The organism is Marichromatium purpuratum 984 (genome assembly GCF_000224005.2).
GTDB classification, from domain to species: Bacteria; Pseudomonadota; Gammaproteobacteria; order Chromatiales; family Chromatiaceae; genus Marichromatium; species Marichromatium purpuratum.
This window is the reverse complement of sequence record NZ_CP007031.1, coordinates 2143663-2256207: the sequence shown is the minus strand read 5'-3', so window position 1 is coordinate 2256207 and position 112545 is coordinate 2143663. Positions and strand designations below refer to the sequence as shown.

100 protein-coding genes, 6 tRNA genes and 6 pseudogenes (1 of these 112 only partly in view) are annotated in these 112545 nt (G+C 68.2%); 56 read left to right on the top strand and 56 right to left on the bottom strand.

The annotated features are described in order from the left end of the window. The first annotated feature begins 122 nt into the window (after window positions 1-122). Both MARPU_RS09915 and MARPU_RS09910 read left to right on the top strand, forming a co-directional pair. Window positions 123-1385, top strand: a complete 1263-nt coding sequence (locus MARPU_RS09915; protein WP_005224242.1) for a hypothetical protein — start codon at window positions 123-125, stop codon at window positions 1383-1385. Window positions 1386-1469: 84 nt separating this feature from the next. Beyond that, entirely contained in the window at window positions 1470-2309 is an 840-nt protein-coding gene (locus tag MARPU_RS09910; protein ID WP_005224241.1) for a class I SAM-dependent methyltransferase, read from the top strand. Window positions 2310-2322: 13 nt separating this feature from the next. Here the strand turns inward: MARPU_RS09910 and MARPU_RS09905 are convergent, their stop codons facing one another. From MARPU_RS09905 to MARPU_RS09875, 7 genes are all read right to left on the bottom strand, one after another. Further along, entirely contained in the window at window positions 2323-3213 is an 891-nt protein-coding gene (locus MARPU_RS09905) for a hydroxymethylglutaryl-CoA lyase (RefSeq protein ID WP_005224240.1), read from the bottom strand. Continuing rightward, the gene (locus MARPU_RS09900) at window positions 3210-3683 is read right to left on the bottom strand and encodes a MaoC family dehydratase (RefSeq protein ID WP_005224239.1); all 474 of its coding nucleotides are present in this window, start codon (window positions 3681-3683) and stop codon (window positions 3210-3212) included. Before MARPU_RS09900 ends, MARPU_RS09905 begins: the two co-directional genes overlap by 4 nt. A gap of 64 nt (window positions 3684-3747) precedes the next feature. After that, window positions 3748-5760, bottom strand: coding sequence for an acetyl-CoA carboxylase biotin carboxylase subunit (locus MARPU_RS09895; RefSeq protein WP_005224238.1), 2013 nt, complete (start codon window positions 5758-5760; stop codon window positions 3748-3750). A 29-nt stretch (window positions 5761-5789) separates the two neighbouring features. Next, a complete protein-coding gene (locus tag MARPU_RS09890) occupies window positions 5790-6590 on the bottom strand; it encodes an enoyl-CoA hydratase-related protein (RefSeq protein ID WP_005224237.1) in 801 nt (266 codons plus the stop codon). Between the two features lie 25 nt (window positions 6591-6615). Next, a complete protein-coding gene (locus MARPU_RS09885) occupies window positions 6616-8223 on the bottom strand; it encodes a carboxyl transferase domain-containing protein (protein WP_005224236.1) in 1608 nt (535 codons plus the stop codon). An 84-nt stretch (window positions 8224-8307) separates the two neighbouring features. Further along, a complete protein-coding gene (locus tag MARPU_RS09880; RefSeq protein ID WP_025275263.1) occupies window positions 8308-9471 on the bottom strand; it encodes an isovaleryl-CoA dehydrogenase in 1164 nt (387 codons plus the stop codon). A gap of 1279 nt (window positions 9472-10750) precedes the next feature. Continuing rightward, entirely contained in the window at window positions 10751-11200 is a 450-nt protein-coding gene (locus MARPU_RS09875; RefSeq protein ID WP_005224234.1) for a MerR family transcriptional regulator, read from the bottom strand. 287 nt (window positions 11201-11487) lie between these two features. Between MARPU_RS09875 and MARPU_RS09870 the strand changes: the two genes are divergently transcribed. From MARPU_RS09870 to MARPU_RS09830, 9 genes are all read left to right on the top strand, one after another. Then, window positions 11488-13176, top strand: a complete 1689-nt coding sequence (locus MARPU_RS09870; protein ID WP_005224233.1) for an AMP-binding protein — start codon at window positions 11488-11490, stop codon at window positions 13174-13176. Window positions 13177-13406: 230 nt separating this feature from the next. After that, the gene (locus MARPU_RS09865) at window positions 13407-14213 is read left to right on the top strand and encodes an ABC transporter ATP-binding protein (RefSeq protein WP_025275262.1); all 807 of its coding nucleotides are present in this window, start codon (window positions 13407-13409) and stop codon (window positions 14211-14213) included. Then, on the top strand, window positions 14203-16182 hold the full coding sequence (locus MARPU_RS09860) for an AMP-dependent synthetase/ligase (RefSeq protein ID WP_005224231.1): 1980 nt from the start codon (window positions 14203-14205) through the stop codon (window positions 16180-16182). Before MARPU_RS09865 ends, MARPU_RS09860 begins: the two co-directional genes overlap by 11 nt. Before the next feature lie 2 nt (window positions 16183-16184). Continuing rightward, entirely contained in the window at window positions 16185-17072 is an 888-nt protein-coding gene (locus tag MARPU_RS09855; RefSeq protein ID WP_005224230.1) for a branched-chain amino acid ABC transporter permease, read from the top strand. 4 nt (window positions 17073-17076) lie between these two features. After that, a complete protein-coding gene (locus tag MARPU_RS09850) occupies window positions 17077-18150 on the top strand; it encodes a branched-chain amino acid ABC transporter permease (protein WP_005224229.1) in 1074 nt (357 codons plus the stop codon). A 41-nt stretch (window positions 18151-18191) separates the two neighbouring features. Beyond that, a complete protein-coding gene (locus MARPU_RS09845) occupies window positions 18192-19439 on the top strand; it encodes an ABC transporter substrate-binding protein (protein ID WP_005224228.1) in 1248 nt (415 codons plus the stop codon). 123 nt (window positions 19440-19562) lie between these two features. Next, window positions 19563-20396: an ABC transporter ATP-binding protein gene (locus MARPU_RS09840; RefSeq protein ID WP_005224227.1), complete on the top strand. Its 834-nt coding sequence runs from the start codon at window positions 19563-19565 to the stop codon at window positions 20394-20396. Between the two features lie 23 nt (window positions 20397-20419). Continuing rightward, a complete protein-coding gene (locus MARPU_RS09835; RefSeq protein ID WP_005224226.1) occupies window positions 20420-21229 on the top strand; it encodes a universal stress protein in 810 nt (269 codons plus the stop codon). A gap of 61 nt (window positions 21230-21290) precedes the next feature. Then, window positions 21291-22055: an enoyl-CoA hydratase-related protein gene (locus MARPU_RS09830; protein ID WP_005224225.1), complete on the top strand. Its 765-nt coding sequence runs from the start codon at window positions 21291-21293 to the stop codon at window positions 22053-22055. 90 nt (window positions 22056-22145) lie between these two features. On the opposite strand, the gene MARPU_RS09825 is transcribed toward MARPU_RS09830, so the two are convergent. Continuing rightward, a protein-coding gene (locus MARPU_RS09825; protein ID WP_232229458.1) for an IS5 family transposase occupies window positions 22146-22962 on the bottom strand; the annotation gives its coding sequence in 2 pieces (ribosomal slippage) (window positions 22146-22199 and window positions 22201-22962; 816 coding nt in all). Window positions 22963-23140: 178 nt separating this feature from the next. Continuing rightward, window positions 23141-23851, bottom strand: a pseudogene (locus MARPU_RS17215) (IS1 family transposase). A gap of 230 nt (window positions 23852-24081) precedes the next feature. Between MARPU_RS17215 and MARPU_RS17645 the strand changes: the two are divergent. From MARPU_RS17645 to MARPU_RS16715, 6 genes and pseudogenes are all read left to right on the top strand, one after another. Beyond that, the gene (locus MARPU_RS17645; protein WP_005224221.1) at window positions 24082-24933 is read left to right on the top strand and encodes a Rossmann-like domain-containing protein; all 852 of its coding nucleotides are present in this window, start codon (window positions 24082-24084) and stop codon (window positions 24931-24933) included. A 16-nt stretch (window positions 24934-24949) separates the two neighbouring features. Continuing rightward, a complete protein-coding gene (locus tag MARPU_RS17210; RefSeq protein ID WP_005224220.1) occupies window positions 24950-25846 on the top strand; it encodes an alpha/beta fold hydrolase in 897 nt (298 codons plus the stop codon). Further along, window positions 25822-26982 carry a type III PLP-dependent enzyme domain-containing protein gene (locus MARPU_RS17205; RefSeq protein ID WP_005224219.1) on the top strand — a complete coding sequence of 387 codons (1161 nt, stop codon included), beginning with the start codon at window positions 25822-25824 and terminating at the stop codon, window positions 26980-26982. Before MARPU_RS17210 ends, MARPU_RS17205 begins: the two co-directional genes overlap by 25 nt. After that, complete coding sequence (locus MARPU_RS17640) at window positions 26942-29431, top strand: hypothetical protein (protein ID WP_005224218.1); 2490 nt, start codon at window positions 26942-26944, stop codon at window positions 29429-29431. Before MARPU_RS17205 ends, MARPU_RS17640 begins: the two co-directional genes overlap by 41 nt. Window positions 29432-29625: 194 nt before the next feature. Next, window positions 29626-29916 (top strand): annotated as a pseudogene (locus MARPU_RS09815) (transposase); the annotation flags it as partial. A gap of 93 nt (window positions 29917-30009) precedes the next feature. Continuing rightward, window positions 30010-31149, top strand: a pseudogene (locus MARPU_RS16715) (transposase). A 101-nt stretch (window positions 31150-31250) separates the two neighbouring features. On the opposite strand, the gene MARPU_RS09805 reads toward MARPU_RS16715, so the two are convergent. From MARPU_RS09805 to MARPU_RS09785, 5 genes are all read right to left on the bottom strand, one after another. Then, a complete protein-coding gene (locus MARPU_RS09805; protein ID WP_005224215.1) occupies window positions 31251-34310 on the bottom strand; it encodes an efflux RND transporter permease subunit in 3060 nt (1019 codons plus the stop codon). Between the two features lie 18 nt (window positions 34311-34328). After that, window positions 34329-35417 carry an efflux RND transporter periplasmic adaptor subunit gene (locus tag MARPU_RS09800; RefSeq protein WP_005224214.1) on the bottom strand — a complete coding sequence of 363 codons (1089 nt, stop codon included), beginning with the start codon at window positions 35415-35417 and terminating at the stop codon, window positions 34329-34331. Beyond that, complete coding sequence (locus tag MARPU_RS09795) at window positions 35417-35983, bottom strand: TetR/AcrR family transcriptional regulator (RefSeq protein WP_005224213.1); 567 nt, start codon at window positions 35981-35983, stop codon at window positions 35417-35419. The genes MARPU_RS09800 and MARPU_RS09795 overlap by 1 nt, the downstream gene beginning before the upstream one ends. Window positions 35984-36187: 204 nt before the next feature. Further along, a complete protein-coding gene (locus tag MARPU_RS09790) occupies window positions 36188-36490 on the bottom strand; it encodes a hypothetical protein (RefSeq protein WP_005224212.1) in 303 nt (100 codons plus the stop codon). Window positions 36491-36580: 90 nt separating this feature from the next. After that, window positions 36581-37351 (bottom strand): DUF2189 domain-containing protein, encoded by a 771-nt coding sequence (locus tag MARPU_RS09785; protein WP_005224211.1) that lies wholly within the window; start codon window positions 37349-37351, stop codon window positions 36581-36583. Window positions 37352-37677: 326 nt separating this feature from the next. On the opposite strand from MARPU_RS09785, the gene MARPU_RS09780 reads away from it, so the two are divergent. The 12 genes and pseudogenes from MARPU_RS09780 (at window position 37678) to MARPU_RS18210 (ending at window position 48366) form a co-directional block, all read left to right on the top strand. Beyond that, complete coding sequence (locus tag MARPU_RS09780; protein ID WP_005224210.1) at window positions 37678-38334, top strand: CDGSH iron-sulfur domain-containing protein; 657 nt, start codon at window positions 37678-37680, stop codon at window positions 38332-38334. Window positions 38335-38366: 32 nt separating this feature from the next. Beyond that, a complete protein-coding gene (locus MARPU_RS09775; protein ID WP_005224209.1) occupies window positions 38367-38615 on the top strand; it encodes a hypothetical protein in 249 nt (82 codons plus the stop codon). Window positions 38616-38721: 106 nt separating this feature from the next. Further along, window positions 38722-39705, top strand: coding sequence for an SPFH domain-containing protein (locus MARPU_RS09770; protein ID WP_005224208.1), 984 nt, complete (start codon window positions 38722-38724; stop codon window positions 39703-39705). A gap of 13 nt (window positions 39706-39718) precedes the next feature. Continuing rightward, entirely contained in the window at window positions 39719-40603 is an 885-nt protein-coding gene (locus MARPU_RS09765; RefSeq protein WP_005224207.1) for an SPFH domain-containing protein, read from the top strand. Window positions 40604-40733: 130 nt separating this feature from the next. Continuing rightward, window positions 40734-41399: an HAD family hydrolase gene (locus MARPU_RS09760; RefSeq protein WP_005224206.1), complete on the top strand. Its 666-nt coding sequence runs from the start codon at window positions 40734-40736 to the stop codon at window positions 41397-41399. Further along, window positions 41386-42372, top strand: a complete 987-nt coding sequence (locus tag MARPU_RS09755) for an AAA family ATPase (RefSeq protein WP_005224205.1) — start codon at window positions 41386-41388, stop codon at window positions 42370-42372. The genes MARPU_RS09760 and MARPU_RS09755 overlap by 14 nt, the downstream gene beginning before the upstream one ends. Then, window positions 42365-43282, top strand: a complete 918-nt coding sequence (locus tag MARPU_RS09750) for a DUF58 domain-containing protein (protein ID WP_005224204.1) — start codon at window positions 42365-42367, stop codon at window positions 43280-43282. Before MARPU_RS09755 ends, MARPU_RS09750 begins: the two co-directional genes overlap by 8 nt. Beyond that, on the top strand, window positions 43279-43767 hold the full coding sequence (locus MARPU_RS09745; protein ID WP_025275259.1) for a DUF4381 domain-containing protein: 489 nt from the start codon (window positions 43279-43281) through the stop codon (window positions 43765-43767). The genes MARPU_RS09750 and MARPU_RS09745 overlap by 4 nt, the downstream gene beginning before the upstream one ends. Continuing rightward, complete coding sequence (locus MARPU_RS09740; protein ID WP_005224979.1) at window positions 43764-44753, top strand: VWA domain-containing protein; 990 nt, start codon at window positions 43764-43766, stop codon at window positions 44751-44753. The genes MARPU_RS09745 and MARPU_RS09740 overlap by 4 nt, the downstream gene beginning before the upstream one ends. Beyond that, entirely contained in the window at window positions 44746-46629 is a 1884-nt protein-coding gene (locus MARPU_RS09735; RefSeq protein WP_005224978.1) for a VWA domain-containing protein, read from the top strand. Before MARPU_RS09740 ends, MARPU_RS09735 begins: the two co-directional genes overlap by 8 nt. Continuing rightward, window positions 46626-46973: pseudogene (locus tag MARPU_RS18215) on the top strand (BatD family protein); the annotation flags it as partial. The gene MARPU_RS09735 and the pseudogene MARPU_RS18215, both read left to right, overlap by 4 nt. A 1048-nt stretch (window positions 46974-48021) precedes the next feature. Next, window positions 48022-48366 (top strand): BatD family protein, encoded by a 345-nt coding sequence (locus tag MARPU_RS18210; RefSeq protein WP_456085370.1) that lies wholly within the window; start codon window positions 48022-48024, stop codon window positions 48364-48366. A 4-nt stretch (window positions 48367-48370) separates the two neighbouring features. Here MARPU_RS18210 and folK read toward each other — a convergent pair whose 3' ends face one another. Then, window positions 48371-48892: a 2-amino-4-hydroxy-6-hydroxymethyldihydropteridine diphosphokinase gene (folK, locus tag MARPU_RS09725; protein ID WP_005224976.1), complete on the bottom strand. Its 522-nt coding sequence runs from the start codon at window positions 48890-48892 to the stop codon at window positions 48371-48373. 187 nt (window positions 48893-49079) lie between these two features. Between folK and MARPU_RS09720 the strand changes: the two genes are divergently transcribed. After that, complete coding sequence (locus MARPU_RS09720) at window positions 49080-51089, top strand: methyl-accepting chemotaxis protein (protein WP_232229457.1); 2010 nt, start codon at window positions 49080-49082, stop codon at window positions 51087-51089. Window positions 51090-51238: 149 nt separating this feature from the next. Beyond that, window positions 51239-52888 (top strand): sensor domain-containing diguanylate cyclase, encoded by a 1650-nt coding sequence (locus MARPU_RS09715; protein ID WP_005224974.1) that lies wholly within the window; start codon window positions 51239-51241, stop codon window positions 52886-52888. Between the two features lie 10 nt (window positions 52889-52898). Here the strand turns inward: MARPU_RS09715 and MARPU_RS09710 are convergent, their stop codons facing one another. Genes MARPU_RS09710 through MARPU_RS09700 form a run of 3 tightly spaced genes read right to left on the bottom strand, consistent with a single transcriptional unit; the run spans window position 52899 to window position 58012 of the window. Continuing rightward, window positions 52899-55340 carry a response regulator gene (locus MARPU_RS09710; protein WP_005224973.1) on the bottom strand — a complete coding sequence of 814 codons (2442 nt, stop codon included), beginning with the start codon at window positions 55338-55340 and terminating at the stop codon, window positions 52899-52901. A 58-nt stretch (window positions 55341-55398) separates the two neighbouring features. After that, window positions 55399-57084 (bottom strand): DNA repair protein RecN, encoded by a 1686-nt coding sequence (recN, locus tag MARPU_RS09705; protein ID WP_005224972.1) that lies wholly within the window; start codon window positions 57082-57084, stop codon window positions 55399-55401. A gap of 34 nt (window positions 57085-57118) precedes the next feature. Then, window positions 57119-58012 carry an NAD(+) kinase gene (locus MARPU_RS09700; protein WP_025275257.1) on the bottom strand — a complete coding sequence of 298 codons (894 nt, stop codon included), beginning with the start codon at window positions 58010-58012 and terminating at the stop codon, window positions 57119-57121. A 247-nt stretch (window positions 58013-58259) separates the two neighbouring features. On the opposite strand from MARPU_RS09700, the gene hrcA reads away from it, so the two are divergent. The 5 genes from hrcA to dapB all read left to right on the top strand — a co-directional run bounded on the left by hrcA (window position 58260) and on the right by dapB (window position 64237). After that, a complete protein-coding gene (gene hrcA, locus MARPU_RS09695; protein ID WP_005224970.1) occupies window positions 58260-59315 on the top strand; it encodes a heat-inducible transcriptional repressor HrcA in 1056 nt (351 codons plus the stop codon). 82 nt (window positions 59316-59397) lie between these two features. Further along, window positions 59398-60060, top strand: coding sequence for a nucleotide exchange factor GrpE (gene grpE, locus MARPU_RS09690; protein ID WP_005224969.1), 663 nt, complete (start codon window positions 59398-59400; stop codon window positions 60058-60060). Between the two features lie 89 nt (window positions 60061-60149). Next, window positions 60150-62093: a molecular chaperone DnaK gene (gene dnaK, locus MARPU_RS09685; protein ID WP_005224968.1), complete on the top strand. Its 1944-nt coding sequence runs from the start codon at window positions 60150-60152 to the stop codon at window positions 62091-62093. A gap of 122 nt (window positions 62094-62215) precedes the next feature. After that, window positions 62216-63358, top strand: a complete 1143-nt coding sequence (dnaJ, locus tag MARPU_RS09680; protein WP_005224967.1) for a molecular chaperone DnaJ — start codon at window positions 62216-62218, stop codon at window positions 63356-63358. Between the two features lie 63 nt (window positions 63359-63421). Then, window positions 63422-64237, top strand: coding sequence for a 4-hydroxy-tetrahydrodipicolinate reductase (dapB, locus tag MARPU_RS09675; protein WP_005224966.1), 816 nt, complete (start codon window positions 63422-63424; stop codon window positions 64235-64237). Window positions 64238-64277: 40 nt separating this feature from the next. On the opposite strand, the gene MARPU_RS09670 is transcribed toward dapB, so the two are convergent. Further along, window positions 64278-64670, bottom strand: a complete 393-nt coding sequence (locus MARPU_RS09670) for a DUF3775 domain-containing protein (RefSeq protein ID WP_005224965.1) — start codon at window positions 64668-64670, stop codon at window positions 64278-64280. A 143-nt stretch (window positions 64671-64813) separates the two neighbouring features. Between MARPU_RS09670 and MARPU_RS09665 the strand changes: the two genes are divergently transcribed. The 9 genes from MARPU_RS09665 to MARPU_RS09625 all read left to right on the top strand — a co-directional run bounded on the left by MARPU_RS09665 (window position 64814) and on the right by MARPU_RS09625 (window position 73689). Next, complete coding sequence (locus tag MARPU_RS09665) at window positions 64814-65602, top strand: M48 family metallopeptidase (RefSeq protein WP_005224964.1); 789 nt, start codon at window positions 64814-64816, stop codon at window positions 65600-65602. Between the two features lie 10 nt (window positions 65603-65612). Beyond that, complete coding sequence (locus MARPU_RS09660) at window positions 65613-66710, top strand: lipocalin-like domain-containing protein (protein WP_025275256.1); 1098 nt, start codon at window positions 65613-65615, stop codon at window positions 66708-66710. Between the two features lie 32 nt (window positions 66711-66742). Next, complete coding sequence (locus tag MARPU_RS09655) at window positions 66743-68119, top strand: c-type cytochrome (RefSeq protein ID WP_005224962.1); 1377 nt, start codon at window positions 66743-66745, stop codon at window positions 68117-68119. 108 nt (window positions 68120-68227) lie between these two features. Continuing rightward, window positions 68228-68304: transfer RNA gene (locus MARPU_RS09650), tRNA-Met, on the top strand. A gap of 73 nt (window positions 68305-68377) precedes the next feature. Further along, a tRNA-Met gene (locus MARPU_RS09645) sits at window positions 68378-68454 on the top strand. A gap of 263 nt (window positions 68455-68717) precedes the next feature. Further along, window positions 68718-70337, top strand: a complete 1620-nt coding sequence (locus MARPU_RS09640) for a tetratricopeptide repeat-containing response regulator (protein WP_005224961.1) — start codon at window positions 68718-68720, stop codon at window positions 70335-70337. Between the two features lie 40 nt (window positions 70338-70377). After that, on the top strand, window positions 70378-71064 hold the full coding sequence (locus MARPU_RS09635; RefSeq protein ID WP_005224960.1) for a sensor histidine kinase: 687 nt from the start codon (window positions 70378-70380) through the stop codon (window positions 71062-71064). Then, window positions 71061-72809 (top strand): vWA domain-containing protein, encoded by a 1749-nt coding sequence (locus tag MARPU_RS09630; RefSeq protein ID WP_005224959.1) that lies wholly within the window; start codon window positions 71061-71063, stop codon window positions 72807-72809. The genes MARPU_RS09635 and MARPU_RS09630 overlap by 4 nt, the downstream gene beginning before the upstream one ends. Before the next feature lie 19 nt (window positions 72810-72828). Further along, a complete protein-coding gene (locus MARPU_RS09625) occupies window positions 72829-73689 on the top strand; it encodes a hypothetical protein (protein WP_005224958.1) in 861 nt (286 codons plus the stop codon). 13 nt (window positions 73690-73702) lie between these two features. Here the strand turns inward: MARPU_RS09625 and MARPU_RS09620 are convergent, their stop codons facing one another. The 5 genes and pseudogenes from MARPU_RS09620 to MARPU_RS09600 form a co-directional block, all read right to left on the bottom strand. Then, on the bottom strand, window positions 73703-75382 hold the full coding sequence (locus MARPU_RS09620) for a GGDEF domain-containing protein (protein ID WP_005224957.1): 1680 nt from the start codon (window positions 75380-75382) through the stop codon (window positions 73703-73705). 48 nt (window positions 75383-75430) lie between these two features. Continuing rightward, window positions 75431-75610, bottom strand: a complete 180-nt coding sequence (locus MARPU_RS09615; RefSeq protein WP_005224956.1) for a PLDc N-terminal domain-containing protein — start codon at window positions 75608-75610, stop codon at window positions 75431-75433. A gap of 165 nt (window positions 75611-75775) precedes the next feature. Beyond that, window positions 75776-76723 carry a zinc metalloprotease HtpX gene (locus MARPU_RS09610; protein WP_005224955.1) on the bottom strand — a complete coding sequence of 316 codons (948 nt, stop codon included), beginning with the start codon at window positions 76721-76723 and terminating at the stop codon, window positions 75776-75778. Window positions 76724-76789: 66 nt separating this feature from the next. Further along, window positions 76790-76993 (bottom strand): tautomerase family protein, encoded by a 204-nt coding sequence (locus MARPU_RS09605; RefSeq protein ID WP_005224954.1) that lies wholly within the window; start codon window positions 76991-76993, stop codon window positions 76790-76792. 113 nt (window positions 76994-77106) lie between these two features. Continuing rightward, window positions 77107-79902: pseudogene (locus MARPU_RS09600) on the bottom strand (ribonucleoside-diphosphate reductase subunit alpha); the annotation flags it as partial. Window positions 79903-80234: 332 nt separating this feature from the next. On the opposite strand from MARPU_RS09600, the gene MARPU_RS09595 reads away from it, so the two are divergent. Continuing rightward, window positions 80235-81017, top strand: a complete 783-nt coding sequence (locus tag MARPU_RS09595) for a c-type cytochrome (RefSeq protein WP_005224952.1) — start codon at window positions 80235-80237, stop codon at window positions 81015-81017. 7 nt (window positions 81018-81024) lie between these two features. Here the strand turns inward: MARPU_RS09595 and MARPU_RS16710 are convergent, their stop codons facing one another. From MARPU_RS16710 to MARPU_RS09570, 5 genes are all read right to left on the bottom strand, one after another. Further along, on the bottom strand, window positions 81025-82836 hold the full coding sequence (locus MARPU_RS16710; RefSeq protein WP_005224951.1) for an oxygen-binding di-iron domain-containing protein: 1812 nt from the start codon (window positions 82834-82836) through the stop codon (window positions 81025-81027). 148 nt (window positions 82837-82984) lie between these two features. After that, entirely contained in the window at window positions 82985-86065 is a 3081-nt protein-coding gene (locus MARPU_RS09585) for an efflux RND transporter permease subunit (RefSeq protein WP_005224950.1), read from the bottom strand. Window positions 86066-86074: 9 nt separating this feature from the next. Continuing rightward, window positions 86075-86704, bottom strand: coding sequence for a hypothetical protein (locus MARPU_RS09580; protein WP_232229456.1), 630 nt, complete (start codon window positions 86702-86704; stop codon window positions 86075-86077). A gap of 27 nt (window positions 86705-86731) precedes the next feature. Continuing rightward, entirely contained in the window at window positions 86732-87778 is a 1047-nt protein-coding gene (locus MARPU_RS09575) for an efflux RND transporter periplasmic adaptor subunit (protein WP_005224948.1), read from the bottom strand. Next, entirely contained in the window at window positions 87778-88128 is a 351-nt protein-coding gene (locus MARPU_RS09570; protein WP_005224947.1) for a S24 family peptidase, read from the bottom strand. The genes MARPU_RS09575 and MARPU_RS09570 overlap by 1 nt, the downstream gene beginning before the upstream one ends. Window positions 88129-88334: 206 nt before the next feature. Here MARPU_RS09570 and MARPU_RS17630 point away from each other — a divergent pair. Beyond that, window positions 88335-88519: pseudogene (locus MARPU_RS17630) on the top strand (transposase); the annotation flags it as partial. Between the two features lie 41 nt (window positions 88520-88560). On the opposite strand, the gene modC reads toward MARPU_RS17630, so the two are convergent. From modC to folD, 15 genes are all read right to left on the bottom strand, one after another. Further along, window positions 88561-89646 carry a molybdenum ABC transporter ATP-binding protein gene (gene modC / locus MARPU_RS09565; protein ID WP_005224946.1) on the bottom strand — a complete coding sequence of 362 codons (1086 nt, stop codon included), beginning with the start codon at window positions 89644-89646 and terminating at the stop codon, window positions 88561-88563. After that, window positions 89639-90316, bottom strand: coding sequence for a molybdate ABC transporter permease subunit (gene modB, locus MARPU_RS09560; protein ID WP_005224945.1), 678 nt, complete (start codon window positions 90314-90316; stop codon window positions 89639-89641). Before modB ends, modC begins: the two co-directional genes overlap by 8 nt. A 61-nt stretch (window positions 90317-90377) precedes the next feature. Further along, complete coding sequence (gene modA / locus MARPU_RS09555; protein ID WP_005224944.1) at window positions 90378-91121, bottom strand: molybdate ABC transporter substrate-binding protein; 744 nt, start codon at window positions 91119-91121, stop codon at window positions 90378-90380. Window positions 91122-91168: 47 nt separating this feature from the next. Next, window positions 91169-91987, bottom strand: a complete 819-nt coding sequence (locus MARPU_RS09550) for a TOBE domain-containing protein (RefSeq protein ID WP_005224943.1) — start codon at window positions 91985-91987, stop codon at window positions 91169-91171. 131 nt (window positions 91988-92118) lie between these two features. Next, entirely contained in the window at window positions 92119-93039 is a 921-nt protein-coding gene (locus MARPU_RS09545; RefSeq protein WP_005224942.1) for an alpha/beta hydrolase, read from the bottom strand. A gap of 91 nt (window positions 93040-93130) precedes the next feature. After that, entirely contained in the window at window positions 93131-93679 is a 549-nt protein-coding gene (locus tag MARPU_RS09540) for a cytochrome b (RefSeq protein ID WP_005224941.1), read from the bottom strand. Between the two features lie 272 nt (window positions 93680-93951). Continuing rightward, window positions 93952-94335, bottom strand: coding sequence for a hypothetical protein (locus tag MARPU_RS09535; RefSeq protein ID WP_005224940.1), 384 nt, complete (start codon window positions 94333-94335; stop codon window positions 93952-93954). A 45-nt stretch (window positions 94336-94380) separates the two neighbouring features. Further along, a complete protein-coding gene (gene modD / locus MARPU_RS09530) occupies window positions 94381-95232 on the bottom strand; it encodes a ModD protein (RefSeq protein WP_005224939.1) in 852 nt (283 codons plus the stop codon). 2 nt (window positions 95233-95234) lie between these two features. Next, window positions 95235-96293 (bottom strand): ABC transporter ATP-binding protein, encoded by a 1059-nt coding sequence (locus MARPU_RS09525; protein WP_025275255.1) that lies wholly within the window; start codon window positions 96291-96293, stop codon window positions 95235-95237. Beyond that, window positions 96293-96958, bottom strand: a complete 666-nt coding sequence (locus MARPU_RS09520) for a molybdate ABC transporter permease subunit (protein ID WP_005225056.1) — start codon at window positions 96956-96958, stop codon at window positions 96293-96295. The genes MARPU_RS09525 and MARPU_RS09520 overlap by 1 nt, the downstream gene beginning before the upstream one ends. Window positions 96959-96977: 19 nt before the next feature. Beyond that, window positions 96978-98285 (bottom strand): porin, encoded by a 1308-nt coding sequence (locus MARPU_RS09515; protein ID WP_005225055.1) that lies wholly within the window; start codon window positions 98283-98285, stop codon window positions 96978-96980. A gap of 47 nt (window positions 98286-98332) precedes the next feature. After that, window positions 98333-99046 carry a molybdate ABC transporter substrate-binding protein gene (gene modA / locus MARPU_RS09510; protein WP_005225054.1) on the bottom strand — a complete coding sequence of 238 codons (714 nt, stop codon included), beginning with the start codon at window positions 99044-99046 and terminating at the stop codon, window positions 98333-98335. Between the two features lie 24 nt (window positions 99047-99070). Then, window positions 99071-99271: a hypothetical protein gene (locus tag MARPU_RS17625; RefSeq protein WP_005225053.1), complete on the bottom strand. Its 201-nt coding sequence runs from the start codon at window positions 99269-99271 to the stop codon at window positions 99071-99073. 350 nt (window positions 99272-99621) lie between these two features. After that, window positions 99622-100071, bottom strand: a complete 450-nt coding sequence (locus MARPU_RS09505; RefSeq protein WP_005225052.1) for a PGPGW domain-containing protein — start codon at window positions 100069-100071, stop codon at window positions 99622-99624. Window positions 100072-100122: 51 nt separating this feature from the next. Next, window positions 100123-100980 carry a bifunctional methylenetetrahydrofolate dehydrogenase/methenyltetrahydrofolate cyclohydrolase FolD gene (folD, locus tag MARPU_RS09500; protein ID WP_005225051.1) on the bottom strand — a complete coding sequence of 286 codons (858 nt, stop codon included), beginning with the start codon at window positions 100978-100980 and terminating at the stop codon, window positions 100123-100125. 164 nt (window positions 100981-101144) lie between these two features. Here folD and MARPU_RS09495 point away from each other — a divergent pair. The 4 genes from MARPU_RS09495 to MARPU_RS09480 all read left to right on the top strand — a co-directional run bounded on the left by MARPU_RS09495 (window position 101145) and on the right by MARPU_RS09480 (window position 101689). Continuing rightward, window positions 101145-101221 (top strand) — tRNA-Pro (locus tag MARPU_RS09495). 61 nt (window positions 101222-101282) lie between these two features. Further along, a tRNA-Arg gene (locus MARPU_RS09490) sits at window positions 101283-101359 on the top strand. 112 nt (window positions 101360-101471) lie between these two features. Continuing rightward, window positions 101472-101547, top strand: a tRNA-His gene (locus tag MARPU_RS09485). 66 nt (window positions 101548-101613) lie between these two features. Continuing rightward, window positions 101614-101689: transfer RNA gene (locus tag MARPU_RS09480), tRNA-Lys, on the top strand. Window positions 101690-101778: 89 nt separating this feature from the next. On the opposite strand, the gene MARPU_RS09475 is transcribed toward MARPU_RS09480, so the two are convergent. The 9 genes from MARPU_RS09475 to MARPU_RS17610 all read right to left on the bottom strand — a co-directional run bounded on the left by MARPU_RS09475 (window position 101779) and on the right by MARPU_RS17610 (window position 105506). Continuing rightward, window positions 101779-102678: a site-specific integrase gene (locus MARPU_RS09475; protein WP_025275254.1), complete on the bottom strand. Its 900-nt coding sequence runs from the start codon at window positions 102676-102678 to the stop codon at window positions 101779-101781. Between the two features lie 80 nt (window positions 102679-102758). Then, on the bottom strand, window positions 102759-102959 hold the full coding sequence (locus MARPU_RS18155) for a DUF4224 domain-containing protein (protein WP_198015469.1): 201 nt from the start codon (window positions 102957-102959) through the stop codon (window positions 102759-102761). Window positions 102960-103046: 87 nt separating this feature from the next. Then, entirely contained in the window at window positions 103047-103853 is an 807-nt protein-coding gene (locus tag MARPU_RS09470; RefSeq protein WP_025275253.1) for a DNA adenine methylase, read from the bottom strand. A gap of 20 nt (window positions 103854-103873) precedes the next feature. Next, the gene (rdgC, locus tag MARPU_RS17195; RefSeq protein ID WP_407636525.1) at window positions 103874-104029 is read right to left on the bottom strand and encodes a recombination-associated protein RdgC; all 156 of its coding nucleotides are present in this window, start codon (window positions 104027-104029) and stop codon (window positions 103874-103876) included. A 33-nt stretch (window positions 104030-104062) separates the two neighbouring features. Continuing rightward, on the bottom strand, window positions 104063-104617 hold the full coding sequence (locus tag MARPU_RS09465; protein WP_005225048.1) for a hypothetical protein: 555 nt from the start codon (window positions 104615-104617) through the stop codon (window positions 104063-104065). Beyond that, window positions 104614-104937, bottom strand: coding sequence for a hypothetical protein (locus MARPU_RS09460; protein WP_005225047.1), 324 nt, complete (start codon window positions 104935-104937; stop codon window positions 104614-104616). Before MARPU_RS09460 ends, MARPU_RS09465 begins: the two co-directional genes overlap by 4 nt. Continuing rightward, window positions 104934-105140: a hypothetical protein gene (locus MARPU_RS17620; RefSeq protein WP_005225046.1), complete on the bottom strand. Its 207-nt coding sequence runs from the start codon at window positions 105138-105140 to the stop codon at window positions 104934-104936. Before MARPU_RS17620 ends, MARPU_RS09460 begins: the two co-directional genes overlap by 4 nt. After that, window positions 105133-105297: a hypothetical protein gene (locus MARPU_RS17615; RefSeq protein ID WP_005225045.1), complete on the bottom strand. Its 165-nt coding sequence runs from the start codon at window positions 105295-105297 to the stop codon at window positions 105133-105135. Before MARPU_RS17615 ends, MARPU_RS17620 begins: the two co-directional genes overlap by 8 nt. After that, window positions 105294-105506 (bottom strand): hypothetical protein, encoded by a 213-nt coding sequence (locus MARPU_RS17610; protein WP_005225044.1) that lies wholly within the window; start codon window positions 105504-105506, stop codon window positions 105294-105296. The genes MARPU_RS17615 and MARPU_RS17610 overlap by 4 nt, the downstream gene beginning before the upstream one ends. Window positions 105507-105679: 173 nt before the next feature. On the opposite strand from MARPU_RS17610, the gene MARPU_RS09455 reads away from it, so the two are divergent. Then, entirely contained in the window at window positions 105680-105868 is a 189-nt protein-coding gene (locus MARPU_RS09455) for a type II toxin-antitoxin system HicA family toxin (RefSeq protein ID WP_005225043.1), read from the top strand. Window positions 105869-105870: 2 nt separating this feature from the next. Continuing rightward, the gene (locus MARPU_RS09450; protein WP_005225042.1) at window positions 105871-106263 is read left to right on the top strand and encodes a type II toxin-antitoxin system HicB family antitoxin; all 393 of its coding nucleotides are present in this window, start codon (window positions 105871-105873) and stop codon (window positions 106261-106263) included. A gap of 18 nt (window positions 106264-106281) precedes the next feature. Here the strand turns inward: MARPU_RS09450 and MARPU_RS09445 are convergent, their stop codons facing one another. The 3 genes from MARPU_RS09445 to MARPU_RS16705 are packed head-to-tail and all read right to left on the bottom strand — an operon-like array spanning window position 106282 to window position 108195. After that, window positions 106282-106740: a DUF4124 domain-containing protein gene (locus tag MARPU_RS09445; RefSeq protein ID WP_005225041.1), complete on the bottom strand. Its 459-nt coding sequence runs from the start codon at window positions 106738-106740 to the stop codon at window positions 106282-106284. Window positions 106741-106776: 36 nt separating this feature from the next. Further along, entirely contained in the window at window positions 106777-107391 is a 615-nt protein-coding gene (locus tag MARPU_RS17190) for a BRCT domain-containing protein (RefSeq protein WP_005225040.1), read from the bottom strand. 42 nt (window positions 107392-107433) lie between these two features. Further along, entirely contained in the window at window positions 107434-108195 is a 762-nt protein-coding gene (locus MARPU_RS16705; protein ID WP_025275252.1) for a LexA family transcriptional regulator, read from the bottom strand. Window positions 108196-108619: 424 nt separating this feature from the next. Between MARPU_RS16705 and MARPU_RS09435 the strand changes: the two genes are divergently transcribed. From MARPU_RS09435 to MARPU_RS09425, 3 genes are all read left to right on the top strand, one after another. Next, window positions 108620-108799, top strand: a complete 180-nt coding sequence (locus MARPU_RS09435) for a hypothetical protein (protein ID WP_198015468.1) — start codon at window positions 108620-108622, stop codon at window positions 108797-108799. A gap of 545 nt (window positions 108800-109344) precedes the next feature. Continuing rightward, on the top strand, window positions 109345-110070 hold the full coding sequence (locus MARPU_RS16700) for a phage antirepressor N-terminal domain-containing protein (RefSeq protein ID WP_005225037.1): 726 nt from the start codon (window positions 109345-109347) through the stop codon (window positions 110068-110070). A 374-nt stretch (window positions 110071-110444) separates the two neighbouring features. After that, window positions 110445-112545, top strand: the 5' portion of a protein-coding gene (locus MARPU_RS09425; protein WP_051415149.1) for a DUF5906 domain-containing protein. It continues 296 nt past the right edge of the window; the window shows 2101 of its 2397 coding nt (coding positions 1-2101); its start codon is at window positions 110445-110447; the stop codon falls past the right edge of the window.

The window sequence follows — 112545 nt, the reverse complement described above, 5'->3', positions numbered from 1 at the left end:
CGTTTACGTTAACAAGATCAATAGTTGACGTTAGCGTAAACGTAATTTAGCGTGTGCGCCGTCCGTGGACACAGCCACGGACCACGATAAGCACAACGAGAGAGATTGCAGGAGGCATCCGAATGGGCATCAGACCCGCCAGACTCGCCGCGTTGCTCGGCCTATTGGCCGCGCCCGCCGCACAGGCCATCGAGCGTGCCGTCGAATACGACTTCAGCGGTGACTTCGACGTCCGCACCTTCAACCGCGATCCCGGCGTCGGCGACACCCAGAGCGGCTTCGAGCAGCGGCTGCGGCTGCGCGGCAGCCTCACCCTCGACGACCGGGTGAGCCTCCATGCCGGGGTCAACCTCACCAACGACACCTGGCGCGGTGACGAGTCCGCCAAGGCGGTCGAGGACGAGGAGCCCTTCACCATCGGGCGTACCCACCGCACCGTCACCTTCGACTACGGCTATGTCGAGTTGCCCTTCGACGACTGGACGCTGCGCGTCGGCCGCCAGATCGCCAACTGGAACTTCGACATGACCGTCTCCGACGACCGCCGTGACCGCATCATGCTGCTTGGGCCGGTGGGCGAGGACATCACCTTCATCCTCGGCGGCGACCAGCGCCAGAACACCACCTACGACGACCGGCTCGACGACGGCTATCTGGTCTTCTCCGGGTTCGTCGGCAAGACCGCCGGCTGGTCCTGGGGCGCGCTGCTCGGCCACTACATCGGCGACGACGAGCGCGCCTTCGACGGCAGCTACCAGCCCGGTTATTTCTACACTCCGCGCAGCGGCACCCTGGTCTCGCCCTGGGCCCAGGGCATGCTCGGCCCGGTCGAGATCACCACCGGCGCGCACTATCTCGGCGGCGGCGATGCGATCTTTACCAACAACACCTTCGCTGGTTTCCTGCGCGGCGGCTATCAGGTCACGCCCGAGCTGTTGTTCGAGGCCCAGGGCTTCTTCAACCTCGGCGGCTCGCTGATCGAGCCCGGCTTCGACAGCTTCTCCAGCCTGATCCACAACAGCCCGCGTCACGACGCCTCGGCCACCCGCATCCCGGCGCTCGATCTGACCGGCGTGGGCAAGGGCGATCGCGAACTCGGCGGCATCGACCAGGACTTCGACCGCTATCTGCTGGCGCTGCGCGGCAGCTACAGCCCGACCGACAAGTGGCGGCTGCAGCTGGCCGGGGGCTGGGTGCGCTACGATGGCCTGACCCGTGATCTCGACGAGGCCGAGGACGTGGTCTTCGGCGACGTCCAGCTGAGCTACCAGGTCACCCGCTCGACCCGGATCTGGGGCAGCTACGGCTATGCCGCGACCTCGGACCTGATCCCTGGGGTGGACAGCGTCGATGCGTTGAGCCTCAATCTACGGACCGAGTTCTGAGTGTGTCCCCGGCCCCGCCCGCGCGGGGTCGGGGGAGGCGTCCGCCCCGCCCCTGGCCGGGGTGTTCATGGAGGAGCAGGATTCATGTCCCAATCGACCTATGCCCGTTCGCTCGCGGCGCGCTATGCGCCGGAGGATCTGCAACAACGGCTGCGTGCGGCGCTGTGCGAGGAGGCGCTCGACCCCGACCGGCTCGACTGCGACGACATCGCCGCCATTGACCAGCTCCACGTCGGCGGGCGCGAGGCCAGTCGCCGGCTGCTCGAGCGCGCCGGGGTCGAGCCCGGCGCGCGGGTGCTCGACCTCGGTTGCGGCACCGGCGGCAGTGCCCGGCTGCTGATGGCCGAGTACGGCCTGCAGGTGACCGGGATCGACCTCACCGCCGGCTTCGTCGGGGTCGCCGGCTGGCTCACCCGCGCCACCGGCATGGTCGCGGCGGGCGACTTCGTCTGCGGCGACGCCCAGCGCCTGCCGTTTACCGAGGGCGCCTTCGATCTGATCTGGGCGCAGCACGTGCTGCTCAACGTCCCCGACATGATGCGGGTGCTGCTCGAGGCGCAGCGGGTACTGCGCCCCGGTGGGCGCATCCTGGTCCACGAGGTGGTCGCCGGCGGTGCCGAGGACGCGCTGCGCTTCCCGGTGCCCTGGGCCGACAGCCCGCGCCACAGCCATCTGCTCGAACGCGAGGCGCTGATCGAGCGCTTCACCGGCCACGGCTTCCGCGCCGCGTTCGTCGACGACATCACCGCCGACGGGCTGCGCTGGCGCCAGAAGCACAGCGCGCGCGAGCGCCGTGACGGCGGCGCCGTGCTGGGACCGGCGCTGATCTTCGGCGAGGGCTTCGGCACCATGGCGAGCAACCTGATGGAGAACCTCGCCGCCGACCGCATCCGCATCCTCCAGGCCGGGTTCGTGCGGCGCTGAGCCGCCCGCGGCCTCAGTCGGCGGGGGCGAGGGCGCGCGCCAGGCGCGAGGGCGGGCGCCCGAGCCGCTCGCCGATCCAGCGTGCGGTCTCGACCAGCGCGGGGAGATCGACCCCGGTGTCGAAGCCGAGCCCGTGGAGCATGTAGACCACCTCCTCGGTGGCGACGTTGCCCGAGGCGCCGCGCGCGTAGGGACAACCGCCGAGCCCGGCGACCGAGGCGTCGACGGTGCGTACCCCGGCCTCGATCACCGCGTGGAGGTTGGCCAGCGCCTGACCGTAGGTGTCGTGGAAGTGCGCCGCGAGCCGTGCCATCGGCACCCGCTCGGCCACCGTCTCGACCATCGCCCGCGCCTGTCCCGGGGTGCCGGTGCCGATGGTGTCGCCGAGCGAGATCTCGGCACAGCCGAGCGCGGCCAGCCGCTCGGCCACCCGCGCCACCGCCGTCGGCGCGATCGCGCCCTCGTAGGGGCAGCCGAGGGCGCAGGAGACATAGCCGCGCACCGGGATGTCGCGCGCGCCGGCGCGTTCGATCACCGGGGCGAAGCGCGCCAGGCTCTCGTCGATGCCGCAGTTGATGTTGCGCCGGGTGAAGGACTCGGAGGCGGCGGTGAACACCGCGATCTCGCGCGCCCCGGCCTCGAGCGCGCGCTCCAGCCCCTGGAGGTTGGGCACCAGCACCGGGTAGTGCATGCCCGGCGTCTGTTCGAGCGCGGCCAGCAGCTCGGCATGATCGGCCATCTGCGGCACCCAGCGCGGCGAGACGAAGGCGGTCGGTTCGATCCAGCGCAGCCCGGCGGCGGCGAGCCGCGCGATCAGCTCCAGCTTGACTGCGGTCGCGACCGCCGTGGGCTCGTTCTGCAGCCCGTCGCGCGGGCCGACCTCGACCACGCGTACCCGGCTCATGCCGCCGCCTCCGTGCCGCGGGCACGCACCAGGATGCTCGGGCAGACCTCGAGCACCGCCTCGTCGTGCTGGTTGAAGGCGCGCCAGCGCACCCGGATCACCCCCCAGCCGGGACGCGAGCGCGACGGGGTGTTCTCCAGCACCTCGATCTCCAGACGGATGGCGTCGCCCGGTCGCACCGCCTTGATGAAGCGGATGCCCTCGGCGCCGAGACCGATCTGGCCCTCGGCCAGGCGCATCGGCGAGCGGATCGCCAGCCCGGTCATCACCGCGATGGTGTGCCAGCCGCTGGCCACCAGCCCGTCGAAGAAGGTGTGACGCGCCGCCTCCGGGTCGGTGTGATAGGGCTGGGGGTCGAACTCGCGACCGAAGCGGATGATCTCCGTTTCGGTCAGGGTCACCGCCGCATCGTTGCGAAAGCGGGTGCCCGGGGGCAGGTCCTCCAGGTAATAGGTCGCGTCTTGTTCCATCGATACTGACTCCCTCGGATTGATAGCGCGCGCGGTGACGCACGCCGCTGTCGCCGGGGCCGGCTCAGGCGGTCGCCGGCTCGCCGATCACCACCAGCTCGCTGCCCTCGGCGACCTGATCGCCCTCGCCATAGTGCACCGTCTCGACCACGCCGGCGGCACTGGCGCGGATCACCGTCTCCATCTTCATCGCCTCGAGCACCAGCAGCGCGTCGCCCTCGTCGACGCGCTCGCCGGGGCGGACGTGGACGGCGACGACGATGCCCGGCATCGGCGCGACCAGACGATTCTCCTCGTGGGCGTCGTCCATGCCGGCGGCGAGCGGATTGTGGATTACCAGGGTGCGGGTCTCACCGGCCATCGCCACGGTCAGCTCGGCGCCGTCCTGCAGTACCCGCGCCTCGCGCTGGACCCCGTCGACGCGCAGCCGGATGTGACCCTCGGCGTCGAGCTGGCCGTCGACCGCGAGGGTCTCGCGCGGGGTCTCGAGCCGGAAGCCGTCGTCGCGATAGTGGGCGACCACGGTCAGGGTCTCGGCGCGCAGCGGGTCGATGAAGTGCAGGGTGCGGTGACAGTCGGTGTTGAGCCGCCAGCCGGAGGTGGCGTGCCAGGGCGAGTGGGGGTCGCTGGAGTCGGCCGCGCGGGCGCGCGCCTCGCGTTCGACGCCGAGCAGCTGGTGCAGGGTGGCGGCGGCGAGCATGCGACAGTCGGGGGCCGTCGGCGCGGCGAGCAGGGTGTCGCGGTGTTGCTCGATGAAGCCGGTGTCGAGTTGCGCTGCGGCGAAGGCCGGGTGCGCGGCGAGGCGCCCGAGCAGCCCGAGGTTGGTGCTGACCCCGACCACCACGAAGCCCTCGAGCGCCTGGCGCAGCCGCGCCAGCGCGCGCGCGCGGTCGCGGTCGTGGACGATCAGCTTGGCGATCATGGGGTCGTAGTGCACCGAGATGGTGTCGCCGGCGCGCACCCCGCTGTCGATGCGCACATGCGCGTCGGGCGGCGGCGTGAGCAGGTGGTGCAGGGTGCCGGTGGCGGGCATGAAGTCGCGCGCCGGGTCCTCGGCATAGACCCGCACCTCGAAGGCGTGACCCGCGATCGTCAGCTCCGACTGGCGTCGCGGCAGCGGCTCGCCGGCGGCGACGGCCAGTTGCCAGGCGACCAGGTCGGTGCCGGTGATCGCCTCGGTGACCGGGTGCTCGACCTGCAGCCGGGTGTTCATCTCCATGAAGTAGCAGCGGCCCTCGGCGTCCATGATGAACTCCACGGTGCCGGCCCCGACATAGTCGATGGCGCGCGCCGCGGCGATCGCCGTCTCGCCGAGGTGCTGGCGCGCGCGTGCGTCGAGCCCGGGGGCCGGGGCCTCCTCGATCACCTTCTGGTGACGGCGCTGGATCGAGCAGTCGCGCTCGAACAGGTGCACCACCTCGCCGTGGCTGTCGGCGAACACCTGGACCTCGACGTGACGCGGCGTGAGCAGGTACTTCTCGATCAGCACCCGGTCGTCGCCGAAGGCCGAGCGCGCCTCGCGCCGGGCGGCGTCCAGCGCCTCGGCGAGGTCGGCCGGGGCGTCGACCCGGCGCATGCCCTTGCCGCCGCCACCGGCCGTGGCCTTGATCAGCACCGGATAGCCGATCTCCGCGGCCGCCGCGGCGAGGCGCTCGGGCGATTGGTCGTCGCCGTGGTAGCCGGGCACCACCGGCACCCCGGCCTCGATCATGATCGCCTTGGCCGCCTGCTTCGAGCCCATCGCCTCGATTGCCGCCGGCGGTGGACCGATGAACACCAGCCCGGCCTCGGCGCAGGCGCGGGCGAAGGCGGCGTTCTCGGCGAGGAAGCCGTAGCCGGGGTGGATCGCCTCGGCGCCGGCGCGGCGCGCCACCTCGATGATGCGCGCGCCGTCGAGATAGCTCTCGCGCGCCGGTGCCGCGCCGATCGGCCAGGCCTCGTCGCACAGCGCGACGTGGCGTGCGGCGGCGTCGGCGGTGGAATGGACGGCGACGGTGCGCACCCCGAGCGCGCGGCAGGTGCGGGCGATGCGGCAGGCGATCTCGCCGCGATTGGCGATCAGGATCTTGTCGAACATGTGCGATTCCCTGCGTGGTTGGACGGGGCTCAGCCGGTGGGCGTCGCGCGCCAGTGCGGCGCGCGCTTGTCGAGGAAGGCGCCGAGGCCCTCCTGCGCCTCGGCGCCGACACGGATGCGGGCGATGCGGCGTGCCGTCTCCTCGACCAGCTCGGGACCGATCGGCTGGCCGTGCACGCGCCGGATCAGCGTCTTGGCCGCGGCCATCGCCTCGGGGCCGTTGGCGGCGAGCGCGGCGGTGATCGCGGCGATGCGCGCATCGAGCGCGGCGAGGTCCGGGCTGATGCCGTGGAGCAGGCCGATGCGCTCGGCCTCGGCGGCGTCGAAGCGCTCGGCGGTGAGCATGTAGCGGCTGGCCTGACGTGGCCCGATGGCGGCGATCACATAGGGCGCGATCACCGCCGGGATCAGCCCCAGGCGCACCTCGGTGAGGGCGAAGGCGGCGTCGGCGGTGGCGAAGGCCAGGTCGCAGGCGGCCACCAGCCCCAGCCCGCCGCCGATCGCCGCGCCCTGCACCCGGGCGAGGGTCGGCTTGGCGAGTCGGTGGAGGGTCGAGAGCAGCGCGCCGAGGGCGCGGGCGTCGGCCTGGTTGGCGGGCTCGTCGTAGTCGGCCATGCGCCGCATCCAGTCGATGTCGGCACCGGCCGAGAAGCTCGCGCCCTCGCCGCCGAGCACCACGCAACGCACCCGCTGGTCGCGCTCGAGGCCCTGCAGGGTCTCGGTCAGCTCGGCGATCAGGGCGTCGTCGAAGGCGTTGTGACGCTCGGGGCGGGCGAGGCGCAGCTGGGCCACGCCGGCCTCGATGCGCAGGCTGAGTCGGGTCTGTGGCATCGGGGTGGCTCCTGTGGGTGAATGCTCACATGCGGAACAGGCCGAAGCGGGTCTCCTCGATCGGCGCGTTGAGGCTCGCCGAGAGCCCGAGCGCGAGCACCGTGCGGGTGTCGGCGGGGTCGATCACGCCGTCGTCCCACAGTCGCGCGGTGGCGTAGTAGGGGTGGCCCTGGCGCTCGTACTGCTCGAGGATCGGCTGCTTGAACGCCGCCTCCTCGTGCGTCGACCAAGACTCGCCGCGCGTCTCCAGGGTGTCGCGACGTACCTGCGCCATGACGTTGGCCGCCTGCTCGCCGCCCATCACCGAGATGCGCGCGTTGGGCCACATCCACAGCAGTCGCGGCGAGTAGGCGCGCCCGCACATGCCGTAGTTGCCGGCGCCGAAGCTGCCGCCGATGATCACGGTGAACTTGGGCACCCGGGCGCAGGCCACGGCGGTGACCATCTTCGCCCCGGCCTTGGCGATGCCGCCGGACTCGTACTTGCGCCCGACCATGAAGCCGGTGATGTTCTGCAGGAAGATCAGCGGGATGCCGCGCTGGCTGCAGAGTTCGATGAAGTGGGTGCCCTTGAGCGCCGACTCCGAGAACAACACCCCGTTGTTGGCGACGATGCCGACCGGATAGCCGTTGAGGTGGGCGAAGCCGCACACCAGGGTGGTGCCGTAGAGCGCCTTGAACTCGTCGAACTCGGAGCCGTCGACGATGCGCGCGATGACCTCGCGGACGTCGTAGGCGGTGCGGTTGTCGGGCGGGACGATGCCGCCGAGTTCGGCCGGGTCGTGACGCGGCGGGCGGCTGGGGCGGATCTCCAGCGGCATCGGCTTGGTGTGGTTGAGCCGCGCCACGGCGCGGCGCGCCAGCCCCAGAGCGTGGGCGTCGTGGAGGGCGAAGTGGTCGGTCACCCCGGAGGTGCGCGAGTGCACCTCTGCGCCGCCGAGCGCCTCGGCGCTGACCGTCTCGCCGGTGGCCGCCTTCACCAGCGGCGGCCCGGCGAGGAAGATGGTGCCCTGTTCCTTGACGATGATGCTCTCCTCGGCCATCGCCGGCACATAGGCGCCGCCGGCGGTGCACGAGCCCATCACCACCGCGATCTGGGCGATGCCCTGCGCGGACATCACCGCCTGGTTGTAGAAGATCCGCCCGAAGTGGTCGCGATCGGGGAAGACCTCGTCCTGGTTGGGCAGGTTGGCACCGCCGGAGTCGACCAGATAGATGCAGGGCAGGCGGTTGTGTTGGGCGATCTCCTGGGCGCGCAGGTGTTTCTTCAGGGTCAGCGGGTAGTAGGTGCCGCCCTTCACCGTGGCGTCGTTGGCCACGATCATGCACTCGCGCCCGCACACCCGACCGATCCCGGTGATGATCCCGGCCGAGGGCACGGCGTCGTCGTAGAGCCCGAGCGCGGCGAGCTGCGAGAGTTCGAGGAAGGGTGAGCCCGGGTCGACCAGGACCTCGATGCGCTCGCGCGGCAGCAGCTTGCCGCGTTCGAGATGGCGCGCCCGCGCCCGCTCGCTGCCGCCGGCGGCGACCGCGGCGACGCGCGCGCGCAGGTCGGCGACCAGCGCGTCCATCGCCTCGCGGTTGGCGCTGAAGGTCTCCGAACGCGGATCGATCTTGCTCTTGATGACATTCATCGGTTGTCCCTGACCCTGATGCTTCGCGCGTGTCCGACGGCGAGGTCGGGCTGTCCTCCTCGTCCCCGCCGTCCTTCCTCGGCCTCAGGCCGTTTCCCTGAACAGCTCGCGGCCGATCAGCATGCGCCGGATCTCCGAGGTGCCGGCGCCGATCTCGTAGAGCTTGGCGTCGCGCAGCAACCGCCCGGTGGGGTACTCGTTGATGTAGCCGTTGCCGCCGAGACACTGGATTGCGTCGAGCGCCATCGCGGTGGCGCGCTCGGCGCTGTAGAGGATGGCGCCGGCGGCGTCCTTGCGCGTGGTGCGGCCAAGGTCGCAGGCGCGGCCCACGGCATAGACGTAGGCGCGACAGGCGTTGAGGTTGGTGTACATGTCGGCGAGCTTGGCCTGGATCAGTTGGAATTCGCCGATCGGCTGGCCGAACTGCTCGCGCTCGTGGACATAGGGCAGCACCACGTCGAGACAGGCGGCCATGATCCCCAGCGGCCCGCCGGCGAGCACCGCGCGCTCGTAGTCGAGCCCGGACATCAGCACCCGCGACCCGCCGCCCTCGCTGCCGAGTACGTTCTCGACCGGTACCTCGCAGCCCTCGAACACCAGCTCGCAGGTGTTGGAGCCACGCATGCCGAGCTTGTCGAGTTTCTGCGCGGTGGAGAAACCGGGCATGTCGCGCTCGACGATGAAGGCGGTGATGCCGCGCGAGCCGGCCTCGGGGTCGGTTTTGGCGTAGACCACCAGGGTGTCGGCGTCGGGGCCGTTGGTGATCCACATCTTGTTGCCGTCGAGGATGTAGCGATCACCCTCGCGGTGCGCGCGCAGCCGCATGCTGACCACGTCGGAGCCGGCGCCGGGCTCGGACATCGCCAGGGCGCCGACGTGCTCGCCGCTGATCAGCTTGGGCAGGTAGCGGGCCTTCTGCTCGGGGGTGCCGTTGCGCCGGATCTGGTTGACGCAGAGGTTGGAGTGGGCGCCGTAGGAGAGGGCGACCGCGGCCGAGGCGCGCGAGAGTTCCTCCATGGTGACGATATGGGCGAGATAGCTCATGCCGGTGCCGCCATCGTCCTCGTCGACGGTGAGACCGAGCAGCCCGAGGTCGCCGAACTTGCGCCAGAGGTCGGCGGGGAAGGCGTTGTCGTGGTCGATGGCGGCGGCGCGCGGAGCGATCTCGGCGGCGGCGAACTCGGCCACCGCGCTGCGCAACATCTCGACCTCCTCGCCGAGGTCGAAGTCCAGGGTCGGGAACTGCATCATGCGCGTGTCCTCCGTTGACGGATCGGTGCGCCGGGGCCGGTCCTCGACCGGCCTGCGGCGTGGCGGCGCGGGGCGCGCGTCCTCGCTCGCGTCCAGACGCGGTCCGGGCGCATCCCTGCGGTTGAATTGGATGCTAAATTACGTTGACGTAAACGTCAATAGGGGGGAGCGGCCAGCCATCAGCTACCAGTCGCCAGTCGCCAGTCGCCAGTCGGCAGTCGCGACTGGGTGTGGTCTGCGGGGAAGAGTGGGGCTCGGCGGGATCAGGCCGTCATGATTTCACCGGAGCCGCCAGTCGCCAGTCGCCAGTCGCCAGCTGCCAGCGCCGCTGCTACGTGCTCGCGGTTCGAGAGATGTTTGATGGTCTGCGAGGCAGCTGGGTCTCGCTGTTCTGACGGCTGGTGGCTGAGGGCTGGAAGCCATGCCTTGCCCACCAGCGCCGCCGCTACGTGCTCATGGTTCGAGCGGCGCCGATGATCTGCGAGGTGTCCGAGTCCCGCTGACTGGTGGCTGGAAGCTGGTCGCTGGTGGCAGGTAGTCGTGCCTCGACCGCCAGCGCCGTTACTACGTCCTCGCGGTTCGAGCGACGCCCGATGGCCTGCGAAGTGTCCGAATCCCGCTGACTGGCGGCTGGAAGCTGGTCGCTGGTGGCAGGTAGTCGTACCTCGACCGCCAGCGCCGCTACTACGTCCTCGTGGCTCGAGCGGCGCCGATAACCTGCGAGGTGTCCGAATCCCGCTGACTGGCGGCTGGTAGCTGGTAGCTGGTAGCTGGTAGCTGGTCGCTGGAAACCGTGCCTCGACCACCATCGCCGCTACTACGTCCTCGCGGTTCGAGCGGCGCCGATGACCTGCGAGGGTGTCCGAATCACGCTGACTGGAGGCTGGCAGCTGGCAGCTGGCAGCTGGCCGCTAGTCGCTGGAAACCGTGCCTCGACCACCATCGCCGCTACTACGTCCTCGCGGTTCGAGCGGCGCCGATGACCTGCGAGGGTGTCCGAATCCCGCTGACTGGAGGCTGGCAGCTGGCCGCTGGCCGCTGGTCGCTGGTCGCTGGTCGCTGGTCGCTGGTCGCTGGTCGCTGGTCGCTGGTCGCTGGTCGCTGGTCGCTGGTCGCTGGAAACCGTGCCTCGACCACCATCGCCGCTACTACGTCTTCACGGCTCGATCGACGCCCGATGACCTGCGAGGTGTCCGGATCCCGCTGACTGGAGGCTGGCGGCTGACAGCTGGCCGCTGAGCCCTGGCGGCTGGCCGCTGAGCCCTGGCCGCTACCCCTACGACGCCATCCGCTGCGTGTCGCCGCGTTCGCGTTCCTGCTGTTCGAGCAGTTGTTGGCAGTGGGCGTAGGACTGTTCGAGTTCGCGCATGGTCTCCTCCAGGTCCTCGCGTTGCTGGAGCAGGTGCTGGCGCTTCTCCTCGAGCACCGAGAGGTAGTAGCGCAGCTGTTGCGCCTCGCCGTGGGCCTCGTCGTAGAGGTCGAAGGCCTCGCGCATCTCGGCGAGGGTGAAGCCGAGACGCTTGCCGCGCAGGATCAGCTTGAGGCGGGCGCGGTCGCGGCGGCGATAGAGCCGGCGCGTGCCCGAGCGGGTCGGCGAGAGCAGGCCCTGGTCCTCGTAGAAGCGGATGGTGCGGGTGGTGATGTCGAACTCGCGCGCCAGCTCGCCGATGGTGAAGGTGGTGCCGCCGGGTTCCTGTTCCGGGTGCGGATTGGTGGGTGTGCTCATGCGCCGATGACTCCTGCGGTGGATGTGGGGCTTGATTGACGTCGACGTCTTGAGCCCGCTCCGGGCGCTGACTGGGGCGGGCGCGCTGGCCGGTAAGCGATCTATTTTACGCAATCTCCGGGGGACCTCGAATAAGGGACCGGAGGGCCCGGCTCAACCCCGACGGTTGTGCGAGAAAATAGTTGACGTGGACGTAAACGGCAAATAGATTCTATCCCAGCGGCAGGATCCGCATCGAGGCCGAGACGCCCGCCACGCCGTCAGACAACCTTCTCAGGAGGAGCCAGATGGACCAGCTTCGGCGCAGCTATGTGCACGGGACCGCAACGCAGACGCTCCAGGGGGTGACGGTCGGCGACTGTCTGAGACGACTCGCCGAGACCCGGCCCGAGGGGCTGGCGCTGGTCGATCGGGGGCGGGATGCGCGGCTCGACTGGCGCGGGCTCGATGCCCGGGTCGACCGGCTCGCCGCCGGGTTGCTCGAACTCGGCTTCGTCGCCGGCGACCGCATCGCGGTGTGTACCGGCAACCGCATCGAGTGGACCCTGGTGCAGCTGGCCACCGCGCGGCTGGGGATGATCCTGGTGAGCCTCAACCCGGCGCTGCGCCCGGCCGAGCTGGAGCGCGCCCTGGCGCTGGTCGGGGCGCGCGCGCTGGTGGTCGAGCAGCGCATCCGCGAGACCGACTATCCGGCGCTGCTCGCCGAGCTGCTGCCGGAGCTGGCGACGGCCGGTGAGGCGCCACTGGCGGCCCAGGCGCTGCCCGCGCTCGAACGGGTGATCCGTCTCGACGACGAGGCCTGGCCGGGCACCGTCGCCTTCTCCACGCTGCTCGTCGAGCCCGCCCCCGAGACCCTGGAGCGGGTGCGCGCGCTCGCCGCCGCGGTCGACCCCGACGACCCGGTCAACATCCAGTTCAGCAACGCCACCGGCGGCCCGCCGGCCGGCGCCACCCTGACCCATCACAACATCGTCAACAACGGCCTGATGGTGGGGCGTCAGCTCGGACTCGGCGCCGCCGACCGGGTGTGCATCCCGGTGCCGCTCTATCACTGCTTCGGCATGGTGATGGGCAACATGGCCTGTCTGCTGCACGGTAGCGCCATGGTCTATCCGGGGCCGGGGTTCGACCCGCTCGCCACCCTGGAGGCGGTCGCTGCCGAGTCCTGCACCGCGCTCTACGGGGTGCCGGCGATGTTCAAGGCGATGCTCGAGCACCCCCGCGCCGAGACCTTCGACCCCGGCCGACTGCGCACCGGCATCATGGCCGGCGCGCCCTGTCCGCCCGAGACCATGGATCAGGTGAGACGCCGCCTGGGGATGGCCGAGGTGACCATCGCCTACGGCATGACCGAGTCCTCGCCGGTCTCCTTCATGAGCGCCCCGGACGACCCGGTCGAGCGGCGGCTGCAGACGGTCGGGCGCATCGGCCCGCACCTCGAGGCCAAGGTGATCGACGACGCCGGGCGCATCCGCCCGGTCGGCGAGCCCGGCGAGCTGTGCGTGCGCGGCTACAGCCTGATGCGTGGCTACTGGGACGACCCCGAGCTGACCGCGCGGGTGATCGACGAGGCCGGTTGGCTGCACACCGGCGATCTCGCGGTGCTCGACGCCGAGGGCTATTGCCGCATCGTCGGCGGGGTCAAGGACACCATCATCCGCGGCGGCGAGAACATCCACCCCGAGGAGGTCGAGCGCTTCCTCGAGACCCACCCGGCGGTGCGCGCGGCGGTGGTCGTCGGGGTGCCCGACGCGCGCCTCGGCGAGGTGGTGTGCGCCTGCGTCGAGCTGCAGCCGGGCGCGAGCCTCGCGCCCGAGGCGCTGCGCGAGTACTGCAAGGACCAGATCGCCTACTTCAAGGTGCCGCGCTATGTGCGTCTCTATCCGCAGCTGCCGCGCAGCACCGGACGGGCGCTCAAGACCATGCTGCGCGAGCAGAGCATCGCCGCGCTCGGGCGCGCCGAGGAGACCGGCTGATCGCGTGAGCGACGGGCGGCGCCGGGAGGGCGCCGCGGGGCCGGGCACGCGCCCCGGCCCAGTGCACCGGCCACGCCACGGAGGGCGGCGGGCCGGTCTCTCCCCGACCGGGCCGCGCCCGGTCCGATCCGCGAGCCATGACGACGACGCCCGCCGTGCGAGCGGGCGCGCTCCCCTGCACCCATGACAGGGGCGCCGAGACAAACGAGGAGAGCAGGGAGGACACAGGCGTGACGACGACGCGACAGGACCACGATCCCGACGAGGTGATACTCGAATGCGCCGCGGTCAGCCGCTGGTTCGGCGGACTGCAGGCGCTCAAGGGGATCGATTTGCACATCCACCGGGGTGAGATCTTCGGCCTGGTCGGTCCCAACGGCTCGGGCAAGACCACCCTGGTCAACGCCATCACCGGCTTCTATCCGCCGCAGCAGGGCGAGATCCGCTATCGCGGCGAGCGCATCAGCGGGCTCAAGCCCCACCGCATCGCCCGCAAGGGGGTGGCGCGCACCTTCCAGAACGTGGCGCTGTTTCGCGGGCTGAGCGTGCTCGACAACATCCTCCTCGGGCGCCACCTGTTCATGCGCCCGAGCATCCTCGGCGCGGCCTTCTACTGGTGGTGGGCCGAGCGCGAGGAGGTTGCCCACCGGGTGCGGGTCGAGGAGGTGATCGACCTGCTCCAGCTCGAGAGCGTGCGCGACGAGCCGGTCGACGTCATCCCGCTGGGGATGCAAAAGCGCGTCGAGCTGGCGCGCGCGCTCTGTGCCGAGCCCGGTTTCCTGGTGCTCGACGAGCCGATGGCGGGGATGAACCAGGAGGAGAAGGAGTACATGGTGCGCTTCATCCTCGATGCGCGCGACGCCATGGGCACCACCATGCTGCTCATCGAGCACCACATGGACGTGGTCACCGCCATCTGCAACCGCGCGGTGGTGCTCAACAACGGCGAGAAGATCGCCGAGGGACCGACCCGCGAGGCGATCAACGATCCCACCGTGGTCGCGGCCTATATCGGGAGGGTGAAGGATGCAGCCTGAACAGCGCCAGCCGCACGCGATCGGGGACATCGCGCTGCACCCGCACTGGCAGTCCCACGACCATCTCATCCACTGGCTGGTGTACAACGCCGAGCACCACGGTCACGAGGTGGCGCTGCGCGAGCGTCGGCGCGGCATCTGGCAGAGCTACACCTGGCGCCAGTACCTCGACGAGGTGCTGGCGCTGGCCGCCGGGCTTGAGGCCCTGGGGGTCGAGCCCGGCGACCGGGTGCTGGTGATCGGCGACAACCGCCCGGCGCTCTACTTCGGCATGCTCGCGGCCATCGCGCTGCGCGCGCTGCCCTCGCCGGCCTATCCCGACACCCCGCCCGAGGAGCTGCGCGGCCAGCTCGAGACCGAGTCGATCCGTTGCGCCCTGGTCGAGGACCAGGAGCAGGTCGACAAGCTCTTGACGATCCGCGCGGCCGGCTACGGGGCGCTCGATCATATCCTCTACGACGACCCGCGCGGGCTGGAGCAGGCCCCACCGCCGGGCGCCCGGGCGATCGCGGCGCTGAGCGCGCAGGGCCGCGCGCGCTTCAGCGCCGAGCCGGGGTTGCGCGCGGCGCTGCAGGAGCGCACCAGCGTCCACGCCCCGGCGGTGCTGCTGCACTCCTCCGGCACCACCGGGCGGCCCAAGGGCATCCCGCTCAAGCACGGCCACATCATCGCGGCGGTGCGCAATGCCTCGCGCGCCGGTTACTTCCGCGAGGGCGAGGTGCACATGGCCTATCTGCCGATGGCCTGGGTGGGGGACTTCATCTTCTCGGTCGGCGCGGCGATCCTGCTGCGCTTCTGTGTCCACATCCCCGAGCAGCAGGAGACCGCGCTCCACGACCTGCGCGAGATCGCCCCGACGCTCTACTTCGGCTCGCCGCGCGCCTGGTCGAGCATGCTCACCCGCATCCAGGTCGGCATCAAGGAGTCGAGTCCGCTCAAGCGCGCGCTCTATGCCCACTTCATGCCCTTCGCCGAGCGGCTCGAGCGCGATCGCCTGGAGGGCCGACGTCCGGCGCCGTGGCGGCGGCTGTGGCGCGGGGTGGGGGAGGTGCTGATGTTCGGCCCGCTCAAGGACCAGCTCGGGCTGCGGCGGGTGGCGCGCCCCTATACCGCCGGCGACGCCATGGGCGAGGACGTGTTCCTGTTCTTCCGTGCGCTCGGGCTCGACCTGCGCCAGTTCTATGGCCAGACCGAGAACTGCGCGCTGTGCGTGGCCCAGGACCCGGGCTCGGTGAGCCTGCACACCGCCGGGCGGCCCTTCCCCGGGGTGGAGCTGCGCATCAGCGACGAGGGCGAGATCCTGATGCGCGCCGACAACGTCTTCGATGGCTATTTCGACAACCCCGAGGCCACCGCCGAGACCCTGCGCGCGGGCTGGATGCACACCGGCGACGCCGGCCAGCTCGAGGCCGACGGTCAGCTGGTGGTGCTCGGACGGCTCTCCGAGGTGGTCTACACCAACACCGGCGAGCGCTTCATCCCGACCTATATCGAGAACCGGCTGAAGTTCAGCGACTACATCCGCGAGGCCTGCGTGCTCGGGCGCGAGCGCGATTTCCTCGCCGCGCTGGTGGTGATCGACAGCGAGGCGGTGGGGCACTGGGCGCAGATCAACGGCGTGCCCTATACCTCCTTCGCCGATCTGTCGCAGAAGCCCGAGGTCTATGCGCTGGTGCGCGCCGAGGTGGCGCGGGTCAACGCGCTGCTGCCACCGGCGCTGGCGATCCGCAGCTTCGTCAACCTGCACAAGGCGTTCGACCCCGACGACGGCGAGGTCACCCGCACCCGCAAGCTGCGCCGCGACGTCATCGACGCCCACTATGCGCCGATCATCGAGTCGCTCTACGCCGGACGCGACTCGATCGAGTACGAGGCCCGGATCGGTTACGAGACCGGCGCCTCCGGCACCCTCAAGCGTCACCTGGCCATCGCCCGGGTGAACGCCGACCGCATCGCCGAGGAGGCCTGAGCATGGATATCGCATTCCTCATCGAACTGACCATCAACGGCGCCCTGACCGGGCTGATGTACGGCCTGGTCGCACTCGGCATCGTGCTGATCTACAAGTCCTCCGGGGTGCCCAACCTCGCCCAGGGGGCGATGGTGATGATCGCCGCCTATCTGGTGTGGATGGTCGCCGGCTGGCTCGGCGCGCCGGTGGTGGTGGCGCTGCTGGTGGCCGTGCTCGGCATGTTCCTGTTCGGCATGCTCACCGAACGGGTGCTGCTGCGGCGCATGGTCGGGCAGCCGATCATCATGGTGGTGATGCTCACCCTCGGGCTCGAGAGCCTGCTGCGCGGCCTCGGTCCGGGGCTGCTCGGCGCCGCGCCAAAGAGCCTGGATCTCGGCATCGACATGATGCCGATTATCGTCGGCGACGTGTTCATCAACCGCGAGTACCTGATCGGCGGAGCGATCGGCGCGCTGATGATCGGGCTGGCGCTGTTCTTCTTCCGCACCCGCCTCGGCACCAAGCTGCTGGCCGTCTCCGACGATCACGTCTCGAGCTGGTCGGTGGGGATCTCGGTGGAGCGCGCGGTGGCCGTCTCCTGGGGGCTCGCCGGGGTCGCAGCGGTGGCCGCCGGGGTGATGTGGGGCTCGGTGCAGGGCGTCGACTGGAGCCTGACCACGCTGCTCTTCCCGGCGGTGGCGGTGGTCATCCTCGGCGGGCTCGACAGCATCCACGGGGTGCTGGTCGCGGGGCTGGTCGTCGGCATCCTCGGCAGCGTCGTCCCCGGCTATGTCGATCCCCTGGTCGGCGGCGGCACCCGTGACGTGGTGACCTCGCTGATCATCCTGCTCACCATCCTGTTCCGCCCCCACGGCATCTTCGGGCGGGAAGAGATCGAGAGGGTCTGAGATCATGTTCTATCGTCAATCCGGCATCCATCACACCCGCTACGCCGCCACCCGCAAGCTGTGGCCGCTGGCCGCCGACCGCCGCCTGCTCGGTGGGCTGCTCGCCCTGGCGCTGCTCGCGCCGCTGCTGCTGCCCGAGCTGTATCTCAACAGCTATCTCGCGCCCTGGCTGATCTGGACCGCCGCGGCGCTGTCGCTGACCCTGCTGATGGGGATCGCCGGGCAGCTCCACTTCGGCTTCGCCGCGGTGATGGCCATCGGCGCCTACACCAGCATCCATCTCGCCCGCGCTGGCGTGCCCTTCGAGCTGGCGCTGGTCGGTGCGGGGCTGGCCGCGGCGCTGATCGGCTGCGTCTTCGGCGCCGCCGCGCTGCGCGTCAAGGGGCTCTATCTGGTGATGGCGACCCTGGCGATGCAGTACCTGGTCTCCTGGGTGATCATCAACGTCCCGGCGATCTCGGGCGGGGCGCAGGCCACCCTCGCCACCCCCGAGGTGCGACTGCTGTTCATCCCCCTCGACGGCGACACCGCGCTCTACTACACCGCGCTCGGCTGGACGCTGATCTGCACCCTGCTGCTGCTCAACATCAAGCGCAGCAGCGTCGGGCGAGCGCTGGTGGCGGTGCGCGACAAGGACTTCGCCGCCGCCGTGATCGGCGTCGACCCGCTGCGCTACAAGCTGCTGGCCTTCTTCACCAGCTCCTTCCTCGGTGGTGTCAGCGGCGCCATCCTCGCCTTCTGCTACTACCAGGCGGTGACCCCGGAGCAGTTCGGTTTCAACGTCTCCATCCAGCTGGTGGCGATGGTGCTGGTCGGCGGTCTGGGCAGCGTGATCGGGGCCTATCTCGGCGCCGGTTTCATCCTGCTGCTGCCGATCGTGCTCACCAACCTGCTGGCCTGGGTGGCGGGGCTGGAGCTGTTCCCGGTCTCCTTCAACCTCATCGCCCACATCCCGCTGATGGTCTACGGCGCGCTGATCATCGCGGTGATCCTGTTCGAGCCGCTGGGGTTGGCGAAGATCTACGACAACATCCGCAAGTACTTCCTGGTCTGGCCCTTCCGCCACGCCCAGCGCTGATCGAGATCCACGACAACGACAAGACAAGGAGGACCCCATCGATGAAGAAGACATGGTTGAGCGGCCTGCTCGGCGCCTGTAGCGCCCTGGCCCTGGGCGCGAGTCTCGCCAACGTGCCCGACAAGGAGCCGGTGCGCTTTGCGCTGCTGCAGGACTTCACCGCCGTCTACACCTTCCTCACCAACGAGTACAACCAGGGCCAGCAGGACTATCTGCGTCTGGTCAACGCCCGCGGCGGGCTCGATGGCCACCCCGTCGAGGCGCTGGTGCGCGACACCGCCAACGAGCCCCAGCGCGGCATCGAGGCCTACAACCGCGCCCGCGGTGACGGCGCGGTGCTGGTCGATTTCCTCAGCACCCCGGTGTCGCGCGCGGCGGTCAACCGCGTGCTCGAGGACGAGGTGGTGATGATCACCCCGCTGCACGGTCGCGGTGACGCCAGCCACGGCGAGACCTTCCCCTTCGTCTTCCCGATGATGGCGACTTACTGGTCGCAGGCGGCGATCCTCGCCGACTACATCGACACCGAACTCGGCGGGCTCGCCGGCAAGCGCATTGCCCTGGTGCACATCGACTCGCCCTTCGGGCGCGAGCCGGTGCCGGTGCTCGAGACCCTGGCCGCGCGTCACGGCTTCGAGCTGCGCGCCTTCGCCTATCCCAGCCCCGGCACCGAGCAGTCGGCGACCTGGTCCGACGTGCGTCGCTACCGGCCCGACCAGGTGCTGATCTGGGGCGCCGGCAGCGGCCAGCAGGTCTCGGTGCGCGAGGCCATCCGCAACGGCATCCGCCCCGAGCACATCCTCTCGGTGGTGTGGCTGGCCGAGGCCGATGCCGAGCACCTCGGCAAGCACATGACCGGGGTCAAGCGCTACGAGGCGGTCGCCCCCGGACGCGAGTTGCCGGTGATCCAGGCGATCCTCGACGAGGTGGTGGCCAAGGGCGAGGGCAGTGGGCCCGAGGAGAACGTCGGTTCGAGCTACTACAACATCGGCGTGGCGACCATGGCGGTGGCGGTCGAGGCCGCGCGCCTGGCGCTTGCCGAGTACGGCGCGCCGCTCACCGGCGATACGCTGCGCCGCGGCTTCGAGCAGATCAGCAACTTCGACGCCGAGGGGCTGATGCCGCCGCTGAGCTTCAGCGCCACCGACCACCAGGGCGGCGGTTTCGGCCGGGTGTCGCGCTGGGACGGCGGCGCCTGGGTGCCGGTCACCGAGTGGCGCAGCGCCTATCAGGACATCGTCTGGGACGAGATCGAGAAGGACGCCGCGGGCTTCCGCGACGGGCGCTGAGTCGGCGCGGGCGGGGCCGGGCGCCCCGTCCGTGACCGTGCGCGAGGGGGCCGGCGCGCGTCGTCGGCGCCGATCGAACCCGACCGGCCTGCCCGGTCGACCAAGGAGAGAGCGAGGGCCTTCATGGAGACAGCAGCCAATCGCGTCGCGTCGCTGCCGGTGACGCCGCCGCTGCTCGAGCTGAGCAACGTCGAGGTGGTCTACGACCGGGTGTTCCTGGCGATCAAGGGGGTGTCGCTGCGGATCGGCAAGGGCCAGATGATCGCCCTGCTCGGTGGCAACGGCGCCGGCAAGAGCACCACGCTCAAGGCCGTCAGCGGCCTGCTCGCGCCCGAGCGCGGGCTGGTCACGCGCGGTGAGATTCGTTTCCAGGGCGCCGATATGCTGGCGCTGGCGCCGCCGGCGCGGGTCGCCAGCGGGCTGGTGCACGTGCTCGAGGGGCGGCGCATCTTCGAGCACCTCACCCCCGAGGCCAACCTGCTCGCCGCCTACCCGCTGCGCGGCAGCCGCAAGCGCTACCAGGAGCTGCGCGAGCGGGTGCTGACCTACTTCCCCCGGCTCGGCGAGCGCGCCCGCACCAAGGCGGGCTATCTCTCCGGCGGCGAGCAGCAGATGCTCGCCATCGGGCGTGCGCTGATGACCGAGCCCGAGCTGATCATGCTCGATGAGCCGAGCCTCGGGCTCTCGCCGCTGCTGGTGCAGGAGATCTTCGCCATCATCGGCGAGATCAACCGTGAGCAGGGGGTCGGCGTGCTGCTCGTCGAGCAGAACGCCGCCGCCGCGCTGGAGGTGGTCGATCACGCCTATCTGCTCGAGAACGGGCAGGTGGTGATGAGCGGCGAGGCGGCGGTGCTGCGCGAGAACCCCGACGTGCAGGAGTTCTATCTCGGCGGTGCCGAGCGGGTCGACTATCTCAACGTCAAACACTATCGCCGCCGCAAGCGCTGGCTCGCTTGAGCCGACGCGGCAAGGAGTCCGTCATGTCCGCTGCTGTCGTCACCATCCCGGTGGATGCCTCCACCGTCTCCCAGGGCGCGCTGCGTCCGGGGCTGTCGCTGGCCGGCCAGCTCGGTGCCCGGGCGCGGTTGCTCTCGGTGGTCACCCGCGAGAGCGAGACCGCCGAGCGCCGCGCCCTGCTCGAGAGCCTGCTCGTCGCGCGCGGGCTCAACGACGCCGAGGTCGAGGTCGGCGTCCATGAGGTCGCCACCGACGGGCTGATCGAGCGCATCGGCGCGACCAGCCCGGATCACCCGGTGGTGATGTCGACCCACGCCCGCGGCGTGGTCGGCGAGGCGGTGCTCGGCAGCGTCGCCAGCGAGCTGCTGCGCCAGACCCACCGCCCGATCCTGCTCACCGGTCCGCACCTCGACGACGCCTGGAGCGGGCCGATCCGCAGCCTGCTGGTGTGTCTCGACGGCTCGGCGCTGTCCGAGGCGATGCTCCCCGAGGCGGTCGCCTTCGCCCGCGCCATCGGCGCCGAGCTGCGGCTGATCCAGGTGCTCAAGCCGAGCTTCGGCCAGGGCGCCGACGCCGGCGAGTGGGTCTATCTGCGGCGCGTCGCCGACCACCTGCCCGAGCGCTACGGCGTCAGCGCCAACTGGGACGTGCTCCACGGCACCGACGTGAGCCGTGCGGTGGTCGAGTACGCGGCGCTGATCAAGGGCGCGGTGATCGCCATGACCACCCACGGTCGCACCGGGCTGCAACGCATGCGTCTCGGCAGCTTCGCCCGCGAGGTGCTGCTCGCCGCGCGCTCCCCGGTGCTGGTGATGCAACCGGCCGGCGACTGATCCGCAATCCCCGCAAGCGCCCCGGCGCCCGTCGGGGCGCCCCGTCATGGAAGGCCCCGCGATGAACCCGCCCGACCTCACCGATGCCCGGCTCGGTCTCGCCGACCGGGTCGCCACCCTCACCCTCGCGCGCGACGACGTGCGCAACGCCCTCACCGGTACCGCCCTGATCGACGACATCGTCGCCACCGTCGACTGGGTCAACGCCTGCGAGGCGGTCTCGGTGCTGGTGATCGCCGCCGAGGGCGCGGCCTTCAGCGCCGGCGGCAACATCAAGGACATGGCCGCACGCCGCGGCGACTTCGCCGGCGACGCCGCCGAACTCGAACGCCGCTACCGCCACGGCATCCAGCGCATCCCCCGCGCCCTCTACCGCTGCGAGGTGCCGGTCATCGCCGCCGTCGACGGCCCGGCGATCGGCGCCGGCTGCGACCTCGCCTGCATGGCCGACCTGCGCATCGCCTCCACCCGCGCCCGCTTCGGCGAGACCTTCATCGACCTCGGCCTCATCCCCGGTGACGGCGGCGCCTGGTTCCTGCAACGCCAGATCGGCTATCAGGCCGCCTTCGCCCTCACCGTCACCGGCCGCGTCATCGACGCCGCCGAGGCCCACCGCCTCGGCCTCGTCCTCGACGTCGTCGAACCCGACGCACTCACCGCACGCGTCCACGAAATGGCCTCAACAATCGCCGCCAAGTCCCCGCAGGCACTGCGTTATGCCAAGCGGCTGATGCGGCTGGGGCAGGTCGGGAGCCTGGAACAGGTGCTGGAGATGAGTGCGGTGTTGCAGGGGTTGTGTCATTGGGGGGAGGGGGTGGGGCGATGAGTTTGTCGGATCGTTCACATTTTGTGTTGATTTTTGGGGTGGGATGAGTGTGGAATTAGGAGGGGGCTAAGAGGCTCTATCAGTAAAGCCCTACGCCCACTCCACAGCAAATGAGTCACAGCAAATGAGTGCGAGTCCCAGGAAAGAGAAACGCCTCGTGAATATCGGCCCGGCGCTCGAAGTGCACCTGCAGTCGACGGAACTGATGCAGCCACGCCAGCGAACGTTCGACGACCCAGCGGGTCGTTCCCAGGCCGCTGCCATGTGGGGTGTTGCGTCGCGCGAGCTGCGGTTGGATGTTGCGCGTGCGCAGTGCCGCACGGTGGGCCCTGGAGTCATAGGCGCGGTCGCCCTGCACGCGTTCTGGTCGATGGCGGGGGCGACCACGCCGTCCGCTGCGCACGGGTGTGATGCCATCGACCAGGGCGATGAGTTGCGTGACATCGTGGGCGTTGGCGCCGGAGAGCACGGCATGCAGCGGAATGCCCCGGGCGTCGGTGATCAGATGGTGCTTGCTTCCCGGGCGAGCGCGATCGGTCGGGTTGGGGCCGGTGCATTCACCGCCGCCGACGGCGCGAATCGAGGCGCTGTCGACCAACGCTTGCGACCAGTCGATGCGATCACTGGCCTCAAGCCGTTCGAGCAGCTTGTGGTGGATCGCCTCCCACACCCCGGCCTGCTGCCACTCGCGCAGCCGACGCCAGCAGGTCATCCCAGAGTCACCCCCCATCTCCTGCGGCAACATCTCCCATGGGATCCTGCTCTTGAGCACGAACAGAATCCCGGTCAGCGCCCGACGATTGTCGATCGGCTTACGACCGGGGTAGCGATATCGGCGCGGCTTGGGCGACGGCAGCAAGGGTTCGATTTCGGCCCACAGGTCATCGGGCAGCAACGGCTTGGCCATGGCTATCCTCCGTCAATGTGTGCGTGATCTCGACGCCTCTGACAACGCGAACGGCTTTTTGATAGAGCCTCTTATATTGGTTTCCGGATGCATTGCCGAACCTGGCGACCAATTTTAGGTAGTGCCCTGACCGATAGGATTTTGAATCGCTCGATGTTTTTGGCTCGCCCGCAATGAATCACGCGCACATCGTAGCGTTGTAATGATGAATGAAGTTCCAGAGTGCACCCAGATGGTTTTCCTGGTTCTTCGAGAACGCGAGCGACTTTCTCACCAAGCGGGAGATACGCTGCCGGAGTGTACCGTTAAACCGTTCGATGTGGTTGGTTTCCCCTTGTGACTTCGCACTGGGGTAATGGCGGTGTGCCAAGATGACTCGTGCATAGGCGCTCCAGAAATCTGTGTAGACGGGAGCGGAAGTCTGATATTGCGCTGGGATGGAATCCCACAGCGCCTGTGCGGAGCGCTCCGTACGATCGCCAACGTGGACCCCGACGATGCGCCGGGTCAGGCGATCCATGGCGAGCCAGATCCATTGTTTGTTCAGGCGTTTTCCGACAAAGGACCACAGCTCGTCGCACTCCAGGATCACTCCGTAGGGTGTGGTGTTTTTTTTAGCGCGACCTGACGAGGAACCTTCTTGTACTTCTCGTTCACGTAGTTCTGCAGCCAGGCCTCGGAGACCTTCACCGCACGGGCAATTCCGGCCAGGGAGATTTTTTCCAGCAGCAACCGATCGATCAGTTCGCGGGTTTCCTGAGAAACCGGTCCCTTGGCAGGATGGAGAACGAACTGCAGACCGCAATCTTGACACTTGTACAACTGCTTTTTCAGCCGGTTGAATCCATTTTTGGTCACATGGTTGGAGTGACACATGCGGACATGTCAGATACATCGTCTTCACCCTTAAAGCAAGAAATTCTGATCTTATCGAAACCTATCCAGTCAGGGCGCTACCGGCACCTATTATCGGTCAGGGCACTACCGTATTTTTTTGGTATGGCTTCGGCAGGAAGTATGATTGCGCGGTACGTAAAATAATCAGTTGTGCACGACGCATTATATGCGCCCCGTATTAGCTGTTGATGAAACTCAGAAAATTCTTCAGGGCCTCAAAGTATGTATGAGAATTCTGCTGCGATACTAAACTCGCTGCTAGCGTCGCTTTCTCGAGTGTCGAGCAGCGATACGCCGGGAATCCATATTAAACAGCTGGCGAACATTATTCTAAGTGTTCAACCCACCGCCGAAGAACGTCACTTCCGCTATACTATCAGAATGGCGTATGTTTATGGTCAAGGGTGTTGCTATATGGGTAGTTGCGCTAACTTTGATGATAATTTTATCGGTCGGTCAGCCTTGGATCAGCAAGGTATGGACCTTGCTACACGTATAGCTGTTACAGATGCAATCTACGCAGGATTTCCTGGTAGTCCGCAATCAACGTTCTCGCTGGACGGTTCTCTAGCCAAACGTAGTCGAAGGCGTGCGCGTCTCATCACGGAATTTGTGGGCTCATACGCTTCACGTAAACGAGGCTTTACAATTGGAATTGTAGGTGTCGTCTCGGAGTTTGTTAAGTCTTTTAAAGAGCAAGGTTTTAATGTAATCGCGTTCGATCTTGACCCGATTGTTGTAGGTAAGATTTATGGCGGAGTTGAGGTGCGTCACGGTATCTCGTCTTTCGATGATCTAAGCCGCTGTGACGTTATTCTAGCCACAGGAATGTCACTCTGGACTAACACCCTCGCAACACTCGTCTGTTTTGCGAACGCTTACGACAAGCCTCTATTGCTTTACGCAGAAACCGCGGCGCACTTGGTGCCGTATCTTGTGGGTCGTGGTATTACGGCTGCTATAGCAGAACCTTTTCCATTCTATGTTTTTGGAGGTGATGCCGTAATAAGGATGTATTCTGCTATACAGAATCTGCCGCATGCCCGCGGTGTTATTTGCCTTCCAGAAATCTAAATAGGGTTGATTTGTCATGTCTACTTGTTTTGAATTTGTTCGTATTAAGACGCGAGATGGTGTCGAGCTTTGCGGGATGATGTCTAAGGGTACTGGATTTGAAAATAGAGCGATAATTCATGTTCATGGTCTGGCTGGTAATTTCTATGAACAAAGGTTCGTCGATAATTTAGCGAGTGCGGCGGAATCTTCCGATTGTAGAATACTGCTTTTTAATAACCGTGGTCATGACTATTTTTCTGACGCCATTAAGGAAATTGACGGAAGGCGTGAAACCGTTTCCAAAGGCGGTGCGCATGAGCGTTTAGCAGATGCTGCTTATGACATTGAGGCGGCGATCGCGTTTGTGAAGGCGCGCGGATTAGATGATGTCATTATCACTGCTCACAGTACTGGATGTGTGAAGCTAGTGCGCTATGTTCTGGATACTATCAATCATCCGAAAATCACTGGAGTTGTTTTTATCTCTCCATCGGATGATGTCGGACTGCAGGCAGAAAACGCAGGCGCAGAATTCCAGAAAACTATTGATGCTGCGAAACACATGGTGCAAGAAGGGCGTGCTGACGAAATCATGCCTGATGGTACTTTTTTCTATCCAATCGATGCGCAAGCTTACCTAGACCTTTTCGATCCGCATGGTTTTGGAAATGTTTTTGATTTGACTAATCGCGGGCGTGGTTTAGAGATGTTATCGAACTGGAGTATTCCAACTCTTATCGTATTAGGGTCTGAAGATATTGCCGTAACAGATACCGAAAAAAAACGTGCTGCGGAAGAGATACTGCAAGCACTGCCCGAGGACAGTGCGCACCGGTCTGTGGTGATCGAGGGAGCAGCTCACGACTATGCTGGCTATGAATCTAAACTTCAGGTGATTATCGAAGAATGGATAGCCAACCTTCTAGCTTAGCTAAGAACTGGCCGTCAGCCGGTATTCTAAGCAAACTTGCATCTCTTCCGACGCGAATTCGGACTCCGGTATTTGTATACTTTGAGTCGGTCTTGCGAAGTCGCCTTCAAGATTTACTCCAATGCTCTGCACCGCAGACTATTCGTTTTTCCTTGAAGGCGAATCCTCATCAAGACGTCTTGCGCATTGTCTCAGAAGCCGGTTGTGGTGCCGATGTGAGTTCCCTTGCTGAATTGCGAGCTGCTTTAGAAGCCGGGATCGAGCCTCGCTATATATCATGTGTTGGCCCATGGAAAGAGCCGTCATTGATAAAGCAGGCACGATTGTGTGGCGTACAGCGATATTGCATAGAGTCGTTAGATGAAGCAAAAGAGATGGCCTGGCTTGTTGGGCATGACAAAGAGCTTTATGCGCGATGTATTGCTCGATTGGAAAGCTCTTCTGTTGTGGAAAATATGATGCACCTGCAGACACCTTTTGGCCTAACTTTAGAGGAGCTGCATTACGCGATAAAGAGTCATATTCAATTTGACGGTTTGCATATATATTCCGGCAGCGATTACCGTAGTTTTGATGCAGCAACGGCAATACTAAGAGCAATCCCGGAATTTGATCTTATTTTTAAACGGAGGTGGCCAATACAATATGGTCCTGGGTTGGGTGTTTCGTATGATCCGTTTGAGCCAGAGGAGAAGTGGCAGGATCTCGCCAAAGGAGTAGAAAACATTCTCGGCAAGCGGCCGGTTACCTACGAGATTGGGCGATATATTGTCGCGCACTGTACGGCTCTTTTAGTAACAGTTAAGGTGAGAAAGAGACGAGGTGAAACAATAGTGTGCGTCACTGATGGGGGGATTACTTCATTTGCTCGTACATTGCTGACAAAAGCGGTGCATCCAGTATTTTCGCTGAACTTTCTAAATATTCCGCCAAAATACTACGGTCTTAAAATACATTTGTGCGGGCCAACGTGTACGCCGCTGGATAGTATTGCGTGCAAGGGGTATTTTCCGGATGTGGAAGTAGGAGATAAACTTGCGATTTTGGTTGCTGGAGCATATGGTCACAATTTAGCGTTTCGAGGGTTCATGGGTTATGAAGGGGCTCCCTTTGTCAGGTATGAAGATATCGTTTAAACGCAAATTAATATTGATTTTAATATTGTTTTCTCCACATGTTCTTGTCTTCTTTTGCTTTTTTGAGCCAGTTTTTTTTTGGGTGCTTTTTTGTATCTCGCTTTTAGTATTTTTGGTGGCTTTTTTTTCTCTTCCGAAAATCGCATCTATCTTCTTGTACTTTGCACAGCAACGTAATAGTTATCTTGAGTTTTCTTTGATGGTTGTGCGGTGCATTTATTGGAATTCACTGATTTATTTGCTCTCATTAGCACTGGTTGGTTTTGCGCTTTTCTTTTTGGGGTCAAGTGATTGGATGGGTGTGGTTGCTGCGTTTTTAGCTGCTATTCCAATGCTCCTATATGCTTGGAGGAGATTTCCTTTTAGTGCGATAAAGTTGATTGCGCCGGCATTGAATGATCAGGTGATATTGGATCGAAATCCTCTTTACACATTAATGTGGCATCTAACGCAGGAGCTAAGTTCTGAAGACCGTATTGTGGTTACGACTTTAGAGTGTGCTCCGACAGATTATGTAGAGGAAAGTTTGGACTCCAAGTTATTTATGGAGCGATGGCAAGAAAAGGTTCGTGAAGGAGTTTTTGTAAAACACGTAATTAGATTGTTTGATGAGCCTCAGGACCTAAAAAACTTGGATAAACGTCTATCTGATTACAAAAATTTGCCGAATTATCAGATTGGTGTAATGCTGGCTCCTCCGTCCCGGCCATTTGTCGATCTATACATAGTGTCTGGCAAGTATGCAGCGATTTTCTATGCAACTTCTGCGGCAGAACCATATTTAATGCGTAATGCGCTTTTTGTTACTGGGGAGGCAAGAGTTAACTCTATAGAGAAATGGTTTACAGAAACGCTTTGGTCTTATTGTGAACCTCTAAAAGATACGTTCAAGATAAATTATGAGCTATTTGGTCAGATAAAAAGGCGTGTAGAGGTTTTAGGGGAGTGCGACGGGGGGCGGTTTTGGACGAACCTTCCGGATTACTTTTTGGCAAGACCTATTTTTCTCCCTTCGCTGGTTGCGTTTATTAAGACGATTCAGAATTCCGCCTCGATGCGCGAAGAAGACGTGCCACCAGAAATATTGTGCCAAGTGGAGAGCCAGCTTAGAAACCTAGCTCAGATAATTGCTGATTCTTCAGCAATAGCTGGGCGACGTTTCTCTAGTTCTTATGAAGCTTTGAAAGAAGTTTGCCGGCCTCAGGTCTCTTTGCAGGCTGTAAGTGTTATAGATAACGAAACTTACTGGCTTTCAAGGTCGGGGCAGGCGCAAATGAATTTCGAGAAGGAATTGTCGAAAGAAGGAGTGGCAATCGAGCGTGTATGCGTGGTAGCTGGATTAGATAGGTTGTCACAATCGATGCAGAAAGTTCTTTTAGAGCTAGGGAAATATATGCGTGGAGCATCTCTGATGCTTGCTGATCGTAATTCGGTGAATCAGGCAAGCTTGCCAGCTAATTCAGCGGATTTTGCGATTATTGATAAAAAATGTGTGATCGTTGATCAAGGCGGCTCTGTTGGTGCTAGATACGATCGTGAGATCGTTAGCCGCTATCAAGCGCATTTCAATGCAATTTCTGAGGTTTCAATGCCATTTGTAGCGGAGGGTGTGATGAAGCAGGAGGAGTATGCTGAGAGAACTGTTGTGGAGTTGGATCTTGTAGCCTATAGTTCTTTGGCAAGAACGTTAGAGGAGAATCTGGATACAAGCGCTGTCGCAAAGTTAAATCTGCAGATAGTGGAGTTTGTGGATGACGCGTTGCGTAGAAACGGCGAAGACCCAAGGGAAGTCGTTCTGAAAAGAACAGGGGATGGTGCAATATTGGCGTTTACAGAGAGCGAAAAAGCGCATCAGTTTGCTGAGTCTTTTTTTGAAATTGTAGGAAAATTTAACGAGAAGAAGACAGCTGAAACATCAGCGCAGCGGCGATTCCGTATGGGAGCAGCAACCGGAAAACTGTCTTTTATGAGGCTAGGTGATGGTACTTTAGACTTTGCGGGCACTACAATCGCAAATGCAGTGCGGTTGGAAGCGGCGTCAAATCCTGGGTGTATGTGTATAGATCTAGAGACCTTTTCAAGGTTGCCTAATGCGATTCAAGAAGTTTATGAATGTGAATGTACTGTGCCAGGGAAAAGGGATGAATTATTTCATGCGCGGTGCCGGCGCTTTGCTGAGATGGGGGAGGCGCCATCAATAATTTTGGAGGCAGAGAAAAAAACCGATAAAAAAACAGTTTTGGATATTTTGGAAAAGTTGGAGCGAGAAGATCAGATAGATATATTGACTGTTCTTTTAGAGATGCCGGTGAAGGATCGGCCCGCACGGACTTTGAATATTTCTCAAAAGCGTGTTGAGATCTTCAAGTGGGCGGCTTCTCAGGAGGGTTGCGGGCTGTCGACTCTGCAGGCGGAATCGGATTACCTTTGGAAGAAAAGCCAAAATTAGGCGATTTGAAGCGATTTGAAGCGATTTGAAGCGATTTGAGGAGATTTGAGGAGATTTGAGGAGATTTGAGGAGATTTGAGGAGATTTGGATTAGATTTGAAGGACACCCATTTACCTGAAGGACACCCATTTACCGTTGACGCTCCCAAGGCGCTCTACTACGCTTCCTCCAACACCTCCAGCGGAGATGCCCCATGACCCGTCCCCGCGCCTCGCTCGTCTCCTTGTCCGATACGCCCTGGTATCACGTCGTCACGCGGTGCGTGCGCCGGGCGTATCTCTGCGGCTTCGATCGGTTGACCGGACGGAGCTTCGAGCATCGTCGCGGCTGGGTGGAGCTACGGTTGCGCCAGCTCGCGGGGGTGTTCACGATCGATGTCGCGGCCTATGCGGTGATGAGCAATCACGTGCATTTAGTGGTGCAGGTGGACGCGGCGTGCGCCGCTCAGTGGTCGGATACCGAGGTGTTGCGGCGCTGGCGCTGTCCGCCCGGCGCCATCTGAAGGACACCCATTTACCGTTGACGCTCCCAAGGCCCTCTCCTACGCTTCTCCCAACACCCCCAGCGGAGATGCCCCATGACTCGTCCCCGCGCTTCGCTCGTCTCCCTCTCCGATACGCCTTGGTATCACGTCGTCACGCGCTGCGTGCGACGTGCCTATCTCTGCGGCTTCGATCGGCTGACGGGGCGGAGCTTCGAGCATCGACGCGGGTGGGTGGAGTTGCGGCTGCGCCAGCTCGCGGGGGTGTTCGCGATCGATGTCGCGGCCTATGCGGTGATGAGCAATCACGTGCATCTGGTGGTGCGGCTCGATGCGGAGCGTGCTTCTCAGTGGTCGGATACCGAGGTGTTGCGGCGCTGGCGGTGTCTGTTCCGGGGGCCTGTGGTGGTGGAGCGGTTCCTGTCGCCTGCGACGCGGGCGGGGATGACGGAGGCGGAGCTGGAAGTGGTCGCGGGATTGGTCGCGATCTACCGGGCGCGATTGGCGGATCTCTCGTGGTTCATGCGGGTGTTGAACGAGTCGATCGCGCGGGCGGCGAATCGGGAGGATGGGGTGCGGGGGCGGTTCTGGGAGGGGCGCTTTCGCTCGCAGGCGATCCTCGATGAGACGGCGCTGCTGGCGGTGATGGCCTATGTCGATCTCAACCCGATTCGGGCGGGGATCGCAGAGACGCCGGAGGAGAGTGCGCATACCGGGATTGCGGCGCGGATTGCCGCCTTGCGGGCTGACGGTGCGTGTGCGTCTGGTGAAGCGCTTGTCGAGACGGACGAGGCTTCGCCGGCGGTCCGTGTGACCGCATCGTCCGAGACCAAGGCCACCGACTCTGCTTCAGAATCGCGTAGCGACAACCTCTGGGAGACCGCGCTGAATCGCCTGCCGTCCGCGCCGCTGTTGCCCTTCGGAAATCCCGCCTAGGTCCCTGCGGCGATTCCTTTCACCTTCGACGATTATCTGACCCTGGTCGATTCGCTTGGCCGCGCTCTGCATCCGCGCAAGCGCGGCTCGATCCCAGCGGATCTGCCGGACATCCTCACCCGGCTCGGCATCGCGCCGGAGCGTTTCGTCAAGCACGCGGGCTTCCTGCTCAAGGGCTTTGGTGTCGCGATCGGCACGCCTGAGCGGTTGGCGGCGCTTGCTGCGCGTCGCGAGTGTCGCTATCTGCGCGGGCTCGGACGCGCCAGGGCGCTGTTTGGGCAGGCGGGCAGGGCGGCGTGAGTCGCCTGGGCGTCTGACTGACCGATGCCGCCTGGTCAGGCCGCGCGTCTGCCCGACAAATCTCCCGCCCCGCCGACCCCGAACCACAGCACCCGCCCGGCTCACCCCGCCCGCGCCTCATCCTCCCGCACCTTGAAGAACCCGGCATAGAACACCGGCACCGCGATCAGGGTGAGGGCGGTGGCGAAGGCCAGTCCGCCCATGATGGTGACGGCCATGGAGGCGAAGAAGACGTCGAAGAGCAGCGGGATCATGCCGAGGATGGTGGTGCCGGCGGCGAGCATCACCGGGGTGAAACGGCTGACGCTGGCGGCGACGATGGCGTCGTGGCGGTGGTGGCCGTCGGCGATGCGCAGGTCGATCTCGTCGACCAGGACGATGGCGTTCTTGATCAGCATGCCCGAGAGGCTGAGGAAGCCGAGCAGCGCCATGAAGCCGAACGACTGTCCGGTGGCGAGCAGCGCGGCGGTGACGCCGGTGATCGCCATCGGCACGCACAGCCAGATGATCAGCGGCTGGCGCACCCGCCCGAACAGCGCCACGGTGATCAGCACCATCGCCAGGAAGCCGAGCGGGACGCTGCGCGCGAGCGCGGCCTGGGCGTCGCTGGAGTCCTCGTACTCGCCGCCCCACTCGAGCCGGTAGCCCGGCGGCAGCGCGATCGCCTCGACCGCGCCGCGCACCTGCGCGAGCGCCGCGTCGGTGTTGGCGCCGTAGGCCGGGTCGGCCTGCGCGGTGATGGTGCGCGCCTTGTCGAGCCGGCGGATCAGCCCGTCCTCGGTGCCGGTCTCGAAGCGGTCGATGACCTCGGTCATGGGGATGTAGGCGCCGGCGGTGGCCGACCAGACGCGACGGTCGCGCAGGTCGGTGTTGCCGTTGCGCTCGTCATCGGGGGCGCGCATCACGATCGGGATCAGCCGATCGCCTTCGCGATAGAGCCCGACGCTGCGCCCCTCGGTGACCATTGCCAGGGTATCGGCGATGTCGGCGCGGCTCACCCCGGCGGCGGTGGCGCGCGCCTCGGCCAGGCGCGGGACGATCAGCGGGCGGTACTGGCGCCAGTCGTGGCGCACGTTGATCAGGTCGTGGTCGCGGAAGATGCGCTCGGCCTCGGCGGCGAGCGCGCGCAGGGTGGCGCTGTCGGGGCCGGAGAAGCGCGCCTCGATCTTGGCGCCGCCACCGGGGCCGAGGCGGATGCGGGTGGTCCAGCCCTTGACCTGGGGCTGGTGCTCGCCGATCCACTGACGCACGCGTGCGGCGATCTCGGGGATGCGCGCGGCGTCGGTGACGCGCACGATGCACTGGCCATAGGCGCTGTTGGGCAGCTCCGGGGCATAGACCAGCATCAGCCGGTCGGCGCCCGAGCCGCTGAAGCTGGTGACGTCGGTGACCCCGTCGAGCTGGCCGAGCGCGTTGCCGAGTTCGGCCATGTCGGCGGCGGTGGCGCGGATGTCGGTGCCCTGTTCGTGCCACACGTCGACATAGAAGAGCGGCGTGGCGCTGTCGGGGAAGAAGGACTGGGGCACGGCGCCGAAGCCGATCACCGCCGCCAGGGTCGAGCCGACCAGTGCCGCCACCGTGCTCAGCCGGTGGCGCAGCGCCAGATGCACCAGACCGCGATAGCCGCCGAGCAGGACGCCGCCGGTCTCCTCCTCGTCGCGGCGCTCGGCGGCGCTGCGGAACAGATAGCTGCCGAACAACGGGGCTACCGTCACCGCCAGCACCCAGCTCAGCAGCAGCGAGATGGCGATCACCGCGAATAGCGAGAAGGTGTACTCGCCGGTCGAGTCGTTCGACAGCCCGATCCCGGAGAAGGCGAGGATGCCGATCACCGTCGCCGCCAGCAGCGGCCACTTGGTCTGGTTGGTGATCTGCTGGGCCGCCTCCAGCGCCCCCAGCCCGCGCCGCATCCGCACCATCATCCCCTCGGCGATGACGATGGCGTTGTCGACCAGCATGCCCATGGCGATGATCAGCGCGCCGAGCGAGACGCGCTGCATGGTGATGCCGCCGATCTTCATCAGCAGCAGGGTGCCGAGCACGGTGAGCAGCAGCACCCCGCCGACCACCAGCCCGCCGCGCCAGCCCATCGCCAGACAGAGCACCAGGATGACGATCGCCACCGAGCTGGCGAGGTTGACGAGAAAACCGTTGACCGCCTCGTCGACCACTCGGTGCTGCTGGTAGATCGGATCGATGGTGACACCGAGCGGCAGGGTCTCGAGCAGCGCGTGGATGCGCGCCTCGACCGTCGCGCCGACCTCGACGATGTTGGTGCCGCTCTGCGCCGAGACGCCGATGGCCACCGCCGGGCGACCGTTGTGACGCACCAGCAGGGTCGGGATCTCCTCCTCGCCGCGGCTCACCCGGGCGATGTCGCCGAGCCGCAGGCTGGCGTGCTCGCTGCTCGCCCCGGGGCCGCCGAGCGGCAGCGCCTCGATGCGCGCGACCGAGTCGAAGGTGCCCGAGGGGGCGAGGCGCACCGAGCGGTCGACGACCCGCAGCGCGCCGCTGTCGACCACCGCGTTCTGCACCGAGATGGCGTTGGCGATCAGCGTCGGGGCGATGCCGAGCTGGGTGAGCACCGACTGCGGCGGCTCGACGAAGATGCGCTCGGCGCGCAGCCCGCTGATCGCCACCTTGGCCACGCCCGGTATCCGCAACAGCTCCTGGCGCAGGGTGCGGGCGAAGTCGCGCAGCTCGGCTTGGCTGTAGTCCGGGGCGCTGAGCGCGTAGTAGAGCCCGTAGACGTCGCCGAAGTCGTCGTTGACGTGCGGGGTGCCGGCCCCCGGGGGCAGGGCGGCGCTGGCGTCGCGGATCTTGCGCCGTAGCTCGTCCCAGATCTGCGGCAGCTGGCTGGAGTCGTACTGCTCGAGGATCTCGACATCGATCAGCGAGCGCCCGGGCTCGGAGCGCGAGCGGATCTCCTTGATCTGGGGCAGGCGCTGGAGGGCGATCTCGAGCTGGTCGGTCACCTCCTGCTCGACCTCGAGCGCCGAGGCGCCGGGATAGCTGGTGGTGATGATCGCCTGCTTGATGGTGAACTCGGGGTCCTCCAGCCGTCCCAGGCTGAACAGGGCCCAGAGCCCCCCGAGCAGACAGATGAGGATCAGCAGCCAGGTGTTGACCGGCTTGTCGATGGCGGCGCGGGCGATGTCCATGGATAGGGGTTCCCGATGCTACTGGGCGGTGTCGTCGAGCGGGCGCACCCGCTGACCGGCGCTGAGGAAGCCGACCCCGGCGGCGACGATGCGCTCGCCCTCGGCCAGCCCCGAGAGGATGCGCGCGTGGCTGCCGTCGAGGGTGGCGACCGCGACGGCGCGCGGCTGCACCTGACCGCGCTCGGGGTCATAGACCCAGACGCGGAAGTCGCCGGCGGCATCGGCGTCGAGCGCGCCGATCGGCACCTCGATCGTGCCCTCGGCGGTGGCGAGGATCTCGGCGCTGACGGTGGCGGTCATCCCCGGCAGCACCTGGATGTCGTCGGGGTTGGTCATGAACAGGGTGATGGTGTAGGTGCGGGTGCGCGGGTCGGGCTCGGTGGCGAACTCGCGGATGCTCAGCGGGAAGCTGCGCCCCGGCCAGGCCGAGAGCTCGGCGGTGATGGCGCCGACCTGCTCGCGCCGCACCCGCGCCATCAGCCGCTCGGGCACGTCGACCTCGACGGTGAGCACCGAGATGTCCTGCAGCAGCGCGATCGGCTCGCCGGCGCGGACGTTGACGAAGCGATCGACCAGACGCTCGGCGAGCAGCGCGTCGAAGGGCGCCTCCAGCTCGGTGTAGGCGAGGTTCTGCGCCGCCTGTTCGAGCCGCACCTGGGCGAGATCGGCGGTGGCGCGGGCGTCGTCGAGGGCGTTCTCGGCGAGATGGCCGCGTTCGCTGAGCGCCTGCTTGCGCTCGAGTTCCTTGCGCGCGAGATCGGCCTGGACCCTGGCCTCGCGCAGCGCGAGCGCGTAGTCGGTGGCGTCGAGCGCGGCGATCGTCTCACCGGCGCGGATGGTCTCGCCCTCGCGGATGGGGAAGCGTTCGAGCTTGCCCGGCACCTGGAAGGAGACGGCCGAGGTCTGCGAGGCCTCGATGGTGGCCGGGAAGCGGCGCGTCTCGACCCGGGGGCTGGCATCGACGGTGAACAGCCGTACCGGCTGCGAGGTCGGCGCGCTGTCTGATTGGTCGGCCTGGGCGTCGGCCTGGTCACAGCCGCCGAGCAGCATGCTCGACAGACCGATCAGGAGCATGGTGACGAGCGGGGTGAGGCGGGTGGGGGTCATCAAAGGGCTCCGTGATCGTCGAGGATGCGCCGGGCCTGGGCGCGCAGCGCATCGGCCTCGTCGGGGTCGAGCGGCGAGATGCCGAAGACGTCGAACATGTAGAGCCCGGCCATCGCCAGATAGAGCAGCCGGGCGTTCGGGATCTCGTCCTCCAGTGCGCCGAGCGCGTCGAGCGTCTCGGCGACGTGTGTGCGGATCGGCGCGAGCAGCTCGCGATGGTGCGCCGAGGCGGCGATCACCGCGATGCCAAGCTCGGGCGAGACCGGGCAGGGGGCGAGCGAGGCGATGAGCCGGGCGCGGCCCTCGCGGTTGGGCTGATCGGGCGGCAGGGTGTCGCGCAGCGCGCCGATATCGGCCTCGTCGCGTGCCAGGGTGCGCTCGACCAGCCCCTCGAGCAGCGCCTCCTTGCTCCTGAAGTGATAGAGCATCCCGCCCTTGCTGACACCGGCCTCGGCGATCACCGCGTCGAGCGTCAGTCGCGCGGCACCATCACGCATCACCACGGTCTCGGCGGCATCGAGCACGCGCTCGCGCAGCGACGGCTTGAGAGCTTGGGTCTCGGGCATGGGGGGATCACCGGTCTGGACGATTGTAAAACAGTCTAGACGGTACGAAAGGGGTGAGGCAAATGGGCGCCAGTTGTCAGCCGCCAGTTGTCAGCTTCCAGCCGCCAGCCGCCAGCCGCCAGCCGTCAGCGCCGACCCTCTTCCTGCTGGCGACTGGCGACTGGCGACTGGTCGCTGGAAGCGAGACGCTGACAGCTGACTCACTCAGTCGATGGTCACGCGGTGGGCGCGGAAGTCGCGATCGTCGTCGTCATCATCGTCATCGTCGTCGTCGTCATCGTAGTCGCCGGCGATGGTCACCCGTGACCCCGGGGCGATGCCCAGGGCGCGCAGGCTGTCGAGTTCGACGTCGAGTCGCTCGCTGCCGGTGTCGAGCAGGAAGCCGTCGTCCCAGACCTGTTCGATCACGCCGCTGGCACTGGTCTCGGCGCGGGTACCGAGACTGGTGACCAGGGCGAGCAGGGCGCCGTAGAGCGCGACATGGATGAGGTTCGGGCGTTGACGCATGGTTGCATCCTCCTTGGTGCAGTGAGAGGCGCCGCCGGGCGGCGCGGGATCGGGGTCCTTGCGGGTTTGCTTCGCCGGTCGGCGGCGGGCTCAGGCGACCATCCGCCGGTAGCTCTCCCAGGTGGCATAGCCGAGCACCGGGAAGATCACCACCAGCCCGATGAACAGGGTGAGGATGCCGAAGCCGGTGAGGGCGACGATCATCGCGGCCCACAGCGTCATCGCCGGCCAGCTCTGGCGGCAGGCGCGCAGGCTGGTGTGGATGGCGGTGAGCGGGCCGACGTCGCGATCGAGGATCATCGGGATGGAGACGGCGCTGGTGATGAAGACCGCGACCGCCAGCAGCAGTCCGATGCCGAGGAAGAACAGCGTGACCACCGGGTCGAAGTGTCCGGCCAGCAGGCCGGTGATGCTGTCGGACGAGGGCGAGAGGGTGTTGAACTTGATCGCGAACAGCAGTGCCGAGAAGCGTACCCAGGCCGCGGCGATCAGCCCGAGGAAGAGCACGAACAGCCCCAGGTTGGTGCGTCGTGCCCAGATCAACGCCAGGCTGTCGTGGATGGCCACCGACTCGCCGGCCTCGAGCTGGCGCGCGGCGACATAGAGCCCGGCGGCGAGAAAGGGGCCGAGCAGCAGCAATCCGGTGAGGAAGGCGATGGTGAACCAGGGCAGGGTCCAGGTCAGTGCCAGCGCGCCCCAGCAGGCGAGCACGAAGAGCGCGCCGTAGAGCAGGCTCGCCGCAGGTGCTTCGGCAAAATGCCTGACGCCGGTGGCGAGCCAGTCGAGCGGTTCGCCGATGTCGACCCGGCTGACCGTGGGCGCGGGCGTGGTCTGATGCGATCGGACGGCTTGACTGGGCATGTTCTCGACTCCGTGTGGATGACGGCGCGGGGCCGTGCGTGACGACGGGGACGGATGGCGGGCGCGGGCGCTCCGCCATGGTCGGTGAGACGCTGGAGGTGTGACGAAGTTCACTCCTGTACGTTGCATGATCGATGCTGGGCCCCATTAGGAAAACACGCGCATGGTGTTGTTTTTGCGCCGCACGCACCCCCGGCGCCGTCGGGGCGATGCGGGGCCAGGCCTCGCGCCGACCGGTCGCGTCCCGAGCCGCCGGTGGATCTCTTCCAGGCAGCCACCGTCGGCCGTGGACGGGCAACCCACAGAGACCACAAGGAGTCCATTTGATGAGTGAGCGCAGCGTCCACCACTTCCCGGGTGAGGAGATCGATGTCTACTGGGACGAGCGTCTGTGTATCCATATCGGCGAGTGCGTTCGCGCCAAGGGCGAGCTGTTCGTCTCCGGGCGCACGCCCTGGTGCGATCCCGATGTCACCGAGCGCGAACGGGTGCGCGAGATCGTCGAGCGCTGTCCGAGCGGCGCGCTGAGCTATGTCGACAAGATCGGCGCTCCCGAGCCCGCCCCTGGCGAGAACGCGGCGGTGGTGGTTTACAATGGCCCCCTGTACTGTCACGGTGAGCTGGCGCTGGAGGGCGTCGGCGAGGTGCCCGCACAGGCAGGTACCAGCCGCCGGGTGGCGCTGTGTCGCTGCGGGGCCTCGGCCAACAAGCCCTTTTGCGACAACAGCCACCGTGCCGCCGGGTTCGAGGACTTTGGCGCGGTCGGTGAGCAGGGGCGCGGCACCTTCGCCGCCGACGGGCCGCTGGCGGTGCGAGCGCTGCCCGACGGACCGCTCGAACTCGCGGGTAATCTGGTGATCCGCGCCGCCAGCGCGCGCGCGGCCTGGCGCGGCGACAAGGCCTATCTGTGTCGCTGCGGGGCCTCGGCCAACAAGCCCTTCTGCGACGGCAGCCATCAGCGGGTGGGCTTCAAGGGCGATTGAGCGCCGGTCGGCACCGGCGCAGGGAGGGATCGATGCCGTTCTCCAGTGCCGAGCGCGCCCTGCTGCTCGGCGGCCATCAGATCGGGCCGCGGGTGATCGCACGGCTCGAACAGCTCGGCGTCGAGGATCTCGACACCCTCGCCGAGCAGCAGATCGAGCCCCTGGTCGGGCTGATCGCCGACATGCTCCACGCCCCCTGCTGGCGCGCCAGCCCGCATGCCCGCACCGCCATCGGCAACGCCATCGCCATCGCGCGCGCCGCGCGTGAGCGCGCGCGCTGATGCGCGGCCCTTCTTCCCGTCTCCGCCCGTGCCCCGCCTCCGTCGGCGGGGCGCGTCCCCTAGGTGGCGCGGACGCGCCGCCCTCCGCTAGAGAGGTCAAGCTGCCATGTATCTGACGGCATTCATGCTCGGCGTGCTGGCGTTCGTGGTGTTCAAGGTGTTCGTGCGCGCCTTCTACACCGTGAGCCCGGACGAGCGCGCGCTGATCACCAGCTTCGGTCGCGTCGAGCGACTCGGCGAACTGATGGTCGAGGATCCGGCGCTCGACGCCGAGGAACAACAACGCTACCGCTTCCCGCAGGTGCGGGTGATCGGCCCCGGTGGTCCCTATTTCAAGTGGCCGTGGCAGGAGGTGCACAAGGTCAGCGTGGTCACCCAGGCCGTCGACCTGACCTGGGACCCGACCAAGAAGCAGGTGATGGTCGAGGCGGTCACCAAGGACAACCTCACCACCGGGGTCGGCGGTCAGATCCGTTTCCGCATCGCCGAATCCAACCTCTATGCCTACTGCTTCGGCGTCGACAGCCCGCTCGAACACGTCATGGGCTATTTCATCTCGGTGCTGCGCGAGCGTATCGCCAACTTCGTCGATCCCAAGGGCGAGGGGCTGGTCGGTGAGGGCGAGCTGGCGCAGGGCGAGGCCGCCGCCGAACTCTCCGAGGGCGTCTCGATCAACGACCTGCGCAAGAACCTGCCGCTGCTCAACGACTACATGGAGCAGCAGTGCCGCTCGACCGGGGCGCGCTACGGCATCGAGCTGGATGCCGCACTGATCACCCAGATCGACCCGCCGAGCGAGGTCGACCGTGCACTCTCGGCGATCAACTCCACCCGCAACCAGGTCGCCGCCGACATCTCCACGGCACGCGCCGACGCCGAGCAGCAGATCACCATGAGCAAGCGCGCGGTGGAGATCGCGCGCAACAACGCCCAGGCCGAGGTCGCGCCGCTGCGCGAGCTGGCCGAGACGCTGTCGCGGATCAAGTCGAGCGGCGGCGCCGAGGCGCTGCGCGCCTATATCCGCAACCTGCGCGTGCCGCTGTTCGAGCGCGCCTCGCGCATCGTCCGTACCACCGCGCTCGAGCGCTGAGGGGAGAGACGTCATGGATAGTCTGATCGGTTCCACCATCGCCTTCGTCATCGGCCTCATCTACATCCCGGTGCTGCTCGCCATCGCCCGCAGCCTCGGGCTCTATGCCGTGGTGCGCGAGCGCGAGGCCCAGGTCTTCACCCTGTTCGGCAAGGTCATCGGTACCCTCGACGAGCCCGGGCTGCGCTTCCCGCTCGCCCACTTCGGGCTGCGCGCGCTGCTGCTGCCCTTCTTCGGCAAGCGCTACAAGGTCTCCACCGCGCTGCGCCAGCACTATCTGCGCGACCAGATGGTCAACTCCGAGGAGGGCACGCCGATGGGTGTGGGGCTGTGGTACGAGATGCAGGTGAGCGATCCCATCGCCTATCTGTTCAACAATGCCAACCCCGAGGGTTCGCTGCAGGCCAATGTCGCCAGCGCCGCCGTCTCCACCCTGAGCAATCTGGAGATGGACAAGATGCTCGAGGACCGTCACCAGCTCAGCCGTCGGGTGCGCGCCGAGGTCTCGCCGCTCTCCGAGCGTTGGGGCTACCGGCTCGGCTCGGTCTACATCCGCAAGGTCGCCTTCACCGACCGGCAGATGGTCGACAACATCACCGACAAGGTGGTCAAGCGGTTGATCCAGGTCACCAGCGCGATGAAGCAGGACGGCGAGAACCGCGTCGGCCTGATCCAGAGCCAGACCGCCTACAAGGTCTCGCAACAGATGGCCGAGGCCGCCGCCACCCGCCCGGCGATCGTCGGCGAGGCGCTCAACGCCATCGCCGAGCGCGACCCCGAGGTGCTCGACGCCGTGCTCGAGGTGATGGAGACCGAGCAGCTGCTCGCCTCCGGAGCCGTGGTCGAGGTGCTGCCGCGCGACTCTGAGGTCCTGGTGCAGCTCGGCGCCACCCTGTAGTAGCCTGTCGTGCGCGGCGTCGACGAGGCGCCGCGCGCTGCCGCGCCGTGTGGTTCCATCCCCATGGATATGGTCATGTCGGCTCGGTCAGTCTCGTTCGATCTCGACCCCTATGGATTATCTATCCCCTATGTTCGATTGTCTCTGTTTCGACTTCGACGGCACCCTGGTCGACAGCACCGAGGCGGCGCTCGACGCCTTCACCCGGGTCGGCCCGGCGTTCGGCTGCGCCGCGCTCGACCGCGCCGCCGCCGAGCGGTTGCGCGGGCTGCACGCGCGCGAGATCGTGCAGACGCTGGGTATTCCGTCGTACCGGGTGCCGAGCTTCGCGGCGCGGATGCGCCGCGAGATGCGCGCCGGTCTGCTCGCCACCCCGCCGGTCCCCGGCTGGACCGAGACCCTCGAGGCGCTGGCCGCGCGCGGGGTGCGACTCGGCGTGCTCTCCTCCAACGCCAGCGACAGCCTGGAGACCTATCTCGCGCGCTATCCGCTGCCCCATCTCGACTTCGTCATCGGTGGCGCGGCGCTGTTCGGCAAGGCGCGCGCGCTGCGTCGGCTTGCCGCGCGCGAGCGGCTGCGCCCGGCGCGCATGCTCTATGTCGGCGACGAGCTGCGCGACCTGGAGGCGGCGCGCGCCGCCGGCACCGGCTTCGTCGCCGTCGGCTGGGGCTATACCGACCCGGCGCGGCTGCATGCGGCCGGTGCCGGGACGCCGCTGAGCAGCCCGCACGCGCTGCTCGACTGGATCGAGTCAGACGCTTTTGACGACGAGGGGGTGCGCCGTGTCGGCAGCTGATCCGGTGAGCGATCTACAGGCGGTCTTCGCCGCGCTGCGGGTGCGGCTCTCGGCGCGCATCCTCGGTCAGCGCGCCCTGGTCGAGCGGCTGCTGGTGGCGCTGCTCGCCGACGGCCATCTGCTCGTCGAGGGCCCGCCCGGGGTGGCCAAGACCAGCGCGGTCAAGGCCCTGGCCGAGGGGATCGAGGGCGACTTCCACCGCGTCCAGTTCACCCCCGACCTGTTGCCCGCCGACCTCACCGGCACCGAGATCTATCGTCCCCATGACGGCAGCTTCCGCTTCGATCGCGGGCCGCTGTTCCACAACCTGCTGCTCGCCGACGAGGTCAACCGCGCCCCGGCCAAGGTGCAGTCGGCGCTGCTCGAGGCGATGGGCGAGCGCCAGATCACCGTCGGGCGCGAGACCTATCGGCTGCCCGAACTGTTTCTGGTGATGGCCACCCAGAACCCGATCGAGCAGGAGGGCACCTATCCGCTGCCCGAGGCCCAGCTCGATCGCTTCCTGATGCAGGTGCGGGTCGACTACCCCGACCTCGACACCGAGCGCGCCATCCTCGCCCTCGACCGCGACCGGGCGCGCGACGGTGCCGGCGCGAGCGAGGGCGGCGCCGAGATCACCCAGGCCCAGGTGTTCGCGGCGCGGCGCGCCATCCTCGATCTCTATCTCGCCCCCGAGGTCGAGGACTATCTGCTCCACCTGGTGCTCGCCACCCGCGCCCCGGCCGACTACGACCCGGCGCTCGATGGCTGGTTGCGCTTCGGTGCCAGTCCGCGCGCCACCCTGGCGCTGGAGCGCTGCGCGCGCGCCCTGGCCTGGCTGGAGGGACGCGACTTCGTCTCCCCCGAGGACGTGCGCCGCCTCGCCCCCGACGTGCTCCGTCACCGTCTGCTGCTCGGCTACGAGGCCGAGGCCGAAGGGCGCACCGCCGACGACTTCATCGCGCTGCTGCTGGCGCGGGTGAGCTGTGCCTGAGACCAGCGCGCTTGCCGTCGGGGTCGCCGAGCTGGTCGGGCTGCGCGCCCGCGCCAGCGGGCTCGATCTCGCCCCGCGCGCGCGGGTGCTCGCCGCGCGGGGCGGGGCGCATCCGTCGCGGCTGCGCGGGCGCGGTATGGAGTTTGCCGAATCGCGCCCCTACCAGCCCGGCGACGAGCCGCGTCACATGGACTGGCGGGTCACCGCGCGCGCCGGTGAGGCGCACGTCAAGTGCTTTCGCGAGGAGCGCGAGCGCCCGGTGTGGCTCTGTGTCGATCAGCGCGCGACGATGCGTTTCGCCACCCGGGTGGCCTTCAAGTCGGTGATCGCCGCGCGCGTCGCCGCGCTGCTCGGCTGGGCGGCGCTGGCGCGGGGCGATCGCGTCGGCGGGCTGGTGTTCGACGACCACGCCATCCGGCTGCATCCGCCGGCGGCGCGTGGTCGCGGGCTGCTCGCGCTGTTCGAGTCGCTGGCCGCGCCCGCCGCCGTCTCGGCTGAGACGGCGATGACGCTGCAGACGGCGCTCGCACGGCTCGATCGGGTGGTCCGTCCCGGCGCGCTGGTGGTGTTGGTGAGCGATCTCGCCGGGCTCGGCGCGGGACGCGACCCCAGCCTGACCCGGCTGGGGCGCGGTGCCGAGCTGGTGTGGGTACAGATCGAGGATGTGCTCGAGTGCGAACCGCCGCCGCCCGGACGCTACCCGGTGCTCGCCGCCGGGCGCCGCGGCTGGCTCGACCTGCGCGGGTCGCGACGGCGCGCCGCCTGGGCCGAGGCGCGCGCCGCTGCGCGCGAGCAGATCGTCGAGCAGGCGCGCGCCCATCGCGCCCACCTGCTGCGTCTGCGCACCGATCAGGACCCGGCCGCGGCGCTGGCGCGCGGGCTCGGGCTGCGTCCGGGGTGGGGGCGATGACCCCGACGGATCCGCTTGCCGGGCTGCGCGACTGGCATGCACCGGCGCCGGTCGGCTGGTGGCCGCCGGCGCCGGGCTGGTGGCTGCTCGCCGCGCTCGGGCTGGCGCTGCTCGGTTGGGGCGTCTGGGCCTGGCGGCGCCACCGGCGGCGTGTCGCGCCCCGACGCGCGGCGCTCGCCGAGCTGGCGCGGCTGCGCGCCGGGTTCGCCGCCGACGGCGATGCGCGGGCGCTTGCCGCCGGGTGCTCGCGCCTGCTGCGTCGCCTGGCGCTGGTGCGTCATGGCCGGGCGCGGGTGGCCGGGCTCGCCGGCGCCGACTGGCTCGCCTTCCTCGATGCCGAGGGCGGCGCGGGGGCCTTCTCCAATGGGATCGGCTGGGCGCTGGTCGAACAGGCCTATCGACGGCCGGGCGACTCGGCGGTCGACGCCGAGGCGCTGCTCGAGCTGGTCGAGCGCTGGATCCGCGCCCAGGGGCGCGGGCGATGATCTCCCTGGCCTGGCCCTGGGCGCTGCTCGCGCTGCCCCTGCCGCTGCTCGCGCGGCGGTTGCCACCGGCGCGCCGGGCGCCGGGCGCGGCGCTGCGCCTGCCGCCGACGCTGCTGCCCGAGGGGTTGGCCGGCACGGCCAGTGGCGGCGCACGACCCTGGCGTTGGCTGGCGCTGCTCGCCTGGGTGCTGCTGGTGCTCGCCAGCGCACGCCCGCAGTGGGTCGGGGACCCGCTCGGGGTGCCGCGCAGCGGGCGCGACCTGATGCTCGCGGTCGACATCTCCGGCAGCATGGAAGAGCCCGACTATCTGCTCGCCGGGCGTCGGGTGTCGCGTCTGGCGGTGGTACAGCAATTGGCCGGCGACTTCGTGCGGCGGCGCGAGGGCGACCGGCTGGGGCTGATCCTGTTCGGCTCGCGCGCCTATCTGCAGACCCCGCTGACCTTCGACCGCGCCACGGTGGCGACCCTGCTCGCCGAGAGCGTGGTCGGGCTGGCCGGGCGGGAGACGGCGATCGGGGACGCGATCGCGCTGGCGGTGAAGCGGCTGCGCGAGGCGCCCGCAGGCGAGCGGGTGCTGATCCTGCTCACCGACGGCGAGAACACCGCCGGTCATATCGCCCCGCTGGAGGCCGCCGCGCTCGCCGCCGAGGCCGGGGTGCGGGTGCACGTGATCGGGATCGGCGGCGGCGCCGACGGTCGGCTCGGCGGGCTCGGGCTGCGCCTGCTGCGCCAGGGGCGCGGCTTCGACCCCGAGACCCTGGAGGCGATCGCCGCGCGCACCGGCGGGCGCTTTTTCTCCGCCGGGGCGAGCGAGGCGCTCGAGGCGGTCTATGACGAGATCGACCGCATCGAGCCCGAGGCGCGCGAGGCGCGCGCGCTGCGCCCGCGGGTGGAGCTGTATCCCTGGCCGGCGGGTGGCGCGCTGTTGCTGGCGCTGCTGATCGCGGCGGCGCGGCTGGGGGCGTGGAGGACGGAGGATGGCTGATTTCCATCTGTTGCGCCCCTGGTGGCTGTTGGCGCTGATTCCGCTGCTGGCGGTGTTGGTCGCGGCGGCGCGGACCCGGGGCGGGGCGGGGCGCTGGCGCGCGCTGGTCGATCCCGAGTTGCTCGAGGCGCTGCTCGTGCCCGGGCACGGCGCGACGCGGCGCTGGCCGCTGGCGCTCGCCGTGCTGGGCGGGGTGTTGCTGGTGCTCGCGCTCAGCGGGCCGACCTGGCAGCGCGTGCCGCAGCCGCTGCTCGAGAGCGGGGTGTCGCGGGTGCTGCTGCTCGATCTCTCGCCGAGCATGGGCGCGGCCGATCTCGCGCCCTCGCGGCTGGCGCGCGCACGCTTCGAGCTGCTCGACCTGCTGCGCGGCCAGCGCGACGGCGCGGTGGCGCTGATCGCCTTCGGCGCCGCGCCCTTCCTGGTCTCGCCGCTGACCACGGACGCGCGCACCATCGCCGCCCAGGTGCCGCTGCTCGAACCCGCTCTGTTGCCGGTCGAGGGTGCGCGTCGCACCGACCTGGCGCTGGCCGAGGCCGGCGCCCTGCTCGATCGCGCCGGGGCACGGCACGGCGAGGTGGTGCTGCTGACCGATGCGCTCGACGGTCCGGCCGCAGCGCTGGCCGCGGCGGGCGCGCTGCGCGCGGCCGGGCACCGGCTCTCGGTGCTGGCGCTGGGTCGCCCCGGCGGCACGCCGCTGCCGTTGGCCGAGGGCGGGCTGGCCACCGACGCCGAGGGCGCGGTGCGCCTCGCCCCCTTCACCCCGGAGGCGCTGCGCAGCCTCGCCCGGGTCGGCGGCGGGCGCTATCTGGAGGCGCGCGCCGATGGGCGTGACACCGAGCGCCTGCTCGCCCTCGGTGACCCGAGTCCGGGCGAGCACGAGCAACTGGTGGCGCGCTGGCGCGACCAGGGTCCTTGGTTGCTGCTCGCGCTGCTGCCGCTGGCGGCGCTGGCCTTCCGTCGCGGCTGGCTGTTGCTGGTGGTGGTGCTGGTCTGGCCCGTGCCACCGGCGCGCGCCGATGGCTGGGACTGGCTGTGGTGGCGTCCCGACCAGCAGGGTGCGCGGGCGCTCGCGGCGGGGGACGCCGCCGGCGCGGCCGAGCGTTTTCGCGATCCGGCCTGGCGCGCCACCGCGTTGCAGCGCGCCGGTGATCCGGCCGCGGCGCTGGCGGCGCTCGCCGGGGTGACGGGGGGCGAGGCCGAGTACAACCGGGGCAATGCGCTCGCCCGGCTCGGTCGGCTCGACGAGGCCGCCGCCGCCTATCGCCGGGTGCTCGAGAGCGACCCGGACCATGCCGATGCCCGTCACAACCTCGAACTGGTCGAGGCGGCGCGCGCGCAGACGCCGCCCGAGAACGCCGGTGGGCCCGGTGACGACGATGACACGGGGGACGACGGTTCGGCCGATGGCGAGCGATCCGGGGAGCCGTCGGACGAGCCGAGGGACGCGGCGGGCGCCGCGGAAGACGAGAGCGCACCCGACGCGCCCGGTGATGAGCCGCCCGCACCGCGCCCCGATGATTCGCCCTCGACCCGCGATGATGGAGCGGGCGACGATCCCGATCCCGATCCCGATCCCGATCCCGATCCCGATCCCGATCCCGATCCCGATCCCGATCCCGATCCCGATCCCGAGTCCGAGTCCGATCCCGATCCCGATCCCGATCCCGAGTCCGAGTCCGAGTCCGAGGCCGGCGGGACCGGGCGCGGGGCGGGGACCGAGGCGGCGGGCGCGCGCGAGGCCGCCGACGCCGATCCCGGCGACGAGCGCGCCCGCGCCCTCGATGCCCAGCTGCGGCGGGTGCCGGACGATCCCGGCGGGCTGCTGCGTGAACGCTTTCTGTTGCAACACCTGCGTCGGGAGGGACGTCTGCCGTGAGACCCTGGTCGCTTGTCCTGCTCATCCTCCTGCTCGTCGGCTGCTCGCTCGATGCCCTGGCGCAGTCGGCGCCGCTGCGGCTCGATCTCGAGCGTCAGCGCCTGGCGCTCAACGAGACCCTGGTGGTGCGGCTGATCGCCGAGGGCGGACTCAAGGGCGAGCCCGATCTGCGCCGGTTGGAGCAGGACTTCGAGGTGCTCGAGCGCAGCCATGCCGAGCAGATGCGGATCATCAACGGCACGATCTCGCGGCTGCGGGTGTGGACCCTGGTGCTCGCGCCGCGTCACCCCGGAGTGATCGAGATCGCCCCGATCGCGCTCGGCGCGGCGCGCACCGAGCCGCGTCGGGTGGAGGTGGTGGAGGCCGGGGCGCGGCGCGCTGCCGAGCCCGGCACGCCGCCCCTGGCCCGGGTCGAGGCCGAGGTCGAGACCGCCACCCCCTATGTACAGCAGGCGCTGGTTTATCGGGTGGCGATCCTGCTGCGCGAGCGTCCGCTGCAGGCGGCGCTCTCGGCGCCGGTGGCCGAGGGCGCGATCGTCGAGCCGCTGGGCGAGGACCGGAGTGCCCGCGCGGTGGTCGACGGCGTCGAGTACACCCGGGTCGAGCAGCGTTATCTGCTCATCCCCCAGCACAGCGGGGCATTGCGGGTCGAGGGGCCGCGGCTCGATGTCATCTTCGCCGCCGCGCCCCGTCCGGGGGCGCTCTATCGCGACTTCCCCAGCCTCTCGGGCTTCGGTGCCGGGGGCGGCGAGCGGCGGCTGGTCGAGCGCGCCGAGACCCTGACTCTGCAGGTGCGAGCGCGCCCGGACGCCGCCGCCGAGCCCTGGCTGCCGGCGAGCGCGGTGCGGCTGCGCGAGGACTGGGCCGAGACCCCGCCGCGCGCGGTGGTCGGCGAGCCGCTGACGCGGGTGCTGACGCTGGAGGCCGAGGGCGCGAGCGCCACCCAGCTCCCCGAACTGGTGCTGCCCGAGGTCGAGGGCGCGCAGCGCTATCCCGGTCGTCCGCGGGTCGAGGACGGGCTCGCCGTCGGCGAGGTGCGCGCCAGCGCGCGCCACGAGATCGCGCTGATCCCGACCCGCCCAGGTCCGCTGCACCTGCCCGAGGTGCATCTGGCCTGGTGGGACCTGGTCAACGACCGTCCGCGCGAGGCGGTGATCCCGGCGCGTACCCTGGAGGTCGCGCCGGCGCCCGGCACGGCGCTGCCCTCGCGCCCGGCCTCGGCGGCCGTTGCCGAGACGGTGGCGGGGGACGGACCGGTCGCGACCGATGAGGGTGGGCAGGGCGCGGCCGGGGCCGGGCCCTGGCCCTGGATCGCGTTGGTGCTGGGGCTGGGGTGGGCGGCGACGCTGATCTGGCTGTGGTGGCGCCGTCCGCGCCGGGGGCGAGGCGCCGGTGGCGGCGCCGCGCGCCTCGGTGGATCTCGGTGCGGCGCGGGCCAGGGTGGAGGCGGCCTGTCGCGCCAACGATCCGCGCGCCGCGCGCGCAGCGCTGCTCGATTGGGGGCGGGCGCGCTGGGGCGCGCGGGCGCCGGCCGGGCCGGTGGAGCTGGGGCGGCGACTCGGTCGCCCCGGACTGGGCGCGACCCTGGCCGCGCTCGAGCGTGCGCTCTATGCCCCGACGGGTGAGCCCTGGGACGGGGCGGGCTGCTGGGCGCGGCTTGCGCCGGCGCTGACCGACGCCTCGACCGAGACCGCGCGTGCCACGCCGCTCGCGCCGCTCTATCCCGGCGCGGGCTGAGGGCTCAGGCGGGTTCGGCGAGCCCGTCGGTCGCCGGCTGAGGGATCCGCTCGATGATCTGGCGGTAGCTCACCGCGTCGCGCAACGCCTGCAACGGGCCGAGCGTGGGGTGATGGGCCTCGGGGGCGATCTCGAGCAGCGGGATCAGCATGAAGTCACGCTGGTGCAGACCGGGGTGGGGGAGTGTCAGCTGCGGCAGCGTCAGCACCCGGTCGCCGTGCAGCAGCAGGTCGAGATCGATGGTGCGCGGGCCGTTGCGCAGGGTGCGCCGGCGCTCGAGCCGCTGTTCGATTGTCTGGGTGTGTTCGAGCAGGGTCTCGGGGGCGAGCGCGGTCTCGACCTCCACCACCAGGTTGAGAAATTCGGCCTGGTTCTCGATTCCCCAAGGTCGCGTGCGATACCAGGACGAACGGCGCTTGAGCCGCGTCTGCGGCATTGTCTGGAGCAGCTCCAGGCTGCATATGATGTTCTGGGTCGGCGCGATGTTCGACCCGATCGAGATGAATGCCTGTGTTTCCGGGGGCATGGTCCGCCTTCCTCTGTCGTGGCCCGAGACAAACGAGCATGGTAGCTCAGCGACCTGGTTCTGCGTCGCTGTTATGTCCGTGAAAACGGCTTCGGGCATGTCGCTATCTGTTTTCGTACACATAACACTCGACCTATATCAGTCGCTATTCCAGCGAGGGCCTGCTGTCATGCTGAACCGATTGACGATGATGCAAAAATTACTGGTCACCCTGATCCCGGTGACCATCGTGGTACTGCTCGGGGTGATCCTGTTCGTGCGCGATGTGGTGCGCGAGTCGGCCACCGAGCAGGCCGTCGCGCGCTCCCAGGAGATCGCGCGCGCGCAGGGCGTGGAGCTGGCCAGCTCGGTGCAGGCCGAACTCGAGGGGGTGAGTGCGCTGATGAGCGTGCTCCATGCCCGCGACGAGATCCCGGTGGCGGTGCGTCGCGATTACTTCAGTGGACTGCTCAAGACCTATCTGCGCGACCACGAGGAGCTGGTCGGCACCTGGATGGTGTGGGAGCCTGATGCCTTCGACGGTGAGGACGGCCGTTTCGCCGACGCCGAGGCGCACGATGCCACGGGTCGCTTCATCCCCTACTGGTATCGCGATGGCGAGACCATCGGCACCGAGATCCTCGAAGACTACGAGACCCGCGATTATTACCGCCTGGCCAAGCAGAGCGGCAAGACGGTGGTGCTCGATCCCTATATCTATCCGCTCGGCGGCGTTGATCAGCTGCTCACCTCCATCGCGGTGCCGATCCTCGAGCAGGGGCGGGTGACCGGCGTGGTCGGCGTCGATCTACTGATCTCGGACCTGCAGGCCCGGGTCGCCGAGATCCGTCCCTATGACGGCGTCACCGCGCTGTTCAGTCAGGCCGGCACCATCATCGCCCACCCCGACGAGCGTCGTCTCGGCAAGGATCTGCGCGAGACCGATACCGACGTGCTCGGTGAGGACATGGAGCGCTTCGTCGCCGCGCTCGAGCGTGGCGAACCTTTCGTCACCCAGCGTTGGAGCGACAGCCTCGATGGCGAGGCGCTGGTCATTTCCCAGCCGCTGGCGCTCGCCGGCACCGAGCAGCACTGGACCATCGCCATGGCGCTGCCGGTGGGCAAGGTGCTGGCGCACGTCAACGCCATGATCACCAAGGTGGTGCTGATCGGCCTGGTCGGGCTCGCGGTGATGAGTGTGCTGATCGTGCTGCTTAGCCGCAATCTGGTGCGACCGTTGCGCGGGGTGGTCGGTGCGCTCGAGGATATCGCCAGCGGCGATGGCGATCTCACCCAACGCCTGCCGGCCGACGGGCGCGACGAGGTGGCGCAGCTGGCGACCGCCTTCAACGCCTTCGTCACCCGCATCCACGATCTGGTCCGTCAGGTCAGTGGCGCCACCAGCCAGCTCGCCTCGGCCGCCGAGGAGCTGTCGGTGACCAGCGACGGGACGCGTGAACAGGTCCAGCATCAGCATGCCGAGACCGATCAGGTGGCCACCGCGATGAACGAGATGACTGCGACCGTCCAGGAGGTCGCGCGTCATGCCAACGATGCCGCCAAGGCCGCGCGCGAGGCCGATCGCGAGGCCAACGAGGGTGCCGACGTGGTACGCGAGACGATCGATGCCATCGGTCTGCTGGCCAACGAGGTCGAACAGGCCGCCGGGGTCATTCACCGCCTGGAGTCCGACAGCGACGAGATCGGCAAGGTGCTCGACGTGATCCGCGGTATCGCCGAGCAGACCAACCTGCTTGCGCTCAATGCCGCGATCGAGGCGGCGCGCGCCGGCGAGCAGGGACGCGGTTTTGCGGTGGTGGCCGACGAGGTGCGCAACCTCGCCAGTCGCACCCAGACCTCGACCAAGGAGATCCAGGCGATGATCGAGCGCCTGCAGGAGGGGGCCAACAGCGCCGTCGGTGCCATGGAACAGGGTCGCGCGCGCTCGACCGAGACGGTCGATCAGGCCACCCGTGCCGGTCAGTCGCTGACCACCATTGCCGGGGCGATCGCGCAGATCAACGACATGAACACCCAGATCGCCAGTGCCGCCGAGGAGCAGAGTGCGGTGGCCGAGGAGATCGATCGCAACGTCGCCAACATCGCCCAGTCGGTCGACACCACCTCGCAGACCTCGGGTCAGATCGCCGCCTCCAGCGACGAGCTGGCCAAGCTCGCCGCCGAGCTGCAGGAGATGGTCGGCCAGTTCAAGGTTTGAGCCAGGGCGCGGGACGGAGGCTCTCGCCGTCTCGCGCGCAGTTCGCCGACTGGCACCCGGCGATGGGGCGGCGTACCATCGCGCCAGTGCCGTGAACCGGTTGGGGAACGGCAAGGGTGTTCGGGTGTGTGTGGTAGGACGAGAGCCTGGTGCAAACTGGACAAGATGCAGTAGGCGATGACGAGGCGCGGGGGGCGGGGCGGTTGCTCGGTCATTCGCTGACCCTGTTCTTCGCGATCTTTCTCGCCATCGCCGCAGTGATCGGTGGTCTCGGCGCCATCTTCTACCAGTCCGAGGTCGAGCGCTATCTCGAGAGCACCGCCGAGCAGGAGCGCTACCGCATCGAGCTGCTGCGCTATCTCGTCCATGGCACCTTCGACGACGTCATCGGCGACCTCTTCGTCCTCGCCGGTCAGAACGAACTCGAACGGCTGCTCGTTGACGGCGACAAGCAACACCTGCGCTCGGCCATCGCCGACGAGTATCTCGCCTTCGCCACCCTCAAGGGGGTCTATGACCAGCTGCGCTTTCTCGATCTCGAGGGGCGCGAGCGGGTGCGGGTCAACTACAACGATGGCGCCCCGGCGGTGGTGCGCAGCGCCGAACTCCAGGACAAGCACCAGCGCTATTACTTCACCGCCACCCTGGCGCTGCGTCGGGGCCAGGTCTACGTCTCGCCCTTCGATCTCAATATCGAGCACGGTGGACTCGAGCGCCCGCTCAAGCCGATGATCCGGCTCGGTACCCCGGTGTTCGATGCCGTTGGCAACAAGCGCGGCGTGGTGCTGATCAACTATCTCGGCCATCATCTGCTCGAGCGTCTGGCCACCGCCGGCACGTCGATGAGCGGCGAGATCGCGCTGCTCAACGCCGATGGCTATTGGATGCTCAGCCCGCGCGCGGACGATACCTGGGGCTTCATGATCCCGGAGCGCGCGGCGCGGCGCTTCGACAACGATTATCCGCGCGAGTGGGCGCTGCTGCGCATGCGCGAACAGGGTCAGGTCCGTACCGACAACGGTCTGTTCACCTTCGCCGAACTCCATCCGCTGGAGCCGGGGCGCCGACTCGGGGTCGGCCATCTCGCGCGCACCGCACCGGGCACCGAGCGCTATGTCTGGTATCTGGTCTCGCAGGTCCCGGCGGCGGTGATCGAGCGTTACACCGGCGGGTTGCTGGCGCGGTTGCTGATGCTCGGCGCCGGGGTGTTGCTGGTGATCGCGGTTGGCTCCTGGTACCTGGCGCTCGGCATCATCCGCCGGCGCCTCTACGAGTCGCAGCTGGTGACGCTGGCGCATTACGATCGTCTCACCGGGCTGCCCAACCGGACGCTGTTCTTCGATCGGCTCGAACGGCTCCACGAGAGCGCGATGCGTTACGGGCGCCGCTACGGTCTGCTCTATCTCGATCTCGACGGTTTCAAGCAGGTCAACGACACCTTCGGTCATCATGCCGGCGATCGGCTGCTCGAGCAGGTCGCGGTGTTGTTGCGCCAGGGGGTGCGTCGCGCCGATACCGTCGCTCGGCTCGGCGGCGACGAGTTCGCCATCCTGCTCTCCGAGGTCGGTGACGCCGCAGCCGCACACCAGTTCGGTGACAAGCTGATCGCGCTGGTCCGCGATGCCGAACAGCTGCACTATCAGGGGGTGCGGGTCGGGGCCAGCGCCGGGGTCGCCATCTATCCCGATCACGCCAGCTCACCGGAGCTGTTGGTGCGCCGCGCCGATCAGGCGATGTACGCGGCGAAGAAGCGAGGCAAGAACAAGTGCGTGGTGTGCCGGCGTCTGGAGCTGTCCTGAGCCGGGGCGCTCAGCTCTCGCGGGTGCGTCGCACCCAGCCGGTGAGGGTGTTGTAGAGTTCCTTGAGTCCGAGCGGCTTGCTCAGATAATCGTCCATCCCGGCGTCGAGGCACTGTTCGCGATCACCGGGCATCGCCAGCGCGGTGAGGGCGATGATCGGGGTGCGCCGCAGCGCCGGCGCCTCGCGCAGTCGCCGGGTGGTCTCGAGTCCGTCCATGCCGGGGATCTGCACGTCCATCAGGATCACGTCCGGTCGGTGCGCGCGTGCCTGCGCCAGCGCCGCCTTGCCGCTACGGGCGGTGGCGACCGCGCAGCCACGGATGCGCAGATAGGTGGCGATCATCTCCTGGTTGCTCTCGTTGTCCTCGACCAACAGCACCTGGACCTGGCCGAGCGCGTCTGCCTCTGCGGTCTCGTCGTCGCTTGCCGCATGGGCCCCGGGTTGGTCGCCGGCCTCCTGCGCCGCCGGGTCCCAGGGCAGCACGATGTCGAAGCGACTGCCGGCGCCGGGTTCGCTCTCGACCTCGATGCGCCCGTGGTGCAGCTCGGCCATGCCCGCGGCGAGCGCCAGCCCCAGCCCGCTGCCGTCGTACTGGCGCGAGGGTCGGCTGTCGAGCTGGACGAAGGGCTGGAAGAGGCGCTCGCGCTGCTCCGGGGCGATGCCGACGCCGGTGTCCCAGACGCAGACATGGACCTCGCCCTGGGTGGCGTCGGCGCGCACCTCGAGACCGATGCGGCCGCCCTCCGGGGTGAACTTGACGGCGTTGCCGAGGAGGTTGACCAGCATCTGCTTGAGCCGGCGGCTGTCGCCCTGGACCAGTCGCACCGCCGGGTCGATGTCGGTGGCGATGGTGATCGACTTGCGCTTGGCCGCCGGGCCGATCAGCCGCAGGCTCGCCTCCCACAGCTGGTTGACCGGGATCTGGTCCCAGCGCAGCTGCATCTGTCCCGAGGCCACCCGCGACATGTCGAGGATGTCGTTGATCAGCTCGAGGAGATGGGCGCCGTTCTCATGGATGGTATGGACGGCGCGTGCCTGTTGCGCGGTGAGCGGCCCGAGCAGGGTGTCGCCGATGGTCTCGGAGAGTCCGAGGATGGAGGTCAGCGGGGTGCGCAGCTCGTGGCTCATCGCGGCGAGGAACTCGTCCTTGGCGCGCGCGCTGCGCGCCAGCTCGACATTGGCGCGATCGAGTTCGGCGGTGCGCTCGAGCACCCGCTCGGCGAGCAGTGCGCGCTCCTCGGCGAGCGCCTGATGGGCGTTGCGCAGCGCCTGCTCGGCGCGCTTGCGCGCGGAGATGTCGGCGAAGGTGACCACCGCGCCGACCAGGCTGCCGTCGCGATAGATCGGGTTGGCGTGGTACTCGACCGGGATGCTGGTGCCGTCGGCGCGCCAGAACACCTCGTCGTCGACCCGCGCCGGGGTGCCGTCGCGGTGGGTGCGTGCGGCCCTGCAGTCGCAGGCGGCATAGGGGCTGGCATCGAGGTGTGAGTGGTGCAGGGTCTGGTGCATGTCGCGTCCGTGCAGCGCCTGCGGCGCGTCATAGCCGAGCATGCGTGCGCCGGCGGGGTTGCAGAAGGTGCAACGGCCCTGGGTGTCGACGCCGTAGATACCCTCGCCGGTGGATTCGAGCAGCAGGCGAAAGCGCGCCTCGCTCTGGCGCAGGTGCTCCTGGGAGTTGGCGAGATTCTCCTGCATGTGCTTGAGGGCATGGAGCATCTGCGCGTGCTCGTCGTTGCCGCTGACCTGGATCTGGGTGGAGAAGTCGCCGGCACTGACCCGCCGGGCGATTGCCGTGGCGGTGGCGATGGGCTGACCGATGGTGCGATCGAGCAACCAGATCAGCGCCGCCACGGCCACGCTCATCACCCCGAGCACCAGCGCCAGGACCTGGAACTCGGCGACGCGTGTCTGGTGGTCGATGGCGGCGATCTGGATGCGCTCGTGGGTGCGCGCCTCGGCCACCAGGCGGTCGATCAGCTCGGTCGGTTCGCGGTCGATGCCGCGCACGTCGCGGTCGACGATGAGCTGGGCGGCCGGGTCCTCGGCGCGATAGTGATCGAGCGCGGCGCGATAGGCCGTGCCGAGGCGCAGGTGGGCGGCGAGGAAGCGCTCGGCGCTGGCGCGCACCCGCGGGTCGTGCTCGCGCAGCAGCTCGAGCAGCCGGGCGACGGCGGCGCGGGTCTCGGTCTCCTCCTGCTCGAACTGCGCCAGATAGCGCTGGTAGAGATCGGGGTCCTGGCCGCGCAGCAGGATGTTCTTCCACTCCTGGACCTGGGTCTTGAAGCTGACCTGGGCGGTGAGCGCGGTGGTGACGATCTGCGAGCTGCGGGCGCGGATCTCGGACTCGCGGTCGGCGGCCTGCTTGTGGAGATGGAAACCGTAGAGTCCGACGGCGAGGTCGACGATGAGGATGGCGATGAGTCCGCCGGCGAAGCGTGTGCGTACGTTCATGTGCGATTCGTCGGGGCGCGGGTGTGGCGCCCGTGCGGTGGCGACCTCTGGGCGGGTTTCAGGACGGAGGCGTGGTGGCGGCGCGGTCGAGCATCTCGCTGGCGTGGTCGCGGGTGCGACGGGTGATCTCGGTGCCGCCGAGCATGCGTGCGATCTCCTCGATGCGCGCCGACTCGTCGAGCGGCTCGATCCGGGTGTGGGTCTCGCCCTCGCGCCGCTCCTTGCGCACCCGCAGCTGGCGGTGAGCCTGGGCGGCGACCTGGGGCAGGTGGGTGACGCAGAGTACCTGGCGCTCGGTGCCGAGTCGGCGCAACAGCCGACCGACGATCTCGGCCACGCCGCCGCCGATGCCGACGTCGACCTCGTCGAACACCAGCGTGGGGATGCGCCCGCAGGCGGCGGTGGCGACCTGGATGGCCAGCCCGATGCGCGAGAGTTCGCCCCCGGAGGCGACCCGGGCGAGCGGCTGCAGCGGCTGGCCGGGGTTGGCGCTGACCATGAAGGTGATCCGCTCCAGTCCGCCGGCCGTGGCGCGCTCGGTGGGCAGCTTCTCGAGCGTGACGGCGAAGCGACCGCCGGCCATGCCGAGTTCGCCCAGCGCCGTGCTCAGGGTCTTCTCGAGGCGCGTGGCGGCCGTGGCGCGCGCCGCGCCCAGGGTCTCGGCGCCCTGGAGATAACGCCCCCAGGCCGCCTCGCGCGCCTCGGCCAGTCCGGCGAGCACGATCGTGGCCTGTTCGAGTGCGTCGAGTTCGGCACGACGCTCGGCGAGGTATTCGGGCAGTTGAGCGGGAAAGATGCGATGCTTGCGCGCCAGCGCCTGGAGCTGTTCGAGCCGGGCCTCGACCGTGGCCAGGGCGTCGGGGTCGAGTTCCAACCCGTCGAGATAGTGACGCAGCGCCGCGGCGGCCTCGCCGGCGTGGATGCTCGCCGTCTCCAACAGTTCGCGGGCCTCGCCGAGCGCCGGGTCGATGGCGGCGAGGTCCTCGATCTCGGCGAGCACGCCGGCGAGCTGGTCGCAGATCGTCGGCTCGCCCTCGGCCAGTCCCTGGAGCACGGCGCCCGCCCCGCTCTGGAGCTGTTCGAGATGACTGAGACGGCGCTGCTCGCCGTCGAGCTGCTCGAGTTCCTGGCTGTCGATCGCCGCCGCCTCCAGCTCCTCGACCTGGAAGCGCAGCAGCTCGAGCCGCTCGGCGCGGCTCTGCGCCTCCTGCTCGGCGCGCTCGAGGGCGCGGGCGTGGTCGCGATAGGCGCGGAAGTCGGCGGCGACCTGCTCGGCGAGCGCGCGGTGTCCGCCATAGGCGTCGAGCAGGTCGCGCTGGGCCTCGGCGCGCAGCAGCGACTGGTGGGCGTGCTGGCCGTGGATGTCGACCAGCAGCTCGCCGAGCGCGCGCAGCTGCGCGGCGGTGATGGGATGACCGTTGACATAGGCCCGCGAGCGTCCCTTGGCCACCAGCAGGCGGCGCAGGATGCAGGTGTCCTCGTCGCTCTCGAGTTCGTGGGCGCGCAGCCACTCACGTGCCGCAGGCGTCGCCGAGAGGTCGAATTCGGCGACGATCTCCGCACGTTCGCGACCGGGGCGGATCATCGTCGCCTCGGCCTTGTCGCCGAGGGCGAGACCGAGGGCGTCGATGAGGATCGACTTGCCGGCGCCGGTCTCGCCGGTGAGCGCGCTCATCGCGGCCTCGAACTCCAGCTCGACGGCGCTGACGATGGCCAGGTCCCGGACCATGAGATGGGTCAACATGCCGCGCCGCCTCCGTGCTCGCTGGGGTGTGCGTTCATGCCCGCCGGGTCTGGGTGCGTCCGCCCCAGCCGAGCTTGGCGCGGAGGATCTGGTAGTGATCCTGCCCCAGGGGATGGAGCAGGGTGACGCGCTCGGGGTGGCGGGTGATCTCGATCGTTGCCCCGGGCGGCAGCTGCAGCTCGTCCTGACCGTCGCAGGTGACCTGGACGTGTCCCAGCTCGAGCGGGCCGACGCGCACCTCGATGCGTCGATCGGCGGGCAGCACCAGCGGGCGGTGGGCGAGGTCGTGAGGGCAGATCGGCACCAGCACGATGGCCTCGAGTCCGGGGTCGATCAGCGGACCGCCGCCGGAGAGGGCGTAGGCGGTCGAGCCGGTGGGGGTGGCGATGATCAGCCCGTCGGAGCGCTGGGCGTTGACGAAGACACCGTCGACATAGGTCTCGAACTCGATCATCCGCGCGGTGTTCCACTTGTGGATGACCACGTCGTTGAGCGCGCAGGAGCGGCGCGGCGGGGTCTGGTCGCAGTGGATGCGCGCCTCGAGCATGGCGCGCGAGTCGGTCTTGTACTCACCCTCGAGGATGCGCTCGAGCACCGAGCCGATCTCCTCGGGCGAGACGTCGGCGAGGAAGCCGAGGCGCCCGAGGTTGATCCCGACCAGGGGCACGTCGTGCGCGGCGAGCACGCGCGCGGCGTGCAGCAGGGTGCCGTCGCCGCCGACTACGATCACCAGGTCGCAGCGCTCGCCGAGTTCGTCGAGCGGGCGCGCGGCGCCGACGGGGGCATCGAGCAGATGGGCGCTCTCGGCGTCGAGCAGCACCTCGAGCGCGTGCGCGCGCAGATAGGCGCAGAGGGTGCAAAGGGTGCTGCGTGCCTTGTCGGGATCGCCTTGCTTGCCGATGATGCCGATGGTCTGGAAATGCGCCATGGAGTTCTGTGTGGGGTTGGGGACGGCGGGACCGATAAACGTTAGCATGGGCGGCCAGACACGCCAATAGGCGTCCGGGGGCAGCCTTGACAGGGTAGGAGCAAATCCCTAAATTCCTGTGTTAGCACTCTCTCACGGTGAGTGCTAACGGGGTCGATCCCTCTGATGTCCAAGGCCGCAAGGCAGGCGCAGGCGGGGTTCGGCGATGGTCCATCCGCGCGATCCAGTGATGTAGACGGCTGAAACCTTGGCAGGCGAGACGCGACAGTTCGAATCCCCGGTGAGCGAGCGGGCGCTGCTGTTCCTGAAGGCGTTGGTCGAGCGCTACATCAGGGACGGTCAGCCGGTCGGCTCCCGGACCCTGGCCAAGGATACCGGTCTCGATCTCAGTCCGGCGACGGTGCGCAACGTGATGGCCGATCTCGAGGACCTGGGGCTGCTGATCTCGCCCCACACCTCGGCCGGGCGGGTGCCGACGGCGGCCGGGTATCGACTGTTCGTCGACTCGCTGCTGACGGTCAGTCCGCCCTCGGCGCGCGACATCGCCTCGCTGCGCAGCACCTTCGTGCCGGGGATGGATGCCAAGTCGCTGGTGGAGACCGCCTCCAACCTGCTCTCCGGGGTCACCCATCTGGCCGGGGTGGTGATGCTGCCGCGTCACGAGCGCAACGCCTTTCGCCAGATCGAGCTGGTGCCGCTGTCCGACACCCGGGTGCTGGCGATCCTGATCACCACCGAGGGTGAGGTCCACAACCGCATCATCAACACCGATCGTCGCTTCTCACCCGCGCAGCTCGAGCAGTCGGCCAACTATCTCAATCAGATGTTCACCGGACAGGACATCAACGAGGTGCGCCGACGACTGCTCGAGGATCTCAAGCGCACCCACGAGAACATGGACCAGTTGATGATGCAGGCGGCGGTGCTCGCCCATCGGGTGGTGGAGGATGCCGATCGCAAGGACGACTGCTACATCGCCGGGCAGACCAATCTGATGGAGTTCGGTGAACTCTCCAGCATGGACCGGCTCAAGCAGCTGTTCGAGGCCTTCAATGAGAAGCGCGAGATCCTCCACATCCTCGATCGCTGCATCGCCGCCGACGGGGTGCAGATCTTCATCGGCGAGGAGTCGGGCTACGCGCTGCTCGACGACTGCAGCGTGGTCTCCACCACCTATCGGGTCGAGGGCGAGGTGGTCGGCGTGCTGGGGGTGATCGGCCCGACCCGCATGGACTACCAGCGGGTGATCCCGATCGTCGATGTCACGGCGCGGCTGCTGGCTGCGGCGTTGCGTCAGAATTAGCGCGAGACAAGGTTTCATCACGCGCTGCCGCGTCCGTGTCCGACGTGGTGGCGTGGTCGTTTACGGAATTTCGGAGGTCACAATGAACCCAGAGCAGAAGCGCCCCGAGCAACAGCCCGAGCAGCAGGGCCAGGGCGACGAGGCGGTCAACCGCGCCGCGGTCTCGGCTTACGCCGAGGCCTCGGCCGAGGTCGAGGTCGAGACGCCGGTCGAGGACAGCGCCCCCGAGGGCGAGCAGCAGGTCGCCCCCGACGAGCCGGCGGCGCCGAGCGCCGAGGAACTCGGTGCGGCGCTGGCCGAGGCGCGCGCCGAGGCCGAGGGACTGCGCGAGCAGCTGCTGCGCGTCCACGCCGAGGGCGAGAACCTCAAGCGGCGTCACGCCAACGAGCTGGAGAAGGCGCACAAGTTCGCCCTCGACGGCTTCGTGCGCGAACTGCTGGGGGTGCGCGACAGCCTCGAGCTGGGGCACCAGGCGGCGCAGGACGAGGCGGCCGACGTCGCCAAGCTGCGCGAGGGCACGGAGCTGACACTGAAGCTGCTCGGCGACGTGATGGACAAGTTCGGAGTGGCGCAGGTCGATCCGATCGATCAGCCCTTCGACCCCGAGTTCCATCAGGCGATGTCGATGCAGCCGCGCGAGGACGTCGCGCCGAACACCGTGGTGGGGGTGATCCAGAAGGGCTACATGCTCAACGGCCGACTGGTGCGTCCGGCACTGGTGCTGGTCTCCCAGCAGCCCGCCTGAGCATCGCTTGAACGCCCTGGGGGCCTCCCCCAACTGATCGAACAGCCAGGCGCCAAGGCGCCATACGACACCATTCGGAGACCATAGTCATGGGAAAAATCATCGGTATCGACCTCGGCACCACCAACTCCTGCGTGGCGGTGATGGAGGGCGACAGCGTCAAGGTCATCGAGAACGCCGAGGGTGATCGCACCACCCCCTCGATCATCGCCTACACCAACGACAGTGAGGTATTGGTCGGTCAGTCGGCCAAGCGTCAGTCGGTCACCAACCCGACCAACACCCTGTTCGCGGTCAAGCGTCTGATCGGCCGCCGCTTCGACGACTCGGTCGTCAGCAAGGACAAGGACATGGTCCCCTACAAGATCGTCAAGGCCGACAACGGCGACGCCTGGGTCGAGGTCAGCGGCAAGAAGATGGCGCCGCCGGAGATCTCGGCCAAGGTGCTGCAGAAGATGAAGAAGACCGCCGAGGACTATCTCGGCGCCGAGATCACCGAGGCGGTGATCACCGTCCCGGCCTACTTCAACGACTCGCAGCGTCAGGCCACCAAGGACGCCGGTCGCATCGCCGGGCTCGACGTCAAGCGCATCATCAACGAGCCGACCGCCGCGGCCCTGGCCTACGGCATGGACAAGCAGCGCGGTGACCAGAAGGTCGCCGTCTACGACCTCGGCGGCGGCACCTTCGACATCTCGATCATCGAGATCGCCGAGATCGAGGGCGAGCACCAGTTCGAGGTGCTCTCGACCAATGGTGACACCTTCCTCGGTGGCGAGGACTTCGACCTGCGCATCATCGACCACCTGGTCGAGTCCTTCAAGAAGGAGCAGGGCGTCGATCTGCGCAACGATCCGCTGGCGCTGCAGCGTCTCAAGGAGGCCGCCGAGAAGGCCAAGATCGAGCTGTCCTCGAGCCAGCAGACCGACATCAACCTGCCCTACATCACCGCCGACCAGAGCGGTCCCAAGCACCTCAACCTCAAGCTCACCCGCGCCAAGCTCGAGTCGCTGGTCGAGGAGCTGGTCGATCGCACCATCGCGCCCTGCCGTACCGCGCTGAAGGACGCCGGTCTCACCGCCGGCGAGATCGACGAGGTGATCCTGGTCGGTGGCCAGACCCGCATGCCCAAGGTCCAGGCCAAGGTCGAGGAGTTCTTCGGCAAGACCCCGCGCCGTGACGTCAACCCCGACGAAGCGGTGGCCATCGGCGCCTCGATCCAGGGCGGCGTGCTCGGCGGCGAGGTCAAGGACGTGCTGCTGCTCGACGTCACCCCGCTGTCGCTCGGCATCGAGACCCTCGGCGGCGTGATGACCAAGCTCATCGAGAAGAACACCACCATCCCGACCTCCGCCGGTCAGGTGTTCTCCACCGCCGACGACAACCAGACCGCAGTCACCGTGCACGTGCTCCAGGGTGAGCGCGAGCGCGCCGCGAGCAACAAGTCGCTGGGTCGCTTCGACCTCTCCGACATCCCGCCGGCGCCGCGCGGCGTGCCGCAGATCGAGGTCAAGTTCGACATCGACGCCAACGGCATCCTCAACGTCTCGGCCAAGGACAAGGCCACCGGCAAGGAGCAGTCGATCGTCATCAAGGCCTCCTCCGGTCTCTCCGACGACGAGATCGAGCGTATGGTCAAGGACGCCGAGGCCCACGCCGAGGACGACCGTCACTTCCAGGAGCTGGTCGCTGCGCGCAACCAGGCCGACACCATGATCCACTCGACCCGCAAGTCGATGGAGCAGCTCGGTGACAAGGTCGAGAGCGGCGAGTGCGAGTCGATCGAGCGCGCCATCAAGGACCTCGAAGAGGCCATGGGTGGCGAGGACAAGGAGCGCATCGAGGCGCTGACCAAGACCCTCGGCGAGTCCTCGGCGAAGATGGCCGAGCGACTCTATGCCCAGAACGCCGAGGCCACCGGCGGCGAGGCCGGCGCCGAGGGTGGCGCCGACGCCCAGTCGTCCGGCGCCAAGGGCGGTGCCGACGACGTGGTCGACGCCGAGTTCGAAGAAGTCAAAGACGACAAGAAGTGAGGTCAGCGGCCGCTAAGCGGCCGCCTCGACCTTTGTGGCGAAAGCGTACCGACGTTCCGCGTCCGTGCGCTTTCTGCTTATGAACACGTCCGAGGCTGGCGTGCTGCGGCTGGAATGAATCAATGTCAAAACGCGACTACTACGAAGTCCTCGGTGTTCAGCGCAACGCCAGCGAGGCCGATCTCAAGAAGGCCTTTCGCCGGTTGGCGATGAAGTATCATCCCGACCGCAACGGCGGCCCGGATGCCGAGGCCAAGTTCAAGGAGGCCAAGGAGGCCTACGACGTCCTCAGCGACGCCAAGAAGCGCTCGGCCTACGACCAGTTCGGCCATGCCGGGGTCGAGGGCGGTCCGGGCGGCTTCGGCGGCGCCGGTGACTTCGGCGGCGCCGGCTCCTTCTCCGATATCTTCGGCGACGTCTTCGGCGACATCTTCGGCGGTCGTGCCGGGGGCGGTGGCGGACGCCGTGCCCAGCGCGGCGTCGATCTGCGCTACGACCTCAGCCTGACGCTCGAGGAGGCGGTCAACGGCAAGGATGTCAGCATCCGCATCCCCACCCAGGTCGACTGTCAGTTCTGCGGCGGCAGCGGCGCCAAGCCCGGCACCAAGCCCAAGACCTGTCCCACCTGCGGTGGTGTCGGTCAGGTGCGCATGCAGCAGGGCTTTTTCTCCATCCAGCAGACCTGTCCCGAGTGTCGCGGCACCGGACACGTGATCGAGGAGCCTTGCGAGCACTGTCGTGGCCAGGGCCGGGTGCAGGAGGAGAAGACGCTGTCGGTGAAGATCCCCGCAGGCGTCGACACCGGTGATCGCATCCGCCTCGCCGGCGAGGGCGATCGCGGCGAGCTTGGTGGCCCGCCCGGTGATCTCTACGTCCAGGTGCAGGTGCAGCCGCACCCGATCTTCACCCGCGAGGACAGCAACCTCTACTGCCAGGTGCCGATCGGCTTCGTCGTCGCCGCGCTCGGCGGTGAGCTGGAGGTGCCGACGCTCGACGGCAAGGTGATGCTGAAGATCCCCGCCGGCACCCAGACCGGGAAGATGTTCCGGGTCCGCGGCAAGGGCGTGAAGCCGGTGCGCGGCGGCCCGCTCGGCGATCTCATCTGCAAGGTGGTGATCGAGACCCCGGTCAATCTCACCGAGCGGCAGCAGGAACTGCTGCGGGACTTCGAGGAGAGCGTCCGCGAGGGCGGCTCGCGCCACAATCCGCAGTCGCACTCCTGGCTCGACGGGGTCAAGAGCTTCTTCGAGAAGATGGGGCTCTAGACGCGGCACTCGTCGCACCGCGCCGCGCGCGGTGCGTCATCCGCCAACAAGGACATCCTTCACATGACAGACATCAGGATCGCAGTGGCCGGTGCCGGCGGGCGCATGGGGCGCGCGCTGGTACAAGCCGTCACCGAGGCTGAGGGGGTGGTGCTCGGCGCTGCCACCGAGCGCGCGGGCAGCTCGCTGCTCGGCACCGATGCCGGTGAGCTGGCCGGGGTCGGCGCGCTCGGCGTGACCCTCGTCGCCGAGCTGGCGACGGTGCTCGACGACTTCGACGTGCTCATCGATTTCACCGCGCCGACGGCCACGCTCGCCCACCTCGAACTCTGCCGCGGCGCCAGCAAGCGCATGGTGATCGGCACCACCGGCTTCGACGAGGCCGGGCGCGCGGCGATCGCCGCGGCCGCCGAGTCGATCGGCATCGTCTTTGCGCCGAACATGAGCGTCGGCGTCAACCTGACCTTCAAGCTGCTCGACATCGCCGCGCGGGTGCTCGGCGACACGGTCGACATCGAGATCATCGAGGCCCATCACCGTCACAAGGTCGATGCCCCCTCGGGCACCGCGCTGCGCATGGGCGAGGTGGTGGCTGAGGCGCTCGGGCGCGATCTCGCCGAGGTCGCCGTCTACGGGCGCGAGGGCCACACCGGTGCGCGCGAGCGCCGTACCATCGGCTTCGAGACCATCCGCGCCGGTGACGTGGTCGGCGAGCACAGCGTCTGGTTCGCCGCCGAGGGCGAGCGCGTGGAGATCGCCCACAAGGCCTCCAGCCGCATGACCTTCGCCAGTGGCGCGGTACGTGCCGCCGGCTGGATCGGTGCGCGCGCGCGCGGCCAGTTCGACATGCAGGACGTGCTCGGGCTGCGCGACTACTGAGTCGCCCGTCGCCCCGCCGCTGGCGGGGCGACGCCCCGGCTCACTCCTGACAGGAGTAGCCGAAGGCGATCAGCCCTTCCTCCAGGTCGTCGGCGACCATCGGGTGGACCAGCAGATAGGCCGCCGCGCGCAGCGAATACTCGCCGACGGCGTCATCGACCGCCGTCTCCCAGTCCTCCAGCTCGTAGTCGCCGCGTCCCAGCCACATCAGTGCCACCAGCTCGGCACGCTGACGTTGGCTCATCTCGGCGATGGCCTCGGTCATCGCCACCAGCGCCATGTCGTCGCTGTGGTCGGCGAGCATCTGCAGTCCCCAGTCCTCGGTCGGGCTCGAGGGGACGTCCGGCAGCACCACCTCCTCCTTGGCCTGGAACTCGCGGACCTTGCCGATGATCTGGCACAGGGTCTGGGGTTGGATGTGAAGCTTGCTCATCAATCTCCTCGCTCTCGACGGAGTCCGTCCGCGGGATGCGGCGCGTCGTCGAGTGGCCAGTGTACACCGCCGCGCCGGGGTGGTGGCGCGCCGACTCCGTCCCCATCTGCCCTGCAATGACTACTACACGAGAGAGCCTCCGGATGTCCCCCTCGTCGCTCGCCCGTCGGCTGTCGCCCTGGTTGCTGGCGCTGATGCTGTGGGGCTGCGCCAGCGCGCCCGAGACCGGGCGCAGCCAGCTGATGCTGATCGATCACGCCGAGGAGGCCAGGCTCGGCGCCCGTGGCTTCGCGCAGATCAAGCGCGAGCTGCCGCGCGCCCGCGACCGTGCCGCCCAGGCGCGCATCGAGCGCATCGGGCGGCGCATCGCCCGGGTCGTCGAGCTGCCCGGCGCGCGCTGGGAGTTTGTACTGTTCGAGGACCCCAGCCCCAACGCCTTCGCCTTGCCGGGCGGCAAGGTCGGGATCAACACCGGCATCCTGCCGATCGCCCGCACTGATGCCGGGCTGGCCACGGTGATGGCCCACGAGATCGCCCATGTGGTGGCGCGTCACGGCGCCGAGCAGCGCTCCCAGAAGATGCTCGCCGGACTCGGCGCCGGACTGCTCTCGGCGGTGCTCGGCGCCCAGGGCGTGCCGGGCAGCGACCTGGCGGTACAGGCCTATGGCGTCGGCGCCCGGCTCGGGGTGATCCTGCCCTATTCGCGTGCCCACGAACTCGAGGCCGACCGTCTGGGGCTCTTCTACATGGCCCGCGCCGGCTACGATCCGCGCGAGGCGATTGCCTTCTGGCAGCGTTTCCAGGCCGCCAGCCGGGGCAGGGCGGCACCGCCCGAGTTCCTCAGCACCCACCCGGTCGATACCACCCGTCTCGCGCAGCTGCGCGAGCTGCTGCCCGAGGCCGAGGCGATCTATGTGTGGAAGGCGCGCTGAGCGACGGTACTTGAGCCGCATCCGGCTGCCGGTCTTGGCGCTGGTCGGGCTGCTCGGCGGTTGCGAGGCGCCCCCGCCCCCCGTCGAGCAGGATGCTGCGCTGCTCGTCGGGGCCGCCGCGCTGCTCGCCCCCGGCGCGGTGCCGGGTCCGCTGGACCTGCCCGCCGACCATGGCGCCCATCCGTCCCAGGGGCTGGAGCTGTGGCGGCTCCAGGCGCGGGTCGAGGAGACCGATGGACGGGCGCATCTGCTCACCCTGGGGGTCGTCCGCCTGACCCTGGCGACACCGCCCGATCCTCCGCTCTCGGCCTGGCGCGGCGATCGGCTGCTGTGGGGCTGGTCGCAGCGGCTGGGACCGGTCGGGGTCGCGTTCGAGCAGCGCCGCGCCCGCGCCGTGCTCGGGCTGGCCGGGGCGAGGCCGGACCCGCCGCGGGTGTGGGTGCGCGACTGGACGCTCAACCTCGGGCCGGGGCGCCCGCCCTGGCGCCTGCGCTTCGAGGATGCCGCGGGGAGGCGGCTGGTGCTCGCCGGTGGCGCCCCGGCGCTCGGGCTGGCGCGGCTTGCCGCGACCCTTGGCGCCGAGGCGACGACGGCCGGCCCGCAAGGCTATCTGTTGCCGGGGCTGAGCGTGAGCGGGCGGCTGCTCGTCGACGGCCGGCCGCGCGCGGTCGAGGGGCGCGCCTGGTTCGAGCACCTCTGGGCCGGGGGCGGGGAGGGTGCTGGTGCCGGGCTGCGCCTCACCCGGCTGACGCTCCAGCTCGACGAGTCGCGCACCCTGGCCTGTGTCGAGCTGCGTCGTGCCGAGGCGGGCGGACGACCGATCCCGGGCTGCGTGCTGGTCACTGACGACGGTCAGGTGCGCGCGTTCAGGCGGCGCGAGCTGCGTCTCGAGGCGCAGGAGCGCGGCACGCACCCGGCGCGCTGGCGCCTCGAGATCCCCGCCGTCGCGCTGGCCGTGGCGCTGACGCCCTGGGACGATGCGCCGGGGCCGATCGCGCCGGGCGTGGCGGTGCGGGTCGCCGGCAGCGCCGAAGGGCGTGTGATCGAGGGCTGGGGCTGGGTCGAGTCCAACGGGCCGGAGCAACGGATGCGCGGGGAGGCTGAATGATGCGCTGGCATGATCGTCGAGGGTGGTCCTGGATGCTGCTCGCACTGGCGCTCGCCGGTTGCGACCGTCCGGGGGAGAAGGCCGAGGCCGGGCGCATCCCCGCCGCCGAGCAGCGCCCGGGCGATCCGGTGCGCGGGCGCGATGCCCTGCTCAATCGCGCGGTGGTGACCTGTGGCCCGCCCCATGCCGCCTATGCCGAGCGCGCCGGGGCCGCAGAGGCGCCGGCGCTCAATCCCGCCGGGCGTACCGGGCGCAACGCCGAGCTGCCCTATATGCTCACCGCCCATGTCGACCCCGCCGGGGTCGAGCTGGTGACCTCGAACTGTCTCGGCTGTCACGCCGCGCCGCTCGAGGGCGAGCTGGTGATCGGGCTGGGCAACGAGTTCCTCGATCTGACCGAGGACCCGCTGGTGGCGATCGAGGCGCTCGGCGCCGGGCTCGCACCCGGTCCCGAGCGTGCGGCCTGGCGGCGCTGGGCCGATCGTATCGGGCGCATCGCCGACTACATGATGACCGACACCGTCGGGGTGAACTCGGCCAACAACCTCACCCTGGCGCTGATGGCCCATCGCGACCCGCAGACCCTGGCCTGGTCCGACACGCCACTGATCGCACCGCCGCCGACGCGTCCGCTGCCGGTGAGCGTGCCGCCCTGGTGGCACCTGGCCAAGAAGCACGCGGTCTTCTACAACGGCGAGGGGCGCGGCGATCATGTGCGCTACATGATCCTGGCCTCGACCACCTGTACCGACAGCGTCGCCGAGGCGCGCGCGATCGATGCCTGGTTCGTCGATGTGCGCGCCTATCTCGCCACCCTGCGCCCGCCGCCCTATCCCTATCCGATCGATGCCGAGCTGGCACGCGTCGGCGCGCGCGTGTTCGCCGATCGCTGCGCGAGCTGTCACGGCACCCAGGGCGCCGACGGGCGCTATCCGAACAAGCTCGTCGCCCTCGGCAAGGTCGGCACCGACCCGGCGCTGGCGCGGGCGGCCTTCGCCGAGGCCGATCGCTTCCTCGACTGGTTCCACGACTCCTTCTATGGCGAGCTGGGGCGCTCGCGCCCCGGCCTGGGCTATGTCGCGCCGCCGCTCGACGGTATCTGGGCGACCGCGCCCTATCTGCACAACGGCGCGGTGCCGACGCTTGCCGACCTGCTCGAGAGCGGCACGCGCCCGGCCTTCTGGCGCCATGAGCGCAGCGCCCAGGCGCTGCCCGAGTACGACACCGAGCGCCTCGGCTGGCGCTATCGGCGTCTCGCTGCGGGCAAGTCGGCAGCGATGAGCTGGGAGGAGCGCAAGCATATCTACGACACCAGTCTCCATGGCTACGGCAACCAGGGGCACGACTTCGGCGACCGGCTCGCCCCGGCGGCGCGCCGTGCGCTGCTCGAGTACCTCAAGACCCTGTGAGCGTCCCCGTATCGGTGCGCGCGGTGCCGTGTCCGGCGGGGTGAAAGACCTTGACGGAAAAAAGACTTGCGCCCCTCCGCAGTCGTCCCTATAATTCTCGGTCTCGATTGCGGGGTGGAGCAGTCAGGCAGCTCGTCGGGCTCATAACCCGAAGGTCGTAGGTTCAAATCCTGCCCCCGCTACCACATCTCGTCGTCTCGGTCGCAAGACCGGTCGACAGGGTCGCAAGACCCGGCCCAAGCGGGCATACAGTTCAGTTGCGGGGTGGAGCAGTCAGGCAGCTCGTCGGGCTCATAACCCGAAGGTCGTAGGTTCAAATCCTGCCCCCGCTACCACATCTCGGCCCACGGCATTCGTGCTGTGGGCCGTTTTCGTTTCTACCGCACCCCTTCGATCTCTTGCCGCCGGACGAGGCGGGCGTTAGCATCCCTTTTGTGATCCGGTTCCGATATCACCGCCCGGCGTTCGGTGTTTCGGCGCTTCGGTCCGGGCGCGATCGGGTCGACCCTTGCCCGAGGTCGAAGGCGCATCCATGTGCAGGAAGGTGCCGACCCGATCGGTACCCCTATCCAGCCCAGCACCGCGGGGAGCAAGTCAGATGGCGCCACCGGCCGATTTCTCCAAGAAAACCTATCTGGTCATCGACGACTTCTCCGACATGCGCTCGGTGATGCGCAGCATCCTGCACTCGCTCGGTGTCACCCGTATCGACCAGGCCCGCGATGGTAACGAGGCGATCGGGCTGATGGAGCGCCGTCACTATGATGTGGTGCTGTGCGATTACAACCTCGGCAGCGGCAAGGACGGCCAGCAGGTGCTCGAGGAGGCACGCCATCGCGCGCTGATCGGGGTCGATACCATCTTCATCATGGTCACCGCCGAGAATACCCGCGAGATGGTGATGGGCGCGGTGGAGTTCGCCCCCGACAACTATCTCGCCAAGCCCTTCACCAAGGAGCTGATCAAGACCCGGCTGGCCAAGCTGTTCGAGCGCAAGGCCGATCTCGCCGAGGTCAACCGCGCGCTGGTGGCCAAGGACTATGGTCGGGCGATCGCCGCGCTCGACACCCTGATCGCCGGCAAGCCGCGCAATCTCGCCGAGCTGTTGCGGCTCAAGGCCGATACCTGTATCACCGCCAATCGTTACGATGACGCCATGGCGATCTACGACGAGGTGCTCGAGGGGCGCGACCTCAACTGGGCGCACCTCGGCAAGGGGCGGGTGCTGTTCCAGCAGAAGCAGTATGCCGCCGCCCAAGAAGTCTTCGCCCATCTGCTCGAACTCGACCCCAATTTCATCCCCGGCTATGACTGGCTCGCGCACGCCCAGTTCGCGCAGAAGGCCTTTCCCGCCGCCGAACAGACCCTGCAGAAGGGCGCCAAGCTCTCGCCGCGCAGCGTCGAGCGCCAGCAGCGTCTCGGCGAGCTGGCGCTGAGCAACGACGATCGCGAGGTCGCCGAGGGCGCCTTCGATCGTGCGGTGGCCTTCGCCAAGCACTCAGTACACAATCACCCCTCGATCTATGCCGGACTGGCCAAGGCCAAGAGTGCCAATGACAAGCATGCCGAGGCGCTGAAGGTGATCGGCGAGATCGACAAGACCTTCGGCGACGACCCCCAGGCGGCCTTCTACAAGGCCAGTACCACCGCGGTGGTCAAGCAGCGCCAGGGCGATGCCCAGGGCGCGACCGAGGCCTTCGCCGCGGCCGGCGAGGCGATGAACGCGCTCGGCGAGCTGGCCTCGCCACAGCTCGCGCTGGAGATGGTCAAGACCTGCTCGGAGCTGGGTGAGCCGGAGCAGGCCACGGGCTATCTGCGCACCGCGATCGCCAACAATCACGACGATCACGCCTTCCTCGCCGAGGTGATGCACGTGTGCGAGGAGAGCGGTATCGCCGAGGAGGCCGACGCGGCCATCCGCGCCATCCAGCAGGACGTGGTACGCACCAACAACCAGGGGGTGCGGTTGATCAAGCAGGGCGAGTTCGCCGCCGCCATCGAGCTGTTGCGCCAGGCCGCCGATGAGATGCCGGCCAACAAGACGATCAACCTCAACGCCGCCAAGGCCTGTATCATCAAGATGGAGCGCCACGGCACCTCGCCCGAGGAGGTCCAGCTGGTGCGTCGTTATATCGAGCGCGTCCAGCACGTCGCCCCCGGTGACTGGCGGCTCAACGACGTGCAGACACGACTGCAGCGACTGGCGACCGAGAGCTGAGCGGGCGTACCCCGCCCCAGAACCAGACGGCCCTTGACCCATGGACTTCTCCGACATCCTCGCCTCCTCGATCCACGACATCAAGAACTCGCTCGGGCTGATCTTCAACAGCCTCGACGATCTGGTCGACGATCCCGCCAATCAGCTCGCCGACCCGCGCAAGGCGAGCCTGATCAAGCACGAGGTGCAGCGCGCCAACAGCAATCTGTTGCAGTTGCTCACCCTCTACAAACTCGGCAACGCCCAGCTCGCGACCCGTATCGCCGAGCACAATCTCGAGGAGTTCTGCGAGGAGGTGGTCGCCGAGTGCCAGGCGGTGTGTGCCGCGCTCGGTCTCGAACTCGGCTACGACTGCGACCCCGAACTCAGCGGTTACTTCGATTGGGAGCTGGTGCGCGGGGTGCTGACCAGCAGCATCGGTAACGCCCAGCGCTATGCCCGCGCCCGCATCCGCCTCAGCGCCGCCGAGGAGCAGGGGATGCTGGTGATCCGTGTCGAGGACGACGGCGCCGGCTTTCCCGGCGCTTTGATCGGTCTGCTGCCCGATGACGGTCACGCCGAGTGGCCCGAGTCCGAGACCGCGCCGGGGGCGAGTCGCACCCGACTCGGACTCTATTTCGCCCACCAAGTGGCGCGGTTGCACCACACCCCCGAGGCGTTCGGGCGGATTCGCCTGACCAATGCCCACCGTCTCCCCGGTGGCTGCTTCGAGCTGTGGCTGCCGTGAGCCGCCTCAATCTCGGCTTCGTGCCCCTGCTGCTGTGTCTGTTGCTCCTGCCCGGGACGCTGTTCGCCGCGCCCGAGGACGTGCGACTGCTGATCGACGTCTCCGGCAGCATGCGCCAGAACGATCCCGCCAACCTGCGGGTACCGGCGCTGCGGCTGGTCAACTCGCTGCTGCCGGCCGGCGCGCGCGCCGGGGTCTGGACCTTCGCCGAGGGCACCGAGGTGCTGGCCGCGCCCGGGGCGGTCGACGACGACTGGCGCCGGCGCACCAGCGCGAACCTCCGGCGGGTGCACTCGCGCGGGCTGTTCACCGATATCGAGGCCGCGCTGAAGGCGGCCACCGCCGACTGGGACGGTCCGCCCGGCGAGGGCGCGCGCCATGTCATCCTGCTCACCGACGGGCTGGTCGATGTCGCCAAGGACGATACCCGCGATGCCGCCTCGCGTCGGCGCATCCTCTCCGAGCAGCTCGAGCGGCTGCGCGAGCTGGGGGTGAAGGTGCACGCGGTGGCGCTCTCCGACAACGTCGACACCGAGCTGCTCGAGGCGCTCACCGAGCGTACCGGCGGCTGGCTGGAGTCGGCCTCCAGCGCCGAGCAGCTGCAACGGGTCTTCCTCCACATGCTCGAACAGTCGGCGGCGCCGACCACGGTGCCGATCGAGGGCAACCGCTTCGAGATCGACGCCCAGGTCTCCGAGTTCACCCTGTTGGTGTTCCGCGCCCCCGGCGGCGAGACCCGGCTGGTCAGTCCCGATGGCCAGACGCTCTCGGCCACCGCGCACGGTCCCATGGTGCAGTGGCGCGGCGAGCCCGGCTACGACCTGGTCACCATCGAGCGCCCGGCGCCCGGGCGCTGGACGCTCGACGGCGGGCTCGATCCCGACAACCGTGTGGCGGTGGTCACCGATCTCGGCATCGACGCCGCGCCGATACCGGCGGCGCTGCACTCGGGCGACACCCTGAGGCTTGAGGCCTGGATCACCGATCACGGCGCACCGGTCGCCCGCACCGACTTCCTCAAGCTGCTCTCGGCCAAGGCGATCCTCACCCTGGCCGATGATCCGACGCGGCGCATCGACCAGCCGCTCGCGCTCGATCCGACGCGCAATCGCTTCACCGCCGAGGTCAAGGCCAACGCCTTCGCCGCCGGGGTCTACGACCTCAGCCTGCTGATCGACGGCGAGACCTTCAAGCGTCAGCTGCAGCGTCGTCTGCGTGTCACCCCGACGCCGCTGACCCTCGACTATCAGGCACGGGTGCTCGAGCCCGCCTCGCCGAGCGAGAACGGTGACGCGGCGGCGGACGCCGCGCCCAGGCCGCCGGCGCAGCTGCGGGTGGTGCTCAATCTCGAGCGCGATCAGGTCGCCGCCGAGAGCCTGTTCGGCTATGTCCGGCTGGAGGGACCCGAGGGCACGCAATCGCTGCTCGAGATCGCCGCGCCGACGTCCCTGCCGATGCTCTACGAGCTGCCGGTCACACAGCCCGGCAGCTATCGGGTCGGCGCGCGGCTGGCCGCGCGTACCGTCAACGGCAGTTCGATCCTGCTCGAACCCCCCGACGAGACCCTGGAGTTCGCCTTTACCGCGCCCGTCGAGGAGCCGCCGGCACCGCCGCCGGGCGCGTTCTCCTGGCTGGTGTTCGCGCTCTATGTGCTCGGCGCCAACCTGCTGCTCGCCGCCGCGCTCGGGCTGACCTGGTGGTTGTTCAAGCGGGCCGCGGCGAAGCAGGCCGCCGCGGAGGGGTGATGGGCATGGGGGAGATGACATGAGTGCGCTCGAGATCGGCGGTCTCATCCTCAGCGTCGAGTTCGCCCTGGTGGCCTGGGGCGTGCTCTTCTTCATGCTCAGGCGCCAGCGCAAGGGTGCCAAACAGGCCCAGGTCGACGCCAGTGCCGTGCTCGAGCAGGTCGATACCGGCGAGGAGGCGCGCCGCGAGGCGCTCTCCGGGGTCTTCGCCGCGACCTATCAGCTCGAGGGCGATGAGCTGCAATCGACCGTCGACGAGTATCTGGAACGCGAGCGCGCCTTCTACAACGCGATGCTCGACATCTATCTCGAACGCAGCGGCGAGAAGCTCCAGGACCTGCCCAAGGAGCTGACCAAGGTGCTCGCGCCCCTGGTGCACATGACCCCGACCAACATGGTCGATGTCGAGCAGCTCTCCGATCTCGAAGACGCCAAGGCGCAACTCGAGGCCGAACTCGGCGACACCAAGAAGACCCTCAACCAGCTCATGGACGAGTACAACGCCGCCTTCAGCGCCCAACAGCAGGAGGCGGCCGCCGCGGCCGCCGCACCCCCGGCCGAGACGGCCGGGGGTGATGACGCCGATGTGGTCGACGACATCGATGCCCTGCTCGCCGAGGCCGGTGCCGATCTCGATGCCGCCGTGCCCGAGCCCTCACCCCAGCCCCCGTCCGAGCCCGAGACGCTGGAGGTCGAGGAGATGGAGAGCGAGGAGATGGAGGCGCCGAGCTTCGAGCTGGCCGAGGAGTTCGAGATCGGCGAGGAGACCGACAAGGACCAGCAGCAGGCCGGCGACGACGAGGAGATCTGGCAGGAGAAGCTCGAGGAGCTGAGCGATCTGTTCGAGACCCCGGAGGATGAGACCAAGGACAAGGACTGAGGCGCCGGGCGTCTCAGCCGGCGTGGATCCGGCAGCAGTTGCGCCCGGCGCGCTTGGCCTCGTAGAGCGCGGCGTCGGCGCGGCGGTAGACGTCCTCCGGGGTGTCGTCCTCGATGAAGGCGGCCAGCCCGCAGGACATGGTCACCGGCACCGGTTGACCGCGGTACTGGAAGCGTGAGGCGGCGACCTGTTCGCGCAGCTTCTCGGCGACCTCGAGCGCGGTCTCGATCGAGGTCTCGGGCAGCAGCATCATGAACTCCTCGCCGCCGAAACGGGCGACGAAGTCGCTCTTGCGGATCGAGGTGCGCAACAGCTTGCCGAGGATCTTGAGCACGTTGTCGCCGGCGGTGTGACCGAAGTGGTCGTTGATCCGCTTGAAGAAGTCGACATCCCAGATGCTCAGCACTGCCGGGTGGCCGTAGCGCGCCCAGCGCTCGCACTCCTGGGCGATGCGCTCGTCATAGGCCAGCCGGTTGCTCAGCCCGGTGAGGTTGTCGAACAGCGCGCGCTGGCGCGCCTCGTGCAGCAGCTGGCGCAGCTCGCCGCTCTCCTCCTGGACCTTGCCCAATTGCTGCTTGAGATGATCGATCTCGGCGCGTGCCTGGCTCAGCTGCTCCTGCTCCAGGCTGCGTCGCGCGTCCATGTGCTGCTGGATGTTGCTCAGGTGTCCCTGGATCGAGAGCTTGAGCTGATCGACGTCCTGGGCGGCATCGACCGAGCGGCGGATGCGGGCGACCTCGGCGGACATGTCGGCATCGATCGAGGCGCCCTGTCGGGCGTTCTCCTCACGCTGCCCGAACGAGGCCTCGAGATAGCGATCGAGCGCCTCGAGCCGTCCGGTGAGCTGGGAGAGGAAGTGCTCGATGTCCTTCTTCTCCTGCTCGAGATGATGACGCGCGCGTGCCAGCAAGTCGGCGATCTCGGTGACCGCGCGCTCGGCGGTCTCGGCGCTCGGCTCGTCGCGCAGCAGCGTGGTGATGGCGCTGAACTGCTTGGTGAAGACCTCGGGCAGGTCGAGACGGTGGATCAGATCGAGCAGCACCAGATTGAAGGCCGGTAGCGACGGATCGAGCGTGGTGACGAGGTCGTCGCTCGGCGGCAGCGGGGCCTCGATCTCGGCGGGCTGGGCGTCGAGGTCGGTCGGCTCCGACGGCGTCTGCTCGGCGCCGCTCTCGCGGTGTCCGCCGAACAGCCGCCCGAACAGCCCCTCGCTGCCTTGCTCGGAGCTGGCGAGCCAGCCGGTGAGGGTGCGGGCATAGTCGGAATAGGCGGCGAGCGCGGCGCCGAACCCCGGCTCGCGCCGCGCATCGCGCAGCCGCTTGCGCAGCGTCTTGGTCTCTTTCTTCAGCGCCCCGGGGAGACGCTGCTGCTCGAGCAGGTCATCGAGCCGGGCGATGGCGCGATCGAGGTCGTCGGGCTGGGCGCGCTGCTCGTCGAGACGCAGCATCGACTCGGAGATGTCCTCCATCAGCAAGCCGATCTGCTTGGCCGTGGCGTTCTTGCGGATCGCCTGACGCAAGGACTCGAGCTGTTCCTCGAACGTCTTGTCCGGGGTCTCCACCGCGAGGCTCAGGCGCGAGACGGCGTAACGCAGCGTCTTCTCGATCTGCGCCCAAGCCTTCTCCTTCGCCTCCAGGGTGTCGAGCGTCCCGTAGTACTTCTCTTTCCAGTGATTGGTGTCTTGCGAGGCCATGTGGACGCGAGTCCTCTGGGTGGTGGACGCTGGGCGTGTGGTGCCGGTTCAGCGCTTAGGGCCGAGCAGCAGCCAGAGGATGAAGCCGAGCAGGGGAAGGAGCAGGATCAGCACGATCCACAGCACCTTGGAGAGGGTGCCGGCATGACTCTGCACCGTGCTGACGATGGCCCACACGTGCAGGACCAGCAGCAGTAATCCAAAAAATCCGCTGACTTCTATCGACATCGATCGACTCCTGGTGATCCGGTTCGCCCCGGGCACGCCGGGGCGTCTCGAGGCTGGAGCCTATGATGGTTGACGACCCCCGGAGGGGCGTCAAGCGTGGCGGCTATTTTCCTTGATCGCCGTCTGGATATTCGCCCCCGCCGGGGGCGGCGCGTGAGCGATCGCTCAGGACCACAGCCCCCAGAGATGAGAGCGCCGCGGCGCGGGCGCCGGGGAGAGGGGTGGGTGCAGCCCGCCGGGGCGGGTCGGCAGCCTCGGGCGAGATGGCGCGGCGAGTGCACGCAGTCGCTCGATGCGCGCCTCGGTCGAGGGGTGGGTGCGCAGCAGCGAAGGTTCGGGCAGACGCCAATGGGGCGCGAGCAACCGCTCCCAGCCGCTGCCCTGCAGGCGCTCGATACGCGCCAGGGCACGCGCCAGCCCCTCGGCATCGCCGGTGAGTTCGACGGCGCGCCGATCGGCCTCGAACTCGCGGCTGCGCGAGAGCGCGAACTGCGCCAGCGCGCTCAGCGTCGGCGCGAACACCAGCACCAGCAGTGCCGCCCAGGGCACCTCGACCCCGGCGAGCAGCGCCAGCGGCAGCGCGATCAGCACCAGCAGCTGACCGATCAGGCTGAGCAGGCTGGTGAGTCGGCTGACCAGATCGGCGAAGGCCATCACCCGCAGGTCGTCGTTGGCGATGTGGCCGACCTCGTGGGCGAGCACCGCGATCAGCTCGCGCTCGTCGAGCCGACGCAGGGTCATCTCGGAGACGGCGATCACCGAGGACCAGGGGCCGCCGGTGGCGAAGGCGTTGACCACCCGCGAGGGGATGTAATAAAGCAGCGGCACCCGTGGCAGCCCGGCGCGCGCGGCCAGGGTCTCGAGCACCCGATAGAGCGCCGGGGCCTGATGCGGCGCGAGCAGCTGGCCGCGATAGAGCGAAAGGGCCAGGCGTGGTGAGGCCAGCGGGGTGAACAGATAGAGCGCCGCCACCGCCACCAGGGCGAGCAGCGCCAGCTCGGGACCGCCGAGGATCCAGGCCAGGGTCGAGCACAGGGCGGCGAGCAGCGCCAGCAGCGCGGCGGTGTGCAGCTGGTTGAGTCGGCGGTGTGCGGCGAGACGTCGGGGATCCATCATCACCCGCCGAGAGTGGTGACGATCATCGCCGCGGACAAGTGTCGGCCCGCCGCCGACGCGGGCTCAGCGGCCGCTGGCGCGCCGCACGGTGACCGTCTCGCCGCCGATCCCCCAGTTGTCGGTCTCGACCTCGTCGATCACCACCACCGTGGTCTGCGGATTCTTGTCGAGCACCCGGGCGAGCAGCTCCGTGACCCCGCTGATCAGCTCGGCCTTCTGCTCGGCGCTCGCCCCCTCGCGGGTGATCTTGATGTTGACGTAGGGCATGGTGGTCTCCTGGGCCGTTATTGATCGAGCAGGGGTCTCTTAATCCACTGCGCTTCGCGTTGACTTGAGTCGTAGGCGCAGACGGCGCCGCCGCGCCGTCCGCATGACCTTCTCTACTGGCAGGCCTCGCACTCGGGGTCGTCGATGGCGCAGGCGCGTGGCGTCTGCTCGGCGGCGCCATAGCTGCCGCCGACCGCGCTCAGGCGGTTGGCGCGCTGGTGGTCGGCGAGGGTCGATTTCTCGACATGGGTGGCGCCCTGCGAGCGCAGGTAATAGGTGGTCTTCAGCCCCCGCACCCAGGCGAGCTTGTAGAGGTTGTCGAGCTTCTTGCCGCTCGGCTCGGCCATGTAGAGGTTGAGGCTCTGTGCCTGGTCGAGCCACTTCTGGCGGCGCGCGGCGGCCTCGATCAGCCAGCGCGGGTCGATCTCGAAGGCGGTGGCATAGCGCTGCTTGAGCGTCTCGGGGATGCGCTCGATTGGCTGCAGCGAGCCGTCGTAGTACTTGAGGTCGTTGACCATCACCTCGTCCCACAGCCCGAGCGTCTTGAGTTCGGCGATCAGCTCGGGGTTGACCACGGTGAACTCGCCCGAGAGGTTCGATTTCACGAACAGGTTCTGGTAGGTCGGCTCGATCGACTGGCTGACCCCGACGATGTTGCTGATGGTCGCCGTCGGCGCGATCGCCAGACAGTTGGAGTTGCGCATCCCGACCTCGCGCACCCGCGCGCGCAGCGCGTTCCAGTCGAGGGTGGTGGTGGTGTCGACCTGGAGATACTCGCCGCGCGACTCGGCGAGCAGGGCGATGCTGTCGATCGGCAGGATGCCCCGGCTCCACAGCGAGCCCTCGAAGCTCGGATAGCGCCCGCGCTCGGCGGCCAGCTCGCAGCTCGCCTCGATCGCGTAATAGCTCACCACCTCCATGCTGCGATCGGCGAACTGCACCGCCTCGGGGCTGGCGTAGGACAGCCCGAGGCGATGGAGCGCGTCCTGGAAGCCCATGATGCCGAGCCCCACCGGGCGGTGGCGCCGATTGGCCTCGCGCGCCTGGGGGACGTTGTAGAAGTTGTAGTCGATGACGTTGTCGAGCATGCGCATGGCGGTGCGCACGGTCCGGCGCAGCCGCTCGCGGTCGAGCCCCTTGGCGGTGACGTGGGCGGCGAGGTTGACCGAGCCGAGGTTGCACACCGCGATCTCCGCGTCGCTGGTGTGCAGGGTGATCTCGGTGCACAGGTTGGAGCTGTGCACCACCCCGGCGTGCTGGTTGGTGTAGCGCAGGTTGCAGGGGTCCTTGAAGGCGATCCAGGGGTGGCCGGTCTCGAACAGCATGCCGAGCATCTTGCGCCACAGGTCGACCGCCCGGAGGGTCTTGCTCACCCGCAGCTCGCCGCGCGCGGCGCGCGCCTCGTAGTCGCAGTAGGCGCGCTCGAACGCCACGCCGCTGAGATCGTGCAGGTCGGGGGTCTCGTCGGGCGAGAACAGCGTCCAGGGGCCGTCCTCGGCCACCCGCTTCATGAACAGGTCCGGCACCCAGTTGGCGGTGTTCATGTCGTGGGTGCGGCGGCGGTCGTCGCCGGTGTTCTTGCGCAGGTCGAGGAACTCCTCGATGTCGATGTGCCAGGTCTCGAGATAGGCGCACACTGCGCCCTTGCGCTTGCCGCCCTGGTTGACCGCCACGGCGGTGTCGTTGGCGACCTTGAGAAAGGGCACCACGCCCTGGCTCTTGCCGTTGGTGCCCTTGATGTGCGCGCCCATGCCGCGCACCCGGCTCCAGTCGTTGCCCAGGCCGCCGGCGAACTTGGAGAGCAGGGCGTTGTCCTTGATCGCGCTGTAGATGCCGTCGAGGTCGTCGGCCACCGTGGTCAGGTAGCACGAACTCAGCTGCGGGCGCAGGGTGGCGGAGTTGAACAGCGTCGGGGTCGAACTCATGAAGTCGAAGCTCGACAGCAGCTCGTAGAACTCGATGGCGCGCGTCTCGCGATCGGCCTCGTTGATCGCCAGCCCCATCGCCACGCGCATGAAGAAGGCCTGCGGCAGCTCCAGGCGCACCGCGTCGCGGGTACGGATGAAGTAGCGGTCGTAGAGCGTCTGCAGCCCGAGATAGCCGAATTCCAGATCGCGCTCGGGACGCAGCGCCGCGCCCAGCCGGTCGAGGTCGAAGCGGGCAAGCTCGGGGTCGAGCAGTTCGAGTTCGATGGCGCGCGCCACATAGGCCGCGAGATAGGCGCCGTAGCGCTCGCCGAGGTCGGCCTGGGTCTCGACCCCCTCGGCCAGCCCCAGCGCGCCCAGCGCCTCGCGGCGGAGGATGTCGAGCAGCAGCCGGGCGGCGACCTGGTTGTACTCGGGCTCGCGCTCGATCTGGGTGCGCGCGGCCATCACCAGCGCCTGGCGCACGTCGCGCTCGGCCACGCCGTCGAAGAGGTTGCGCAGGGTCTCGTCGACGATCGCCTGGGGGTCGACCCAGTCGAGCCCGCGACAGGCCTCGTCGACCAGCCGGGTCATCCGCGCCAGATCGAGCGGGCGGGGGGTGCCGTCGTCGCCGGTGATGGTGAGCGCCGGGCGGGTGTCGCTCGTCGCCGGGACCGGCTCGCGGCGCTGGTCGCGGGCGCGGGCGTGCTGCTCGCGATAGAGCACGTAGGCGCGCGCCACCGGATGCTCGGCGGCGCGCATCAGCGCCAGCTCGACCTGATCCTGGATGTCTTCGATGTGCACCGTGCCGCCGCCGGGCAGACGGCGGGTGAGGGCGGCGACGACCTGCTCGGTGAGTGCCTCGACGCGCTCGTGGACACGGCTCGATGCGGCCGCGCTACCGCCCTCGACGGCGAGGAAGGCCTTGGTCATGGCCACCGCGATCTTGCTCGGGTCGAACCCGGTGACCTTGCCGTTGCGCCGGATCACCTGCAACCGGCCCGGGGTCGGGCCGCCCTGGGGACCGGCTGGCGCGCGCGTCTGCTGATCCGGGTCTGCGGTGTTGTCGGCGGGCATGGTCATCTCCTTGTGTGGTGGTTGTCCACGGCTGATTCGAGGTTGTTGCCGTGGTGGGGTGTGCGGGATGGCGTGTCAATATATGCGCGTTTTGAGTTGTGTCAACCACAATATATTGATTGATGTGCCGGCTGCCATGTGCCGCGAGCGCGGCTCGTGTACTCCCCGGCTTGCCAAGCCGGAGCCTGCTCCCATAAGCTCGGGACGGGCTCCGCGCCCAGGTTGCTGCGATCGTTGTCGATGACTCGCAAGGAGATGCCATGTCCCAGCCAGTGTTCGCGCGCCCGGTCCTGTGCGCGCTCGCGCTGCTCGCCGCCCCGCTGGCGTCGGCGCAGCCGGATCCGAAATCGCTCGCGCAGGCCGAGTTCGACCGGGCCAGCCAGCTCGCACCCGATATCGAGAACGGTCGTCGGGTCTATCTGACCTGTGCCGTGTGCCACCGCCCCGAGGGTTGGGGCAGTCCCGACGGGGCCTATCCGCAGATCGCCGGGCAGCTCCCCGAGGTGGTCATTAAGCAGCTGGCCGATATCCGCGCGGGCAACCGCGACAACCCGCTGATGTATCCCTTCGCGCTGCCGCGTATCCTCGGCGGTCCGCAGAACATCGCCGATGTCGCCGCCTATGTCGCAACCCTGCCAATGACCGCCGACAACGCCAGGGGGCCGGGGGTCGACCTCGATCTCGGGCGCGAACTCTACGAGGCGCAGTGCGCCGAGTGTCACGGCGCCGAGGGCGAGGGCGACGTCGGGCGTCTGGCGCCGCAACTCGCCGGTCAGCACTTCCCCTATCTGATGCGTCAGTTCACTGCGATCGCCACCGGTCGGCGGCGTAACTCGGATGCGGAGATGACCAAGCTGCTCGCCCAGTTCGGCCCGCGCGAGCAGGCCGCGGTGCTCGATTACAGCTCCCGTCTGCCGCTGCCGTCGGAGAAGGTGGCGCCGGCCGAGTGGCGCAACCCCGACTTCCCGGCCTATGTGCGCGAGCCGCTCGGTATTGCGCCGCCGCCCCCGCCGCCGCCCCCGCCGCCGCCGCCGCCGCGTTGAAGCGCTGCTAGTCGGTGAAGGTGCAGCGGTTGCGCCCGTCTTGCTTGGCGCTGTAGAGGGCTTTGTCGGCGCGCTGGATCAGTGCCTCGAGCGCCTCGCGCGGGTGGCGCAGGGCGATGCCGATACTCACCGTCAGATGGAGCCTGGGCGCGGTCTCGGAGGTGAAGTGGTGTGCGGCGACTGCGGTGCGCAGCCGTTCGGCCAGTGCCCGCGCCTGCGCGTCGGTGGCGTCGATGAGAAACAGCACGAACTCCTCGCCGCCGAAGCGCACCGGGACGTCGCCATCGCGGATGGTTTCGCGCAGCAGGGTCGCGAACTGACGCAGCAGGGTGTCGCCGACGGTATGACCGTGACGGTCGTTGATCTGCTTGAAGTGGTCGAGATCGATCATCAGCACCGCGAGCCGGGGACCGCCGCGATCCTGGGCGTGGCACTGGCGCTCGATGATGTCCTGCATGTAGAAGCGGTTGAACAGCCCGGTGAGCGAGTCGCGGATCGAGCGCTGGTAGGTGCGGGTGCGCTCGGCCTCGATCGAGCGATAGATCGCCTCGCGTTCGAGCGCGACCTGTAGCGGTGTCATCAGCTGGGCGATGAGTTGGCGCTCGTGCGGCCCGATCTCGATCGGGCGTTCGAGATGTACGGTGGTGATGGCCTCCATGCGCTGATCCTCGGGCGAGAACAGCGGCAGCATCAGGCTCATCGAGCCGTCGCTGGTGATGTGACTGCAGAAACGCTCGTCGTGCAGCGGGTGGTCGTGTATGCAGCATCCATGCTCGGCGTTGCCGAGCCAGCAGGTGCGGCTGATGCCGAGCAGGTCGCGCAGGTGCTGTGGTGTCTGCTCGGCCGACTGTTGCAGGCGCCCGTCTTCGACCAGACCGATCACCTCGCCGCCCTCGAGTTCGAGATAGTAGTTGATCCGCGCCACCGGCAGGCTGCGGCGCAACACCTCCAGCAGCCGCGCGGCGATGTCGTGGAAGTCGCGACAGTAGAGCATGGTGCGGGTGATCTCGCCGAGCGTCTGGTTGAGCTGCGAGAGTCGGCGGATGTCGGTGTCGCAGCCCTCGGCGAAGAGATAGATGCCGCAGTCGAGTTGGCGCAGTCGCTCGATGATCGGCTCGACCAGGGCCTCGGGGATGATCGAGCCGTGCTGCGGGGCGATCAGCTTGACCGGGTGGCGCTCGATCTGGTCGAGGGCGTAGCCGAGGATGTCGCGGCTGGGGATGTAGTGCTCGTGAAAGGGCCGCATCGACTCGAAGTAGCCGATGTCCTCGGCCACCAGCCTGGGGGGCTTGGTGAAGCCGCCGAACAGATCGCTGGAGAACAGCGTCCCGGTCTCGGCGTCGAAGGTGCAGAAGGCGCCGGGGAAATGGGCGTAGGGCGTGAACACGAAACGCAGCTCGCGATCGGGCAGGGCGAGCCGCCAGTCGTGCTCGTCGACCAGCCAGAAGGGCAGGTGCTCCAGACCGTAGTGATGCAGCAGTGCGCTACAGCGCCAGTGAGTCACCAGCAGAGCGTCGGGGCGGTCGATGAGCGCGTCGATCAGCGGCAGGCAGGCGGTGATGTCCGGGTCCTGGTGGTGACAGACGAAATAGCGGATCGAGGTGAAGGGGATGATCTGCTCGATCTTGCGCAGCGTGGTGGCGAAGGTCAGCCGCGAGCCGGGGTCGATCAGCACCGACTGGTTGCCCTGCTCGATGAGGTAGACGTGGCACTGGAAGGGATCGTCCGCGAGCACCCGGCCCACCCACCAGACCCGTGGTGCGATCTCGATCGCACGGTCGCTGTCGACGATGCATTGATTGGAGTCGGCCTGATGCATGGTACTGTCGTATCCGGGTCCAGTGCTGCTGGTGCGGGACGATCCAGCGCCCCGTGCCAGCATCCAGGGCGGATGCCCGCCTTCCCGAGCCGAATCCCTTGGCGCGAATCATCCCGCGTGAGGGCGGTGCCGACAACCCCCCGCATGCTCAGTGGCGCGCGGCGAGCCGATAGACCACCGGCACCAGCAGCAGCGAGACCAGGGTGGAGAAGGCCAGCCCGGCGACCATGGTCACCGCCAGCGGTTGGAGCATCTCGGCGCCCTCGCCGAGGGCGAGCGCCAGCGGCAGCATGCCGACCACCGTGGTCAGCGTGGTCATCAGGATCGGGCGCAGGCGCAGCCGCGCGGCGGCGAGGATGGCCGGCTCCAGCGCCCGCCCGGCGCGTCGCTCCAGCTCGATGAACTCGACCAGCACGATGGCGTTGTTGACGACGATGCCGGCGAGCATGATCAGCCCCAGCCACACCGGCATCGACACCCCCAGCCCAGTGAGCCACAGCCCCAGCACCACCCCGATCAGCGCGAAGGGCACCGAGAAGAGGATGATCAGCGGGTTGCGCACCGACTCGTACTGCACCGCCATCGCCACCAGCACCAGCAGCAGCGCCAGGGCGAGCAGGATGCGGCCCATCTCGCGGCCCTGTTGCAGGGTCTCCAGGGTGCCGCCCTCGTAGAGGCTGTAGCCCGGCGGCAGCTCGATGGTGGCGGCGGCGGTCAGCGCCGCGCCGATCGCCCGCTCCAGCCCGAGCGTGGGGTCGACCGAGGCGCTGATCTCGACCATGCGCTGCTGGCGCTCGCGCAGGATGGTCGAGGGCTGGGGCAGGAAGGCGACCTCGGCGAGATCGCCCAGGCGCAGCGCGCGACGCGGCTCGGTGGCGCTGAACAGGATCATCGATTCCAGATCGCCGGGGGTGTCGAGCTGCTCGCGATCGAGGCGCAGGCGCAGGTCGATGGCGCGGTCGCCGTCGAGGTACTCGCCCACCAGCCGCCCCTCGAGCGCATAGCGCAGCAGGGTGCCGACCGACTCGACATCGAGCCCGAAGCTCGCCGCGCGCTCGGGGTCGAGACGGACGGCGATCTCCTGGTCGACCTCCTCGTAGCTGTGTTGCAGGTTGCTCAGCCCCTCGACGCTGCCCAGCCGCTCGACCACCCGGTCGGCGAGCCGCCCCAGCTCGGCCAGGTCCGGCCCCTGGATGCGCAGGCTGAGGTCGTCGTCGCCGCGGTTGAAGCGGATGCCGCGGATACCGCGGGTATAGAGGCTCACGCGCAGCCCCGGCAGCGCGCGCGCGGCGATCGCCGCGCGGGTGGCGGCGATCCAGGCGGGGGTGTCGAGCGCGCGCTCGGCGAGCGGGTCGAGCAGCACCTGGAGGCTGGCGCGGTTGGGGCTCTCGAAGCTCGAGCGGCCGAAGACGAAGCCGCCGACGGTGGTGAAGATGGCGCGCACCCCCGGCTGCTCGGCCACCACCGACTCGACGGCGCGGGTGAGCGCGTCCATGTGCTCGATGTCGACCCAGTCGTCGGCGGTGAGGCTGATGCGCACGTCGCCCTCGTCGAGATCGGGGAGAAAGCTCTGCGGCGCGGCGAGCAGCCACGGCAGGCTTGCGGCGAGCGCGACGACGAACCCCCCGAGCACCGCCCAGCGCCAGCCGAGCAGCCGTCCGAGCAGCCGCGCGTAGCCCTGCTGCAGGGCCGCGACGGCGGCGTCGATGGCCGCGCGCACGCGCCCCTCGGCGGTCGCCGGGACGCGCCCGGCGAGCGCCGGCACCAGGGTCAGCGCGACCACCATGGCGGCGAGGATCGCCGCCGAGATGGTGAAGATCAGCTCCTCGAACAGCAGCCCCACCAGCCCGCCGATGAACAGGAAGGGCAGCACCGCGGCGAGGTTGGTCGAGGTCGAGGCGACGATCGCGCTGGTCACCTCGCGCGCGGCGGCGTCGGCCGCCGCCGCCGGGGCGCGCCCGGCGCGCTGGTGGCGCTGGATGTTCTCCAGCATCACGATGGTGCTGTCGACCAGCATGCCGATGCCGAGCGCCAGCCCCCCGAGGGTCATGATGTTGAAGGTCAGCCCGTTGGCGGCCATCAGGATGAAGGTCACCAGCACCGCGATCGGGATCGCCGAGCCGATGATCAGGGTGCGGCGCAGGCTGCCGAGGAACAGATAGACCACCGCCATCGCCAGCAGCGCGCCGCTGCCCGCCGCGCCGATGGCGTTGGCCAGGGACTGGCGGATGTAGCGCGCCTGATCGTCGACGCGCTCGATGGCGATGTCCGCGGGGATGCGCCGCTGCGCGGCGAGCCGTTCGAGTTCCCGGTCGACGGCATCGACCACGGCGACGGTGTTGGCCAGCGGCTGTTTCTGGATCGAGAGCTTGACCCCGGGGCGGTCGTCGAGCCGGATGCGCAGCCGCTCCTCGGCCGCGCCGTCGATCACCCGCGCCACCTCGTCGAGGCGCAGCAGCGCCGTCGGGCGCTCGGTCTCGGTGAGGCGCAGCGGCAGCGCGGCGATCTCGGCGACCGACTCGAAGCGCCCCTGGGCGCGGGCGCTGATCTCGCCCTCGGGCATCCGCAGCCGTCCCCCGGCGACGTCCTGGTTGGTCTCGCGCAGCCGCGCCTCCAGATCGCGCGCGTCCAGCCCGAGCGCGGCGAGACGGTACTGATCGGCGATCACCCGCACCTCGCGTTCGAGCCCGCCGCCGACCTCGGCGGCGGCCACCCCCGGCAGGTTGAGCAGCGCCGGGGCGAGACGGTAGTCGACCCAGGCGCGCAGCGCCACCGGGTCGCGGCTGTCGGAGCCGACCACGTACTCGGCCACCGGCAACTGGAAGGGGTCGCGCTTGTAGATGATCGGCGGCTCGTCGGTGTCGGGGATGAAGCGCTTGGCGCGATCGAGCCGGGCGCTGGCGTCCTGCAACGCCTGATCGATGTCGGTGCCGTAGCGGAAGGAGAGATCGACTGCGCTGCGTCCCTCGCTGGTCTGCGACTGGATGGCGATCGCCCCCTCGGTGATCGCCAGTTGCTCCTCGAGCTGACGGGTGAACTCGTCCTCCATCACCTCCGCCGGCACGCCGGGGTCGAGCACCCGCACGCGCACGTCGGGATAGACGATCTGCGGCAACAGGTCGATGTTGAGCCGGCTCAGCGAGAGCGCGCCGAGCACCATCACCGCGAGCGTCAGCGCCACCACCCCGATGGGGTGGCGTACCGACCAGCTCGACAGCGCCGCGACCACCGCCGCCTCTCAGCGCTCGGCGCGGGCCAGCTCGGCGGCGGCCGATTCCACCACCCGCAGCTCGCTGAGTGGGTAGGGCGGGATACCGAGGCGCTGCAACCGCGCCTGGTGCGCGGTGCAGAAGGCGTGGTGGAAGGTGAGGAACAGCGGGTGGGCGATCGCCTCCTGCGCCGTGGCGAGGAAGCGCAGATAGCTGCGCGCCTGTCCCATGTGATATTCCGAGGGCGACTCGCCGAGGTGCACCGCCTCCAGCTCGCGGTCCCACAGCGAGAAGCGCGCGGGGTTGGCCAGGTGGAGCAGGGTCGCGGCGTTCTCCAGCGAGCCGAGACAGGCCGCCACCGGGTCGATCAGGCCACTACCGACCACCGCCTCGGGCGCGCGCGCGGCGTCGAAGGCGGCGATCGCCGCGCCCAGCTCGACGGTGTCGAGGCGCAGCGCCTGCGCGCTCCAGGCGTGGGCGAGGGCGGCGCAGCGCAGGAAGGCGTCGGTGGCGTCGCTCGCCGGCGCCTGGGCGGCGCTGGCGAGCGCCGGGTAGCTGTGCAGTCGGGTGAGCGCGGGGGCGTTGGCGCGCAGCTGGCTGGCGTTGACCAGCTCGACGGCCTGATAGAGACGTTCGATGTGCATCGGTGCAATAGGCATGGCTGTCGTCAGTAGCGGTGGGATCACTCAGTCTGACACGACATCCACCGCCTTGCCCGCGCGCAGCCCGAGGAAGCCCCGGGTGATCACCCGCTCGCCGGGGGCCAGTCCGTCGCGGATCTCCACCCGGTCCTCCACCTGCAGACCGCTGCGCACCGCGCGCCGCGTCGCGCGACCGTGCGCGTCGATCAGCCAGACGAACTCGCCTTGGCGATCGCGCCGCAGCGCGTTGAAGGGGATCAGCAGCCGCGCGACCGGCGCGCTCTCGAGCCGCGCGCGCACGAACTGCCCGGCGCGCGCCCCGGCGGGGATGGGATCGAGCGCCAGCTCGACGATGCCCTGGCGGGTGCGCCGCTCCAGACTGGGGTGGATGCGCAGCACCCGCGCCGCGAAGCGTTGCGCGCCGAGCGCGTCGATGCGCAGGCTCGCCGCGTCGCCGACGGCCAGGTGCGGCAGCAGCAGCTCCGAGGCGGCGACCTCGGCGATCAGCGAGTCCGGGTCGGCGAGCGCGAGCAACTGGGTGTTCTTGGAGACGAAGTCGCCCGGCTCGACCAGCCGCTCGGTGATCACCCCGGCGAAGGGCGCCGCGATCCGGGTGAAGGAGCGGCGCGTCTCCAGCAGCTCCAGCTCGGCGCGCGCCACCCGCAGCGCGGTGCGCGCGAGGCTCACCTCCGACTCGGAGACGGCGCGGCGCGCGCGCAGGTCCTCGAGCCGCTTCAGATCGAGTTCGGCCTGTTCGAGCGTGGCGTGCGCCGCGGCGATCTCGGCCTCCAGCAACCGATCGTCGAGCGCCACCAGCAACTGACCGCGCTCGACCCGGTCGCCCTCGTAGAGAGCGAGCGCGGTGATCCGCCCCTCCTCCTGATTGAACACCCGCACCAGCCGACGATAACGCAGCGAGCCCGGGCGCTCGTGGGTGATCGGCACCGCGCTCGGCGCCACCTGCAGCGCCGCGACCAGATGCGCCTGGGACGCGGGCCGTGCCGCGCGCGCCGGGGACGGCGTCTCCTCGCCACAGCCGCCGAGCAGCAGCGCCAACACCAGCGGCTGCGCTGCGCGGAGAGCACGCGACATCACTGGCCGGTGAGATCGCTGGGGGGGCTGTCGTCGTAGTGCTTGACCTGACGGCGGATGTTGCGCTGGATGATCACCCCCAGCACCGCCCACTCCAGCCCGTCGAGCCGGATCTCGGGATAGCGCGGATTGAGCGCCACCAAGCGCTCGCCCGCCGCGTCGCGCCGGTACTGCCGGAACCACCGCACCCCCTCGACCTCGGCGAACACATAGGCCCCGTCGACACACTGCGGCGTCGGCTCGATCACCACGATGCAACGATCGGGGAACTCGGGTTCCATCTCCTCACCCAGCACCTGGAGCGCGAACGGCTCGTGCAGGGCGCAGCCGGATTGTTCGGGAAGGGACATGGGGGCTCCTTGGTTGTGCCTGGGAGATGACGGGGCGGGGCGAGCCTGGCCGCTCGTCGGGCGTGCCGATCCGCGCTTGTCACCACGTTGTCGACCATTCTATCTGCAAATCGTTAGATGTCATGGTGTGCCGTGGGCTAGTCAGAGCCTTTGACACCAAGCCGTTCGCGTCGTCACCGGCGTCGAGATCACGCACACATTGCAACACCCCACACGGCAGCGGGCTGTGGGAGCGATCCGCTGGGTCGTCGAACGCTCGCGGGCGTGGCTGCATCAGTTCCGTTGACTGCGGGTGCGCTTCGAGCGCCGGGCCGATGTTGATGAGGCGCTTCTCTTTCTGGGGCTCGCGCTCATTTGCGCGAATGCCTGGGCGTGGGGCTCTTTGAGATAGAGCCGCTTGAGAAGACAGCGTTCGAGGGGGAACCTCTGGGCTCAATCCATCACCGCCACCGCCTTGACCTGCGCATGCACCTGCTGACCGGGGTGGAGACGGAGGCGTTCCCAGGAGTGGCGGGTGATGCGGGCGAGCAGGCGGCCCTCGGGGGTGGTGCCGACGGCGAGGCCGACGAGGACCTGGGACGCGCCGAGCGGGTGCATCTCGACGATGCGGGCGGGCAGGACGTTGAGGATGCTGGAGGTGCCGGGGTCGTCGAGGGCGATGCTGACGTCGCGGGCGTGGATGCGCACGCGCACCGGCGCGTCCACCGCGCGGTCGAGCCGCTCGAGCATCAGCGAGGCGCCGGGGATGGCGACGCGAGTGAGCCCGTAGCGCTGGTCGTGGGCGCGCACCCGGCCGTTGAGCAGGGCGCTGGCGGTCTCCTCGCGCGCCAGCGGCAGGTCGAGACGGGTGAGCATCTGCGGCGCCGGGCCGGCGGCGCGCAGCCGTCCGGCCTCGATCAGCAGGATGTGGTCGGCCAGTCGCGCGACCTCGTCGGGGTCGTGGCTGACGTAGAGCACGGGGATCTGCAGGTGGTCGTGGAGACGTTCGAGATAGGGCAGGATGTCGCGCTTGCTGGTGTGGTCGAGCGCGGCCAGCGGCTCGTCCATCAGCAACAGCCGCGGGCTGGTGAGCAGGGCGCGGGCGATCGCCACGCGCTGACGCTCGCCGCCGGAGAGCCCCGCCGGGTCGCGTCCGAGCAGCGGGGCGATGCCGAGCAGCTCGACCACCTCGTCGAGGTCGACGCGCCGCGCGCGCGCCGGGATGCGGCGGCGTCCGTAGTCGAGGTTGGCGCGCACCGAGCGGTGCGGGAACAGGCTCGGCTCCTGGAAGACGTAGCCGATCGGGCGGCGATGGGTGGGCAGGAAGCGCCCGCCGGCGTCGTCCTGCCAGCAGGCCTCGGCGAGTCGGCAGTGACCGGCGGCGCGCTCCAGCCCGGCGACGCAGCGCAGCACCGTGGTCTTGCCGCAGCCGGAGCGCCCGAACAGGGCGCTGACGCCGCGCGCCGGGACGCGACAGGCAAGATCGAGGCTGAAGTCGCCGCGATCGAGCCGGAAGGCGAGGTCGAGCACGTCAGCCATGACCGATCCGCCGCATGCGTTGGCCGAGCAGGTTCATCATCAGCACCACCAGGAAGGAGAACAGCACCATGCCGCCGGCGAGCCAGTGCGCCTGGGCCCACTCCAGCGACTCGACGTGGTCGTAGATCGCCACCGAGAGCACCTTGGTCTCGCCGGGGATGTTGCCGCCGATCATCAGGATCACCCCGAACTCGCCGACGGTGTGGGCGAAGGCGAGCACCGCGCCGGTGAGCAGGCCGGGCAGCGCCAGCGGCAGGGCGACGTCGAGAAAGCGCGCCAGCGGCGAGGCGCGCAGGGTGGCGGCGACCTCCAGCGGGCGCTGGCCGATCGCCTCGAAGGCGTTGTGCACCGGCTGCACCATGAAGGGCAACGAGTAGAGCACCGAGCCGACCACCAGCCCGGCGAAGGTGAAGGGCAGGGTGCCGAGCCCGAGCCACTGGGTGAACGTCCCCACCGGTCCGTGCGGGCCGAGCAGCAGCAACAGATAGAAGCCGAGCACCGTCGGCGGCAGTACCAGCGGCAGCGCCACCAGGGTGGCGACGATCTGCTTGAGGCGCGAGCGTGTCTGCGACAGCCACCAGGCCAGCGGCGTGCCCACCACCAGCAGCACGGCGGTGGTGAGGGTGGCGAGCTTGAGGGTCAGCCAGACCGGGGTGAGATCGAGTGACACGGCGGTGCTCCGGGTGTGGGGCGGGGCGGTGAGGCCCGGCGCGCGCCGGGCCTCGTCGCGCTCAGTCGGTGGCGTAGCCGTAGCGGGTGATCACCGCGCGCGCCGCCTCTCCCTGGAGGTAGTCGAGCAGCGCCCGGGCGGCGGGGTTGGCCTCGGCGCCCTCGAGCAGCACCGCGTCCTGACGGATCGGGCGGTAGTGCGACGGCGCCACCGTCCAGCGCGAGCCGCTGGGCTCGAGGGCGATCTGCGCCAGGGCGACGAAGCCGAGTTCGGCGTTGCCGGTGGCGACGAACTGGTAGGTCTGGGCGATGTTGTCGCCGCGCACCAGCTTGGGCGCGAGGCGCTCGGCCAGCCCCAGCGACTCCAGCACCTCCAGCGCCGCGGCGCCGTAGGGCGCGGTCTTGGGGTTGGCGATCGCCAGGCGCTCGAACGTGCCCGACTCGAGCAGTGCCGCGCCGTCTGTGATCAGCGCGGGGTCGGCGCTCCACAGCGCCAGCTCGCCGATGGCATAGGTGAAGGGGGCGCTGGCGCGGCCCTCATCGACGAGCAGCGCCGGGCGGCGCTGGTCGGCGGCGAGGAAGACGTCGAAGGGCGCGCCGTGGAGGATCTGGGTGTAGAGCTTGCCGGTCGAGCCGTAGCTGATCCGGGTGCTGTGCCCGGTGGCTTGCTCGAAGGCGGTGGCGATCTCCTTCATCGCCGCGGTGAAGTTGGCCGCGACCGCGACCCGGACCTCCTCGGCCTGGGCCAGGGTGGTGGCGCCGAGCAAGAGCGCGGCGGCGGTGAGTGAGCGCAATGGGGTCGACATCCTTCGATACTCCTGGTCGCTGACGGGGATGGGGGGCGTGGTGGGTCTCAGTCGCTGACCGCGAGGATGATGTGCGGGGCCTTGATCAGCGCACAGGCGCGCTTGCCCTCGGCCAGTTCGAGCTGACGCGCGCTCTCGCCGGTGATCATCGCGGTGACCCGCGCGCCGCCGTCGAGCGCGAGCACCACCTCGGTGTTGACCGCACCCTCGATCAGCCGCTCGACGGTGCCGCACAGACGGTTGCGCGCCGAGGTGTGCAGCCCGCCGTCCTCGGTGGCGATGAGCACGAAGGAGGCCTTGATCAGGGCGTAGGCCTCGCGCCCGGGCGCGAGGCCGAGCGTCTCCACGCTCTCGTTGGTGACGATCGCCACCAGCGGCGTGCCCTTGAGGTCGAGCACCACCTCGGCGTTGACCACCCCGGGGCGCACCGCGGTGACCACGCCGTGCAGATGATTCCTTGCACTGACCTTCATGTTGATGACTCCTAACAGACGGTGGAAACGGTCGAAATCGCGCACGCCCTCACCGAGCCGTTCGAGAAAGCGCCGGTGCTCGCGCTCGGCGGTCTCGAACACCGTGATCAGCCGTCGTCCCTCGACGGTGAGCCGGGTACCGCCGCCGTGGCGGCCACCGGTGCGTCGTTGCACCAGGGGCGTGGCCGAGAGGTTGTTCATCGCGTCGACCGCGTCCCAGGCCTGCTTGTAGGAGATGCCCAGGGCACGCGCGGCCTGCGAGATCGAGCCGGTCTCGTCGATGCGCCGCAGCAGCGCGATGCGCTCGTGTCCGGCGAAGCGCTGGGTGTCGAGATCGAGCTGGAGCGCGCCCGAGGTGTCGAGTCGGGTGGGGGCATCTGCAGCGTGTGGCATGAGCGCGGTCCTCCTTGCGCGATGATGGGGTTATATCGAGGGCGATATAACGACAATGCTTCCAAGCAAAAGAGATGCCAAAACGTTTGGCCCCGCCGTCCGGCCGGATCCCGGCGCGGCGCGCGGCGGCGTCAGCGGGCGACGACGCACCGTGTCGAGGCGGGCTCCGGTGTCGCCGCACCAGCATGGCACAGTCCGCGCACGCCGTGCTCGGCGAGGAACGCGATCAGGGTCCCGACATGCTGCTCGATGTGCTCGACCGAATCATGCCCGGCGCCGGGCACCTCGTACAGCCGCGCCCGACCGGTGGGGGCACGTTCGAGGATGCGCCGGGCGTCGCGCGGCGACACGCTGGTGTCGGCGGTGCCGTGGACCAGCAGCAGCGGACAGCCGATGCGCGTGGCGGTGTGCAGTGGGGCGATCTCGGCGAAGCGGTGACCGATGCGCCACTCGACGTGCCGGGTGGCCAGTCGCGCCAGCCAGCGCGGCAGGCGCAGCGCGCGCAGATAGCCCTCGGTGACCTCGGCCGGGTCGGCGAAGGCGGCGATGCTGATCACCGCGTCGGGCAGCGGGTTGTCGGCGGCGTAGTACAGGGTCGCGCCGGCCCCCACCGAGTGCCCGAGCAGGGCGAGACGGCGACAGCGCGCCGGATGGCTGCGGCGCAGCCAGTCGACCGCCGCGCCCAGGTCCTCGGCGAAGCGCGGCAGCGAGGAGAAGGTGTCGCCATCGCTGTTGCCGTGGCTGCGCGCGTCGAACAACAGCACGTTGAGCCCGGCGCGGCGGAAGGGCGCGGCCAGCGGCAGCATCAGCTCGGCGCTGCTGCCCCAGCCGTGGAGCACCACCAGGGTCGCCTCGGCGTCGGGCGCGGGCAGCAGCCAGGCGAACAGCCGGCGACCGCGCCGGGTGGGGATGGTGCAGGTCTCGAAGTCGAGCCCGAACGCGCCCGGGTCGTGGTGGGCGCGCCGGCGCGGGGCGCGGAAGCCGAGCTGCACGGCGAGCGCGAGCAGGCCAAGCAGGGTCGCAGGCAGCAGCAGGAGGGTGAGCAGGATCATCGTCGGGGGCGGGTGAGGGGTGAGGGGTGAGGGGTGAGGGCGGGGCGTCGCGCCCCGCCGCGCGCCCGGGCTGCCCCGGGCGCCCGTTGCCTCAGGGCAGGCTGATGCGGGTCATCACCCCGTCCTTCAACCGCCAGTGCTTGAGCCCGGCGGCGGTGTGGATCACCACCAGCACGAAGATCGCCAGGGCGCCGAGACCGTGATAGCCGAACAGCATCTTGGCCAGCTCCGGGTTCTCTGCCAGCGGCAGCTCGATGCTGAGACCGAAGAACTCCAGCGGATGGCCGGCGCTGACCACGGCCACGGCGGCGCCGATGGTGATGGCGAGCAGGCCGATGTAGAGCAGCACGTGCAGCGCGCCGCCGACGAACTGCTCGCCCTTGCCGAGCGGCGGCTCGTAGGCCGGGGCCGGCGAGCGGCGACGCAGCGCCAGGCGCACCAGGGTCAGCAGCAGCACGGTGGCGCCGACGCTCTTGTGGATGGTCACCAGGGTGGCGGCGAAGTCCTCGCCGAAGAGGTTGGCGATGCCCTCGGAGCCGAGCAGCCAGAACAGGGTGCCGGAGCAGAGCAGGCCAAACAGCAGCAGGGCGACCAGCCAGTGCAGCAGGCGTTGGGTGAAGGTATAACGCGGTTGGGCCAAGGGTTGTTACCTCGCGATCGGGATGCTGGGTCTGTCGTGACGACGACAGGGTCGGGAGCGGGCCGGGGACTCGGGGGCGCGCGTGGCCGCCCGATGGCGGTGCGCGACGCGGGCGCATACGTGTCCCTGAGCCGGTTGCGCCGGTCGGCTCGGGGCTAGTTATACCAACCCGCATCGGCTTCTGGCCAGTCGTCGCGGCGCACCTCGGGGCCATACCGAAGCGGGCCTCGCACGCAACGACCGATGTCCTTGCGACGCTGCCCGAGGCGTGTTCAGCGCGGCATCTCGGCGTGCAGCGCGCGCTGTTCGAGCAGCGCGCCGTCGGCGCCCTGGGGCGCGATGCGGCGCAGCGACAGCCAGCGCCCGTCGTCGAGCCGCCAGGCCAGGTGCGACTCGGCGTGGACCAGCGCGGCGTAGAAGCTCTCGCCGTCGTCCGAGCGCGGCTCGAGACGGCGGTAGTCGCAGACGCAGAGACAGGGCGCGCCGGCGGCATCGTTGCCGATGATGCGCCGCGCCGTCACCTCGTACTCGCGATAGATCCGCAACCGGCGCGGCGCGATCAGGCGCGCGCGCCAGCGGTGCCCGAGCAGCGCCCGCCAGGGCGCGAGACAGGGGTGATCGGGGTGGTCGAGTTCGATGGTGGATGATGCCCGCATGGCGAGTCCTCCCGCTGGTGATCGTGGCCGCGCGCCAGAAGGGGGTCAGACCCCGCGCGCGAAGCGGACCTGAACATCGCGCGGCGGCGCCAGGTGCGGCGCGCTGGTCACCAGCAGCCGCGCCCCGGCGCGCGCATAGTCCTCGGCGTTGGCGGCGTTGACCCCGCCGGCGGCGGCGACCAGTGCCGTCGAACCCGCGGCGGCGAGCGCGGCGACCGTCTCGGCGACCGCCGCGGGGCTGAACTTCTCCAGCTGGATGACATCGGCCGCGGCCCAGACGAGCGCCTCGGCGACGTCCTCGACCTCGACTACCACCCGCTTCTCCGGGCAGCGGCGGCGCAGTCGCGCGAGTGCCGCGGTGGGGTCCTCGTCGAGAAACAGGCGGTGCTCGGCGAACACCAGCAGGGTCTCGGAGAGCCCGCTGCGGTGCATCACCGCGCCGGCGGCGCGCGCCGCCTTGACCGCCAGAGGACGGGTGCCGGGGACGTTCTTGCGGGTGAGCGCGACCAGCGCCTCGGGGTGGCCGCGGCGCGCCGCCTCCTGGATCTCGGCGGCGCGGCTGGCCACCCCCGAGCACCACTCGACCAGGGTCTGTGCGCTCTTCCACGCGCGGTGCAGGATGCCTGCCTCGGCGCTGGCCTCGAGCAGCAGGGTCTCGGGCGCGGCCTGTTGACCGGAGGCGGCGTGGAGGGTGGCGCGCGCGCCGCACAGCGTGAACATCCGCGCCGCCTCCTCGATCCCGCACACCACCATGGGGTCGCGGGCGAACAGGCGGATCTGGCCGGGGCGGGCGTCGATCGCCAGCGCCTCGGTGGTGAGGTCGCCGTAGGGCACGTCCTCGGCGAGCAGCTGCTGCAGGCGGTGGTCGTCGAGCGCCAGGGGTTGGGGTCGGATCATGGTCAATACCTCGTGGATTGGATGGTTTTTGCCGTCCCCGCCGGGAGCGCGATGGCGCAGCCCGGGGGGACGTCGAGCAGGGTGCGCGTGCCGCGCGCCGGACAGGGCAGGGCGCGCGGCAGGTGGATGCGCAGCGCCGTGCGGTCGGGCAGGCGACAGTGCAGCGCGCGATAGGCGCCCATGTCGATCACCCGCGCGACCTCGACGGCGAGCCCGGCGCGGGCGCCGGGGCGCGGGCCGTCGGGCAGCAGCGCGACCACGCGGTCTGCGCGCCGGGGCGCGCGCGCCAGCTCGACCCGGCCCCAGGGGCCGCAGGCCGCGCGCCCCTCCCAGCGCGTCACCGCCAGGGTGTTGGGCCAGCCGAGCACCCGCGCGACCTCGGCATCGCCCGGCGCGGCGAACACCGCCTCGGCCTCGTCGAGCCGGCGCAGCCGCCCGCCGATCATCACCCCGATCCGGTCGGCGCACTGGCGCGCGTCCTCGATGTCGTGGGTGACCAGCAGGGCGCAGGTGGCGGTCTCGGCGACCAGCTCCTGCACCAGCAGCCGCAGCGACTGGCGCAGACTGGCGTCGAGCGCCGAGAAGGGCTCGTCGAGCAGCAGCAGCGCCGGGGCCGGGGCGAGCGCGCGCGCCAGGGCGACGCGCTGGCGCTGGCCGCCGGAGAGCTGGTCCGGGCGGCGCCGCGCCAGCCCGCCGAGTCCGACCCGCTCGATCCAGCGCGCCACCCGCGCGGCGCGATCGGGCGCGCGCGCGAGCCCGTAGCCGATGTTCTCGGCGACGCTGAGGTGGGGGAACAGGGCGTGGTCCTGGAACATGAAGCCGAGGTCGCGCCGACGCGGCGCCAGGTCGATGCCGGCGGCGCGCGCGTACCACAGCCGCTGGCGGTGACGGATGTGCCCGGCGCGCGGGCGCTCGAGCCCGGCGAGCAGCCGCAGCAGGGTGCTCTTGCCGCCGCCCGAGGGGCCGAGCAGCGCGGTGATCCCGGCGCCGGGCAGCGCCAGGCGCAGGCGCAGGTCGAAGCCGGGGCGACGGAAAGCGAGATGGGCGGAGAGTTCGGTCATCACAGTCGTCCGAGTCGGCGCAGGAGCAGGAACAACACCAGCGAGATCCCCCCGAGCAGCAGCGACAGCCGGGTGGCGCAGGCGAAGTCGCCGTCGAGCACCTGGTTGTAGATCGCCAGCGACAGCGTCTCGGTCGAGCCGATGAGGTTGCCGCCGAGCATCAGGGTGATGCCAACCTCGCCGAAGGCGCGCCCGGCGCCGAGCGTCAGCCCCGCCGCGAGGCTCGGGCGCACCGCCGGGATCACCACCCGCCACAGCGTCTCCAGGCGCCCCTTGCCGAGGGTGTAGGAGGCCTCGACCAGCGCCCGCGCGCTGCCCTCGATCGCCGACTGCACCGGCTTGACCACCAGCGGTAGCCCGGCGATGAAGGCGGCGAGCACCAGCGCCGGGAAGGAGAACACCAGCTCCCAGCCGAGGCGCGCGTAGAGCGGCGCGCCGAGCACGCCGTGGCGCCCGAACAGCATCAGCAGGAAGAAGCCGATGGCGATCGGCGGGAACACCAGCGGCAGCGACACCAGCGCATCGAGCAGCCAGCGCAGCGGGAACGACAGGCTGAGCAGATAGCCCAACCCGACCCCGGCGACGAGCAACAGCGCCAGGGTCACCGCCACCACCCGCAGGCTCAGCAGCAGGGCGTCGGGCGAGCAGGCGAGCAGCGCGGACATCGATGATCCCCCGATCCCGTCAGTCGACGAACTGGAGCTGCAGCGCGAGCCGGTCGTCGAGCGCGGCGAGCAGCCGGTTGGCGTCGGCCCGCGCATCGAGCCCCGGGGCCTCGGCCGCGCGCCACTGATAGTTGGCCATCACCTGCCAGTGACGGTCGATGCGGTAGCGCAATCCCAGCGTCCAGGTGGTGAAACGACGGTGGTCGGCGGCCGACTCGGTGCCGCGGTCATAACGGTCGTAGCGCAGATCGAGCCAGGTGCGCGGGGCCAGCCGCCAGCCGCCCTCGAGATACCAACCCGCCGCCTCGCCCTCGGGCAGCAGGTTGCGCCCGGCGATGCGGGTGGCGGCATTGTTCCAACTGCCGGGCACCGCGCCGCCGTCGCTGCCGGCGAGGATCATGCCGCGCCCGACGAGATACTCGCCGCTCAGCCGCCAGCGCGCCGCCTGGTGGATGACCCCGGCGCCGGCGCGGGTGCGCAGGTGGCCGCCGGGGTCGGCGCCGTCGAGTGTGCGCCGTCCCTGCTGCCACCAGCCGAACAGCTTGGTGCCCTGGCGCGCGGCACCGCGCCCGCCCTCGACGTGCTCGCTCGACCAGTAGAGATAGAGATCCTTGTGGTTGTCGTTGTCGAGACGCGCGACGCCGTTGCCGTTGCCGAGCATCAGCGCGTAGCTGTGCGCCCAGGGCCCGCCGCCGGGGAGCACGCCGAAGAGCTGTGCGCCGATGTCGTGATAGAGCGAGCGCGGGCCGCGCGGCGCGTTGGCGTCGAGCGGGTCGCTGCCGTCGTGGTCGAGGAAGGTCTCGTTGAGCAACTGATCGACCGCGGTCGAGACGGCGAAGTAGGGCTGGCGCGGGGCCGGGCGCAGTGCCTCCTCGCTGCCCGGCGGCTTGAACTGGCCGAGGCGCAGGCGCAGCGCCGGGTCGATGCGATAGCTGAGGCTGGCGTCGATCAGCTGCAGTTCGTCGCCCGCGCGGGTCGCGATGTTGTCGCCCGCCTCCACCGCGACCAGATAGTCGAGCGGCGCGCCGCCTGGCACCCGCCCGCGCACGCCGAGGCGCAGCCGGTGCAACTGCCAGCGCTCGGCGGCGCGCTTGTCCGGCCCCAGGCGGTTGGCCGCCATCCCCTGGCCGGTCCAGCCGCCGACCGGGATCGGGGTGTCCTCACCCCGTTGATAGGCGAGCTGGGCGAAGCCCCAGGGACGCAGCGCGCGCGTCCCCTGCTCGGGTTCGCTGCCCTGGAGAAGCAGCCAGTTGGCCGCCTGGGCGAGTCCGGGGGCAAGCAGCGCGGCGCCCAGCGCGAGCGCGCGCATCCTGGTCGAATCGGTCATGGCAAAGATCCTCGGGGCGAGGCGCGCGCCCCGGTGGTGACTGAGCCTCACAGCCCGTACTCGGCGAGCAGGTCGCGGGCGGCGGGGGTGGCGACGAAGTCGAGGAAGCGCTCTGCCGCCGCCCCGGGGGCGCGGCGCGTGGGCACGCCGATGACGATCTCGAGCGGCGCGTAGTGGCTCGGGTCGATGGTCTCGACCACCAGCCGCTCGGGGTCGAGCGCGCGCGCCTCGGTGGCGTTGATGAAGCCGGCCTCGACGCTGCCGGCGCGCAGGTGCGCGGCGACCTGGGGGACGGTGGCGAGCACGGTGAGGCGCGCGGCGAGCGCCTCGCGCAGCCCGTCGTGTGCGAGTGACTGGAGCGCGGCGCGGCCATAGATCGCCCGCGCCGGATCGGGCAGAGCGATGCGGCGAAAGGCCGGATCGGTGAGCGGCCGATCGGCCAGCTCGGCGGTGCGCACCAGCACCAGCCGGCCGCGCCCGAAGGGCTGGGTGCGGGCGAACAGCCCGCTCTCGGCGAGAAAGCGCCGCTCGCCGACGACCAGCGCCACGCGCTCGCTGGCGCGGGTCTGGGCGAGCACCTGGCGCATGTTGCCGAAGGCGGCCTCGAGGCCGATGCCGCTGTCGCGCTCGAAGGCCTGGTAGAGCGCGAGCAACGGGCGCTTGTAGCCGGCCCCGGCGGCGATCAGCAGACCGTCGTCGGCGCTGGCCGCGGGCGCCGGCAGGGCGCAGCAGAGCATCAGCAGGGCGATGAGTAGGGGCATGATGGGATCTCCTTGTCCACGGGGTCAGCGTTGCATCCTCTGGGTGAGCGAGCGGGTGCGCGGCGCACCCGGGGCGTCGCCGATGGTGCCGGGCTGGGCGTCGTCGCGCCCGGCGTCGATGACGGCGACATCGCGGGTGTCGATCGCCGCCCCGGTGGTCTGCTCGGCCTGGACGCCGAGGCCGGGCAACCCGCCCAGGGAGAGGCGTTGCGTCCACGCGTTCACTGTCGTTCCTCCGGTCGGGGCGCCGGGGCGCCCGGGGATCAGGGCCGGGGCGGGGGAGGCGCTATATTCGTTTCGATATAACGCTGGACGTGGCCACCCCTCGGCTGCGGTCGTCGTGCGAGGGTCTTGAAGCAGGAACGATGCCAAACATCAGGTGTCGGCGGTCGATGAGGCGCTATCCAGTTGTCTCGGAAGGGATGTTCCGGGGAGCGAGGGGCGCTGTGGTGGTGAACGACGCGGGGGCGTGATGTCGCTTTGTATACAAGGTGCCGCACACTGATGGGATTCGCGCGCGGCCTGCCCCGGAGTGGGACGTCGCTGTTCCATGATGGAACACCGCTCGGGTGGGGTCAGCCCCCGACCTGGTCGGTGGGCGTCTTTGGGGGCAGCACCGGCGCCAGGCCCCGGCTGCGACGCAGCCAGTTGATCGCGCCGAGCAGGTGGGGATTGGCGGCGAGCCGGCGTTCGAGCCGATACTTGCCGGGGAAGTCGAGGAGGATCAGCCCCATCAGCATGGTCAGCAGCCCCTGACCCGGCAGCACCAGCATCAGCAGGCCGCAGAGCAGCAGCAGCGCGCCGCTGAGGTTCTTGAGCAGGCGCAGCAGCGCGTGGACCAGCGGGTGATGACGGCGCAGCCGGTCGGGGCGGTGCGTCGGGGCGGCGAAGTAATCGACCGGGATCAGCGCCACCAGGAAGGGCAGCGAGAGCAGCGAGAGCAGGAACACGGCGACGGACAGGCCGGCGATCCAGGCGCTCAGCGCCTGGTGGACCTCCACCCAGTGCAGTGCGGTTTCGATCATGGTGACAGGGATCCTGAACGGGCGCCGGGCGCGACGGCCCGGCGCGCGGCCTCAGCCGGCGGCGTGCAGCTCGGCGGCCTGGAGCGTGTTCTCGAGCAGGCTGGCGATGGTCATCGGACCGACTCCGCCGGGCACCGGGGTGATCCAGGCGGCGCGCTCGGCGCAGCCGGCGAAGTCGACGTCGCCGACCAGCTTGCCCGCCTCGGTGCGGTTGATGCCGACATCGATCACCGTCGCGCCGACCTTGATCCACTCGCCCGGCACGAAGCCCGGCCGACCGACGGCGGCGACCACGATATCGGCCCCGCGCACCTGCTCGGCGAGGTCCTTGGTGCGGCTGTGACAGATGGTCACGGTGCAGCGCGCGGCGAGCAGCTCCAGGGCCATCGGCCGACCGACGATGTTCGACTGGCCGATCACCACCGCGTCGAGCCCGGCGAGCGACTGACCGGTGCGCGCGAGCATGGTCATCACCCCCTTGGGCGTGCACGGGCGCAGCAGCGGCATGCGCAGCACCAGGCGACCGACGTTATAGGGATGGAAGCCGTCGACGTCCTTGGTCGGCAGGATGCGCTCGGTCACCAGCGCCTCGTCGATCTGCTCGGGCAGCGGCAGCTGCACCAGGATGCCGTCGATGGTCGCATCGGCGTTGAGCCGGTCGATCAGCGCCAGCAACTCGTCCTGGGTGGTCGAGGCCGGCAGCTCGTGCAGCTCGGAGCGGAAGCCGACCTCGGCGCAGGCCTTGCGCTTGTTGCGGACATAGACCTGGGAGGCGGGGTTCTCGCCGACCAGCACCACCGCCAGGCCGGGGGCGCGCTGGCCGGCGGCGAGCAGGGCGTCGACCCGGGTCTTGATCTGCTGGCGGATGTCTGCGGCGATCGACTTGCCGTCGAGGAGTTGTGCGGTCATGGTCTTCCTAGTGATACGGGGTCAATGGCGCATGATATCGTGCGCGACGGTGGCGATGGAATCCGTCGTCGGCGAATCGGGCGATCATCGGTGCTTGACAGCGGGGAGGCGGCTGCGTAAATTAAGCGCTCTTCGATTTCGGGTCGAACTGATTCGATCGAAACCGGGGTATAGCGCAGTCTGGTAGCGCGCCTGCTTTGGGAGCAGGATGTCGGGGGTTCGAATCCCTCTACCCCGACCAAAGATCAGCCGCCAGGTCGCGAGCACGGACAGATGTCCTGCCCGCCACTGCGCCGCCACGAGCGCCCGTAGCTCAGTCGGATAGAGCAACGGCCTTCTAAGCCGTGGGTCGCAGGTTCGAATCCTGCCGGGCGTGCCAATCGCAAGCCACGGCAACGAAGATCGGGCTTGGTGAAAAAAAGAGCTTGCATATCTTCAGGGACAGATTATAATGCACAGCTCATCGCATCGACGCATGCGAAGTAGCTATGGTGGACGTAGCTCAGTTGGTAGAGCGCAGGATTGTGGTTCCTGTGGTCGTGGGTTCGATCCCCATCGTCCACCCCAAAATTAAAGAGTACGTGAGTTGACAAGGCAGCAAAAGTCCTTTAAGCTTAACGGCTCTAGAAAAACGGGCCGTTAGCTCAGCTGGTAGAGCAGTGGACTCTTAATCCATTGGTCCTAGGTTCGAATCCTAGACGGCCCACCAAACAAATCAGGTAGTTACATGTAGCTGCCCGGTGAAAACAGGCCGGATATTACCAAATTGGTAATATCCGGCCTGTTTTTTTATGTCTGTTAGGATGGCTTGAGCGGTACTACGCGTCGCGGTTTTCGCAGATAGTGCCGTACAGTCACCGCTCGTCCCGAGTGCCCGAGTTGGTTCGTGGCATCCCCGCCCGTTGCTTCAAAGTCCGTCGCGTGCTTTGCGCGGAGATCCTTCAACAGAAACCTCTCGAACCCGTCCGCAGCCAGCGATCGCTGGAATCGTCCCCAGGCGTTGTCGACAGCGCTTTCCGTGAGCGGGAACAGTCGGTCATCTGGGCTGTCGGCGAGCGCTTGATCGACGACTCGCTGCAGTTCCGGGGTCCATTCGATCAGGACTCGCTTTCCCGTTTTCTGCTCCTTGGTCTCGATGCCCTCTGGTTTGAGCTGGAATCGAGTAAGGCGCAGCACATCGCCTCTGCGCAGACCAGTCAGGTAGGCGAGCCACATCAAGGCTGCCATCCACGGTCGCGCGCGCTGTATGGCATTCTCGAGCTCGGCGTCGGTGACGTAGCGATCACGCGGCTGCTCGGGGTTGCGATACTGCAAACCGAGGAGAGGGTTGCGCAACAGTCCGCCCCAGTGCGTGGCTTTGGTCAGCATGTGGCGGAGCAAGGCGATCTCGCGGTTTGCCTGAGTCGGTGACTGCTGGCCGCGCTTGTCGAGGTACTGGATTGCATGTCGGGGCTCGATCGCACCAGGCGCCATGTCTCCGAAGACAGCCAGAAGCCGCCTGCTCTGTTGCTTGGCGCTGCGCTGGGTCGCCTGGGCTTTCCGAGGAAGCTCTTCGCGTTTGTAGCGTATCCAGAGTCCTTTGATTGTCTGTTCGGTTGATGCCTGGTCTCCCATTAACTCGGCCCACTTGCGCAGCGCAGCCGATTTGTCAGGCCCAAGCGGGATCGCTTTCCCGTTCTTCCCCGTATCGGGGTCCAAGGGGATGAATCGATACTGTCGGCCGTGGCGGTAAACGCGAGGTGGCAGGTCTTTATCCTTGGTGCGGCGCCGAGGGGCCATCAGAGAGCACCCCAGTTTGGTTCAGGCGAGATCGAGCGCTCTGTTACCGAATGCTCAATCGTTGCGCGCGCAACGATGGGGCGCCCATCCGGGCGAATGAGGTACCTCACGCCCATGCGATCGAGAGCCCTGCGCTGGGCGCTTGGCCGCACCCGTTTGGTCATGCGCTTGATATCTTCTTCTGAAAGGAAAGCGCTCATCTGATTCTGCTCATACCTCAAACATTTGCAGCTCGAATACCGTGCCGGTAAAGGCGTCCGATGACGCCGCACGAGGATGTCAGTCATTCAGGCGAGCATGTCAAAGAGGCTGTTGTTGGGGCAGTTCGGGGATAGCCACATTACTTCAACCCGCTCCCTCGCTCCATCCGCATGAGCCTTCCTGTAGACCTTTCTCCAGCCGCGGTATAGATCGTCGTAGAGGTCACTCTGATAACCGCTTAGGACCACCATTCCGCTAAGTTCGGACAATGCCTCGCTCAAGCGCTCATGCTCCATATCAGTCATCTCATGGCGATAGTCACCGCCCGCATCACGGGTAGAGGCCACGTAAGGAGGGTCCACGTAGTGAACTGTCTGCTCGCTATCATGGGCAGTCATCACCTCAAGAGCATCACGGTTTTCAATCACCACGCCCTGGAGTCGCTCAATGATCTGCTCCAGGGCCACCGGGTAATTTCTCCAGTCGGAAGCAGGGGTGGTGCCTCTTCTGCTTGAGTTCGACCGAAAGCCTGTTGGCCTGTTGTGAGCATTGCTACCGAATCCCATGAAGGAGCGAACCACTGTCCGCCTGGCCTGCTCCAGAGGGTCATCTGCCCTGATGTAGCTAGCATGGAATTCGTCACGAGAGTACGGGGTAAGCCGCAGCGCCTGGCGCAGCGCTGGACCTTGTTCACGGGCAACTCTGAAAAGGTTCACGACCTCACCGTCCAAGTCGTTATAGACCTCAGCGTAGCTCCGGGGCTTCTTGATCAAGACGCTGGCAGCTCCACCGAATGGCTCAACATAAATGCGGTGATTCGGGATGTTGCCAATGATCCAGTCAGCCAGTATCCACTTGCCGCCGTGGTAGCGAAGGATGGGACGAGTACACATCACGATAATCCGAAATAGAACTATACATTCAGCAGACAGCCCTCGAGGGGATGGACCAGGGCGCCGCTGTCCTCGCCGAGCGGTGCGCTCCAGCCCATGGTCGCGGTCTCCAGCGGACCGCAGGGACGGAACCGGCGTCCGTCGAGCTGGGTGTGCAGGTCGACTCGCCCAGTCATGCCCGGCAAGGAGGCGGGCTGCGGTTGAGCAGGTCATGCGCTCCTCCGTTCGTGCTGGATTTTTTCGCGCAGGGTGTCAAGCAGGGTCTCGACGCAGAGGTTGCGCGTAAATGCTTCGGCCTTCAGGCGTCCGCGTGCGCCCGAGATAGCCATCTCGCGCTCGTCGGCGATGGCGACAAGGCGGCCAGTCACCACGTCGCTCACGGCCCAGCCGCAGGGGTCTTCATCGAGCCAAAATGACGGATAGCGGTGCGCAGCCAGGCGCCATTCGGGCGGGTCGATGATCTGCCCGTGTACCAGCACGCCATCAGCCCAGGCGATGCGGAATGTGACCTCTTCCATGCTCCGAACCTCCGGTGCGGTGGTGGCGGCGAGCAGTCCGGTCTCGACCAGCTCGCGTGTGGCGGTCATGAGCTGCTGGCAGCGCTCGCGGATGCTCTCGTCGAGCGCGCCGTGGGGCGCGTCGGGCGCGGCGCGGATCAGGCTTACGAGCGTGCCGGCTGCCTCCTCGATTTCGAGTTGGCTCGCCTCGATCGGCCATTGCGTACGAATAGGGCCGCAGGTGATGGGGTGGTCGTGGCCTTTCATGCGTGTCTCCCTCCCGTGGCTTCGCTGATCGCGTGCCGGGCGATGGCGTTGATCGCGTCTCGGTCGCTCCACTGCTGCGCCGAGGTGTTGAGGATGTGTTCCAGCGCGGCGAGCAGCGTGGGCGCCGCGCGGATCAGCCGGGCGTTGGCGTAGACAGGCCAGTCGTCGTCGGTCAGCTCGACAACAGGGCGGCCCGGGTCAGCCAGATCCCGATGCACGACCGTAGCGATGACATCGCCGTCGAGGCTGCGCACCACGACTTCCGTGTCGTCCGGTTGAAGATCCGTGAGCCACGGCCCCTGGGTGTGCTGACTGCTCATGCCTCTCCCTCCACAGCTGCCTTGGCGCGTCCATCTGGCCAGCAGCGCGGGGCGCGTTTGGTGATCGTGCGGCGGGAGCGGATGGTGGGAATGCCGTGGACGTTGGCCCGCACTTCCAGCCCGGCGGTACGAAGCACGTTGGTGAGGTGCTGGACGGAAACGTTGGAGTCGATCTCCAGCGTGGTGCGCTGTTGCTTACTCATCTGCGTGATCTCCGGTGGTGTGGTCGAGCGGTGTGTCGGTCTGGTCGACGACGAGCTGCCGCGCCGTCGCGGTGGTGACGACGCCGTGCGCGCCGTCGGGCGTGACGGCGACGCGGTCGCCGCGGCGCAGGGCGTTGAGCCATTCGAGCGAGCTCATGCCCGCACCCCCGATGCACGGTCACGCTCATCACAGGCGTCACACCAAGCCGTTGTCGCGCGCAACCAGTCCTTCTGTGCGGCTTTGAGCTGGCGGCGAGCGACGGTCAGTTCAGCCTGGATAGCCGTCACCTTGGCCTGTGCCGCATCGCGTTTGGCTTCGGCATCGCACCGGAGCCGGTCGAGGTGGTCGATTCCAGCGTCACTCATGTCTCACTCCTCTCGGGTGGCGGCCTTGGTATGGGCCTTGAGGAGAAAGGTAGCTTTTGCTAAATGTCAGGTCAATAGCAAAAGCTAAATTTTATCTACTGAACGCCATCTCGCCGCTCCTTCCTGGTGAACTCAGTTGCGACTGAAGAGGGGCGTGTGTAAAGCTACACACCATGAACAGCGCCGACGTGATTCGACGCCTGAAGGCTGAGGGCTGGGTTCTGGCCGGCGGCAAGGGCGATCATCAGAAGTTCAAGCATCCGCAGCGGGCCCGGCATGTGGTGGTGCCGCACCCGCGCAAGGATCTTCCCGTCGGCACACTGCGCAACATCTACCGGCAAGCCGGTTGGGAATGGAGGTGAAGATGCTCTACCCGGCGTATGTCCACTTGGGTGACGAACAGCACGCGCATGGCGTGACGCTCCCGGATTTCCCTGGCTGTTTCTCGGCCGCCGATACCTGGGAGGCATTGCCGGGCGCGATTCAGGAAGCGGTCGAGCTCTACTTCGAGGGTGAGACGCTGGAGATCCCGGCGCCGACGCCTCTGGAGAGACTGGCGCACGATCCTGAGTACGAGGGCGGGGTCTGGTTGTTGGTCGACATCGATCTGGCGCGGGTGCGCCCCAAGGCGATGCGGCTCAATATCTCGCTGCCTGAGACCTTGGTGCGGCGCATCGATGCCCATGCCAAGGCTCGGCACTTGAGCCGCTCGGCATTCCTTGCTCAGGCGGCGCGGGCGGCAATGGAGCCGCGGTAGGACCGATTTTCTACCGATTCACGGCGAGCTATATCTCAGGCGCTCGAGATCGCGCTGTGCCGCGTCAATGAGAGGGGCGTACTTGTCGATCACGGCCTGATTATCCGCCGCCAAGGCGTTTTCCAGTGTCGCGCCGGCCAGGTTGTTATTGGCCCAGCGCCGGCGTGCCGCGATTCGCGCAAGTTCAGCATCTCGTTGGGACTCGAGCTTCTCGAGTCTTCGTTCGGCGGCGGCGAGTGTGCGCGCTCGCTCTTGCTGCTGCCCGATCTCGCGCCATCGCTGCGCTGTCGATTTGGCAACGGATGCGTCTGGCGTGTGAACATCCAAATCCATCGGATCAGTGCCATGGGTGCAGGGGATCTGAGAGAATACAGCCCTTCCCGTATCTGGGTCCACGCACTTGTAAATCTCCCCGTGCGCAGCGGCTTGCGAGATCAAAGCAAAACCGAAGACAATGCAGACGGCTTTCCTTTTCATGGCAGGGACCTCCCTGTTTGCCTTGCATCGAGGTTGCTACAACCCGGCAGCCTCGATCCAACTTGACTCTGTGATGATGCTGACGGGGATGCCTTGTGATCGGTATTCTGCGGCTTTTTCGATTTTTCGACCAAAGCTTTCATGCGCCCAGCTGTCGGTGACGTATGTTCCGATAACCAGGAAGTTCAACGACTTATTGACACTTTTTGCTATCAGCCCGCCAAGCGCTTCCGTTGCTTCATGGCACTTCTTTCGTGAACCAAAAGCGCAAGTCCCAGTGAAGAGGAAAGACGAGCCCGGTATGATGATTTCTGGCGCTGGGTCGTCGAGTGGGAGTGAGGTCGCTTTTGCTAACTCTCCTACCTCCGGGCGCTCTCCGGCGAAGTGTTGGAGTATGGAGAAAAGCTCTTGCGATTCGTCGTCATCAAGCACGCCGTCTTCGAGCATGCTTGATACCTTTTCGAAAAGGTTCAAGACGATGGGGTTTTCAGCTGCCGACTGGTTGTGGATGAGCCAGCCATGTAGAAAGTCCGCCTCTTCTTGGTTGATTCTGCCGTCCGCAATAAGCCCTTTGCTCAGTCCTATTAGCGTGTCAATTTGCCTGTCGCATATTGCTTTTCTATTGAAACGATCAAGCGTTTTTAAATCCATTTCTCTCTTCCTCTTTTGACCTATCTGTCAAGTCCCCTGGCGTTACACCCCACCCGCGCGCCACACCACGCGCCCGATCACATGCACCTGCCCGTTCTGATCCTCCCGCGGGATGATCTCTTCGGGGTAGCGACCGGCGTTGTCCGAGCGCAGGATCAGTGAGCCGTCGTAGCGCCGGAACAGCCGCTTGACCCGCAGCTCGTGGCCATAGCGGATCGCGTAGACCTGTCCGTCGCGGATGTCGTCGCCGGCCGTGTCGATGTCGATCAGCAGCACGTCGCCGTCGCAGATGCTCGGCTCCATGCTGTCGCCCTTGGCGTAGACCACCACCGCGTTGTTCGGTCGCACCCCGGTCTGGCGTGCCCAGTCGGAGGTGAAGGCCAGCGGCGGGGCCTCTTCCTCTTCGAACACCAGGTTGCCGTTGCCCGCCGAGAAGGCGACGCGGCGGCGCGGGATCAGCACGTACTGCCCCTCGGGCAGGTCCGCCGGGTCGTCCCAGACGACGATCGGGTGGATGACCGTGCCTGTTATGTCAGCGCTCAGGCCTGGGGGCTCGTCGGCGGCGCTGGTCGTGTCGCAGGCCTCCGCGGCCTGATGGCGCTCATCGAGCCAGCCGCGGTTGCAGTTGAGTCGAGCCTCGATCTTGCGCGCGGTACGTTCACCAATGCCTCGCTTCCCCGTCAGCATCTGGTTGATGTAGGCGGGTGCCAGGTCGGCTTTTTCCGCGAGCGCGCGCTGAGATCCGGCCGCGCTCACCAAACGCTTCAGGTTCTGCTGGCGAATCTCTGTGATGTTCTCATGCATGAGTGCGACGTTAGCAATAGCTAACCGTCTAGCAAACGAGCATTTGCTATTGCCGTGGTTTTTAGCATGTGCTATATGTTGCGACATGAGACTCCTGGACTACTACAAATCGCTGCCAACGCCTGAGCGAGAGGCGTTTGCAGAGCGGGTCGGGACAACCCTGGCGTACCTCACGCAACTGGCCTACGGGCATCGGCGTCCCGGGGGGCGGCTGACGCTGGCGATCCTCCGAGAAGCTCATGGGGCGATTGACCCCTCGCCCGATAGCTTCGGTCCACCCCCCCAAGGCGCCCTGCACGATGACGCCGCCGCTGGTCTCGAGTTGGCGGCTGCGCCGGATCCCGTCTTACCGCCTCGACTTCCTACTTGAAGGATCATCGCCATGCCTCACCACTCACCGCTTGATCACGATATCCGCGTCTGGATGACCGAGGACCTGCATCGCTGGGTCTCGTGCGAGGCCGCCGATCAGGACCGCCCGGTCTCGGTCTATGTGCGCCGCCTCATCGAGCGCGAGCGCGAACTCTCTACTGTGAGCATGGATGCTGCGCGCGACATTGACAGGGACGCCGCGAGACGCGGGGGGATGGAGAGGGACGCGTGAGCACGCAACGCACGGCAATCGTGGCTGAGGCGCGGCAGATGATGGCCGAGGGCGCGCCGCTCTATCACATCGCGCAGTGGCTTGCGGTGCCTCGTGGACAGCTCGCGCTCTGGATCGAGTCCATGCCCGCGCCGCGGCGTCAGGGTGATCGGCGACGCCGGGACACGACCATCTCCGACCCTGTGCTCGCCTTGGCGTTGGGGGCGTGGCGACGAGGATGTGGTGCTCGACCTGCTCGGCTATCTGATTCTGCTGCGCGTGGCGCAGCGCTTAGGGCTAGGGCGTGAGGCTTGACGATGGGGATTGCCGTGGGCTACGCTGATTCCGCTGCCCCTCATTGGGTGGCCGGGATTGGCGTCCTGGAAACCGAGCGCGCAGGCGCTCTCACGAAGCGTCTTTTTTTGCGCCCGCAGTTTGCTATGGCGGGTGTCATGGGGGCTCTTCGGAGCGCCGCTCCTCGGTGCGGTTACGCCAACCCTGTGGCATCCGCCACCCTCTCGATTGGCGTCGACGGTGGCGGTTCTCAAGCAACCGAGGATCCCACTATGTCGCAAGACAGTTCCGTCCGCGCGTCCGCGCTTCTGCCCGTCTCCTTCCAAGATCAGACGCTCTACCTCGTCGAGCACGCCGGCGAACCCTTCGTGCCCATGCGCCCCGTGGTCGAGGCGATGGGGATGTCGTGGCAAGGCCAGCACGAGAAGCTCAGAGCCAGATACGCGACCTGCGTCAGGGAAATCCTGACGCAGCTCCCCGACGACACCCAGCGCCGCTCCATGACCTGCCTCCCTCTGCGCAAGCTCGCGGGCTGGCTGATGACCATCCACCCCAACAAGGTCCGCCCCGAGCTGCGTGCGCGCATCCGCGCCTACCAGACCGAGTGCGACGACGTGCTGTGGCACTACTGGTCCCAGCAGCGCGACAGCCGCCCGCCGTTGGAGCCGATCGCGTCCGACCCTGCGCCCAACGATCCCATCACCCAGGACGTGCGCGCCGCCATCGCCCGGCGCGCCCACGCCATCAGCATGCGCCACTACGACCGGATCAGAGACGACCTGGCCGACGCCGTGCGCCGTCACTGCGAGCGCTTCCCCGAGGCCGGGGATCTCATCGAGTACGTCGAGACCGTCGACACCCCCTGCAACGACCTGATCTGCGTCCACCGCTCCGACCTCTGGGCCGTCACCAACAGTGCCATGAGCACCCAGAAGAACATCGCCGACGCCGTTCGCGCTCTTGAAGAGGCGACTGGCCGCGAATGGTACGGACGATGAGGAGGGGGGTGACGATGGAGACCGGCGCACCTTACCAGACCCGCAAACGCCAACGCCCAGGCTGGCCGGCCTGGGCGTTGACTTTCATTCATCTGCCAACGCTGAAAGGAGCAGATCAATGACGATTGAGAGCATAGCATGGGGGTTGCGCCCCGTCTCCCCGTGGAGTGAGGGCGCGCGCTGTTGCGCGGGCGGTGTGCATCTGTTGCATCGACGCTCTGGCGACAGCCGGACGATGGGTCCTTCTCAGACTTCGGTGAAGAGGAGCCCAATGCCGCGGAATTTGGCTAGTGTCCGGTGTCGGCGCATGGTCAGCATCCCAGTCTTTTCAGTAATTTATGCGGGGGCTGACGATGTGGATTAACTCTGAGGAGGTGCGCAGCCAGCTCCTCAGCGCCGGTTTGACTGGCGACCGAGTTGAGCAGCTGGAAGTTGGCAAGATCATTCGCACACAGGTTGAGGATGATCGTGAGAAGCGCGGCTGGTATCTGCTCCACGAGATCCAGAACCGGAATGGCGAGTCGGTGCTGGTCGGTAGCTACGGCATCTGGCGCGGCAACGACAACGGCGCGCGCAAGATCGAGCTCGGTGAGCATGGCAAGCTGAGCGACGAAGAGCGCGAGGCACTCAAGGCCAAGTATCGAGACGATCGCAAGCGTGCCGCCGCGGTGCGTGCCAGGGATGCCGAGCGCGCGGCCCGGCGCGCCGAGCAGATGTGGCGCAAGTGCGAGGCGACCGCGCCCGAGGGGGGCGCAGAGTACCTGACGCGCAAGGGCATCGGCGGCCATGGCGTGCGCTACACCCAGCGCGGCTCGGTCGTCATCCCGATGCACGATGCCAACGGGCGCGTGTATGGGCTGCAATTCCTGCTCTCGCGCACACTGCAGTCCGAGCGCATCCAGCGCACTGGGCGCGACAAGGAATACTGGCCGGCCGGTGTCGCCAAGCAGGGCCACTGGCACCAGATCGGCGCGGTTGGCACTTTGGTGCTGGTGTGCGAGGGCTATGCCACGGGTGCCAGCCTGCATGAGGCCACGCAGTTTCCGGTGGCGGTCGCTTTCGATGCGGGCAATCTGCGCCATGTCGCGCGCGCACTGCGCAAGGCATATCCCCGCACGCGCATCCTCATCTGTGCCGATGATGACTTCGCCACCCAGGGCAATCCGGGCACCACCGCCGCCAGCGCCGCGGCGCTGGAGTGTTCTGGTTCGTGGGTCGCTCCGCGCTTTTCGGTCGATGACCAGGTGCGGGCTCGTGCACGCATTGCCGCCGAGGTCGACTGGTCCGGTTGCGCGGATGATGCGCGCGCTGTTGCACGCGCCATTGTGCGCGACGCCGGGCGCAAGCTCACCGACTACAACGACCTGCACGCTGCCGAGGGCCTGCTCACGGTACGCAGCCAGATCGAGGCGCGACTCACTGAGCTGGGCTGGACCACCGAACAGCGCTCGCCGACCACCACCCCAGGGGGGGAGGGGAGATCTGTCGAGGACTGGCGGTTCGATATCGAGATCCTGATCAATGAATACGCGCTGATCTACGGCACCGATACCGTCTTCGACCATCGTCGCAAACTGATCTTGGGGCTGGGGCCGCTGCGCTCAGCCGCCGGGAAAGGGCTGGTGCGTCAATGGCTCGAACACCCCGATCGCCAGACCGTCTTGCAAGAACAGGTCGGGTTCGACCCTGGGGAATCCGACTCGCAAATTCGCTGCAATCTCTGGGCAGGCTGGCCCTCGCGACCCGAGTCCGGGAGCTGCGAGCGGTTGCTCGAGCTGCTCGAGTATCTCTGCTCCGGCGAGACTCAGGACCCGCATGGGCTGTATCAATGGATCCTCAAATGGATCGCTTATCCGATCCAGCACCCGGGCGCCAAGATGCAGACCGCATTGCTGGTCCACGGCCCCGAAGGCACCGGCAAGAACACCTTCTTTGGTTGCGTGCGCCGCATCTATGGCCGCTATGCCTGCCAGTTCAGCCAAGTCGAGCTGGAATCGAACTTTAACGGCTGGGCCAGTGGCAAGCTGTTCGCCATCGGCAACGAGGTGGTCAGCCGTGCCGAGCTGTATCACATCCAGGGTCGACTCAAGGCGATGGTCACCGAGCCCGAGTGGATCATCAACGAGAAGATGCTCCCGGCGCGCAGCGAGGCCAATCACTGCAATCTGGTCTTCTTCTCCAACCGCATCGACATCGCCAAACTCGACGATGGCGATCGGCGTTACTGCGTCGTCTGGACCCCGCAGGCGCTCCCGGAACACTTCTACCTGGAGGTGTCCGAGGAGATCGCCAACGGCGGCACCGAGGCACTGCACCACCACCTGCTGCATCTCGACTTGGGCGATTTCAGCCCGCACACCAAACCGCCGATGACCCACGCCAAGCGCGACCTGGTCGAGCTGGGCATGGACTCGACCGAGCGCTTTTACCGCGACTGGTCATCCGGCGAGATCGACCCGGATCTGTACCGGCCCT

Coding starts and splice junctions, on each gene's coding strand:
- MARPU_RS09915 (WP_005224242.1), top strand. CDS start 123: ATGGGCATCAGACCCGCCAGACTCGCCGCGTTGCTCGGCCTATTGGCC.
- MARPU_RS09910 (WP_005224241.1), top strand. CDS start 1,470: ATGTCCCAATCGACCTATGCCCGTTCGCTCGCGGCGCGCTATGCGCCG.
- MARPU_RS09905 (WP_005224240.1), bottom strand. CDS start 3,213: ATGAGCCGGGTACGCGTGGTCGAGGTCGGCCCGCGCGACGGGCTGCAG.
- MARPU_RS09900 (WP_005224239.1), bottom strand. CDS start 3,683: ATGGAACAAGACGCGACCTATTACCTGGAGGACCTGCCCCCGGGCACC.
- MARPU_RS09895 (WP_005224238.1), bottom strand. CDS start 5,760: ATGTTCGACAAGATCCTGATCGCCAATCGCGGCGAGATCGCCTGCCGC.
- MARPU_RS09890 (WP_005224237.1), bottom strand. CDS start 6,590: ATGCCACAGACCCGACTCAGCCTGCGCATCGAGGCCGGCGTGGCCCAG.
- MARPU_RS09885 (WP_005224236.1), bottom strand. CDS start 8,223: ATGAATGTCATCAAGAGCAAGATCGATCCGCGTTCGGAGACCTTCAGC.
- MARPU_RS09880 (WP_025275263.1), bottom strand. CDS start 9,471: ATGCAGTTCCCGACCCTGGACTTCGACCTCGGCGAGGAGGTCGAGATG.
- MARPU_RS09875 (WP_005224234.1), bottom strand. CDS start 11,200: ATGAGCACACCCACCAATCCGCACCCGGAACAGGAACCCGGCGGCACC.
- MARPU_RS09870 (WP_005224233.1), top strand. CDS start 11,488: ATGGACCAGCTTCGGCGCAGCTATGTGCACGGGACCGCAACGCAGACG.
- MARPU_RS09860 (WP_005224231.1), top strand. CDS start 14,203: ATGCAGCCTGAACAGCGCCAGCCGCACGCGATCGGGGACATCGCGCTG.
- MARPU_RS09855 (WP_005224230.1), top strand. CDS start 16,185: ATGGATATCGCATTCCTCATCGAACTGACCATCAACGGCGCCCTGACC.
- MARPU_RS09850 (WP_005224229.1), top strand. CDS start 17,077: ATGTTCTATCGTCAATCCGGCATCCATCACACCCGCTACGCCGCCACC.
- MARPU_RS09845 (WP_005224228.1), top strand. CDS start 18,192: ATGAAGAAGACATGGTTGAGCGGCCTGCTCGGCGCCTGTAGCGCCCTG.
- MARPU_RS09840 (WP_005224227.1), top strand. CDS start 19,563: ATGGAGACAGCAGCCAATCGCGTCGCGTCGCTGCCGGTGACGCCGCCG.
- MARPU_RS09835 (WP_005224226.1), top strand. CDS start 20,420: ATGTCCGCTGCTGTCGTCACCATCCCGGTGGATGCCTCCACCGTCTCC.
- MARPU_RS09830 (WP_005224225.1), top strand. CDS start 21,291: ATGAACCCGCCCGACCTCACCGATGCCCGGCTCGGTCTCGCCGACCGG.
- MARPU_RS17645 (WP_005224221.1), top strand. CDS start 24,082: ATGTATGAGAATTCTGCTGCGATACTAAACTCGCTGCTAGCGTCGCTT.
- MARPU_RS17210 (WP_005224220.1), top strand. CDS start 24,950: ATGTCTACTTGTTTTGAATTTGTTCGTATTAAGACGCGAGATGGTGTC.
- MARPU_RS17205 (WP_005224219.1), top strand. CDS start 25,822: ATGGATAGCCAACCTTCTAGCTTAGCTAAGAACTGGCCGTCAGCCGGT.
- MARPU_RS17640 (WP_005224218.1), top strand. CDS start 26,942: ATGAAGGGGCTCCCTTTGTCAGGTATGAAGATATCGTTTAAACGCAAA.
- MARPU_RS09805 (WP_005224215.1), bottom strand. CDS start 34,310: ATGGACATCGCCCGCGCCGCCATCGACAAGCCGGTCAACACCTGGCTG.
- MARPU_RS09800 (WP_005224214.1), bottom strand. CDS start 35,417: ATGACCCCCACCCGCCTCACCCCGCTCGTCACCATGCTCCTGATCGGT.
- MARPU_RS09795 (WP_005224213.1), bottom strand. CDS start 35,983: ATGCCCGAGACCCAAGCTCTCAAGCCGTCGCTGCGCGAGCGCGTGCTC.
- MARPU_RS09790 (WP_005224212.1), bottom strand. CDS start 36,490: ATGCGTCAACGCCCGAACCTCATCCATGTCGCGCTCTACGGCGCCCTG.
- MARPU_RS09785 (WP_005224211.1), bottom strand. CDS start 37,351: ATGCCCAGTCAAGCCGTCCGATCGCATCAGACCACGCCCGCGCCCACG.
- MARPU_RS09780 (WP_005224210.1), top strand. CDS start 37,678: ATGAGTGAGCGCAGCGTCCACCACTTCCCGGGTGAGGAGATCGATGTC.
- MARPU_RS09775 (WP_005224209.1), top strand. CDS start 38,367: ATGCCGTTCTCCAGTGCCGAGCGCGCCCTGCTGCTCGGCGGCCATCAG.
- MARPU_RS09770 (WP_005224208.1), top strand. CDS start 38,722: ATGTATCTGACGGCATTCATGCTCGGCGTGCTGGCGTTCGTGGTGTTC.
- MARPU_RS09765 (WP_005224207.1), top strand. CDS start 39,719: ATGGATAGTCTGATCGGTTCCACCATCGCCTTCGTCATCGGCCTCATC.
- MARPU_RS09760 (WP_005224206.1), top strand. CDS start 40,734: ATGTTCGATTGTCTCTGTTTCGACTTCGACGGCACCCTGGTCGACAGC.
- MARPU_RS09745 (WP_025275259.1), top strand. CDS start 43,279: ATGACCCCGACGGATCCGCTTGCCGGGCTGCGCGACTGGCATGCACCG.
- MARPU_RS09740 (WP_005224979.1), top strand. CDS start 43,764: ATGATCTCCCTGGCCTGGCCCTGGGCGCTGCTCGCGCTGCCCCTGCCG.
- MARPU_RS09735 (WP_005224978.1), top strand. CDS start 44,746: ATGGCTGATTTCCATCTGTTGCGCCCCTGGTGGCTGTTGGCGCTGATT.
- folK (WP_005224976.1), bottom strand. CDS start 48,892: ATGCCCCCGGAAACACAGGCATTCATCTCGATCGGGTCGAACATCGCG.
- MARPU_RS09720 (WP_232229457.1), top strand. CDS start 49,080: ATGATGCAAAAATTACTGGTCACCCTGATCCCGGTGACCATCGTGGTA.
- MARPU_RS09710 (WP_005224973.1), bottom strand. CDS start 55,340: ATGAACGTACGCACACGCTTCGCCGGCGGACTCATCGCCATCCTCATC.
- recN (WP_005224972.1), bottom strand. CDS start 57,084: ATGTTGACCCATCTCATGGTCCGGGACCTGGCCATCGTCAGCGCCGTC.
- MARPU_RS09700 (WP_025275257.1), bottom strand. CDS start 58,012: ATGGCGCATTTCCAGACCATCGGCATCATCGGCAAGCAAGGCGATCCC.
- grpE (WP_005224969.1), top strand. CDS start 59,398: ATGAACCCAGAGCAGAAGCGCCCCGAGCAACAGCCCGAGCAGCAGGGC.
- dnaK (WP_005224968.1), top strand. CDS start 60,150: ATGGGAAAAATCATCGGTATCGACCTCGGCACCACCAACTCCTGCGTG.
- dnaJ (WP_005224967.1), top strand. CDS start 62,216: ATGTCAAAACGCGACTACTACGAAGTCCTCGGTGTTCAGCGCAACGCC.
- dapB (WP_005224966.1), top strand. CDS start 63,422: ATGACAGACATCAGGATCGCAGTGGCCGGTGCCGGCGGGCGCATGGGG.
- MARPU_RS09670 (WP_005224965.1), bottom strand. CDS start 64,670: ATGAGCAAGCTTCACATCCAACCCCAGACCCTGTGCCAGATCATCGGC.
- MARPU_RS09665 (WP_005224964.1), top strand. CDS start 64,814: ATGTCCCCCTCGTCGCTCGCCCGTCGGCTGTCGCCCTGGTTGCTGGCG.
- MARPU_RS09655 (WP_005224962.1), top strand. CDS start 66,743: ATGCTGCTCGCACTGGCGCTCGCCGGTTGCGACCGTCCGGGGGAGAAG.
- MARPU_RS09640 (WP_005224961.1), top strand. CDS start 68,718: ATGGCGCCACCGGCCGATTTCTCCAAGAAAACCTATCTGGTCATCGAC.
- MARPU_RS09635 (WP_005224960.1), top strand. CDS start 70,378: ATGGACTTCTCCGACATCCTCGCCTCCTCGATCCACGACATCAAGAAC.
- MARPU_RS09625 (WP_005224958.1), top strand. CDS start 72,829: ATGAGTGCGCTCGAGATCGGCGGTCTCATCCTCAGCGTCGAGTTCGCC.
- MARPU_RS09620 (WP_005224957.1), bottom strand. CDS start 75,382: ATGGCCTCGCAAGACACCAATCACTGGAAAGAGAAGTACTACGGGACG.
- MARPU_RS09615 (WP_005224956.1), bottom strand. CDS start 75,610: ATGTCGATAGAAGTCAGCGGATTTTTTGGATTACTGCTGCTGGTCCTG.
- MARPU_RS09610 (WP_005224955.1), bottom strand. CDS start 76,723: ATGGATCCCCGACGTCTCGCCGCACACCGCCGACTCAACCAGCTGCAC.
- MARPU_RS09605 (WP_005224954.1), bottom strand. CDS start 76,993: ATGCCCTACGTCAACATCAAGATCACCCGCGAGGGGGCGAGCGCCGAG.
- MARPU_RS09595 (WP_005224952.1), top strand. CDS start 80,235: ATGTCCCAGCCAGTGTTCGCGCGCCCGGTCCTGTGCGCGCTCGCGCTG.
- MARPU_RS16710 (WP_005224951.1), bottom strand. CDS start 82,836: ATGCATCAGGCCGACTCCAATCAATGCATCGTCGACAGCGACCGTGCG.
- MARPU_RS09580 (WP_232229456.1), bottom strand. CDS start 86,704: ATGCCTATTGCACCGATGCACATCGAACGTCTCTATCAGGCCGTCGAG.
- MARPU_RS09575 (WP_005224948.1), bottom strand. CDS start 87,778: ATGTCGCGTGCTCTCCGCGCAGCGCAGCCGCTGGTGTTGGCGCTGCTG.
- MARPU_RS09570 (WP_005224947.1), bottom strand. CDS start 88,128: ATGTCCCTTCCCGAACAATCCGGCTGCGCCCTGCACGAGCCGTTCGCG.
- modC (WP_005224946.1), bottom strand. CDS start 89,646: ATGGCTGACGTGCTCGACCTCGCCTTCCGGCTCGATCGCGGCGACTTC.
- modA (WP_005224944.1), bottom strand. CDS start 91,121: ATGTCGACCCCATTGCGCTCACTCACCGCCGCCGCGCTCTTGCTCGGC.
- MARPU_RS09550 (WP_005224943.1), bottom strand. CDS start 91,987: ATGCCACACGCTGCAGATGCCCCCACCCGACTCGACACCTCGGGCGCG.
- MARPU_RS09545 (WP_005224942.1), bottom strand. CDS start 93,039: ATGATCCTGCTCACCCTCCTGCTGCTGCCTGCGACCCTGCTTGGCCTG.
- MARPU_RS09535 (WP_005224940.1), bottom strand. CDS start 94,335: ATGCGGGCATCATCCACCATCGAACTCGACCACCCCGATCACCCCTGT.
- modD (WP_005224939.1), bottom strand. CDS start 95,232: ATGATCCGACCCCAACCCCTGGCGCTCGACGACCACCGCCTGCAGCAG.
- MARPU_RS09525 (WP_025275255.1), bottom strand. CDS start 96,293: ATGACCGAACTCTCCGCCCATCTCGCTTTCCGTCGCCCCGGCTTCGAC.
- MARPU_RS09520 (WP_005225056.1), bottom strand. CDS start 96,958: ATGTCCGCGCTGCTCGCCTGCTCGCCCGACGCCCTGCTGCTGAGCCTG.
- MARPU_RS09515 (WP_005225055.1), bottom strand. CDS start 98,285: ATGACCGATTCGACCAGGATGCGCGCGCTCGCGCTGGGCGCCGCGCTG.
- modA (WP_005225054.1), bottom strand. CDS start 99,046: ATGCCCCTACTCATCGCCCTGCTGATGCTCTGCTGCGCCCTGCCGGCG.
- MARPU_RS09505 (WP_005225052.1), bottom strand. CDS start 100,071: ATGATCGAAACCGCACTGCACTGGGTGGAGGTCCACCAGGCGCTGAGC.
- folD (WP_005225051.1), bottom strand. CDS start 100,980: ATGACCGCACAACTCCTCGACGGCAAGTCGATCGCCGCAGACATCCGC.
- MARPU_RS18155 (WP_198015469.1), bottom strand. CDS start 102,959: ATGAGCGCTTTCCTTTCAGAAGAAGATATCAAGCGCATGACCAAACGG.
- MARPU_RS09470 (WP_025275253.1), bottom strand. CDS start 103,853: ATGTGTACTCGTCCCATCCTTCGCTACCACGGCGGCAAGTGGATACTG.
- rdgC (WP_407636525.1), bottom strand. CDS start 104,029: ATGACTGGGCGAGTCGACCTGCACACCCAGCTCGACGGACGCCGGTTC.
- MARPU_RS09465 (WP_005225048.1), bottom strand. CDS start 104,617: ATGAAAGGCCACGACCACCCCATCACCTGCGGCCCTATTCGTACGCAA.
- MARPU_RS09460 (WP_005225047.1), bottom strand. CDS start 104,937: ATGAGCAGTCAGCACACCCAGGGGCCGTGGCTCACGGATCTTCAACCG.
- MARPU_RS17620 (WP_005225046.1), bottom strand. CDS start 105,140: ATGAGTAAGCAACAGCGCACCACGCTGGAGATCGACTCCAACGTTTCC.
- MARPU_RS17615 (WP_005225045.1), bottom strand. CDS start 105,297: ATGAGCTCGCTCGAATGGCTCAACGCCCTGCGCCGCGGCGACCGCGTC.
- MARPU_RS17610 (WP_005225044.1), bottom strand. CDS start 105,506: ATGAGTGACGCTGGAATCGACCACCTCGACCGGCTCCGGTGCGATGCC.
- MARPU_RS09455 (WP_005225043.1), top strand. CDS start 105,680: ATGAACAGCGCCGACGTGATTCGACGCCTGAAGGCTGAGGGCTGGGTT.
- MARPU_RS09450 (WP_005225042.1), top strand. CDS start 105,871: ATGCTCTACCCGGCGTATGTCCACTTGGGTGACGAACAGCACGCGCAT.
- MARPU_RS09445 (WP_005225041.1), bottom strand. CDS start 106,740: ATGAAAAGGAAAGCCGTCTGCATTGTCTTCGGTTTTGCTTTGATCTCG.
- MARPU_RS17190 (WP_005225040.1), bottom strand. CDS start 107,391: ATGGATTTAAAAACGCTTGATCGTTTCAATAGAAAAGCAATATGCGAC.
- MARPU_RS16705 (WP_025275252.1), bottom strand. CDS start 108,195: ATGCATGAGAACATCACAGAGATTCGCCAGCAGAACCTGAAGCGTTTG.
- MARPU_RS09435 (WP_198015468.1), top strand. CDS start 108,620: ATGACCGAGGACCTGCATCGCTGGGTCTCGTGCGAGGCCGCCGATCAG.
- MARPU_RS16700 (WP_005225037.1), top strand. CDS start 109,345: ATGTCGCAAGACAGTTCCGTCCGCGCGTCCGCGCTTCTGCCCGTCTCC.